The sequence below is a fragment of the Flagellimonas olearia genome (genome assembly GCF_004150225.1).
GTDB lineage: Bacteria > Bacteroidota > Bacteroidia > Flavobacteriales > Flavobacteriaceae > Flagellimonas > Flagellimonas olearia.
Map to the genome: position 1 here is coordinate 173,015 of NZ_ML142912.1, position 101,205 is coordinate 274,219.

A 101,205-nucleotide genomic window follows, 5' to 3' on the forward strand; every position below is an offset into this window, starting at 1 on the left:
TCCATAGGATGTCCGTGTTTCGTAATGGTTATCCAAGTAAAGCTTGTCTTCCATCAGATAGCCTTCGGAATTGAACAGAAGTTCGTTTTTTTCACTGTACAAATGATTTCCAATTGCATGATATTTGATGATGGCCATTTCTTTTACTTGACCATTGGACATATCATAGTTACTCAGGTGCAGTTTTTGGGAAAATCCGCAATATTGAAAAAGCAAGGCAACCGGTAAAAGGAAGATTACAGAAATTTTTTGGGAGAAGGTGTCGGTTTTCATCTTTTAGGATGGATTGGTTCCTAACAAAACTATCCGTATGCCATGCTATGGCGCAATAGGACAATTGCCCTATTGTAAGGATTATGGCAGGTTCTAATTTTGGTCCCATCAAATCAAATAGGAGTTATGGTCTTAAAAAGTGCCTTTAAGCACAGGGCCCAGACCAAGGATCAAGAGTAAACTACATTCAATGCCAGTACACGAAACATTGCCCTTGCAACCTGAGGATAAGCTCAAGCTCCGGCGCCAATTGTATGCCATGCTTATGTTTCCAATTGTGGTCATTGGGATATTTTGGGTATTTCTATCATTTATGTTCAACTCAGGTTTTGCCGATGATTCCTTTGGAATTTATATGATGATGGCGTTCTCGGTGCTATTTTTTGGTGTCATCGTCTATATGATCTCGTCCACTGCAATCGATTTGAAACGAGGATCAAAGACACGGGTGACCGGCAAGATAACGGACAAAAGGATGCATTGGTCCACCACGGGGGACAGACCAGGTTATGGCCACAAAAAAAGGTCCCATACCAGAAGGTCTTACTATCTATATATTGATGGGAATGAGTTTTCGGTAGAGTACCCTTATTATTCCCAAGCAAGAATTGGAACAACGGTGCAGTTGGATCGCGCACCCAAGTCGGGGACCACTCTTGGCCTTGAAGTGGTCGGTCAGCTTGATGATGGCGATTCGGAACCATCGGAAAATGATGGAGAAAGCCACTTGGAAAAACATGTGCCCCATGCCCGATATACCCAAAGGGACCATGAGGCGTTGAAGCGGATGTGGAAGACTGGGATAAAAGCCCGTTTTGTTAGGTCCAGCCCCTTTATGGTAATCAGCTTTATGCTGATACTAAGTGGTTTTTGGAGTTTTGTGGTGGTGCTTTTTCCATTATGGGTGGTTCCGTTGTACCAAGGGATTAAATTGTATAGATCATACAGGAACTTTATAAAGAACAAGGATGGTTCATACAAACGAGGCGTGGCCACCATTGTTGAGGATAAATATGCCCGGACGTCCAATCGGTATTCAAGTTCAAATCGAGTTGTACTTACCGCCGGACCCCTTGTGGTGGATACGGCTCTGTACGATAAACTTTCGGTTGGCGATAAGGTAATCCTGTACAAGACCCAATATGGCAATCAGCCGTTGAGCTTGGTGCTCACCAACGGTGAGGAGGTTCATCTGGTTTAGATGTTGAATGGATATTCCACCAATGGATTAAAATTAAAATATGTTTGGTAGTGTTTTATTGTTGATGGCAATGACCGGGCCAATGGTGCTGTTGGCAACGATTCTCCACTTTCTTTTCCCGGATAAAAGTGTGAACAAATTGCATCAATGGATTCCGCCTGCCATAACAGCAATTTCAGTTTGGTCTCTTTGTACGTGCTGGCTCTGGTTTTACCTTTTTAATCTTTATGTCACTCTGCCGGCGTTCTCTTTGGCTGTGGTGCTGCATATGTATGCCATTCGTAAAAAATTGAATCCAAAATTAAAGCGTGTAAATTCCGCTCTTCTGATTGCCACTTTGATCATGGGTTTTATAAGCTTTGTCTATTTTGATATTTGAGTATGGCTTCGTGATCATATTACGACAATTGCCCTATTGAGTTTCAGATTATTGCAAGCTAGGTTTGTTCCAAACTTTAAACCAATACTATGAAACGTATCAATGTATCCCTATTGTCTTTTTTGTTGATCCTATTATGCGCTTTTCCTGCAGCCAATGCACAAAATGTCAAGGATTTCAAAGTAAAGATGCTGGGTCCCGCCAATTTGAACTTTAGAAAAAGTCCAAAACGAATTGTCATCTCCGATTTTCAAGTCAACTTTCAAACCGCCTTGCAATTGGAGGATAAGAAAAAAGGGGGCAAAATGTGGCGAGGAGGATTAAAGGGAGATGCAAAGGCATCGTTGACCCTGGTACTCGATGGACTTAATATTGACGACCTTCAACAACTTACCGATAAACTTTTTGAAGAGTACAAGGCGGACCTTGTTGCCAAAGGATTTGAAATAGCTCCCATTGAAGAATTATGGAACCATTCCGCCTATGAGAAAAACCGTGAAAAACGATGGGACTTAAGATCAGGTCAAGGTGGGGAAAAAGGAGATGAGTTCGGGGCCATTGTAATGCGTCCCACCGGGCAAAAATTCATTGTGAACAAGCAATCCATGGAAAATAAGAAGACCGGCCCCTTGAAAATTGCCAATTATGAGGAACAGGTTGAAATGAAGGTGTCCAATCAAAAAACTGATTTTATATTCAATAAGGTGGTGTTGAACGTGCTGGCATTCGATAATGCATTGAGCGAAACAACAAGGGCCTTGAACAGACATGCCGGATATGCACAAGTAAAGGCAGAGACTGATTTTAAGATTGATGAATCCAGCTTCAATAGGTTCAATATTGGTCAAATGATCGTTCGCGGTGGTGTTGAGGTGGATGGCGTTCTTGAAAAGCAAAAATTTGATGCCTCACAGGGAGCCGATGTGGACAGGCGCGGAACGGATGCCGGGGTCTTCCACGTATGGAGGGTAGAGGATAAGGAAGACATCAATGTGTCCGTTGTAAAATGCGACCCGGAAAAATATAAGAAAGGTGCCGAAATGGCCATTGGTTCCTTTTTGGATGCCACCATTCAGAAGTTGGTGGATAAAGCCAATTGAGATTTATAACAAGTTCCCCCTAAAATTTTATGTGCAAAAGGTAAGATCATAACCTCAATTGGTTTAGTTTTAAGAACCAACCATTTTTTTGACAATGACCACTTTTCAGAAGATTCCAATCGCCATTTTTCTTTTTCTCTTTTTTTCCTCGCAATCCATAATGGCACAGGATATTCAACAAGCCATCGATGCCTTGAAGGATACCCTACAACTCAAGAAGGGCGAGGATAGGGTTCTTGTGTTAAAAGATATCGGAATGAAGTTTCGTTCCGTAGATAGGGACAGTGCCCGACATTACATGGATAAGGCTTATCAGCAGGCAGAAACCAGTGATGACGATTATTATAGGGCAAGGATATGGGTTGCTTATGGGGTACTTTCCCAAGATGAAGGCAGGCCTAAAGAAGCATTGGATTTTCACTTGAAGGCGAAACCAATTTTAGAAACCTCCAAGGATTATTCTGTTTTGGGAAGTCTTTACACAAATATGGGCAATGCATATGAGGCATTATCTGAATTTGACAAGGCTGTGGACTTTCAATTAAAGGCATTGGAAAACTATGAAGCAGGAAAGGATAGTCTATGGATTGCTGGGTCATATTTAAATCTTGGAAACAGATTTAAGCTGATTGAAGAACCCGACCTTTCTTTGGAATACTATCTCAAAGCATTGGAAATTTACAAGGGGATGGGCAACGAATATATGGTGACTACCAGTAATAATAGTGTGGCATCGGCTTATATTGTAAAAAAGGAATATGATGCAGCATTTGAATATGCAAAAAAAGCATTCGACGGCTTTGAATCTATGGGAGCAAGATTGGATCAAGCCTACCCTGTAACCAACATGGCCTTGGCGAGCTGGGGACTTGAAAATTTTGAAGAAGCAGAGCAATACTATATTCAGGCCATTGCCCTTCAAAAGGAAAGAGGTGAGCGCTTGGCTTTGTTGTTCTTGAAGAATGACCTTGCCAATGTACTCCTCAAACAGGGAAAGGAGAACAGAGCTGAAGCATTGGCATTGGCCACTTATAAAGAAGCGGATCAAATGGATTTTATTCCGGCCATTGATGCACTATCAAAAACCTTATCCTTGATCTATGAAGAAAAAGTGGACTTTAAAAAAGCCTATGAATACCATCAAAAACACAAGGCGGCTAGAGACAGCCTGTATTTTTCCGAAAAATCGAGGGAAGTACTTAATCTAAAGGAAAAATACGAGTCCGAACAGAAGGAAAACGAGATTCTACGCCAACAGAACGAGCTTGTGGAAAGCGAACTGTCCATAAAAAAACGCAACAATATGCTGATGGGTAGCGGTGGTCTATTGGCCATACTGTTGATCGCGGGATTTGTAATGTTCAGGGAACAGAAAATAAAGGCAAAGAACTTTGCAAGGGAGACCGCTCTGGAAAAGGCCATGGCAGAGGCCCGGGCACAGGAAGACCTGAAGGAACAACGCCTGCGCATTGCCCGTGACCTGCATGACAATATCGGGTCCCAACTCACATACCTAACATCAATTACCGATTCGGCCAAACGGGGCATTGATAAAGGGGAAGTTTTCCTTATGGAAAAGCTCACCCAAATGAAACAGTTTTCATTGGTCACCATCTCCGAGCTTCGGGATACCATTTGGGCCATGAACAAGGACGAGATCAGCTTGGAAGATATAAAGGAACGAACCCAGCAATTGGCGGCAACCGTTCATGAAGCCACGGATGACAAAGTCAAGGTGAATATCAAGGGAAGCCCGATCAACAAGGTGCTCAATGCGTTTGTGGGGATGAATCTTTTTAGGATTGTTCAGGAATCCGTGAACAATGCCGTGAAACACTCGGACAGCGATCAGATTGATATAAGATTTGAAGAGTTGGACAACAGGGTGCAAATTGTCATTGAAGACTTTGGGAAGGGATTTGATACCTCAGGGGAGTCAACCGGGAACGGACTTCATATTATGAGGAATCGGGCTCAAAAGGCGGGCATTGATTTTGATCAAGAAAGTATACTCGGCAAAGGAACCAAGGTAACTTTGCAGGTAAGGGCATAATTCTTAACACTAAAATAGTAGACCATGAGCAAAATCAAACTGGCCATAGTGGACGACAATACGTTCTTGGCTCGTGCCATTAAAGAAAAATTGGTCGATTTTGAGGAATTGGACATCAAGTACATGGTCTTCAACGGTAGTGAACTACTTGCCAAACTGGAAAAGAGCCATAACCTTGATTTGGTGCTCATGGATATAGAAATGCCTGTTTTGGACGGAATTGAAACCGTTCGCATCGTAAAACAGAAATATCCCCATATCAAAGTACTCATGCTAACGGTTTTTGACAATGATGAGAATATTTTCAATGCCATCCAGGCCGGTGCAGACGGTTATTTGTTGAAGGAAATAGAAGCCGATAAATTGTACAATGCCATTACCGAGACCATTGAGGGCGGGGCGGCCATGAGCCCTTCCATTGCCGTAAAGACATTAAAGTTGTTGCGATATCCCGAACGGCAGGAGTCACTGTCAGCGAAGGAAGAAGCAATTGAACTCAGTGCACGGGAGCAGGAGGTATTGGAACAATTGGCCGAAGGGTTAAGCTATACCGTGATTGCCAAAAACCTATACCTCTCACCAAGTACGGTACGAAAGCATATAGAGAACATTTATAAAAAACTACAAGTGCACAACAAGCTCGAAGCGGTACAAAAGGCAAGGAGGCAAAGTTTGATTTAAGTTAAATCAGGATTTATTTAAGTTCCAATTTTTCGGTTTTTAATTTTGAGCCTACTATTTTCTCATAAGCCGCTTTCATCTCGGCCAATTTCTCGGGATGACTTTTAGCCAAGTTGTGCTGCTGACCCAAGTCTTCTTTGAGGTTGTACAATTGATATTCCGGGTCATTCCCTATTTCAATGTTCACGGTTTTGATGATTGCTGGTCCGTCATAAGGAGGAATCATGGCCCAATCCCCTTTTCTAAATGCAGTTCGGGTGGAGGCCTCTATAATGAGTTCATCCCGACCGTTGGTGCTTTTTCCCATCAATACATCCAACAAATCTTGACTGTCTTGAGTCGTGGCATCACTGTTCACCAATGCAGCCAGTGAAGCCAAAAGGTCTACCTGGCTTACCATCGCATCCGAAGTGCCTGGGCTGATCTTTCCTTTCCAATAGGTGATAAAGGGTACACGGGTACCTGCTTCGAACAAACTGTATTTTCCACCACGTAGGGGACCGGCGGGTTTATGGTCACCCAGCTTCTCCACGGAATCGTCATAATATCCATCGTTGACCACAGGGCCATTGTCGCTTGAAAATACGATCAAGGTGTTCTCCAGCAACCCTTCTTCTTCCAAGGTTTTTACAAACTCACCCACACACCAATCGGCCTCCACGATCACATCACCTCGGGGTCCCATGCCACTAGATCCCACAAAACGAGGATGTGGGGTTCTGGGTACATGGGGCTGTTGAAGGGCATAATACAGGAAAAAGGGTTGGTCTTTCTTCTCTTTTACAAATCGTTTGGCTTCGGCCAAAAAAGTATCGGCCATATCCTCGTCCACCCATTTGGCAGCCTCGCCACCTTTCATGAAACCGATTCGGGAAATGCCGTTCACAATGCTGTTGTCATGCCCGTGGTGCCATTTCATTTTCAACAACTCTGGGTTGTCCTTGCCCGTGGGTTCACCCGGGAAGTTGTTTTGATAATCAATTTGTATGGGGTCGTTGGGGTCAAGATTATCTACTTTCCCATTTTCAATATATACTGTGGGCACCCGATCTTGGGTAGCTGCCATGATATAGCTATGGTCAAAGCCCACCTCGTTGGGCCCGGGACTGATGGCTTGGTTCCAATCCACATGTCCACTGCCAAGTCCCAAATGCCATTTCCCAACAATCCCCGTAGTGTAGCCTTGTTGTTTCAGCACCTTGGGAAGGGTGGTTTGGGTGGTGTCAATGATCAAGGGGGCGGTGCCCGGCAAGATTTTGGCACTTTTGTTCCGCCAAGGATAGGACCCGGTCAACAGGGCATATCGGCTGGGGGTACAGGTGGCCGAAGTGGCATATCCGTTCGTAAAGCGCATCCCATTATTGGCCAAATGGTCTAGATTGGGTGTTTGCAGTTCGGTGGCACCATACGCTCCCAACTCTCCATAGCCCAAATCATCGGCATAGATGATCACGATATTGGGCAGGGACGCTTGCTCCTCCGGCTCGGTCTGATCTTTCTTTTCGGTCTTACAGGCAAAAACCAATAGGGTCAGTGCAAAAAAAAGGGTTCTGGCAATGTACATTACAGTGGTTTTGTTGGGTTGATGGAATTGCAATCTAAGGAAAAGAGTGCAATTTTTAGGGAAGCATTTGGACAATTGCGGAATTGTGTCAATCCTCGAAAGAAGCATTGAAAAAATCACCTAAGGATATTTCAAAATACTGACAGAGCTTTTTTAGGGTTGAAAGTTGAATGTCTCGCTTGCCTTGTTCAATTCTTGAAAATTGAATTCCCGTATCATGTAGGGCTTCTTCTTGTGTAACTCCTTTGATTCCTCTTAACTCTTTGACCCTTTTTGCCAGATTTACAAGCAATTGCTCTTTGCTTTGTTCCATTTTACAAACCCATATTTGGAACAATATAGGGATTCCAATTCCTTCATCATATTATGGTTCCACAGTCAATATGGCCCTTAGTCTAATGTCATTGGAAGAACTGCCGATCATTATTCTAAAATTGCCCGGTTCCACTACGCGTTCCATACCTTCGTTCAACATGGTCAACATTTCTGGGGTTATTTCAAAGGACAGCTCCTTGGTTTCCCCTTTTTTCAAATGGACCCGTTGAAATCCTTTCAACTCCATGATCGGACGCGCCACGGAGGCCAAAATGTCCCTGAGATAGAGTTGTACCACCTCGTCACCATCCAATTCCCCCGTATTGGTGACCTTAAACCGGACAGTTGTGGTCTGGTCCTTGGAAATGCTCGGGGCATCAATTTGTATGTCCTCATAGGCAAAGGTGGTATAGCTTAGACCATATCCAAAGGGGAAAAGTGGTTTTCCGGTCAGGTTGATATAGTCATCGCCCCTTCCGGTAGGTTTATGGTTGTAATACAGCGGTAGTTGCGCTTCATGTACCGGAAAGGTAATGGGCAGCCTTCCAGCGGGGTTGTAGTCGCCAAAAAGCACATCGGCGATGGCATCGCCCCCAGCGTCACCGGGATACCATACGTCTAGAATGGAGGGGACATCATCAATCCAACGGTCCATGGTGATGGCGCTGCCACCCACCAAAACCACTACCATGGGTTTTCCGGTCTTGGCCACACTTTGGATTAATTCTTCTTGATGGCCGGGAAGGGATAGATAAGCCCTGTCCCTGAACTCTCCTTCCTCGATACCCACAGTGACAATGGCCACGTCGCTTTTTTGGGCAGTGGCCACGGCTTGTTGTATCTGTTGTTTCCAATCGTTTTCAACGCCCACATCCCACAATAGTTTGAACCACACATTGCCCACGGTCTCAAAAAATTCAACCTTGAGATCATATTCCTTTCCTTTTTCAAAGCGATAGTCTTGGGTAATGGTCCTGACAGTTTGCTTGGTCCAATTGTCCACCACCAGTTCGCCATTGATGTATACTCGATATCCATCGTTGCCCTTGATGCCAATTTTAAAAGTGCCTGTCTCGGGGGCTTTGAGTTTTCCGGTCCATCGCGCGGAATAGAAATCATAATTGATTTTCTCCTGATCGGGGGAAAACAAGGTCCATCTAAAATCAATCACTGGGTCAACTCGAGTAAGTGCAGGTTCGCCTTCAAGGGTGATGTTGTTGAAATATTCTGCCTGTAACCCTGCCTTTTGCTCCCCACCTTCATAATGGTACAATTGTTCCCTGGGGATGGTCACATAAGTGGTGGATTCCCTTCCGGGTCCAGCCGCATAGTTGATCGCTACGTTTTCACCCAACTTGGTCTTGAGGCCTTCCAAAATGCTCACGGGCTTGTTTCCGGGTCCGGAGTAGCCCCCCAGTCTTGCTTCTTCGGCATCCGTGCCTATCACAGCCACAGATTTGACCGTTTTGGAGAGGGGAAGGGTCTGGTCATCATTTTTCAACAGGACCATGGATTCCAAGGAAGCTTTCTTGGCCAACTCCCGATTCCCTTCTGTGCCGTTCCATTTATCCGCTTCTTCTGGGTCTACATACGGGTTTTCAAACAGCCCCAATTTAAACTTGGCGCGTAGTACCCTTCTCACGGCCTCATCTATGGCAGCTTCATTGATCATTCCTTTTTCAAAAGCTTCGTAAAAAAGGGTGTAGTGGTCGTAGGAGGTCTGAAAAATCACATCCAATCCATCTTCTATGGCCTGTTGGGTGGATTCCGCATAATCCTTTGCGGTAAAGTGAAGCACATTGGCCCCACCCGTGGCACCGGCATCGGAAATCACAAAACCATCAAAGCCCCATTCCTTTTTTAGTTTTTGGTTGAGCAACCAGTCGTTGGCAGTGCACTGTCGTCCATCAAAGGAATTGTAAGAAGTCATCACGGACCAGGCGTTGGCTTTTTGGAAACTGGCCTTAAAAGCAGGAAAATATATTTCCTCCATGAGTCTTTCATTAAAATGGATGGGGTAACTGTCGCGTCCGCCGTCACCCACATTGGCCACAAAATGCTTGGGGGTGGTGAGCACACCGGCCTTTTCAAATTGTGAAATAAAGGAGACTCCCATTTGTGTGGTCAGGAAAGGGTCCTCGCCATAGGTTTCCTCGGTTCTTCCCCAGCGAACATCACGGGCAATGTTGAGCACAGGAGATAGGATTTGCCGAATCCCCCTAGTTTTGGTCTCCATGGTAATGGCCTTACCTACATCGGCAACAAGGAGGGTATCCCAAGTGGCTGCCAAAGCGATGGACTGGGGAAAGGCCGTAGCGCCTTCCCGAACCAAACCGTGCAACGCTTCATCAAAAGCAATGATGGGAATGCCCAATCGGGTTTCTTCCACAAAGTATTTTTGGATTTCATTGATCAAAACAGCGGTTTGTTCCGCGGTGCCCCCGCCGGAATAATCCAACAATTGCTCCGCCTCATTTCCCGATTTTCCCTTGGTAGCCACCTGAAACCCAAAGATGCCGTGCTTGTAACGTTCCTTTCCATCTGATAGGTCTCCGGGAATCATGAACAACTGCCAGAATTTTTCTTCCAGGGTCATTCTTGGTAATAGATCATCAACCCTTTCCTCTATGGGCAAATCCGGATTTTTATAGTCCAATTGGTCTTCTTTTTGGCAAGAAAAGAGGAGAACGGTCAAAACCACCATGGCCATGCACAGGGTTTTGCAGGGGAGCACTATTGTTTTCATTGTAAAGTGTTTGGTTTAGTTGTAAAGAGGGGTTAAGGACCGCCCCTTGGGTCATAAATGTATGGTATTTTCCGGGAATGGACCCAAAGTGTTTGTCCATGGCCCTTTCTTATTTCTTCCTTACCTTAGTGAAAACTTCCAGCATATATGGAGACCAAAGTCAAGAACGTATTTGTGGATGGGGCCATTTCCCCAGAGTTTATTGCCCAATCCATAGCAAAACACCAATCCAAGACCCAGATTGGGGCACATGATATTTTTCTGGGACAGGTACGTGCCGATGAGATTGATGGCAAAACCGTTTCGGCCATTGATTATTCTGCCTATGAGGATATGGCCAATCAAAAATTCCATGAAATCCGGGAGAGTACTTTTTCAAAGTTTGAAATTACCTGCATGCATATTTACCATAGCAAGGGTAAGGTGAATACAGGTGAAATTTGCCTTTTTGTGTTTGTGTCTTCCCCCCACAGGCGGGTGGCGTTTGAAGCGTTGGAGTATGTGGTAGAGGAAATCAAGGCACACGTCCCAGTATTTGGAAAGGAGCTGTTTGGGGATGATTCCTATCAATGGAAAGTCAATAGATAACTTATGGTAGACATTACTCAAAAACAATCCACCCATAGAACTGCCGTGGCGCAGGCAGTGGTTAAAGTCGGGGATATGGCCACCATCGAGGCCATTAAAAATGGAACGGTTCCCAAAGGTGATGTGCTCTCCATGAGCAAGGCCGCTGGTTTTCTGGGCGTAAAAAAAACTTCGGATCTACTTCCGGATTGCCATCCTCTCCCCGTGGAGTATTGCGGCATTGATTATGAAATGGAGGGGTTGGAGATCAAGATCATCATCTCCGTAAAGACCTTTTATAAGACGGGGGTAGAGGTGGAGGCCATGCATGGTGCCAGTGTTGTGGCCCTTACCATGTATGATATGTTGAAGCCCATTGACAAAAATGTGGAAATCCACCACATAAAATTATTGAAAAAGACAGGCGGTAAGTCAGATATTGATAAGTTGTGATTTTTTCAATTTTTTTTCCCAACCAAACACTTTTATTCTAATTTTAGATGGATTAGATGATAAGCCAAACACCATGAACAACCTCAAACGCGTAATTGTCGATTTTAAGAAATTGACTCCGGAAGTCTTGAAACTTTTGGTGGAAAAATACCCCGATGGCTATGGAGATAACGATGTGATCAATTTTCGGAATTTAAAAGGTGAATTGATCGAAGCCGTTGAGGTGTCCACGGACGACACCAAATATTTGGTGAAGATAAGTTCCAAATTGGAGCATACCATGGCCAATTTTGATGAGGATGAGGATGACGATGATACATCAGATTTGGATAGTAGGGAAATGGACAAACTCCCGGATGATGACGATGATTTTTCCGATTCCGAGGAGGAAGAATAATTTCACCCCTTTTTTAGGTTTTCCAACATCTCAACCGTGGTTTGGTCCAAATTGAACCCAGGTTGCCAACCCCAGTCTTTTCGCGCTGCTGTATCATCAATGCTGCTAGGCCATGAATCTGCAATTTGCTGCCTAAAATCAGGAGCGTAGCTTATGGTGAAATCCGGAATGTGTTTTTGGATGCTTTTGGCCACCTCATTGGGTGTGAAACTCATGCTGCCCAAATTATAGGAGGATCGTATGGTGAGATTTTCAGCAGGACTTTCCATCAAACTAATAGTGGCCCTAATGGCATCATCCATATACATCATGGGAAGTCGGGTCTCTTTATCCAAAAAACTTTGATAGGAACCTTTTTTTAGGGCTTCGTGATATATCTCCACGGCGTAGTCGGTGGTTCCGCCACCGGGCATGGTCTTCCAACTGATCAATCCTGGATAGCGCACGCTACGCACATCCACCCCGAATTTTTTAAAATAATATTCGCACCAACGTTCCCCGGATTGCTTGCTTATGCCGTAAACCGTACTGGGTTCCATAATGGTGTTCTGCGGGGTGTCATTCTTTGGGGTGTTGGGTCCAAAAACAGCTATGCTGGAGGGCCAGAAGACCTTGGAAATCTTACCTTCCCGAGCTAGGTTCAAGATGTTGAACAGGGAGCCCATGTTCAGGTTCCAGGCCCGCATCGGGAATTTCTCCGCTGTGGCACTCAACATGGCGGCCATTAAATACACCTCATCTATTTCATAATGCATTACCACATCTTCTATGGCTTCATAGTTTGTGGCGTCCAAAAGCTCAAAGGGACCTGATTGCATCAAGCCATCGTTACCTTCCCGGATATCACTGGCTATGACACTTTCCCTACCATATTTGTCCCTGAGTTCCATGGTAAGTTCCGTCCCAATTTGTCCACAAGCACCTAGAATGAGAATGGGCTTTTGCATTTAATTTGAAGTTAATTGCGTTCAGGGGTAAAGATAGCCTTTATTAAAATTTGTACATTCGCTTATGCGAAAATTGTTATGGATGTCCATGGTTTTTACGGTCTTATGGAGCTGTAAAAAAACCGAAGCGGTTACAGAGGAGCCGGAAAGTGAGGTGCTTGTTTTCAACTACCAAAAACTGCCGACCAAGTTGACCTTGAACCCAGAGGCGACCACTATTGTGGAATCATGGGAAGAATTTAAGGCACTGACCGCAAGCATAGATGTATTGTACCGGGCAACCAACAATGAAGATCTCAGCTTGGCCATTGACGACCTTATCGAGAAGGAGAAACTCATGGCAGGGGGAACTTATCCCGAATTGTTCAATGCCTTTCAGGTGAAAAGTAGACAACAAGTGCTCAGGACCTATTTGTACAAGGTAAAATCCAAGATCTTGGAAAACCAGGAAACCACGGAGCCTACCATTGAAATGATGGAAGCCTATAATGCCCTTCGAAAGCAATTGAATATCATTGTGAACAGTCAGTTGGACAAAAATCTAATATTGGATGAAAAATAAAATTTGTTGCCTGCTGGTTTTTGTGGCGTTGACCACAACGGCCCAAACCACTGAAAAGGAAAAAATCGGAAAGGTATTGGATAGTTGGCATATGGCAGCTTCCGATGCTGATTTTGATGCCTACTTTGGGAAAATGACCCGAGATGCGGTGTTTATAGGTACGGACGCTACCGAAAATTGGCAGAACGAAGAGTTCAAAGCCTTTTCCAAGCCCTATTTTGATCGTGGCAAAGCGTGGAGTTTTACGGCGGTACAGCGTAATATCTACCTTAACGCAACCAAGGATTTTGCTTGGTTTGATGAATTGTTGGATACCCAGATGAAACTGTGCCGGGGTTCCGGGGTGCTCAAAAAAGAAAATGGGCAATGGAAGATTGCCCATTATGTACTTTCAATTGCCGTTCCCAACGAAAATGTGGATGAATTGATCGAAATGAAGGAAAAAAAGGATGATCAGTTGCTGCTTGAACTAAGGAAGCAACAATAATCGTCTACTCTTGACCTTCGGGTTTTTCTTTTCGGGACTCCAAGGCCTGCTTGCTCAAACTGGCCAAATTGAAGTTTGGTTCAAGTTTCAAGGCCTCGTCCATGGCCGCAATGGCCGCATCAATGTTGTTTTGGTCCAAATTAAAGGTCAATAGGCCCTTCAAATGATAAAAAGCGGCTTTTAAGGGAACCTCATAAGGCTGTTGTCTTTCGTAGAAAGCATATTTCATATCATCTTGGGCATTGGCAATCCCATATTCTATATTGGTGCCTGCCCCGGCCGTATCCCCTGTTTGTATCTTAAGATCGGCCAATTCATAGGCCAAATAGGGAGATGGGTCTCTTTTGAAGAGTGCTTCAAACTGTTCCAATGCTCTTTTGGGTTGGTTCAAGGCCTTTAGTGAAACTGCCTTTACTTGAATCGCCAAGTCAGAATCGGAATCGTTCTTCTCTATTCCAATGGTATTCAGGGCTTGTAGGTGCTGCCCATTGTTCATATAGATAAAAGACAGGGTGTCCCTTCTTTCTTGGGAAGGGGCAAGTACGTTCAAATGGGTCAGTGCTCCAATAACGCCCACAACATCGCCCTGCAAGCGCATTTCGTTGTAATATGCCTGGTAGTGCTCCAAAAGTTCATTCTTGGATTGGGCCATGGCACCAAAACCAAGGAACAATAGCAATAGAGGTAAAGTCTTTTTCATTGATCTTCAAATTAGTGCGCCAAAACTAAAAAAATTATCGGAACAAAGCTGTTAATAAAATGTCATAAGGAGATTAGGTAAGGATAGAGGTGGTAAACCTATGGGATTTGTTCAAGAAATTAGTGCTAAGCACCACTTTGCCCTCTTGTTCCGAAGGATTATCAAGATAGTTGGGAGGCGTAATCCCTCTTTTCTTGGCTTCATCCGCATAGTAATCCATTTTTTTTGGGTGCAACGGATATACGCCATTAAAGATCTCGCCCCAATATTGATTTTGGATGATGGTGGTTATCATGTGGATGCAATCCTCCAGATGGATGAGATTAACGGGGTCGTGTCCATTCGAAAGATCCTGTTTGCTGGAAAGCATGGTAACCGGATGGCGATCAGGTCCGATGAGACCACCAAATCGTATGACCGTAGTCTGTAGGTTGGGGTCTCCCATAAAGCGTTGTTCGCAGACCAACAATTGCTTGCCCGACTCCGTATTGGGTTGTGGAGGGGTCTGTTCGGTAACCTCCCCTTCGATAGATCCGTATACGGATGTACTGCTGATAAAAATAAGCTTTGAAACCCCACTCTTTTTGATTTCGGTGTGCACCAACTTCATTTTCTCCACAAAGCTTTCTGCATTTTTGCCACGCAGCCTTGGAGGCACATTAATGATCAAAATGTCGATGTCCCGCAAAAATCCAGCCACATCACCCTGAAGCTCCGTTTCCGATAATGTAATCAGAAACGGGCGTATCCCTTCTTTATAAAGTTGGGGCAGCTTCTCCTTTGAGGTGGTGGAACCATGAACTATATGGGAGTTTTTCACCAATCGTTTGGCCAAGGGGAATCCCAACCAACCACAACCCAAAACGCCTATGTTATCAGTCAAATCGTAATGTTTTGATGGTCAATATGGCATCGTTCAACACAAAGGGCATTGGGATGCTGGTCTCAGGTCTTTTTGGAACACTGAAATCGGGATGGGTCAACAGGTCGTTGGAAGCTTCGTAAAAGGATAGTTCCAACACCGAATCCTTTGGAAATTGCATCTCTATTTCGGTAAAATCATTGTTGGTGATATAGTGTGTGATCAATCGATTGCCCCGGTTTTCCAAAAAATGGGAAGTCAACGGAATCCGATTTACCTGGACATTGGTCAGGGGGATGGAGTTGGTGTACACATCCAAACGGTTGACATCGCGTTTTGGCGTGATGCAAATTTCAAGCACCCGGTTTTCACCAATAATGGTGTCCTTTACGGTATCAATCCGCGGAAGTGCAATATTTTTTTTGGGAGCATCAGCAATGTGGGTAAGCTCTGTACGGTATTTGCTGGCGAGTGTTTCATGTTCCTTAGCCGTGGGTTTGCGCTTTTCACTTCCCAAAAACTGGGCATTCCATTCAATCAGCCTATTGTCATATGTGGCCCAAGAAGCAACATCCGTATCGGCATTATAAACATACAGTAGGCTACTGGGTTTGGGTCTTTTTGAATTGAAATTTGAGTTGATATGGGACGATATGCCAAAAACAAAGAACAGGAAGAGGAAGAGGTAGGCCAAACGGTCCTTGGTCTTCAATTGACCAAAAAAAGGTAAGACCAGAACAAACAGCAAGGTTGTGAACACCGTTGCGGCCACCATCATCTTCAATCCCAGACCCACGGGAAACATTTTAATAAAGGGCGCATGGATAAAAATTGCAGGCAAGGCCAAGAACACCAACAAAAAAGGATTGGGCTCCTCTTGGTTGAGGGTTACCATAAAAGCGGCCAATAGTCCAAATAAGGGCACAACAAAGAAGCTTGCCCCGGGCAAATATTGGGCAACCAATCCACAGATGATCAACCAAATTACAATGGGAGCGACCAGAAGGTTGGGCGTACTGGTTTTACGGAATTTATGGTAGATCCAAAAGCAAACCGACAAAGCCATCATGACATACACCAGAATATACAAGTGCCCATTGTAGGTGAATCCATGGAGCATATCCTTGAAATCGGGATACCACCATGTGATAACACTCCAACAAAAATACCCCAGCACCCCATTGACGACCAAAGCGAACAAAAGCGGAACAAACCCTTTTAAAATAGCTTTGGGAAGTAATTTTTTCTTTTTAAAACCCAATACCAATAGTACTACAAATGCCAACAAGGCCAGTCCGAACATGGGCCAAATCCAATCAAAGGGATACGAAACCAGATTAAAAAAGGGAAGGTTAAAGTAGATGTAGTCGTTTAAACTTTTAAGGTTCCCCAAATCGGCTTCACTGAAATGGTTCAATAAAGGCATTAGGTAACTGCCTTGATGGGCCAATGTTTTTTTATCCAACCTTTCATAGGTGTCCAGCGCCGTGTGATAATCAAAGTGGTCATCAATAAAGGCAAAATTGAAGCCTTCAATATCCCCATCTTCCCTAAAAACGGTCAGATCGGTATCATTAGGCAACATTTTATAGATGCTGTAGGCCAAAGAGTTGGCCACAGGATATTTTGGATGGGCTTTGGTAAATTCCTTGATCAAGGTGCCATTGCCACGATTGGTCTCTATGAGCATATAACTTGGACCTCCACTGCCACGTGCTTCAAAATTGAGTACCAAGCCCACGTCTTTTGCCCAAGGATGTTTGTTTACAAAAAGATCGGCACCATTAAGGCCGAGTTCCTCCGCATCCGTGATCAGGATGATGATATCGTTTTTTGGTGTCTGGCTTTCGGCCAAAAAGGCTCGCACCCCTTCCAGAATGGTGGCCACACCGCTAGCGGCGTCACTGGCCCCATAAGAGGAGTGTGGGTTGCTGTCGTAATGGGAAAGGAGCAAAAGTGCTTTTCCGTTCGTTGTTCCTTTTATGCGGGCCAAAATATTGGTGGCCTTGCTAAGATTTCCCCAATCGCCAGCGGTATACCCTTCCTGGGTTGAGGTTTCCAATCCCATTTTTTTGAGTTCGGCAATGATATAGTTTCTAGCTCGGATATGACCTGGAAACCCAACCGCATGGGGCTCTAGGGATAGATTCTTGACATGAACCAAGGCCCTATCCGTGGAAAAGGACTGTGAGGGCGCCTCAGCATCGGGATGGTAGGAGGGCATCAAAGCTTTATAACTCCAATACACTGAAAATAAGAGGACTAAAAGGGCAAGCGTTCGGGAGAGCTTCATGGTTTTGCTTTGTTAGGGCATAAAAATAGAAAAATATGAAAGGTTCTCACATTTGAACTAAAAAAGTTATGTTATTCGCTAAAAAAAGCTATATTTAATATTCAACCTTAAATTTCAACCCTATGGCAATCAAGAGTTTTCAAGGCATACGATCTAAGGAGGAGTCCAAGAAGAAATACGATGCACCCATATTGGTGGAGGACTACATGACGAAAAAGTTGATTACGTTTTCCCCGGAACAGTCCATTTTGGAAGTCATGGAAGCCTTTGCCAAATACCACATTTCTGGGGGTCCGGTCTTGGACAATAACGGATTTTTGGTAGGGATCATTTCCGAAGCCGACTGCATGAAGCAGATTTCGGAGAGCCGTTATTTTAACCAACCCATTTTGGATAAAAGTGTGGAACGTTACATGACCAAAGAGGTAGAGACCATTCCCCACGACATGAGTATTTTTGATGCTGCCGGAATCTTTGACCGCCATAACCGAAGAAGATTGCCCGTAATGAAAAAGGATATCCTCGTTGGACAAATCAGCCGAAAGGATATTGTGGTGGCTGCCCTAAAGCTCAATGCCCAGAATTGGAAATAATATCCATTCACTCCCGTTTTACGATCATATAATAATCGTTGTCCAAGGGTAAATACCCAAGGTCGTACACAAAATAGTAGGTGCTCCCTTTTTTGGTGGTATACAGGTTGGTGATGTATTCAAAATCAAAGCCTTTGTCCAGCAATCGCATCTTCGTGGTACTGGTTTTCCCTTCTTTTAAAGGAAAGCTGTCTAGGATACGATAATTCTTCCGCAATTTGTTGTTGATGTTGCGCACCAAGTTTTTGCTGTCCTTGTTCAGCCGATTGTTATAGGCGTTTCTGCAATGGTCAGAGCAGTATTTCTGGTCTATCCTGCCCAAGAGCTTCGCTCCACATTCCAAGCATTGTCTTTCCGCCATAGGATTGGATTTAGGTCACTACAATATCATACTTTTTTAACAAACCCATGAGTCCATCCTTGCTGAACTTGCTCTTTTTGAGGGAGTTTCTAGTAGGGTCTATGGAAAAATCATAGGCAGATTCAAAATCCACACCTTCCAAATTGGTGCCGTCAAAAATGGCATCCTTTAGGTCGGAACCCGAAAAAGAACTCCCTTTTAGGGAGGCGTTGGAAAAATCGGTCTGGTGCAACTTGCAATTCAAAAACCGGGTCTGGGGAATTTCCAATTCATAAAAAGAAGCCACGGAAAGATTACATCCGTCAAATTGAAACGATAGCAACATCGGGTTACAGCTGTCAAACTGGAGCCCTACCAATTTACAATTGATGAATTCGACCTCATTAAATGTGGTATGGGCCAAGTTGGCATTGGTCAAATCACAGCCTTCAAAGGTGCACTCCACAAAATTTTGGTTGTCCAAAAACGCCTTGGAGAACAAACAATCCACAAAACGGCAATTTTCATAATCCCCTTTGGGCAACTTGGTTTGTGTATAATCCTGTTTGATAAACTCTGTGTCCAGCCAAAATGATTGTGCCATACGAAGTGGGTTCCAATGAAATTAAATCGTTTCCGGGGTCATGTGCAATGCAGGGTAAGTTACAAAAACTGAAGGGGATTGTTAAGGAAAAGATAAACCTGAAATTTTATTTGGAACAATCGTTCTAAAATGAATACGTTTGTATTGGAACATTCATTCCAAAATAAAACATAAAACAATTACACCATGAAAAAACTATTGGGAAAAGTAGCCATCATTACCGGGGCAACAAGTGGAATGGGTCTGGAAACGGCCAAAAAGTATCTTGAGGAGGGGGCCAAAGTGGTCCTTACCGGTAGAAGTCAGGACAAGTTGAATGCCATAGAGGACCAACTCTCGGGAGAGTATTTATTGGTCAGGGCAGAAGCCTCCAGTGTTTCGGACAGTGCGGACCTTGTGGCGCAAACCGTGGAGCGGTTTGGAAAGATTGACATCTTGTTCTTGAACGCAGGGGTTTTTAGAATAGAGCCTTTGGAACATCTGACCGAGCAGATTTTTGACGAAGTGTACGACATAAACGTGCGGGGTCCTCTATTTACCGTAAAAGCAGCGTATGAATATTTGAATGAGGGGGCCAGTATCATTTTCAATACCTCCATTGTAAACGTAAAAGGCTTTACGGGCATGTCTGCCTACGGATCTAGTAAAGCGGCTTTACGATCCTTGACCCGTACATTGGCTGCCGAATTAGGACCCAAGGGAATCCGGGTGAATTCCATAGCGCCAGGACCTATTGACACCCCTATTTACATTAAGCATAATGCGCCACAGGAGAACGTGGACCAAATGGCATCCAACCTTCCATCATTGATACCCCAAGGTAGGTTTGGGACTGTGGAAGAGATTGCCACTACGGCGGTATTCTTGGGATCTTCGGACAGTAGTTATATCACCGGGGCGGAGATTCCCGTGGATGGAGGATTGGCGCAAGTGTAATTTTTTGAATACTTTCGAAAGAATTATTTCGAAACACATGCCAAGGGTAAAGCAGTTTGATGAAGCGGATATATTGAACAAGGCTATGGAACTCTTTTGGGAAAAAGGGTTCCATGCCACTTCAATGCAGGATTTGGTGTCGCACTTGGGCATCAATAGGGCCAGTTTGTACGATACCTTTGGTAGCAAGGAAGCTCTTTTCCAGAACGCAGTGGAACATTATATTGAGGTGAGTGGTAGCTGTATCCGAACCTTGTTCGCAGAGGAAAATGATGTCCGTGTTGGCCTCAAGAAGCTTTTTGATATGGCCATTAACGAATCTCTTTGTGATTTGTCCAAAAAGGGGTGTTTTGTGGTCAATACCACCACGGAGCTCATTCCCGGGGATGCGGCCATTCAAGAAATGCTACAAAAGAACAGGGAGAACATGGAGGCAGTTTTTGTGGATTATATCCGAAAAGGAATCGACAAGGGCCAAATCGATGCCTCTAAAAATGCACAGGATGTTGGGTTAATGTTTTTTGGTCTATACAATGGACTCAGGGTTTTGGCCAAAGTGGACCCTACTTCAGAAAGTCTCAAAAAAATGGCGACTGCCGGGCTTTCCATCTTGAATTAAGCAGCGTTAAGGAACCCGTTTGTAGGCGAATAGCACTTCTTCAGCAGAATTGCCATCTTCAATGAGAACATAAATGTTCATCTCATTTTCATTCACCAGTTCCATGGTGAATCCTTCAAAAAAGACTTTGTTTTTTTCAAGCTTGACCAACTTAAAATCAACGGTTGCATCTTTTTCTTCCCATCCCTTGAGGTTTCCCTGAAAGTGTTTCAATTGCAAAATCAAGGTGTGGTTCACTTGTTGGATGTGCCCGATTTCATAAAAGGAAACTTTGTTGTCCTTTACCAGTTTAAAGACAAACATCATGGAGCCCCCGAGCGGGGGACTCCAGATTTCTTCTGCAATGCCGCCAAAAGCTTCGCCTTGCCAATGCCCAGATATCCAAGACACATCTTCCAATGTGGCATTTGGGGATTGTTGCCCTTTGGTCAATTGTAAGGTTTCTTGTGCTGAAACCATTCCCACATGGAATAAGAATAGGATAATTGCGGTTCTCATACGATGTTTTATGGTAAGACGAACGACTGGCGATTAATTGGACAATGCAAATTTTACATTTACCGTGGTCTCCACTTTTATTTTCTCAAAATCGATGTCCAGGGGTTGTGCTTGGCCCATATCGGCACTCACTGTCTTCATCTCCATCATTGGTGCTTGGTTGTATCGTGGATAATATGGTTGCGAGTTGTCTGCAATATGAAGGGCAAGACCCACTTTTTGACCCAACGGTTTGGTGAGGGCAGTAGCTTTTTGCTTGGCCTTTTTCACGGCCCTGGTCTTCAGTTCCAGTTCCAGTTCATCCATTTTGGAATATTCGGTTTTTTCCAAAAAGGCGTTGGCAATATCCAACTGCTCCAAGGCCATCAATACCTCTCCGGCCTGTTTTCCAGAGTATACCAAAAGGGAATATTGCTTGCTCTTTAGCACTTCCTTGCCGCGTAAAAAATATTTTTGAAAGTTGCTGCTAAGGTCCTTGATCACCAATTGCTTGTCCAAATCCACTCCGAGGGCCTTTAAGCGTTGAGCCATTTTGTTTTCCTGCTCTTCCACGGAATTTCGGCCTTTGGAGTCCTTTTCTTGGATGGTGATGTTGAGGTAAATTTTATCTGGGGTGACCAAAGTGTCCACTTGGGCAGAGGTTTCCAAATAGGGAACATCCAAGAAACTCTTTGACTGTGCAAAAATTGCTGTTGAGAACAATAACCCGATGATGGGAATGATTACTTTTTTCATGCGTTTTGATTTTTTATTTAAAGGTAAATACTTCCCCCCAAGAAGCAAAACCTGTGCCGTTTTATGATCTATAAAATTTCAAAACATAAAAAACTGGGGTATTCTCCAATATTCTTGAGTAAATTGTAAGTATGAAATTTGTTCTGGCACCCGATAAATATAAAGGTTCGCTTACTGGGCGGCAATTTTGCGATGCCGTTGAAAGTGGTATCAAAAAAGTTTTTCCTACAGCTGAAATGGTCAAAAAACCCCTGGCAGATGGTGGGGACGGTACCATTGAAGTTGTTGGACATTACTTGAATGCCACCATGGTTTCCCTTACGGTAAAGGACCCCCTTTTCCGGGATATGGAAGCAGCATATCTACTTTCGGGAGATGGGGAAACCGCCTTTATAGAAATGTCCGAAGCTTCGGGGTATAAATTATTGGCCAAATCGGAAATGAACTGCATGCACACCACTTCTTTGGGAACAGGTGAAATGGTCCTGGATGCGATGGAAAAAGGGGTTAGGAACATTGTTCTTGGCATTGGGGGCAGTGCCACCAATGATGGAGGCATGGGGATGGCCATGGCTTTGGGGTATGAATTTTTGGACAAAGACGGACGAATTTTGGAACCTGTGGGGAGGAATCTCATCCATGTAAAGCACATCAGCAAGGAAAAAGTTCATGGGAAACTATCTGAAATCAATGTTCAGGTGGCCTGTGATGTCAATAACCCCTTGCATGGCAAACAAGGCGCGGCCCATATATATGGTCCCCAGAAGGGAGCTTCTCCAGATGAAGTGGTCTTTTTGGACCAAGGGTTGGAAAGTTTTGCGCAAGTACTCCAAGCTGTTTTTGATGTGGATGTACAGCAAATCCCGGGAGCTGGTGCCGCAGGGGGTATGGGAGCTGGGACCTTTGTTTTCTTGAATGCCCATTTAACGCCTGGGGTGGATTTGGTGATGCAATTGGCCCGTTTTGATGAGGCCTTGGAAGATGCCGATTGGGTCATCACTGGCGAAGGACAAATGGATGGTCAAACTTTTTCCGGAAAAACCATCAATGGGGTAGTGCGCAGGGCCCGGGCCAAAAATATCCCGGTTGCCGCTTTTTGTGGTTCCATGGATGTTTCCATAGAAGAAATGCAGAAGATGGGACTTCAATATGGAGTTTCCATTTTAAACCATGTGGGCAATTTGGAGGATGCCAAGGCCAAAAGTTACCGGAATCTGGAATTGGCCAGTTATAATTTTGCGAGTCTTTTGAAACAGGCCAAAATGTAATCAGGGCATGGATTTCCCTCTTCTCATTTTAAATTCCAAGGAAGTTTTTACAGAATTCCACTCACTATCCAAAATGGAAAAAAGGACTGTATCTCGAATAACCCCTTTTTCATCAATTCGATGGTTTCTCAGGATTCCTTCTTGTTTGGCCCCCAAACGGAGAATGGCATTGCGCGAAGGAAAATTGTGGAAATGGGTCCTGAACTCTACCGCTATGCAATCCAACACTTCAAAAGCGTGTTTCAAGAGTAGATACTTGCATTCGGTATTTACGCCGGTTCGTTGCACTCGTTGAGCATACCAAGTGGCCCCAATTTCTACCCTTCTGTTTTTGGCATCGGCATTCAGATAGCGGGTACTGCCCACCACAGTGTCGGTTTTTTTGTCGATAATGGCAAACGGAAGCGCCCTCTCCGCTTTTTGTTCGGAAAAGGCGATGCCCATGTAGGTGTCAATGGTGTCGGTGGATGGAACGGAAGTATACCACAATTCCCAGAGTTTGCCATCTGAAGCTGCAGAGACCAAAGCGTCTCTATGTTCGGTTAACATGGGAACCAGCTTTACCAATTCTCCTTCCAACGTAATGGGTTGCAACCAAGGTGCCATAGAAATTATTTAATGTTGATATCACCAAAGGTATTATGCTTGCCCCAATTTTTCACAACAAAAAAGCCGGGATATGCTCCCGGCCCATTTGTCAATCAAAAAACGAAATCTGAAAAAGAGATTATATTTCCCTGAATTCTTCTACAGAGAAAAAGTCTTTGTCGCTGTTGTCGATAAAATAAATACCTTTTGTTATAAAATACTGCATGGTCTTGTCATCCACCCTTACGGCAAAGCCTTCTTTTGTGGGGACTACCTTGAAACTATCGGTAACCGATCGTCTGTATTTTAAGACCATGTAATGATCATAATTCTGGTCATTATCCTTGTCCACGGCAATGAGTTTGGTAACCACAGCCGGTTTCGCTTTTCGATTTTGGTTGACATGACTCTTTTCTTTTTCATTTAGCACCATGGGGTAATTTCTATGTTCCATGACCTTGAGATTGTAAGGAATCTCGGTTCCATTTTTTTCAATGGAAAAGGTTTTATGGATGGTGGCGTTCATATGGCCCGTGTCCTGGTTTTGACCATACCCCATCATACCGGTTAGTATAAAAATTGATAAAAATGCTGTTAGGGTTTTCATGTGTAAACGTTTTGAATGATACATATTTCTTTCTCGAGGGATGGTTAGGAATTATTTGAGATAAGAAGTGAACATCCAATTTCTTTTTTCCATGTGCATGAGGAAATCGGTCAGGATTTGTTCCGTGGCCACATCACCACTTTCCAAAGCTGCATTGATACCGTCCAGCATATTGTTGTGCAGTATTTCATAATCATTTAAGACTTCCCGTACCATTTCTATGGCAGATAGTTCTTTTTCAGGTTCCTTTATGTCGGAAAGATCTAGGGTCTTTTTCAAAGTGAAATTGGGCTTTACGCCAAACACACGTATGCGTTCCGCAATAGTATCAATGTTTTCCTTGGCGGTGTTGTATTCATTTTCAAATATTTCATGGAGCTCAAAAAACTCTGGGCCTTCAATGTTCCAATGAAAATTTCTGAGTTTGTTGTAGAATACCTGATAGTTGGCCAATAAGGTGTTTAGGGTCACTACAATCTCAGCAGTCTCCAAATAAGTGAAGCCTAATTTCTTAAATGCTTTATTCTTTGTTTTTACAGTTTCCATTTTTTGTTTTTTATTTCTGATTTGACTTTGATTTCAATTTGTGGCATATCATATCAAGTCGAAAAATCGGCCTTAATATAAATGCGTTTTTTGTACGTTGGGTTGTGGGAAGAGAAGCATTCCCAATGTGGATATGAGGGTCAATTGCTCGACCTAGAATACAATGCTTTTGAAGTAAATTATTGTGACATCCATACCTTTAATATAAAAGTATATTTCGGAAAACCAAGGATTTAACAGGGTTTAACGTTCCTAAACACAAGATTAACGTTTATGGGTTAATACTGGAATTTCATTGGTTGTCCACACTGCGTACAATGAAATCCTTGTTGAGGGCCAGATAGATGTCGGCAGAAATATCAATGACATACTCTTTGTCACTATTAAAGACTTTTTGCGATTCCCCATTTTGGTGATCATGCTCTTGGATGTAGATGGTTTCCAATTTATCGTACATGCGTTTTCCAAGACTGAATCGCTTGATCACCGTGTATTTGTTAATGCTTCGTATGGCTGCCATGGTTTAGGTGTTCTGTTTCATTTATAAGACACCTAATGTTTGTTATGGGTCACTTGGTTTTTTGCTGAAGAGGGTTTAAGAATCGATTAAAATCATTTACATCCGTTTACAAACGAAAACAAATGATTTCAAACCGATTCATGGTTTTAGGAGTTTCTAAGTTTGCCCTGTCGAACAAAACCCAGTCGATACCAATAACAGTTTAACGCTTAAATCTTACATCATGAATTCATTACGAAACAAAGTACAATTGATTGGAAACTTGGGCAACGACCCAGAAATCATTACCATGGAGAATGGGAGCAAATTGGCCAAGTTTGCCGTGGCCACCAATGAATCCTATAAAAATGGCGATGGAGAAAAAGTGACCGATACCCAATGGCACAACATTGTTGCCTGGGGAAAAATGGCAGAGATTGCCGAAAATTACCTGGTCAAGGGCAAGGAAGTCATCATTGAAGGAAAATTAATGTCCCGTGCCTATGAAACCAAGGAAGGAGAGAAACGCTATATCACTGAAATTAAGTGTAATGAGCTTTTAATGTTGGGGAAATAGTACAATTTTCACATATGACCGAGAAAGGGGACAGTTGGTCCCCTTTCTTTTTGTTGTTGATGATTTTACGATACCTTAAAGTAGAAATGTGCAAGCGTTGGGGTACTTGTTCGTCTTACTAAAAAAGGATTGTTATGAAAACGGTAACCCCCCTGATATTGTTCCTTTGCGTTGGACCATTGCTGCTGGCCCAACAGGGGAACGTTGCGCTTCAAAACTTTAGGTTTTATGAAAATCTTGCCCTACGGGATGCCCAATATGAGCAGACGTTGCATACCATGGACTTGCACGATGAACAAGATTATTGGACGGACCAGCGTAATTATGAAAGGCAATTGGGCACGGAAAACTTTGCGGCCTATTTGGTCTACATGAAGGGCAAAAAAGATGCCTATCAACAGCACTTGCAGCATTGTTCTGAAACTTGTGCCCACAGCGGACGTTTTTTTGAAAGGGCACACGAATATCTGTCCATTTCGGATGTGGAATATTTTAAGCAGTTAATGGAGACCGGAATGGTACTGAACACTTCCAAAAAACGAAACCCATAGAACCAAAAAATCCACCGATTGGTGGATTTTTATGCAACTTTTTTGAAAAGGTCAAAACAGGGACAACGTTTGCAACGCTTGTTTTCCCCCTTTTTATATTTTTTACAGCATTTGGTCTTGCAATCGGTGAGCGGTAGCTCTTTCAACAAGGCCTTTTTCTGTTTTTTGGCTTCTTTTTTCTTCTTCTTTCCCATCTATCAACGAAGTAGAGGGCCAAAAATAGTTATTTTAAATCAATCTAAATAAAAAAATTATCAACAGCTGGCTGTCCCCGGTTTAAAAACGGAGGGAGACCCCCATGGTATTGGGACCAAAGGAAAGGTTCCAACTTAATTTTTTCTCGTTGTCGTTGTATTTTTCATCGTATTTGGAGTCCAAATAACGGTCTATGGATTCCACAATAAAAATACTCAGGACGGTACTGAAAGCAACATCGGAAATCCAATGGAAATCATCCATCACCCGGACAAATCCCGGTACCAGACCAACGGTATAGATCCCTGCCTTTACCCAAGGGTTCTTGAATTGCTTGGCAATGGCATAGGCATTACTGAAGGCCAACATGGCATGGCCAGATGGGAAAGAATCATAATCATATACACGGTCCAAGTGCAATGGATCAAACGTACTGGAGCTGGCTCCACTTTTGGGTCTGGCCCTACCAACGATACGCTTACTTACTTGCTGTAAAAAACCACCCGCCGTGGCAGAGGAAATCAAGAGAACTCCGGTACGTCTCAATTTTTCGTTTTTGGTGAAAAGACCTGCCAAGTACACCCCGCCCGTGAGCATGTAATTGTTCTCCGGGCTGCCATACTCATGTCCATAGTCGATCACAAAATCCGGAATGTCCTCACGAAAACCATTTTTCCAATCGTTGAGTTGGTCATCCACGGTAAAAAGGAGCAAAGTGCCCCCTGTCAAATACCCAAAATTGGCCCAGTCGTTTCCTTTCCAGTGAAAGGGACGTGAATAGGCATGACCCACTCCTCCAAAAATATTTCCGACATCGTAAGTAAAGTCGTTCCAGAGCGTTTTGTCTTTTTTAGATTGAAAATCTTGACCGACAACAGGAAGTGCCATCAATAAAATAAAAAGGTATTTCAGCGATTTCATAGCGATTGAAAATAGCAATAGTCGGTAAAATTACGCATAAATATCCTGCGCCAACCGAAATGTATTGGCATGGGCCTCCACAATGATCTTGATGTCCGGGGAATACCCGCCGCCCATACTGCATTGTACAGGAATTTTGGCATCAAAACAGGTTTGCAACACATAGCGGTCACGCTCTTTGCACCCTTCCAAACTCATGGCCAAGGTGCCCAGTTTGTCCGAAGCCAGTACATCCACACCACAGAGATAGAAGATAAAATCCGGTCGTACAATGTCCAAAAGTTCCGGTAGGGTCTTCTTTAGGAGGGAAAGATAGGTTTCATCCGTTGTGTCTTTTTCCAAGGGGATGTCCAAATCCGAAGTCTCTTTTTTGAAGGGATAATTCCCCTTGCCGTGCATGGAAAATGTATAAACAGAGGGGTCGTCCTGAAAAATCTCTGCAGTACCATTGCCTTGGTGCACGTCCAAGTCAACAATTAAGATTTTCTTGGCCAAATGATGCTGTTGAAGGTAACGAGCACCGATAGCTTGATCGTTCAGCAGGCAAAAGGCCTCGGCCCGATTGGAATAGGCGTGGTGGGTACCTCCTGCAATGTTCATGGCCACACCATGCTCCAAGGCAAACTCGCACCCCTTGATGGTTCCGTCCGCAATAACGCGTTCCCGTTCTATTAACTCCTCGCTCAAGGGAAAGCCGATTTTTCGGGCAGCGCTTTTGTCCAGATCTAGGTTGATCAAATCCCGGTAATAGCTTTCATCATGTACCGCCAAAATGTGCTTGTCATTGGGAAGGGAAGGCTCAAAAAAATTATTTGGGGAACAGCTTCCCTCGTGTAGCAATTGCTGGGGCAAAAGCTCATATTTCAGCATGGGGAACCGATGCCCATTGGGCAAATGGTGTTTGTAAATGGGATGGAATGCTATTTTGAGCATTGGGCCATTTCTTTATTGATGTAATGCCAACTGAATGCGCTTTCTGGCCACATCCACATCCAATACCTTGACCACCACTTGCTGATGAAGGCTTACGTGTTCGTTGACATCCTTCACAAAAGTATCTGAAAGATTGGAAATATGGACGAGCCCACTTTCCTTGATACCGATGTCCACAAAGCACCCAAAATTGGTGATATTGTTGACAATACCCGGTAACAATTGGCCCTGTCTTAGATCGGTTATTTCCTTGATGTTTTGGTTGAAGGTAAACACCTTGGCTTTTTCCCTGCGGTCCAAACCGGGTTTTTCCAGTTCTCCCAGAATATCTTTCAAAGTGGGAATCCCAATATCGTGCGTGCAATAGGATTCAAGGTCGATGCTTTGTAAGACCGATTTGTTGCCCACGATCTCTTTCAAGGAAATGCCCTGGTCCTTCACCATTTTTTTGACGATGGCGTAACTTTCCGGGTGAACGGCTGAGTCGTCCAATGGATTTCCACCCTCTTTGATACGCAGGAACCCGGCACTTTGCTCAAAGGCCTTTCCGCCAAGGCGGGGCACTTTTTTAATCTGGTCCCTGCTGGTAAAGGCACCATTTTCATTGCGATAGGTGACAATATTTTCAGCTAGTTTGGGACCGATGCCCGACACATAACTGAGGAGGGGCACACTGGCGGTATTGATGTTGACCCCAACCAAGTTCACACAACTCTCCACCATGGTGTCCAAGGAGGTTTTCAATTGGGTTTGGTCCACATCGTGTTGGTATTGGCCCACCCCAATGGATTTGGCATCTATTTTCACCAATTCGGCCAAGGGGTCTGCCAAACGGCGTCCAATGGATACGGCACCCCTGACGGTAACATCGTAGTTGGGGAATTCATCCCGGGCAATCTTGGAGGCCGAATAAATCGAAGCTCCCGCTTCACTGACCACAAAAACCTCAATGGGATTTTTGAACGCGATGCGTTTTACCAGTTGCTCCGTCTCCCGTGATGCGGTGCCATTACCAATTGCGATGGCCTCAATTTTGTACGCATCGACCAAGGAACTTATCTTTTTGATGGCCCCTGCACTGTCCCGCTGGGGTGGATGGGGGTAAATGGTCTCGTTGTGTTTTAGATCGCCCTGCGCATCCAAACACACCACTTTACAGCCCGTTCTGAACCCCGGGTCTATGGCCAAAATACGTTTTTCGCCCAAAGGAGCACCCAATAGCAATTGCTTTAGGTTTTTGGAGAATACCTGTATGGCCGAAGTATCCGCTTTTTCCTTGGCGGTCTTCAAAAGTTCGTTGGAAAGGGAGGGGAACAAAAGGCGTTTATAGGCATCCGCAATCGCCAGTTCAATCTGTTGCGAACAGGCATTGTTTGATTTGATGATGCGTCTTTCCATAGCATCGAGTGCCCTGTCATCATCGATTTCAATCTTAACCCGGACAAATCCTTCCTTTTCAGCTCGCATGATGGCTAAAAACCGGTGGGAGGGGCAACGGTCCAGTGGCTCGCTCCAATCGAAATAGTCGCGGAACTTTTGGGCTTTTTCGTCCTCTTTTTTGGTTTTGATGACCTTGGTGGTGATCACGGCATGGCGTTCCAGCTGGTTGCGCAGCTGATTACGGATATCCGAACGTTCATTGATCCATTCCGCAATGATGTGGCGGGCACCTTCCAGAGCTTCATCTTCATTGTTGACGTCCTTGCCCAGATATTTGGAAGCGATGAACTCAATTTCATCACTCCGCTGGGCCATGATGATTTTTGCCAAGGGTTCCAACCCATTCTTTCGGGCGGTTTCGGCTTTGGTCTTTTTGCTTTTCTTGAAAGGGAGGTAAAGGTCTTCCAGACTGGTAAGGTCGGCACAGTCCTGGAGCTTTGCCTTCAACTCTGGTGTGAGTGCGCCCTGTTCCTCGACCGCTTTGATAATGGCGGATTTTCGCTTTTCCAGGGCCTCAAACTGGGTCTTATACTGTACAATGGCCCCAACTTGGACTTCATCCAAATTGCCAGTGCGTTCTTTTCGATAGCGGGAGATAAAGGGAACGGTACAATCTTCGTTCAACAAGGCCACGGTGTTCTCCACACTTTTTTCCGAAAGCTGGGTGTGGCGAACGATATAAGGAACAAGCTGCATGATGTTTGTTTAGTAGTTGTCACTTCGAGCGTAGTCGAGAAGTCTTATAATCCAAATTTTCAAGGAAGGTCTCGACTGCGCTCGACCGGATAGTTTCTTTGAATGTGAATTAACTTATACTTTCCCCATTCCCAACCCCATCTTCATCTGGGTTGACGAACACCAATTTTCCTTCTTGGTTTTCGGTCATCAAGATCATCCCTTGACTTTCCACACCGCGCAATTTCCTAGGGGTGAGGTTTACCAAAACGGTCACTTTTTTCCCCACGATATCTTCGGGCTTAAAGCTTTCGGCAATTCCAGAAACAATGGTTCGGGTATCCAGTCCGGTATCCACCTTCAATACCAAGAGCTTGTTGGCCTTGGGCATTTTTTCGGCTTCCACAATGGTGCCCACCCGCATATCCAGTTTGGTGAAATCGTCAAAAGTGATGGTGTCTTTTTCAGGGGTAACGGCTTTGTCCATTTGTGCATTTACTTTTTTGGTAGCTTCCAGTTTGTCCAATTGTTGTTGGATCTCCGCATCTTCAATTTTTCTGAAGAGGAGTTCACTTGGGTTGATTTGATGCCCTACAGGGAGTAAGGTTTCGGAAGAACTTACACTATCCCAATTGATTTCGACTGCGCTCGAACCTATGTTTAGGATGTTCTTTAATTTTTCCGAAGTAAAAGGCAAAAAGGGTTCACTGAGTACGGCCAAACCAGTAGCAATCTGAAGGGCAACGTACATAATGGTCTGTACGCGTTCCTCATCGGTCTTTATCAACTTCCAAGGTTCTTCATCGGCCAAGTATTTGTTGCCCAATCGGGCCAAGTTCATCAGCTCCTGACTGCCTTCCCGAAAGCGGTACCGCTCCAAGGAGTTGGAAAGTATTTCGGGAAAGCCCTTAAGGGCTTGCAGGGTTTGCTTGTCCAAATCGGTGAAGGTGTTGGGAGTAGGTACCACCCCATTGTAATATTTATGGCTCAATACCGCTACACGGTTCACGAAATTCCCGAAAATGGCCACCAATTCATTGTTATTGCGAGCCTGAAAATCCTTCCAGGTAAAATCGTTGTCCTTGGTCTCCGGGGCATTGGCGGTCAAGGCGTAGCGAAGCACATCTTGCATGCTGGGGAACTCTTCCAAATACTCGTGCAGCCAAACGGCCCAATTCTTTGAGGTGGAAAGCTTATTGCCCTCCAAGTTCAAAAATTCATTGGCCGGTACGTTTTCCGGCAAAATAAAATCGCCATGGGCCTTGAGCATGCTTGGGAAGATGATACAGTGGAACACAATATTGTCCTTTCCAATAAAATGGACCAACTTGGTGTCTTTGTCCGTCCAATAGGGCTTCCAATCTTTTCCTTCACGTTCGGCCCATTCCTTGGTGGAGGAAATGTAGCCAATGGGCGCATCAAACCAAACGTAGAGTACTTTTCCCTCGCCGCCTTCCACAGGAACGGGGATTCCCCAATCCAAATCGCGGGTCACAGCGCGGGGCTTTAGCCCATCATCTATCCATGATTTGCATTGACCGTAAACGTTGGGTTTCCAGTCGAATTTATGGCCTTCCAGAATCCACTCTTTGAGGAAATCCTCATAGCGGTCCAAAGGTAAAAACCAGTGTTTGGTTGTTTTAAGCACAGGGACCCCTCCGGTTATGGTTGATTTTGGGTTGATGAGATCGGTTGCGTTCAAGGACGAGCCACAGTTTTCACATTGGTCGCCATAAGCTTCCTCATGTCCGCATTTGGGACAGGTACCGATCACAAACCTATCGGCCAGAAACTGTTGAGCCTCCTCATCGTACAATTGTTCGGTCTCTTCCTCAATAAAATCATCTTGATCATAGAGTTTTTTAAAAAAGTCCGAAGCGGTTTTGTGGTGCACCTCTGCCGAAGTCCTGGAATAGTTGTCAAAGGAAATCCCAAATTCGGCAAACGATTTTTTTATGATGCCGTGGTACTTGTCTATGATCTCTTTTGGGGAGACGCCTTCTTTTTTGGCCTTCATGGGGATGGCCACCCCGTGTTCATCGCTACCACAAATAAAGGCCACATCCTCACCTTTTAGTCTAAGGTAGCGGGAGTAGATATCCGCAGGGACATAGACCCCGGCCAAATGGCCAATATGAATGGGTCCATTGGTATAGGGCAGCGCAGCGGTAATGGTATATCTTGAAGGAGACGTTGTGTTGGGCATGAATGGTATAATTAGGCCCCAAAAATACTCATTTTGCAAGAAGCCTAAAATGGCTGGGCGTGAAAAAGCAAAACCTCCGAATCATGCAACCCAAAATTGGGGTGTGGGGTTGCGCAACTGGAGGCTTTTGCCATAACTGACTAGTGTCCCGCTCTTGTTACATGATCATTACGGATTTGCTCATTCGCTTATCCGCAACGGATATTCTGTATATGTATTTTCCTGTGGCCAAACTATCCCGCATATTTTCTCTAATATTGATTTCGGTTGAGCCTTCCAGCATCATCTCATTGAATACGGTTCCCACTTTTTGTCCCAGAATATTGAAGAGTTCAATGTCCACATGGGCGGCAATGGGCATTTCCAAATGAATGTGTGGTGCGCGCTGGTTAGGATAGTAGGGAGTATGCACAATGTTGTTCAACAAATCTGGATTGGGATCCATTCCATCTTCACCCGGAGGTGTTTCCGGGAAGGTTGGAGGGTCGTTGTCCATGGCAATATCATCAAACTCTTCGCCGCTACAGTTAAATCCAAGATCAATGGCCCTGTAGGTGTATCCCAACAAATGTTGTTCCACCGATGCTCGGGGAACACAAAGCCATTCGGCCAAAACGGTACCATAAAGGTCCCTGAAGTCCATGGTGTATTCCAAGTTTCCTCGGTTATTGGGTTCGTCAAGGGAAGGGTGATCGCCCACAAAGGCACTTCCACTCAATCCAGACCCGAAGAAAAGGGTAGGGGCCGCTTTACCGTGGTCGGTACCATTGGAGCCATTTTCAAATATCCTACGGCCAAATTCGGAGAAGGTCATGCTCAGTACCTTGTCATCTTGCTCTGTACAGGCCAAATCTTCATAAAAGTTGTTGATGGCAATAGAGAGATTGCTCATGAGCCTTTCGTGTACAATGGGCTGGTTTCCGTGGGTATCAAAACCGCCAATTGAAATCATATATACTTTAGTGCCAAGACCTCCTTTGATCAACTTGGCCAACAGGGCCAATTGTCTTGCAAAGCCATTGTCTTGGTATTCCACGCAACGTAATGCGTCCCCACGCTCATAGGCTTCGTGGATTTTGCCGGCATATTCGTAGGTGGTATTGGCAACACCTCTTAAAAAGCGTAATTGATCACCGTACATACAGTCATCAAACGGAGTGTTTTCATCCACATCATAAAACAAACCGGTCTCTGCAATCTGTTGGAGCTGCTCCACATTGTTTGTTACAAAAGCGTAGTTGGTTTCCTCGCCCTGAAAGACCAAGTTGGCTAGATTCCCAATTTGAATGGCGGCAGGGGCCTCAGGAGGATTGATGAGATAATCTGGATATAGTTCTTCAAAATGTCTTCCCATCCAACCTGTGCGCTCCCCACTGAAACCCGTAGTGTTCAAATCGGTGTTCGCAAAAATATCGGAACCGGTAAAATGGGAAAGGCTTTGGTTTTCGTAACCTACCCCGTGCACGGCCTTGAACTGGCCATCACCCCAAAGCGATTCCAATGAGTTCATATAGGTGGGAACACCAAAATCGTCCGTCAGCTTTAAGATCTTACTTTCTGGGATGTAGATATTGGGCCTTGCATTGGCATAGGAATCATATTGTTGTATGGGAATTACGGTGCTCAGTCCATCATTTCCTCCGGACAACCTGATCAGGACCAAAATATTGTCTGTTTCGGCAGCGGCAATCGCAGCGGTCAACGGTGAAGGAGCCGAGGCCGAAATAAGATTGCTCCCCAAGAACATGGAACCCGACCCTGCAATACCCAAGGCTTGGATAAAGGAACGTCTGCTCCAGTTTTTGTGTTCCAAATCGTGGCCTTCATGCTCAAGACCCTTATATGGAGTTGTATTGTGGTTGTGGTGAGAATCGCACATGGTGTAGGGTTATTTAAGTTGAAATTCGGGTTCTCTGGACATGTGTCTTAACAATAGGTATACTTGCGAAGGTCCAGTTTCCCAACCCAGCAAAGTCCAAGAGGGTTGTGTCCCCCCTTCGTAGTAGTTAACGTCCACATCGCTTCTGAAAGCGATATAGGCTCTATCATAGTCGGCATCGGTCAGTAGGCCTTTTGGTGTAAACCAGTCTATTATGGGTTTCGCCACCAAATCCGGATTGTTGCTTGTCTGTCCTGCATTGCCCGAAAGTGCCAGACCCAAATCCCTGAATTGTTCGGCATTGTCTTGGTAGAAACGCTGTAGGAACATTTCCGATGTCAACCAACGGCCAATAATGAAATTGGTATTGATCCATTGCCTGTCTCTTTGCCAACCGGCCACATCATAGGGGTCAAAAAGTTGCTGACCTATAAGCCCGGCAGAATCTATCATATTGATCACGGTGGTATCGTCATACCCAAAACCGGTTTCCTTGACCATGTTCAGATACAGGTCGAACGGACTTTTTATAATGACCCCGATCGTAGTCTCGTCAAAAAAGTGTTGACTTTTAAAAAGCTGACGAAGTACTGGGGCAATTTCAAAATTGTTGGCCACAAAAGTTTGTGCCATCCCGTTAATAATGTCCAAGGCATTACCGCCTTCTTCCCCGGTGGAATCTGGGTGCACAAAATATTCATAAAGCTTCTTGCAGATAAACCCTGCAATCTCATTCCCTCTTTCGTTGAAGAGAATGTCAATGACATCATCATACCCCCAATTGCCAGTTTGACCAAAAATGGTCTTATTCTCTGTATTGAAATCCTCAGCGTTGAAGGTTACTTGTGTGCATCCTTCTTCCCCGGTTTCCGTATATCCCGATAACGCTTTTGAAGTTTCAATGATATCTTGTTCGGTATAGGCGTTTCCCTCACCCAAGGTAAACAGTTCAAAAAGTTCCCTACCGTAGTTTTCATTGGGATTGTTCCCTCGGTTTCGTACCCCGTCCAAATAATACAGCATGGCACTGGTGAGGCCAATTTCGTGGACAAAGGTCTTAAAATTGCCCAAGGCGTTTCGTTGCAGGCAATTGATATAGTAGTAAAGAAATTGGTTGCAGTTGTACACATCGATCTCGGTAACAAAATGATTGCTCCAAAAGAAGCTCATTCGATCTCGAAGACCGTTGGTGAGGAGTGCATTGCCGTAGGCGATTGAAAACTCCTCGAATTGGGCCCTTCGCATCTGTCCTGCCAAATCATCATCGTCCGGATAGTTGGCATTGGTCCAATCCGCCCATGCCGGTGCAGGAATTACCGGAGCGGCCAGTGCTTGATCCACTAGACTGTCTACCAAACTCCCTGCATTTTGATTTATGGCGTTGTTGATGGTTGGGACCGAGGCACTGAAATCAAGTCTCCGATAGAGATGGGCGGCACGTAGCCGATCCAATGGAGTAGTGTACGGCGCTAAGGTCGAGGTATTACAATTGATAAAGTACTCCATAGCAAATTCTGGCGTTAATTTGGTACATAGTTCGGGGCAACTATATGTTTATGCTAATGTTGGATGTGGTTCAATTGGGCCAACAAATTACAATCTTAACGTTCTGCACCCCATGAACTACCAAATTTTTCGATGAAATGCATCTTTTTTTCAGTATTTTTCTTTTTTGATGGCAAAACACACTGAATTTGGGAAACTAGGAGAGCAACTGGCAGTAGATTTTCTGTTGAACAAGGGGTATGGGATTTGTGCCAGAAATTACCGGTACCTCAAAGGCGAAATCGATATAGTTGCCCAAAAAGGAAATACATTGGTCGTTGTTGAGGTGAAGTCAAGAAATATGGGCTTTTTGGAAGATATTTCAGAGGTGGTGAGTTCCAAAAAGATACAGCTTTTAGCCATGGCTGCAAATCAGTATGTGCAACAAGAGGACCTAGATGTAGAGGTTCGTTTTGATATTGTCAAGGTGGTTAAAAAGGGCAATGGTTTTGAAATAGAGCATCTTGAAGATGCTTTTTATTATTTTTAACCATTTGTTCGTTTTGTAACAATATGTTATTTTTGTGGCGAAGCCAAACTAAACCTAAAAATGAAAACAATCTCAGCGGTAGTTGAACATTACATCAAAAAGAAACCTTTTTTGCAAACCGCCCTTGCGCAGGGCATCATCAACCTCACCTCGCTTTCCCGTCAAATCAAACCCGAAATTGCCGATGAATTGGGCAAGGACGTCAAGGATGGGGCCATTGTGATGGCCCTTAAAAGACTATCAGACGACCTTGAATTCAGGGCCACACATAGAATAGTGAAGGTCCTCAAGAACATTGGGGAAATTACGGTGCGTTCCAATTTGACCGATTATACTTTCTTGGCCTCTGATACCATATTACAACAACAGGCCCGACTCTTGGAGGAAGTAAATGCCAATCAGGATGTGTTCTATACCTCTTCCCGTGGCGTGAATGAAATCAATATTGTGATCAGCAATATTATGGATCGCGTGGTGGAAAAATATTTTAAGACGGAGCGCTGTACCCAAAAAGTGGAAGGACTTTCCTCGATTACCGTAAAACTCCCATCGGAGAATGTATCCGTGCCGGGAATCTATTATTTTATTTTTCAGCGATTGGCCTGGGAGGGCATCATTTTGTACGAAGTGATTTCCACCACCAATGAGTTCACTATTCTAGTCAACGAAGAACAGGTCGATGTGGCCTTTAAGACCATAAAAGATCTAAAGTCTTTATAACTTAGGATTGAGAGACCGATATTTTTGCGTCCATATTCCGTAATACTTCGGGAATATGGGGTGACCTTATTATCCTATTGAATATTGAAATGGTTCCGACAACAATTGTTAACTTCAAACAATTATTAAGTCTATCTATTCTATGAAACCATTGTTGAGCCTCTCCTTGTTATTATGTGTATTGGGTTATCTACCCTCCATGGCACAAGACCTCTATTTTCCCGAACGAAATGCGTCATGGAAAATGGCGGACAAAAATCAGTTTAAGTACGATACGCAGCAGTTGGACGAGGCTGTGGATTTTGCCAAGGCTAACGAATATTCTGGGTCCAGGGATTTGCGACGTGCCATTTTGGAAGGATTTCAGCGAGAACCCTTTCATGAAATTTTGGGACCAACCAAAAAACGGGGTGGTCCAGCAGGAATGATTTTAAAGGATGGCTATGTCCTTGCTTCTTGGGGTGATACCAAGCGAGTGGATATGACCTTTAGTGTTACCAAGAGCTTTTTGTCCACCGTAGCGGGATTGGCAGAGGATGCTGGATTGATTCAGGATACCAAGGACAAAGTGGCCAATTATGTTTGGGACGGAACTTTTGATGGAGAACACAATACCAAAATAACTTGGGAACATCTACTGCAACAAAACTCGGATTGGTCCGGAGAGCTTTGGGGCCTGAAGGATTGGGCGGACCGTCCACCCAATGAAGGGGGACTGGACGATTGGAAATTCCGAAAGCTTAACGAACCGGGTACGGTCATGGAATACAATGATGTGCGGGTGAATGTTTTGGCCTATTCCCTGACCAATGTGTGGCGAAAGCCCTTGCCCATGGTTTTAAAAGAGCAATTGATGGATCGTATTGGGGCCACCACTACTTGGCGTTGGTTTGGTTATGACCATGCTTGGACCGAAATAGATGGGCTACAGATGAAGTCGGTCACGGGAGGCGGACATTCAGGAGCCGGTTTGTTTATTTCTACCGAGGATATGGCCCGTTTTGGCATGGTGTTTCTAAACCAAGGAAAGTGGGATCAACAACAGTTGATCAGTCCGGAGTGGATTAAAAAAGCCACACAGCCCTCAGTCCCCAATGTTAATTACGGATATATGTGGTGGCTCAACCAAAAAGGGCCACGACATTGGGAAGGGGTACCCGAACATGTATTCTATGCCGCTGGCTTTGGGGGCAATTTCATCGTGGTCGACCAAAAAAATGGATTGCTCATCGTAACCCGATGGCTGGAACCTTCAAAAATCGGGGAGTTTGTAAAGCAGGTGTACGGGGCATTTTAATCCTAGCCTATTTCAAGTGGATATCACAAAACCCAAATTGAATGGCATTTTCGGGGTCTGATGGATTATCATAGGTCTTAAAGACCTTTTCTCCAATGTTGAATGGGATAGGAGCCTTGAAAATAGGTCCGTCAAAACAGAACGTATGGTATTCCCCGTTTTCACCACAAGGATCAACATCTGATGGAAATTTGTTTAGGAGTTCTTGGGACAATTCCTGTCCCAAAAAAGATGCATCCAGTTTTGAATTGTTGATGCAAATGATCACTGCCTGAAAGCCCAGTCCCAAAAATTCTTCCATCAATTGAGTGGTGTCCTTTTTCCATAAAGGGAACAGTGTGGTTAATCCATAAGGTTGTAGCATGTTCTCCCGATATTGCTTAAGGTCTTCCAGAAAGATGTCCCCAAAACCGGTATGGGTATACCCTTCGGAGCGCAATTGGGTAACTGTGGTTCGCATCAACTCATTGTATTGTTCCATACTGGGCTTTTCCGGAACTTCCAGGATATCCAATGGAATCCCAACGGATGCTGCTTGTGCCTCTAGAACGTTTCTGGGCAAGCCATGCATGGAAACTCGATTGTAATGCGAATTTACTGTAGTCAACAATCGGGCAATTTCATAATTACCCTGCTCCAACAGATAGTGGAGTGCCAATGCGGAATCCTTGCCGGAACTCCAGTTGAAATAGGTCTTTGGTTTTTCTGACATAACTGGATATTGAGCTATGATACCGCCACTTTTTGGGGGCTAAGGGGTTCCAATACCTTCAAAGCCTTTTCCACACTGGTGACCCGGTCAAATACCAACAACAAACGCAGTCCGTTACGGGTCTGCTTTTCCTTGAGTTTGGCTTGTTGGGGATGGTGCTGTACGTAGTGCAGCACTTGGGTGAAGGCAGCGGTTTGGTAAAACTTGGATTGCTGGTCTGCAATAAAATACCCCATGAATTTGCCTTTTTTCATAATGACCTTTTCCAGACCAATATGTGTGGCGATCCATTTGATCCGAATGGAATTCAACAGGTCCACGGCTTGCTGTGGCAGTTCTCCAAAACGGTCGACCAACTCGGATTCATATTTTACGAGCCCTTCCTCATCCTTGATTTCATTGAGTTGGGTGTAAAGGTTCAATCGCTCTGTGATGTTATTGATATAGTCATCTGGGAAGAGCAGTTCAAAGTCCGTATCCAGTTGAATGTCCTTCACAAAAACTTTTTCTTTGTGGCCCTCCACTTCCTCGTACAACTCCTTGAACTCGTTTTCCTTGAGTTCTTCTATGGCCTCCGTCAATATTTTCTGATAGGCCTCAAATCCTATTTCGTTGATGAAACCACTCTGTTCCCCGCCCAATAGATCACCGGCACCACGGATTTCCATATCCTTCATGGCAATGTTGAATCCACTTCCCAAATCGGTAAATTGCTCTAGGGCCTCGATACGTTTTCGGGCGTCGGGGGTCATGACCTCGTAAGGTGGAGTAATAAAGAAACAGAACGCCTTTTTGTTGCTTCGGCCTACACGGCCCCGCATTTGATGCAGGTCGCTCAAGCCAAAATTGTTGGCATTGTTGATGAAAATGGTGTTGGCGTTGGTCACGTCCAATCCACTTTCCACAATGGTGGTGGAAACCAGTACATCAAATTCCCCGTTCATAAAGGCCAGCATCAGCTGTTCCAGTTTTTTGCCTTCCATCTGCCCGTGGCCTATTCCAATTTTGGCATCAGGGACCAAGCGTTGGATCATTCCGGCCACTTCCTTGATGTTCTCAATCCGATTATGGATAAAAAATACCTGCCCGCCTCTTTGGATTTCATAGGAAACCGCATCACGGATAATCTCCTCATTGAACCGAATGACCTGACTTTCGATAGGGTATCGGTTGGGTGGCGGCGTGTTGATGACGGATAGATCCCGGGCGGCCATCAAACTAAATTGCAGGGTTCTTGGGATAGGTGTGGCGGTCAGTGTTAGCACATCAACATTTTGCTTGATGGAACGGAGTTTTTCTTTTACCGAAACCCCAAATTTTTGCTCCTCATCCACAATCAATAATCCCAATTCCTTGAACTGGACATTTTTGTTGACCAACTGATGGGTTCCGATGATAATATCGATTTTGCCTGCCGCCAAACGCTCCAGAACATCCTTTTTCTCCTTGGCGGTCCTAAAACGGTTCAAGTAATCCACGGTTACGGGCATCTCTTTCAAACGCTCTCGAAAGGTTCTGCTATGTTGGAATGCCAAGATGGTGGTGGGCACCAGAACAGCTACTTGCTTGCCGTTATCAACGGCCTTGAAGGCCGCACGGATGGCTACCTCGGTCTTTCCAAAACCAACATCCCCACAGATGAGTCGGTCCATGGGACGTTCACTCTCCATGTCCTTTTTGACATCTTGGGTGGATTTTTCCTGATCGGGGGTGTCCTCATACAAAAATGAGGCCTCCAACTCGTGTTGCAAATAACTGTCCGGGTCATATTGAAACCCTTTTTCCAGTCTCCTTTTGGCATACACTTGGATGAGGTTAAAAGCAATTTTCTTGACGCGACTTTTGGTCTTTTGCTTAAGCGTTTTCCATGCCGCTGAGCCAAGCTTGTATATTTTTGGAGGCGCCCCGTCCTTACCGTTGTATTTGGATATTTTGTGCAGGGAATGGATGCTGACATATAATATGTCCCGATCTCCATAAATCAATTTAATGGCCTCCTGTTTCTTGCCCTCCACATCTATTTTCTGCAACCCCCCAAATTTGCCAATACCATGGTCAATATGGGTTACATAATCCCCAATCTCAAGTTTATTGAGTTCTTTTAGGGTAATGGCCTGTTTTTTGGCGTACCCATTTTTCAGGTGAAACTTGTGGTAGCGCTCAAAGATTTGATGATCGGTGTAACAGGCCAGTTTTAAATCTACATCAATGAAACCTTGATATAGAGGAAAAACCAGGGTTTGGTAGTGTACGGTCTGGTCCACTTCCTCAAAAATATCGTGAAGACGCTTGGCCTGCTGTTCGGTGGAACAGAAAATGTAATTGGTGAAACCCGCTTCCCTATTCTCATTGAGGTTTTCAATGAGCAGGTCAAATTTTTTATTGAAGGCGGGTTGGGGTTTGGTGTTGAATTGAATAGCAACATTGTTGTTCTCTGTCTGCTTCTCGACTGCGCTCGAAGTAACAGTTGCTCCTATTTCAACACATAGAAAATCCTGCAATTGGGATTTCAGCAGAGTGGAGTCCACAAAAAGCTCTTGGGGCTTTGCATGTTTGATTTCCTCGCTCAGTTTGGTGAAACTTTCCTCCGCCTTGGCAAAAAATGAATCAATGCGGTCATAGATCAAAGCTGGGTTTTTAGCAAAAACCACCGTTTTGGGTGAAATGTATTTGAGGAAACTCTCGCGGCTCTCCTGCAAAAACTTGTTCTCCACATTGGGAATAATGGTGATTTTCTTCACCTTTTCCAAGGAGAGCTGGGTCTCTACATCAAACGTACGGATGCTGTCCACTTCGTCCCCAAAAAACTCAATCCGATAAGGCTCATCATGCGAAAAGGAAAATACATCCACAATACCCCCACGTACCGAAAATTCCCCGGGCTCGGTCACAAAGTCCACCCGTTTGAATTGGTATTCGAAAAGCACCTCATTTAAAAAATCCAACGAAAGGGTGTCTTCCAATTTTATCTTGAGGGTGCTTTTGTCCAGCTCCTTTCGGGTGACCACTTTTTCAAAAAGGGCATCAGGATAGGTGACAATGATTGCCGGCTTCTTTCTGGAGTTGATGCGGTTGAGTACTTCGGCCCGCAGCAGCACATTGGCATTGTCCGTCTCTTCAATTTGATAGGGTCTACGGTAGCTGCCTGGGTAAAAAAGCACATCTTTTTCCCCGATCAACTGTTCCAAATCGTTCAAGTGGTAGGCAGCCTCTTCCTTATCGTTCAAAATCAATAGAAAAGGTGTCTCAACCGATTTAAAGGTTTCTGAAAGTACAAAGGAGAGGGACGACCCCACAAGACCTTTGATGTTGATTTTTGGGGAGGGTTGCAACGTGTCGGATGTGTCCGAATCTGGGCTTTGGGCAATGGTATCCCGCAGTTTTCCCAGTGGGGAAGACTGTGCGTAGTGTTGTGAAATGGAGACTTTGGTCAATCCAAAAACTTTGCGGCAAAGATAAAATGAAATGTTTTTTATAAAAAGTGTTTTTTGAATTTCTCACGTTTATGAATCCGGTTCGAAATGACCTTTACAAAGCATTGTCATTTCGAGCGCAGTCGAGAAATCTTTTTGGTTTTTGACACGAATAACACGAATATTCTAGGTTGTCATTCTGAACTGAGCGAAGAATCTATTGGTGGTTGTAAGGTCAAAAGTTAGGACACGAACTATTTCGAATTCTTTTTGTCATTTCGAGCCCTGTCCTGAGGGTAGTCGAAGGAGCTGTGAGAAATTATGAGTTGGTGGGATTTCTCAATCAATGCTCCGCATCTCATATCGAAATGACAAATCGGTGGTATTTTCAACCAGACCCCTGAGCGGAGTTGAAGGGGCATTTTTGGAAATCTAAACCTTGACCACAGTATCCTCCACAATGGCGAATACTTCATCCTTTTTTGTGGGCTTAAGGGTGTGGGTGCCCGTAAACTCTCCAAAAGCGGGTAGGATCATTTGGTTTTTGGTTTTGAAAAAGCAGGGGAGTCTCAGGCTTTGCCTTCCCAACCCCCTTAGCTTTACGGCAGGATGGATGTGGCCGCAAAACGTGAATTTGGCCACCCGTGTTTCTGGATGATGGGTCAACAAGAAATCATCGATGAGGAGCTCCGGGAAGATGGCAATGTTGAGCTGTTCAAATTTTAAGGGTGAAATGATATCGTGGTTCCCGGTCACCAGAATGATTTCCGCAGGGGTTTTGGCCACCCAATTTTCAAACAGCTCCCATTCCTTATTGAGCGAAGAATGAAAAAGATCACCTAAGAAACAGATTTGAAAAGGTTGGAGTTCGGACACGATTTGGTCCAACAACATATAATTTTTATGGACAGCCTTTTGGGGAATGGCAGCCCCGAACTTTCTAAAATGCGATACTTTTCCCAGATGCACATCGCTGATGAGCAATAGCGATTTTTCCACCCAAAATACCCCACCCAAAGGGTGCAATTGGAACGCCTGGTCTTGTATGGTAATGTTATGTGCCACGATAGTTTGCTGGTACAAATTTAATGGTATTGTCCTTTCGAACGGATATGGGAAATCTTTTAAATTGACACGAATTTTTCAAATATTCTATAGTCATTTCGAACCGAGCAAAGGGAGTGTGAGAAATCTTAGGGTTGGTTTTGATACGAATGGCACAAATTGTCACTGATGTTCCTTTTTGTCATTTCGGACCTAGCGAAGCGGGTGTGAGAACAAGATTTCCCGATCGTTGCTGGCTCCTCATTTCAAAATAATGGTTTAGCGTAAAGGGGTAACTATCGGGTCAGTTTTGCGGTCATGCGTTTAATGCGGTCTGCCAGTTTCTCATTGGACAACTTTTCCCGAAGACGGTCCGTGATAATGGGAAACGAAAATGGAGTGGCCTGACTGCATTTTTTCCAAACCATGTCCTGTTGGGCAATGCGTTCCAGAGCCAAGCGCAAACGACCCTCTTCCAATTGGTGTTCAAAGGTTTCAGTAAAGGCTTGTTGGTAGAGAAGGTTGTCATCCTCAAAATCCTTGAACACATCGAACAGCAATTGGGAACTGCTTTGCAGATGTTTCATTTTTACCCCTTTTTCAGGGTAGCCGGTAAAGACCATACCACTGATCACGGCAATATCCCTGAATTTCCTTCGGGCCATTTCGTTGCTGTTCAAACTTTTTTGAAGGTCGGAAAGCATATAATCGGCAGTGAATAGACTGTTGTCCAGAATATCCTGGATGTTGATTTCTTTATCGGACAGTAGTTCGAACCCATAATCGTTAAAGGCCAAAGAGCACGTGATAGGGGTCAATAGACTTATGCGATAGGCCAAGAGACTGCTCATGCCCTCATGGATGGCCCTGCCCTCAAATGGATAAAAAATATGGTGGTACCCGTCAGAGGACTTAAAGGTCTCGATCAAAAACTGATGGGGTAACGGTACAATGCTTTCCTGACGTTGCTTTGCAAACATGGGGGCGAGTGCCCTAATTTCTGGGCCTTGTTTGGAAATGGGCAGTTCCGCGGTATACAGTTCTTCCCGCAACAATTCGGACATTTTTGCTGAAAAACTGAGTCGACCACCCATCCAACTTGGAATTTTATTGCTGCGTTTGGAGGAATTACGGACTTGTGCCGACATGCCCTTGATCCGAATGAATTCCAGATTTCTTCCCGCAAAGGTGAACACATCGCCAGGGGTGAGTTTTGAAATGAACGATTCTTCAATGGTCCCGATATAACCTCCCTTTTGGTACCGGACCGATAAACTGGCATCACCCACAATGGTCCCGATCTGAAATCGGTGGCGCATGGCAACGGTTCTACTGTTCACCTTAAACCTGCCATCTTCCACCACCTCCACCTTTTTATATTCATCATAACTTTTTAGGCTTTGACTCCCCATGACCAAGAAGTTGAGGAGCCATTGCCACTGTTCCTCGGTAAGGGCTTGGTAGCAAAAGGTCTGCTTGATTTCGGGATAGATCTCTTCTGGAAGAAATCCATCGGAAACCGCCAAGGTGGTGAGGTATTGTATGAGTACATCAAAACTGTTCAGATAGGGGATACGGTCTTCCACAGCGCTGTTCAATACCGCCTTTTGCATGGCCGAAGCTTCTATGAGTTCCATGGCATGGGTGGGTAAAAAGTAAATCACACTTTCCTTTCCCGGTCGATGTCCACTTCTTCCGGCGCGTTGTAAAAAACGGGCTACCCCTTTGGGGCCACCAATTTGGACAACCGTCTCCACTGGGGCAAAATCTACCCCCAAATCCAGACTGGAGGTACAGACCACGGCTTTGAGGCTTTCATTTCGAATGGCCTGTTCCACCCAAAGACGGGTGTCCTTGTTGATGCTACCGTGGTGCATGGCCATTTCCCCGGCAAACTCTGGATATTTCTCCAATATTTTTTGAAACCAGATTTCGCATTGGCTGCGGGTGTTGGTGAACAGGAGGGTAGTCTTGCTGTTATGGATAATGGGCACAACCTCATCCAACAAATGCAGTCCCAAATGGCCCCGCCATGGAAAAGTTTCCATTTGCTCGGGGATGATGCTCTTTACGGTAATCTTTTTGTTGAGGTTGGCCTTCACCAAGACCGAGTTTTCCAAGGCCGGGGAGGTGGGCCCCAGCAGTACTTCCCGGGCCTGCTCCAGATTGCCTATGGTGGCCGAGATACCCCAAATGCGAAGGTTTTTGCAGACGGTCTTTAATCGGGAGAGCCCCAGTTCCATCTGCACCCCCCGTTTGGTGCCCAACAGTTCGTGCCATTCATCCACCACAATGGCAGAGCAATCCTTGAAAAGTTTCGCGTATCCTTTTGAGGACAACAACAATTGTAAACTTTCAGGAGTGGTGATCAAAAGATCGGGCATGGCCGTACGTTGCTTGGCCCGTTCCTTGGTAGAGGTGTCCCCGGTTCGGATGCCCACGGTCATTTGGGTGTCCAAATCTTGGGTAATGCGTTCTGCGGATTGCTTTATTTCTTGGGACAAGGCCCGGAGAGGGGTGATCCAAATCGCTTTTAACCCTTTTTTATGTTTGGTTTTATAATCCGGGTGGTTTTTAATGTGGTTGAGCACTATTGGAAACCAAAGCGCATAGGTTTTTCCGCTTCCGGTCGGGGCATTCAGCAGTCCGTGCTTTCCTTCCAAAAAAGCTTTCCAGGTTTCCTTTTGGAAAGGGAAAGGTTTCCAATCTTGTTGACTGAACCAGCTTTCAGCGATATGGAAAAGCTCGGAATCTTTCAGATCTATGGCTTGAGGGTTGTACAACGGTACGAAAATTACAAATTTCTTTTGATCGCATTTTTATGAACCTTTCTACTTTAAAATTTATATTTGTGCCACAAAAATTAAAGTATGCCCATTTTAGATTTATACGAGCACGGAGATCACAGGAAAAAACTGGCCCATTTTGCCACTTTGGCCACTTTGGCAGCGGTGGATGGCGAAATCAATCCAGAGGAAAAAGCCATTTTGGACAAATTTGCCTTTAAGCTGGATATCACTGAAGCAGAGTATAAGGAGGTGATGGAGAAAGGGAACAAGTATCCCATTGAGACTCCACACAGCGGTGAGAAACGCTACCAGAGGCTGTTCGAGTTCTTCCAGATTATATTTTCCGATCATCAAATCGATGAGCCTGAGCGTAAAATTGTGGAGCGATACGCCATTGGTCTAGGGTTTTCACCAAAAAGTGCCAACCAGATCATTGATAAGTCCATAGCCATTTTCACTGGGAAAATAGATTTTGACGATTACCACAGGATCATGATCCGTAAGGACGCCTAGGCGTTGGCCATAAACTCTTCCGCTTTTTCAACCATTTTTTTACTTCCACAGAAGAAGGGAACCCGTTCGTGAAGTTCGGTGGGCTGAATGTCCATGACCCGTTGGAAGCCGTCACTGGCCTTTCCATTGGCCTGTTCCGCTATGAACGCCATGGGGTTGCATTCGTACAGTAACCGTAATTTTCCCTTGTGGGCCTTGCTACTCTTGGGATACATATAGATACCACCCTTGATCATATTTCTGTGAAAATCGGAAACCAAGGAGCCTATATATCTGGAAGTATAGGGTCTATCTCCTTCTTCTTTTTGACAATATTTGATATAGTCCTTTACCCCTTGAGGAAAATGGATGTAGTTCCCCTCATTGACGGAATAGATGTTCCCATCCTCGGGATACTGCATATTGGGGTGCGATAGATAAAAGGTGCCCAAAGCCGGGTTCAGGGTAAAACCGTTAACGCCATTTCCAGTGGTATAGACCAACATAGTTGAGGTGCCATAGATGATGTACCCCGCAGCAATCTGGTTTTTTCCGGGTTGAAGAAAATCTTCAAGGGTAACGGGTGTGCCCACGGGTGTAATTCTCCGGTACACCGAAAAAATGGTCCCCACCGAAACATTAACATCTATGTTGGATGAACCATCCAAGGGGTCTATGAGCACTACATACTTGTTCTGGTGCTGTTTGTCAAAACTGTTGATGCTGATAAAATCGTCTTCCTCTTCAGAGGCAATACCACAAACAATCTCCCTATTTTTAAGGGTCTGAATGAACTTTTCGTTGGCCAGAACATCCAACTTTTGTTGGCTTTCGCCTTGGATGTTGGTTTCACCGGCAGCACCGATGATGTCCACAAGTCCGGCCTTGTTCACTTCGTGGTTGACCACCTTGGCAGCCAAACGAATGCCATTGAGGAGTCTGGAAAGTTCACCGGAAGTGTATTGAAAAGAATCTTGGTTGGCGATGATAAATTCACCTAGGGTGCGATGCTGCTTATCAAACATGAAAAGGTTGTTTTATTTGACGACAAATATCGTGCATTTTGTGAAACTATATCGATTTCGTTGATCTTAAGTTTTAGATATTTATAACTTTGAGTTTTATTTGTAACAAATGGAATACTTAATTAGAAACGCCCGGAAAGAAGATATGGGGCAGGTCCTGAAACTGGTTCAGGAACTTGCCGATTTCGAGAACGAACCCAAAGCGGTGGAGGTTACCCAAGCTGATTTGGAAAAGGACGGTTTCGGGGAAAACAAGTTGTTCCATTGTTTTGTGGCCGAGGTGGCGGATGAGATTGTGGGGATTGCCTTGGTCTATCCTAGATATTCCACTTGGAAAGGTCCTGTAATCCATTTGGAAGACCTTATCGTGGCCGAAAAAATGCGGGGCAGTGGTCTGGGGACCGCCTTATTGGATGAGGTGGTAAAATATGGGCACGGCCTTGGCGTAAAACGGATATGTTGGGAGGTGCTGGATTGGAATGATCCTGCCATTGAGTTCTATGAAAAGAAGGGAGCCAATGTACTGCGCGATTGGGATGTGGTACAGTTGGACGAAAAGGGAATTGAAAATTATATGGAAGATTTGGATTGAACTTCCAGTTAACAATACTATAGCATGAGAGTTTTTAAGTTTGGAGGGGCCTCTGTAAAAGATGCCGATGGAGTAAAGAATGTGGTAAATGTCCTCAACCAAATGGGGCATAAAGATACCTTGGTGGTGATTTCCGCAATGGGGAAGACCACCAATGCCATGGAGAAAGTGGTAGAGGCTTATTTCAAAGATAAGGATGCCGTGGTAGGAATATTGCAAGAGGTTATGGATTATCACGATGGTATCTTGGGCGATTTGTTCGAGAACCCATCCCATCCCGTATATGCAAGGATTAAGTTACTTTTTGAAGAAGTCAAAGGCTTTTTAACGTGGAACAAATCCCCAAAATACGCCTTTGTATATGATCAGGTGGTAGGTTATGGGGAATTGGTGTCCACAACCATTGTAAGCGAATATCTCAACGAAGTAGGACTCTCCAATGCGTGGTTGGATGTCCGTACCTTGATTAAAACGGACAATAATTACCGCGATGCCCAGATCAATTGGGAGCGCACCCAAGATGAGGTTTCTGCAAAGGTAGACATGTCCAAATTGAACATTACCCAAGGCTTTTTGGGAAGTGATGACAATAACTTTACCACCACTTTGGGAAGGGAAGGTTCGGATTATACCGCGGCCATATTGGCCTACTGCCTCAACGCGGAATCCGTTACCATTTGGAAGGACGTACCCGGTGTGCTGAACGCCGACCCGAGAAACTTCAAGGAAACCCAATTGTTGGAGCAGATTTCATACAGGGAAGCCATAGAGTTGGCCTTTTATGGGGCCTCTGTGATTCACCCTAAAACCTTACAGCCTTTGCAGCGTAAGGAAATTCCGTTGCATGTGAAATCGTTCGTGAAACCATCTGATAAAGGAACCACTGTGGGCAAAGGGGTCAATATAGTCCCCAAGATTCCATGTTTTATCGTTAAGAAAGATCAGGTGCTCCTTAAGTTGTCCTCTTTGGATTTTTCATTCATAGTGGAGAACAACATCAGTGAAATCTTCAAGTTGTTCCATGATCATAGATTAAAAGTGGATTTGATTCAGAACTCTGCCATTAGTTTTTCGGTATGTCTGGACAACAAATTCAATGGACTCCAGCCCATGTTGGATGAACTGAAACGAAAATTCAAGGTAGTCTGCCATGAGGATGTATCCCTTTACACCATTCGTCATTTTGATGATGCGGCCGTAAAATCACTTCAAAATGGAAAGTCCGTACTTGTGGAACAACGTGGCAAGGAAACGGTTCAGCTTGTGGTAAAATAGAATAGTTTGCGATACTTTTTGGGATCCAGACCCCAATACCCGTAATTTTCTATCTTTACGTTTACCTAAACAATACGAAAATTTATGGGGCTGGTTTCTGCGAAAGAGGTAGCAAAGGTAATTCATCTGGACAAGTATGGCTTTTTGGGCACCTTTGTGGGGTGGCTCTTAATGGTTGCCACCAAGATTACCTCCATAAACCGATTTTACAATAAGAACAAGGAACTCGATGGCCCCGAATTCTTGGAGTCCATTTTGGAGTATTATGAAATTGACTTTGAGGTTCCGGAGGAAGATTTAAAAAGACTCCCCAAGACTGGTCCGTACATTACCATCAGCAACCATCCTTTGGGCGGTATAGATGGTGTGCTATTATTGAAACTGATGCTGCACGAGCGTGAGGATTTCAAAATCATAGCCAATTTTTTGCTGCACCGTATAGAGCCGTTGAAACCCTACATTATGCCTGTAAATCCTTTTGAAAATCATAAGGATGCCAAGAGCAGTATCATGGGTTTTAAGAATGCACTCAAACACCTACAGGAAGGTCATCCGCTGGGGATTTTCCCTGCTGGGGAAGTCTCTACATACCGGGATGGTAAATTGGTGGTGGACCGTCCATGGGAAGAAGCCGCGATCAAATTGATACGTAAGGCCGAGGTTCCCGTGGTGCCCATTTACTTTCATGCACGTAACAGTCGACTCTTTTATAGGTTGTCCAAAATGAACGATGTGTTCAGGACGGCCAAATTGCCTTCAGAATTGACCTCGCAGAGCAGAAGGCCTATAAAAGTTCGGATAGGTCAGCCCATTTCCGTGGCCACACAGAATGAAGAAGAAACCTTGGAATCCTACACGGAACTGCTTCGCAAGAAAACCTACCTCTTGGCCAATGTGTTCGAAAAAGAGCGTTTGATCGATAAGGTGCCGACCACATTGAAGATTCCCAAGCCTCCCAAAAAAATAGCCACCCCGGTTAGCTCCAAAGTGTTGGAAGGGGAAGTGGAAAAATTGCGGGAAAAGGATTGTAGGGTACTTCAAAGCAAGAACTATGAGGTATATCTGGCCCAACAGAAAGACATTCCCTTTATCCTGAACGAAATAGGAAGACAACGTGAGATTACATTCCGCGAAGTTGGGGAGGGGACCAACAATGCCATTGATTTGGACAAGTTCGACTCCTACTACCACCATCTCTTTCTATGGGATGATGAGGAAAAGAAGATCGTGGGCGCCTACCGGATGGGATTGGGGTCCGAAATCTTCAATCAATACGGGATAGATGGGTTTTACCTGCAGGATCTTTTCCGTTTTGAACCCGAACTTTATGGGATGATGGAAAAATCCATTGAAATGGGAAGAGCCTACATCATCAAGGAATATCAACAAAAACCTATGCCCCTTTTCCTATTATGGAAAGGGATTGTACATACCACATTGCGTCACCCTGAGCACAAATATCTGATCGGAGGAGTGAGCATCAGCAACCAGTTTTCCAATTTCTCCAAATCCCTGATGATCGAATTCATGAAATCCAATTATTGGGACCCCTATGTGGCACAATACATCCGACCCAAAAAGGAGTTCAAGGTAAAGCTCAATGATGCGGACAAGGAGTTTATTTTTGATGAGACCCAGGCCGACCTCAACAAGTTTGATAAACTGATCAGTGAAGTGGAACCGGGCAGTCTTCGTTTACCCGTTTTGATCAAGAAATACATCAAGCAAAATGCCAAGGTAGTGGCCTTTAATGTGGATCCGCTGTTCAACAATTCCGTGGATGGACTCATGTACATACGGATTGCGGACCTCCCTGAAAGTACGGTAAAACCCGTTATGGAAGAATTTCAAGCAGAGTTGGAGCGTAAAATGGGGCAATGAGTTGGTCATTGAAAATCTTTTGGGCAATCGGGTTTCTTTCCACATTTTCTGTTCAAGTATGGGCCCAGGAGATAACTGGAACCGTTCTCGATTCTAGGACCAAAGAGCCCATTTTTGGCGCTTCGGTATATTATGACGGGAGTTCCGTGGGTACCATGACCGATGAAAACGGGAATTTTGAAATACGCCTTCCCTACCGGAACAATGCTGTTTTGGTGATAAGCCATTTAGGATATCAGGCCAAGGAAATGGTCAATTTGCCCGAGGATGCCATATTACGCGTACTCCTCCAAGAACAGGTTGAAGATCTTCAGGAAGTGGTGTTGACTTCAGATCCCTTTTCGCGTAGGGAGAAATTGGAAGTCTTCCGGTTGGAATTTTTGGGGGACACCCGGGGGGGACGTTCCAGTATCATTGAGAACGAAGAGGATATACGGCTGTATTTTAACTCGGAGGACAATACCCTTTCCGCATATTGCGATAAGCCCATTGTAATTCAGAATGACTATTTGGGCTACCGGGTTTTCTTTTACGTGGATGAGTTCAAGATTTTTTTCAAAAGGAAAAGTTTGGAACGCATTGATAATATTCATCAGACCCTTTTTGATGGATCTACCCGTTTTTTTGACACCTCCCAAGGGGATCCCAAAACTGCAGAGCGCAGAGCAAAGGCTTATCTGGGTTCTCCAAGACATTTCATGAGAGCCTGTTGGTATGGCGATGTTGAAAATCAGAATTTTAAGCTCAAAAAAAACTACAAGGATGTGGTCCTGACGGATTTTATGGTGAATATGGCCAAGCCTGATCAAGATTTAAGGGATATCCGGTTCATGGGTAGCCAATATGTGATCTATTACAGGCAAAATGGCAATTACAGGTCCACACTCAAAATCAATGAATTGGACACCACCTATATTTTAGATAGATATGGCAACTATTCCCCCTTTGAAAGCTTGGCTTTTGGTGGCCATATGTCCGATTACCGTCTAGGGGATATGCTTCCCATGGACTACGGTCTCTGATATTATTGATTAGCCCATAAGCTCCTCCTTTACAAAATCATGGCAAAACTCTTTGATTTCTTCCCTAGTCTTTAAAAAGGCATCGTGGATTTCCTTTTCGTTGCCCTTGACCTTGGAAGGGTCGGAAAAATTTTGGTGGATTCGTCTAGCGTTTTGGGCGGGGATAAAAGGACAGTTTTCCTTGGCGTGGTCACATACAGTGATGATGTAATCCCAGTCAATGCCGGTATACTCATCCACATGGTTGGAGGTATGGTTGGAAATGTCAACCTTGTCTTCTTTCATGATGGCCACAGCTCCAGGATTGAGTCCATGGGTCTCTATTCCTGCACTATAAATGTTCGCCAACTTATCTTGAAAATAGTTGAGGTAGCCATGGGCCATTTGGCTTCTACAGGAATTTCCGGTACAAAGTACCAATACGTTTTTCATTTTTTTATTTGGTTTTTGATATGATGCTTATTCTATTCCAACCTTGTTACTACGCCTTTCAAACAACAGGTTGTCTTTCCAGGCCCCGTGGATTTTACCCACGCGTTCGCGCTTGCCAATATAACGAAAACCCACTGTTTCATGGAGTTTGACGCTCCCTTTATTTTCAGGGAAAATACCGGATTGCAGTGTCCAGAATCCCGCCTCTTCACTTTCTGTGATAAGCTGTTGCATAAGCTGTTTTCCAATCCCTTTTCCGCGGCTATTGGAGCCAATGTACACACTGACTTCAGCAACACCTCCGTATACACATCTGCTTGAGACAGGTGACAGTGCCGCCCAACCTAGTACCATACCATTTTGCTCAGCGACCAACCTACATGAATTGATATGGGATCGGTCCCAACTTTCATAGGTTGGGGCTTTGGTCTCGAAAGTGGCAAAGCCAGTAGCGATACCTTCGGTATAGATTTGCTGTACCTGCTCCCAATCAGAAGCTTTCATGCTGCGGATCAACATGGGTTCTTTTTAGCAGCAACCCGATCCAGGGGAGCAACTGGCTTCGGTTTCAACAGTGGATACAGCGGAAGCTGGTTCAACCCCGCAAGTTTCCTTAGCCTTGCAATCGGTTTTTTCAACCGACAATTTTATAATGAGTTTTTTCTCGTCCAATGCATAGTCGTCCACAAAAAGCTGGGCCGTGTGAAAGTCATCATTGCTGTATTCAAACTTGATTTCAGCGTCTTTTTGCATGGGTTTTATCCGATCCACCTTGTTCAGGATGGACAAGGCCTTGTATACGGACATAAAATCCCTTTTTCCGATTTCTGTGGGACTTTCCCAAAGCTGGATCACGGTTTCTTTCCAGAAATCCGTTCCCGCGCCGCAGTCAACAGAATCCACGGTGATGTTTTTTACTTCAGTGATGTGATAATTGGCTCCAACCAATCTATCCTTTGTGTATTCAAACAGTAGACTTTTGTCTTGGTGTTGTTGGAGGATGGATAAAAGTTCTGATGTTTTCATGTTAACAACAATTACGGTTAATATTGGAGAAGAACGTGTGGAAGGCTTGCTGGAGCTCTTCCCAGCGTTCTTGATTAATACAGTAGCAAAGATTTTTCCCCTCAAAAGTCCCTTTGAGCAGCCCAATTTTCTTGATTTCGTTCAAATGTTGGGATATGGTGGGTTGGGCGAGACCAATCACATCTACCAAGTCATTGCATATACAAGCATCCTGTTTGCTGATATATTCCAGGATGGCCACGCGTGCAGGATGCGCCATGACCTTGGCTATTTGGGCCAGTTCGTTATGGGTTGGTGAAAAGATATGCGTTTTGGAAGCTCCCATATTAGGGTGTTTTACTTTGGGATTTAATTTTATATTGCAATATTACGATAAAGCAAGTAAAAATAAAAGCCAGAAGAGAAAAATCTGGCTTTTGTGTCTGTGTTATAGGCTTTTGAACCAGTTTTGGAAGTATTCGCCCACCAAAAAAACCGGTTTTTGTGTCCCGTTTATGGCGCCGATCAAACTAACGACCCAAAGGATAACCGGGAATATCCATCCAATAAGGTTTACCACTGGGATGAGCCCCAAAACAAACCCAACCAGGAAAATTCCGAGTACCTGCCTTACATAAAAAGAACCTATTTCGGTTTTGTTGCTATTGTTCATAATGATGGCTATGATCCATCCGATCAAAGTCAAATGGGCAACAAGGGCAACCGTTTTACCGCTGTCAGGGTTTTTGGGATCAAAGGTTTCCTTTACATCCTCTTTGAAATCACTTGCGGCTTCCTTGGCTTCCTCCGCAGCTTCCTTGGCTGCATCTTTGGCTTTGTCAAAAGCTTCTTCAGCTTTGTCTCCTAAGTCTTTTTTTTCTTCGGACATGGTTTTAATGTGTTGGTTAAACAAGTTTTAAATGTAGCAAATTATTCAATACCTAAAGAAATGCTTTATCAACAGGCTCCCATAGCTCCAGTTTATTGCCTTCCGGATCTATGATCCATCCAAATTTGCCATAGTCGTATTCCTCTATTTCCCCCACTACGGTGACGCCCTCTTTTTTTAAGGTTTCCAGCAATTCCACCAAGTTTTCTACCCTAAAGTTCATCATAAATTGCTTTTCACTGGGTTGAAAATAGGTGGTATCCTCTGCAAATGGGCTCCATTGGGTCATGCAATCATTTCCCTTTTGATCCTTCCACCAAAAGGAACATCCATATTGATCTGTGTTAAGACCTAAGTGGGTCTTGTACCAATCCTTGATCTTGTTTGGGTCTTTGGTCTTAAAGAAAAACCCCCCGATTCCTGTTACTCTTTGTTTCATGATCTTTTAATGTTTTGTTCATATAAAGCGACCCAATCCTGAGGGGTCATTTTTTGGCATAGTTGGGCAATCAACCCAAAGGGAATGTTATTTCCATTTCTAAAACGAATACAGCTTTTGCCCATATCCAATTTGGTTGTTACATACTTGGGATACTCCTTTACAAACCAATCGTGAAGCTCTGGATTGGCGTAAATGCCGGAATGGTATAGGGCTATAAAATTTTTCTGTGAAGCAATATTCATGAAAGGTAGGGGCAAGGCAGGGTCACAGTGGTACCCACCTGGATAAAGGGAATGTGGAACCACATAGCCGATCATTTTGTAACTAATACATTCCTGAAAACCTTTAGGGAGATTTGCCTTGACCGTTTCCCTTAATTTGGAAACGACTTCCCGACGGTCTTCGGGGACTTTACGGATATATTCATCCGGGGTTTGGGCGTCTATGGTCATTTTTAGTGAATTTTGTCAACTGCCCAAGTCAATAGTATTGTGGCTTAGGCTTTTAAAGTTAACAAAATTTCTCTTTGACCTTGTCCACAATGGTCTGGGCCAATTTTTCCTTGCTTTCCACGGTCCATCCGGCCACATGGGGGGTCAATAGTACATTTTTGGCCTTTCGAAGATATTTGAAGGCCTTGGGTTTTTGGATGAACATGTTTTCAAAGGACTTCTTTTCATATTCCAATACATCCAACCCTGCACCCAATACTTTCCCGGATTTTAATCCAATGACCAAATCTTTGGTTACCACACATTTTCCCCGGGCCGTGTTCAATAACCAAAAGGGTTTGTGAAATGCATCTATGAACGTGGAGTTGACCATGCCCACGGTAAGTTCGGTCTGGGGTACGTGAAGGCTCACGACATCTGATTTTTGTTGAAATTCCATAACGCCTACCTGGCGGGCGTTTTCATCGCCAACACCTCCCACAATATCATAACAGATGACTTCCACATCAAAGCCACGGAGTTTTTTGGCAAATGCCTTTCCCATGTTTCCATAGCCCACTATGCCCACGGTTTTACCATCCAGTTCCACGCCACGGTTCCCCTCACGGTCCCATTTTCCTTTTTTTACCTCGCGGTTGGCCTTTCCCAAATGGTTCATGAGCGACAATAGCATGCCCAAGGTGTGTTCGCCCACCGCATTCCGATTGCCTTCTGGGGCCGACGCAAGGAAGATACCTTTGTGCTTGGCATGCTCCACATCAATGTTTTCCAAGCCGGCACCGACCCTTCCAATGAATTTTAAATTGATGGCCTTGTCCAAAAATTGTTGGTCCAGGGTGAATCTACTTCGGATGATCACACCGTCGTATTCGTGTATTTTGCGTTCCACTTCTTCCTTGGAAGAAACGTAATCTTCATGATTTTCAAAACCCAGTTGTGCAAACTGTTCTAGAAGTAGGGGGTGGTTGGTGTCCAGATGGAGAACTTTCATGGGTCAAATATACAATTCCTAGATTTTTGGATATACGGTCTGAGTTTTTTCATGCTGAACATCCCCGGTATGGGCCGTAGTCAGCTTTTCAAAAAGGAGTACATGCACCTCTTCCCCATTTTTGGTCATGGGGTTGTGTTCCACTCCCTTGGGTATCACAATAATTTCTCCTTCTTTCACAACCTCGGTCCGGTCCCTAAATTGCATATAAAGGGTGCCTTTGATGACTTGGAACAATTCATCTTCATGCTCATGGGCGTGCCAGACAAACTCTCCCTGCAACTTGGCCAATAGTACTTGCATATCGTCCACCACCGCAATTTGGTGTGGGTGCCATTGGTTGGTGAATTCAGTATGTTTTTGCTGTAGATTGATGGGTTTCATTTTTCCAGGATTAGTTTTTTGATCAGTGAAATTTGACCTAGGTGATAATAACTGTGCTCAATCACTCCTTCTATGTTTCGTAGGTAGGTTCCGTACTTTTCGTCCACAAAGGGGGTGTCCAATAGGGCGTCCTCCATTTTTTCCACATGCATGGCGAATTTTTCGGAGTTGACCAGAAACTCCTTTACCAAGTTGCTCCAATCCGTTTCCGAAGTCATGGCGGGCATATCAAAACTGAATTTATCGCGAATTTCAAGCTTTCCTCCTTCAAACACGTTTAAAATGCCGTCTAAGTAATAATTAAGGTGGTACGTGAGAAGGGCTATCGTATTCAGGGATTGTATTCTTTGATTGGCCTGTTGCCACGAAATGCTTTCTATCTGTTCCTTGATGTTGGTTTGGGCAATCCAACGACCACTCAACAGGACTTCCCTTAATCTGGTTGCCATGAATTCACTTCGTGTCATCTGGATTTGCTTTTAAGTCGAAAGGAATTAAATCCCCAAAATGATCTTGGCGATCGAGAAATAGATCAGGATTCCAAAAATATCGTTGCTTGTGGTAATGAAAGGTCCCGTAGCTATGGCTGGATCTATGTTCCTTTTGTGAAGGAAAAGGGGGATAAAGGTCCCGATGAGTCCCGCTACCACAATGACTACCACCAACGAAAGGGAAATGGCCAGGGCGGTAGTGAATGCTCCTTTCCAAACCCAAGTGAAAATCAACAGTAAAGTAGCCAGAATAAGTCCGTTCAACAGAGCCAATAACATTTCCTTAATGAGTCGGTTACTGATACTTCCCTTTAGATCGTCATTGGCGAGACCCTGTACAATAATAGCACTGGATTGCACCCCTACGTTACCTGCCATGGCCGCTATTAAAGGGGTGAAAAAGAAAAGGACTGCGTGTTTGGAGATCATTTCCTCAAAACCGCCCATAATGGCGGCGGCTCCCAAACCACCCAAAAGACCCAATATGAGCCAAGGCAATCGGGCTCGGGTAAGGACCCAAATATCATCATCGGCCTCCACGTCTTGTGATATACCTGCTGCCATTTGGTAATCCTTGTCGGCTTCTTCCTTGATCACGTCCACAATATCGTCAATGGTAATGCGGCCCACCAATCGGCCTACTTCATCCACTACGGGAATGGCTTCCAAGTCGTATTTGGACATGATCTTTGCCACTTCTTCCCCTTTTTCGTTAACGGTCACGGAATCCACTTTGGGGATATACACATCCTTGATGTTGGTTTTGGTGGAGGTGGTCAACAAGTCCTTCAAGGATAGCCTTCCTTTTAGTCTGCCTTCATCGTCCACCACATATATAGAGTGTACCCGGGTCACATTTTCGGCCTGGGCCCTCATTTCCTTGACGCAGGTGAGCACGTTCCAATTTTCGTTCACCTTTACCAATTCCTTTGCCATAAGTCCACCGGCGCTGTCCTCATCATAGCGTAACAAGTCCACGATATGTTTGGCGTGTTCCCGGTCCTCAATCTCAGAGATGACCTCTTGGACCATCTCTTTGGGTAGCTCATTAATAATGTCCACGGCATCATCCGTATCCAGCTCCTCCAGCTCCCCTGCGATTTCCTTTGCGGTAAGGTTTTTCAATACCGCTTCCCGGATATCTTCGTGCATTTCCGCAAGGATATCCGATGTTTTCTCACTTTCCAGAAGCTTGATGAGATAGGTGGCTTCATCCACATCCAGTTCATCCGCTATTTCGGCAATATCGGCATAGTGGAACTCCTGCATCATGGACTGAAGGTCGGCGTTTCTCTTTTCCGAGATCAGTTGCTGGATTTCTTCTAAAAGCTCGTCTGTAAGTTTAAACGGGGTCATTGGCTATCTTTTGGGTCAACGTTACAAAATCTGCCACACTGAGCTGTTCTGGGCGCTGGTCAAAGATAGTATCTTCTTTGAGATTATCGGAAAGATCAAAGGTTTTAAGACTGTTTCGAAGGGTCTTGCGTCTTTGGTTGAAAGCTGTTTTTACCACCTTGAAGAACAGATGCTCATCACAGGGAAGCTTCAATTCGGGTTTTCGGGTGAGGCGCAATACCCCGGAATGCACTTTGGGTGGAGGGTCAAAAACCTGGGGTGGTACGGAAAACAAATATTCGGCCTCGTAGAAGGCCTGCACCAAGACCGATAGAATGCCATAGGTCTTGCTTCCCGGTTTTTCACAAATGCGCTGGGCCACTTCTTTTTGGAACATTCCCGAAAATTCTGGGATCTGTTGCCGTATTTCCAGCATTTTAAAAACAATCTGACTGGAGATGTTGTAAGGGAAGTTTCCAGTTATGGCAAATTGCTCTTCGCCGTAAAGGTTTCGTAAATCAAACTTTAGAAAATCAGCTTCAATGATGTTGAGGCGATTGTTCTTCTTTAGGATTTCGGCATGCTCCAAGGGAAAGCTGTGGTTGAGGTATATGATGGACTCTTCATCCAAGTCCATGGCCACCAAATCCAAATCCCGTTGTAAAAGGTATTTGGTGAGCACGCCCATTCCCGGACCAATCTCCAAAACGTTGGTGTAGCCTTTAAGGCTAAGGGTGTCCGCTATGTTGCGTGCTACCGTTTCGTCTTTCAGGAAATGCTGCCCCAAATGTTTTTTGGCCTTTACCGCACCATTTTCCTGCCCATTTTCCATAGGTTTGGGCCTACCATTATCGGGCTTTCTTTTATTCTTCTTGGGCACAGGGGTTTTTTTGCAAGTTACTTGGAATTTTCGACATAGACCCATGCCTTCAGACCGGATTCCAGAGGGAATATTTTACGACTGTAGGCGCTGGTCTCATAAATATCGGCCTTGTTTAGGTCAATTTCAGAGACCTCGTATACCTTACCTTCCACTTTGTCCTCAATTTTACCAGTTTGGATTACTAGGGAGTATCTGCCGTAAACGGCATTTTCCATTTTTTTGAACCCCAACAAAAAATCAGGTTGCCCATTGAGGATGCGTCCAAATACATATTGCTGTACTTGAAGGTCTTGGAGCGTTCCATAGGTAAACAGGTATGCCAAGGGGTTAGGGAATTTGTTGACTGATGACTTCGAGCTCTGTTCGGAAGGCCACAAACTTATTGGGAAATAATCTTTGGGCATCGGCACGTAAACGCTCGGCATCTTCCCTGTAGTACGATTCCAAAGTCTGTTTGTCCTTTGTGGTATACTGTACGGAGTAGGTGACCCCTCCCATATCTTCCTCAACCAGCACCTTTACCATTTTGGCATGGGTGAACTTTCCCGTGGCCAACATATCGGGGAGGTGCTTGTCCTGCATCCATGACAACCATTCATCATGCACACTTTCATCTATATTGATCGTAACATTGTATATGATCATGGCCTTTTGGTTTAAGGCCCTAATGTAGGGAAGAATTAGTTAATGGCATCCCCGCGGAGCATCCTAAAATTCTTTCGGGCCTGCGGAAAATAATAACTGTCCTGATAGTTGTAGATGATCTTTTCGTAATGGGCCTTGGCCTTTTCGGGTTCATTAAGGATATTTCTATATAATTGGCCCAAAGCAAAGTGGGCATCATCGGCCAAAATACCATCGGCATAAAACTCCACTATTTTTTGATAATTGAACCGGGCACCTTCATAGTCTTTTTGGGTTTCCAAAAGTTGGGCCTGCCGGAGCAGTGCCTCATCCTCAATTTTTTCGCCTTTGTGGTTTTCAAGGATGTCCTCCAATTCCGCAATGGCTTCCTTGTTTTTATTTTGATAGGCCAACAGGTCTGCCCTGGCATATTTTTTCAATGCGGTCTGGGTGGAGTCTTCCAAGGAATTGTCCGAAATCAATAGGCTCAACTGCATGGCATCATTGGCAATGAGTTGGGAAGTGGAGCTTCGGAGTACTTTCAACTGGGTTAGCGCCCAATCAAAATCCCCCTTGTAAAAACTGGTCTGGGCCACTTTGAAACGGGCATTTTGACCCAGAACATCATTTTTAAGGCTTTTCTGTACCTGCGTGAAATAGATAAGTGCTTGATTGAATTTTTGGTCGTACACCAAAATATCACCCAAGGCCAATTTTATATAGGCCGTGATCACACGTCCCAAGGGTAGCTCAAGGCTTTCCTTGAGCATGGCAATGGCAGGTTCCGGTCTTTCCCGTTTGAAAGTGAGAAAGTTGGCATAGGCAATCTGCAATTGTAGGGTACGGCTTTGGTTTCCATATGTTGTCACCAAATCCTGAAATTCTTTTTCAACCTGGTTCAAAACCTTATCTGTTGGGTCTTTCAATTCAATATCGATAAGGCTCAACTCAGCGTTCAGTTTGTTTCCGGGGTCGGTGCTATTTTCCACCACATATTCAAAAATGGATACGGCATTGTCAAGGTCATTGTCCTCCAAGGCAATCTGTCCCAAATTTTCCAATCGGTCCACGGAAGTTTCACCGGTACGTTTAAAAATGGCCTTTTCCTGACTGAATGCGCTGTTGTATTGTTTTTGCTGCACAAAAAGCCAGCTCAACAATTCGTTCCAAAGAACATCGGGGTTTTGCTGTGCGTTCTTCAACAATACCTTTCGCAAGATGACATTGTTGGGGTTGGAAGGGTCTTCCGAGATAAAGTCGTCTATATTGCGGAGCACATTGGACCGGGAAGTCCTTCCTTCCCAGATAAGATTGAGATAGGATTGGTACATTCTTTCAATATTGCCCTGCTCGCCATAAATCCTGGCCAGTTGAAAATCGTAGTTCAAATCCGGTTTTAGGGCCATGGCATTGGTGTAGGCCTTAATGGCATAGTCCAATAGCGCATATTTTTGGAATCGATACCCTACACTGTATCCATAATTGGGGTTTTCATCAATTTTTTGGATGGCCTGATCATAATAAGTCGTTGCCTTTTCGGCTTGGTCTTGCAATGTATAGTTATAACCGAGTTCAATAAAAAAGGTGGGAAAGGCGTAGGTGTCCTTTATTTTTTGCAAAAGAAAGATTTCGGCATCCTCATAACGTTCCAATTGCTGGTAGCAGGCCACCAAACCCTCGGAATAGTCGGTGCGCCGCGGGTTTTTCTCTACCAATTTTTCATAGAAGGCCACTGCTTTTTCAAATTCCCCATCCGCAAAGTACTGTTTGGCCAGAAAATCTTCCTGGGAATAGGAAAAGGTCTGCACCAAAATGCTCGATATGAAAAATAGGAGAAACCTCAATAGTTGGTTTTATTGTAAATATAACGTACAAAAGGGCGGGATTCTGTTAACCGAATCCAAAATGCTGCAAAAACTATGCGTCATGTAGGATGTTTGCTGATAATCAATCCGTTGGTTTGAATATGGATTCTGGAATGTTTTAAGATTTTCTAAACGGCAACTTTATATTTTAATAATAAACCTTACGTATTATGTAAGAAAAATATTATTATATTTAGAAAACCTTAAAATTTATTCTATATGAAAACAAGTAGCAAATTGATTGCATTATTGTTCGTAATGTCATTGGTGACATACGTTTCTGCACAGAATTTGGACAATTCTTCTTCGTCCGTAACCAAGGAGGCTTCCTTGAAAAGTGATACTGTTGAAGCCGTTGAGGCCACAGGGATTTCACTGTCTTGGTGTGGAACTGGACCCTATGGTCAAGTAGATGGTTCAGTGTATGGCGGTACCGCACCCTACAGATGGTACCAAGGGGGTACGCTGTTAATGACTACGTATTCCAGTAGTGTTACTTTAAATTTTGGGTGCAATGGTGGGGTCCTCACGGTAAAGGATGCCAATAATAATGAGGATGCCGATATTGTTCCACAAGGATGTGTGGACCACGGGTGCAATTAAAAGGCTCCAAGCTAAAAAATTGGATTATTGAAATTTGCCGGGACATCACTTTGAAAAAGATGGGCCCGGCATTTTTTTGCGTTATGCAATGGTGTCAAATCCGCAGTAGGGAACCAAAACATCGGGAATCTTGATGCCGTCCTTGGTCTGACAGTTCTCCAAGATTCCGGCCAATACCCTTGGAAGGGCCAAGGCACTTCCATTCAAGGTGTGTGCCAATTGGCTTTTTCCATTTTCATCTTTAAAACGTAGCTTCAGCCGGTTGGCCTGAAAGGTTTCAAAATTGGAAACGGAACTGATTTCCAGCCAACGGTCCTGGGCTGTGGAGAACACTTCAAAATCATAGGTAAGGGCAGAAGTAAAGCCCAAATCCCCACCGCAGAGACGAAGGATTCGATACGGCAATTTCAGGTCGCGAAGGATATTCTTCACATGCTCCACCATTTCATCCAAAGCGGCGTATGAATTGTTTGGATGCTCCATGCGAACAATCTCTACCTTGTCAAATTGATGCAAACGGTTCAAGCCACGTACATGCGCTCCGTAACTTCCGGCTTCCCTTCTAAAGCAAGGGGTATACCCGGTATATTTTATGGGAAAGTCGGCTTCGGCCAAAATATCATCCCGGTGCAAGTTGGTAATGGGGACTTCCGCGGTAGGGATAAGATACAAATCGTCTGCGGTCGCATGGTACATTTGCCCTTCCTTGTCCGGTAACTGCCCGGTTCCATAACCGGAGGCTTCGTTGACCATGAGAGGGGGTTGTATTTCCATATATCCGGCTTCGGTATTCTTGTCCAAAAAGTAAGCAATGAGCGCACGCTGTAAACGGGCCCCCTTGCCTTTGTAGACCGGGAAACCGGCACCGGTGACCTTTACGCCGAGTTCAAAATCAATGATGTTGTATTTTTTGGCCAGTTCCCAGTGTGGCAATGCATCCTCTTCCAAGACTGGGATATCACCTTCCCTAAAAATTTCTTCGTTGTCCTCATCGGTGTTTCCCGCAGGAACAGATTCGTGGGGCACATTGGGTATTTGGTAGAGTTGCTCTTGCAAGGCAGTGGCAGCAGCATTTAGGTCATCCCCCAATTGCTTTGAGGCTTCCTTCAATCCTGCGGTTTTTTCTTTAAGGGCATTGGCCTCCTGTGCTTTTCCGGATTTAAAGAGCATGCCAATTTCCTTGGAAAGCTTGTTGGATTCGGCCAAGGTCGCATCCAGTTCGGTTTGGATGGAACGTCTTTTTTCATCCAGTTCGATAATTTTTGACAGCATGGGTTCTGCATCAATGTTTCGCTTTTGTAAAGCGGTGATGATACTTTCCTTGTTTTCCCGAATGGTATGTAATTGAAGCATGGCCTTGTATTGAGCCGCAAATTTAATTCAATCTGAAGACGTGCCCAACAATTATTCCTTATGCGATGGACGAATCCATTCGTTGTGGGCCAAATGCTTCCAAGGAACACTGGCCAAATCCACCTTGGGATCTATAAACTCATAATATTCCCCTTGGTTGATTTTTACCGTATTGGTCACAAAAACCTGGATATCCTCTCCTTTTTTGGCATAGTCTTTCTTAAGATGCTGGGCAAATTGCCAGGCAAAATCTGGGTAGCACGCCACCCTTCTGCGCTGTTTTTTGGTGAGATAATCATTTAAGTTAATATTGATGGCCTTACCGGTTTCTTTATTGACCACCGTATACTTGATGGTTCCTGACCGACTTCGCAACATCATCCGCCAACTGAGCCTGTGACCTTCCTCGGTCCATAACACATCGTCCTTGAAGGCGTGGTGACGTAGCGGGAGGACAAGTTGTACAAGAAAGTATCCCCCCAAGATTCCCAGAACCCATTTGTGATTTTTGGGAAGTGTTGTGGATTGTTCAACAACCACTTTTTTGGTCTTGAGAAATACGTTTCGGATGGTTTGAGGTTCAAAAAAGAAGACAGTGAACGCCAAGGACAGATAGGGGAAAATCCCTATTTGGAATACTATACTATTGAAGAGATGGAAAAAAATGGCCATGACAAAGGCAATTTTACGGGTGGGTTTCCAAAGTAGGGCGGGCACAATGAGCAAATCGAAAAAAATCCCGAAAAACGCGACGATTTTATGCACCCATTTTTCCTGTAAAAGTTCCCCGATCAAATAATAGTCCGATTTGGATTTCATCAACAGTTCAATGATGCTGAAATCCAGCCAATCCCCATATAGTTTGGCCACTGAGGCATAGGTATAGACAATGAACAACTGAAGGATAATGATCCACCGAACCCAATTGGGCATGGTGAAGGAATGTAGTTTTGGGTTCAATTTGGCATCCAGTGAGGCATCTTTGTGTGCAGGTAGAAATGCCATAATGTAGGCCAACAGCATCAACAAGTAATAATGGTTGTTGTACGATGTCTTTTGCATCAAGTACACCCCGGTCCACATCAAGGCAAAGGCAAAGGCACTGAATCGGTATTTATAACCTAAAGTGATCAAAATACCCAAAGTGCCCATGATGGCAAAGTAAATGTACATGCCATTGCCTGGCAGGGGCTGTAGCCACTCAAACCCAATAAAAGTAAAGGTGAACTTGGGTTCGATCAAGGTTCTTTTAACCCAACCCGTTGCTATGGCCCCGTAACATTCCGCACTGACCAAAAGACCATAGAACATACGAAAGACAACCAGTTGGGCATTGTCTATTTTTTTAAAGAGAAAATGGAATGACATCTATTGGGAGATTAGGTCCAACGACACCTCTTTGTCCTTTGCCAATTGCTGTTGCAGCTCCTCAATGGAGTTGAATTTGTGCTCATCGCGAATACGATGTAAAATGCCCACCTGTATTTTCTTGTCATACAGATTGCCATTAAAATCAAAAAAATTGATTTCGATGCTTTTTTCGGACCCTCCTACGGTAGGATTGTAGCCAATGTTCATCATCCCAAAATGTTCTTGGCCATCAATGGTGCTCTTGACCACATACACGCCTGTTTTTGGAATGAGTTTGTAGGTTTCTGGAATGTGCAGGTTGGCGGTCGGGAACCCAAATTGCTTGCCAAGGCCTTTCCCTTTTTTTATGATACCCGTAAGCATATAGGCATAGCTGAGATAGCTGTTGGCGGTGGCAATATCGCCCTCTTTAAGGGCATTCCGGATTTTTGTTGAGCTTACGGAAACATCATCGATTTCTTGGGCGGGAATTTCCTCTACCTCAAAATCTAGGGTGTTTCCAAAAGCAATAAGGTCTTGGATATTGGCATTTCGGTTTCTGCCAAACCGGTGGTCGTAACCAATGATGATTTTTTTGCCCTTTAAACTATTGACCAAAATATCACGGACAAACTCGGTTGCCGAAAGTCGTGAAAACTCTTTTGTAAAAGGATGGATGATGAGATAATCCAGGTTCAAATCATTTAAGATTTGGGTTTTTTCCTCAATGGTATTCAGTAGTTTTATGTTGGTGTCTTTTTGGAGCACCATTCTGGGGTGGGGGAAAAAAGTGAGGACCGTAGACTTTAATCCGGTATTTTTGGCACTATTTATGAGGCGTTCCAATATCTTACGGTGACCCAGATGAACACCATCAAAAGTGCCAATGGTAATTGCCGTTTGATACGTATTGCGCTTAAAAAGAGAAATATCCTGGATTGTTTCCACCTAATCAAGAAATAAAAAAGGCTTATTTTTGAAATTGACCTATGCCCAAACTATGTATGAAGGCTAAATTACACCTTGTTTTTTCAATAACCATATTTTTTGGCTCCTTTTGTGTATTTGGACAACAGGGTTATTGGAAACAGGCGCAAAAGGAAACCCATTTAAAGAGCTCGTCCATAAAGCATGTGGAAAAGGCTCGCGCGGTTTTTTCCTTGGAAGAAAGCCTGTTTATGGAGAAGCTTGAGCCTTCCCGGACCTCTAAAGGGAAGGGTCTCATGGTGTACTTTCCCAACGGAAATGGGGAAATGGTTCCCTTTGTGCTTACCGAAACACCTGTATTACACCCTGAATTGGCGAAAAAGTATCCCAATATCCGGTCGTTTACAGGGATGAGCCAAGATGGGAAATATAAAATCAAACTCAGTAGTTCCCACAATGGCCTCCAGACTATGATGGTGAACCTGAACAATCATGAAAAGGTTTTCATGGAGCCTATATCAAATAAACCCAACGCCTACGTGCTTTACGATAAAGGATCTGATGCCGATGGAAAGAATAGCTTTGTCTGTGAGACCGAGGAAATTCAGCAAAGTCTTACTGCAAAAACCATTGTGCCCTTGGTGGATGATCAAGTGCTCCGTAAGTATAGGATTGCTGTTTCGGTAACTGGCGAATACACCATCTATCATGGGGGCACTGTTGCAGATGCCTTGGCCGCTATCAATGCTACCTTGACGCGGGTCAATGAGGTCTTTGAAACCGATTTGGGGGTTACTTTGGAGTTGGTCCCCAATAATGACCTAGTGATTTATACCAATCCGAATACCGATCCATACACTGGGAATTTTAATTCCCAGGTCCAGAATACACTTACCACCAATATAGGGGAAGCCAATTACGATGTTGGGCATTTGTTTCACAAGGTGGGGTCTGTTTCCCAAAATAACGGTAATGCGGGTTTTGTAGGGGCGGTGTGTGTGGATAACCAAAAGGGGAGTGCTTTTTCAGCAGCCTTTGAGCCCGAAGGGGACATCTTTGACCTTGATTTTGTATCACATGAATTGGGTCATCAATTTGGTGCCAACCATACATGGTCTTTTGAGTCGGAAGGAACCGGTGTGCAGGCCGAACCAGCCAGTGGAACCACCATTATGGGTTATGCCGGCATTGTTGAAGGAAATAACGTAGCCCCAAATGGGGATGATTATTTTCACTATAACAGCATCCTGCAAATATCGGATTACCTGCAGTCTACTTCGTGTGCCCAAACCACAGCGATTGCCAACTCTCCCCCAGTACTTTCACCCGTAAATGACTTTATTATACCAATAGGGACAGCTTTTGTATTGGAGAGTAGTGCAACAGACCCAGACCTGGGGGATGTTCTTACATACACTTGGGAACAAATCAATAATGGTGTGGTAACGACCAATACCTTTGGACCAACCAATGCCAGTGGTGCCAATTTTAGATCATTGCCCCCTTCCACCGACCCGGAGAGATATTTCCCCCGATTGTCCGAGGTGATGCAAGGAAACCTTACTCAGACCACCCCTGGAGAAAGTGAGGCATGGGAAACTGTTTCTGAAATAGAGCGGAGACTGACCTTTGCCTGTACCGTAAGAGACAACGCTTCAGGTGGAGGGCAAGTAGTATCGGATGTGTTGGATGTAAAAGTCATTAAAGCGGCAGGACCTTTTGTAGTGACATCCCAAACTTCATCAGAAACATACAGTGCGGGGTCTATTCAAGAAGTTACGTGGGATGTGGCCAACACCAACATTTTACCTATTGATGCAAAGACCGTGGATATTTTCCTTTCTTTGGATGGAGGGGTAACTTTCCCCATTTTGTTGGCCGATGACACCCTGAATGATGGGGCGGAGGATATACTTCTGCCGGGGAATGCTGTGTCCAATGCTCGTATTATGGTAAAGGCGAGTGATAATATTTTCTTTGCTGTGAATGCAACGGATTTTACAATCGAGGCCTCAGAGGTAGTCTTGGGGTTCTCCGAATTGTCTTATTCCGTTTGCCAACCTAACGACATTATCATCCCTTTTACTTATCAGACTTTTTTGGGATTCAATGAAACTTCTACATTCTCAGCAGATGTACCTGTGGGTATAACAGCAGTTTTTTCACCGACCAATGCAAGCGTTGATGGTACCTCGGTGGATTTAACACTTTCCAATACGGGAAGTGTTGCTCCTGGGGTCTATGATATTACGGTTACCTCTACTTCGGCCTCGGTAACCAAGGACGTGATCTTGTCGCTTAATCTACAGGATTCTGGCTTTGCAGAGGTGGTATTGGTCTCTCCCGGCGATATGGAAGCAAATACATCTTTGAAAACCCAATTGGAATGGGAGATTGACCCTATGTACTCCAATTATGATGTGGAAATTGCCACGGACGTCGGGTTTTCCAACGTGATTGAATCAGCGTCGGTACCATTCAACTTTTATAAGGCCACAAATTTGGAGGAACAAACCGAATATTTTTGGAGGGTGCGCCCGAGTAATGACTGCGGTACGGGCACTTTTGGAACACCTTTCAGTTTTACAACCATACAGTTGAACTGTAAGAATTTTGAATCCAAGAATCTGCCCTTGGAAATTTCCAATGTGGGGACTCCAACCGTAACTTCATCCATACAGTTTTTTGAAGATTTGCCCATTTCCGATGTCAATGTAAATCTGGAATTGGATCACACCTATTTGGAAGATTTAATGATCACCCTTATTTCTCCCCAGGGTACCCGGGTTGCTTTGATATCCAGTACCTGTGGCGGGTTGAATAATATAAATGCTGTTTTTGATGATGATGGAAGTGCGATTGTTTGTGGAGGAAATCCAGCTATTTCTGGAACCGTGGCTCCTTTGGGTTCTTTGGCTTCGCTGAATGGAGAATCCATTTTGGGGGAATGGGTGTTGGAAGTCAAGGACAATGCATCCAGTGATGGAGGAACATTGATAGCTTTTTCCATGGAAGTCTGTGTGGAAGGTAATTTTAGGCCAGATGATGATGAAGATGGTGTCTTTGACGATGGGGACGATCTTTGCTTGGGTACACCAAAAGGCGTTGAAGTGGATACCAATGGTTGTGCGGTCTATCGATTTGCTCCAGATAATTTTGAGGTGCAAATCCTCAGCGAGACCTGCAGGGATAACAATAATGGTTCCGTGACCATTACCCCAATGGACAATACCATAGCGTATTCTGCTATTTTGGATGGTGGAGGTTCACCAATTAATGTTGATTTCACCAATGAACATACGTTTTCCAGTTTAAATGCTGGAACATATTCTTTGTGTATTTCTGGGACCAATGGCTTGATTACATATCGTGAAGTGTGTTTCGATATTGTGGTTTCTGAACCTGATATCTTGGAAGTGGTTGCCCTTGCAGAAGAAGGTTTTGTGCAGCTTAATATGAGTGGAGCCAATTTGTATAATGTGGAACTAAACGGATTGGTGACCCAGACTAGGGATTCCAACATACAATTGGAATTAAAGCAAGGACAGAACACTTTGAAAGTGTATACGGATTTACCTTGTCAAGGTGTTTTTGAACAGACCTATTTTAATGCGTTGCAGCCTATTTTGTCCCCAAACCCAACAAGGGGAATCACGGAAGTTTATCTGAATGGATATGTCGGGGTTGTATCGCTAAAGGTGTTCTCATCAAATGGAAGGTTGGTGAAGACCTATGTAAAAAGATTGTATGGGGAAAATTTGGAGTTGGACGTGTCGGAACTATCCAAGGGAGCTTATTACCTTCAGGTTGAAAAAGAAGGAATTAAGGATACATTTAAATTGATTAAAAAATGAAGCAACTTTTAGTCAGTCTTATCCTTTTGCTATTATTGGTCTCTTGCGGAGGAAATGATGATGGGCCTGTGACTCCTGAAGCGGCAGAGTTGGTTTTCCCTGCGGAAAACTCCGAATGTACCACAGGGGTAAGTGTAAATGAAGAACTGAGTCAGGTTACATTTGAGTGGAGATCTTCGGCGAATACCAATAGTTACACTTTGACGGTGGTCAATTTGGAAACCAACGTTCCACAAACCTTATCAACCGCAGCCACATCGGTCAGTCTGTCCATAGCCAAGGGAACTCCTTTTGCATGGTCCGTTACCTCAACCAACAGTAGGTCCGATCAGGTGGTAACAAGTGAGACATGGTTGTTTTATAATGCGGGTGCCCAAACCACTTATACACCTTTTCCTGCGCGGGCCGTATCTCCCGTTTCAGGTTCAACAGTGTTGAAGGATATAGCCAATGAAGTTACCTTGGAATGGTCTGGAGCTGATGTGGACGGAGATATAGTTTCGTTCGAAGTATTTTTTTCTGACCAAAACCCTCCGAGCACATCTTTAGGAACCGTTGGAGCAACCACTATGAAATCGAACGTAAGCGTAATATCCGGGGAAACGTATTATTGGGAGGTCTTGACCACGGACCAAGAAGGAAATACTTCAGATTCTGGGGTGTTTGAGTTCAAGGTGCATTGAGCCTAAGAACCATTGAACTGGTTCATGGTGTTCTTTGTGCCTGCAAAAATAAAAGATAGAACAAGATCTGCTGCTTTTTGTAACCGTTCTGGGAGTGCTTGGTTTTCCTCGCTGTTCCATTTCCCGAGAACGTAATCCACCTGCTTTCCCTTACTGAATTCAGCACCAACCCCAAATCTGAAACGGTTGTATTGGGAGGTCTGCAGGGTATTCTGTATGTCCTTTAGCCCATTGTGGCCCCCATCGCTTCCTTTGGTCTTCAGGCGGATAGTGCCAAAGGGAAGATTGATATCGTCCGTGATTACAAGTACATTGTCCAATGGGATTTTTTCCTTGTCCATCCAATATTTAACGGCTTTTCCGCTTAAGTTCATGTAAGTGGAAGGTTTTAGGCACAAAACGCTTTTTCCTTTGTGCTTAAATGTCGCTACCGCGCCGAGTTTGGCATCTTCATAAGTGAAGCTTTCCTGTTCTGCCAAAAAATCCAATATTTTAAACCCAATGTTATGTCGGGTCTCTTCGTATTCTGACCCTATATTTCCCAATCCGACTATAAGGAATTTTTTCATGGAATCTGTTTCTTGTAGTAAGGGTTTGGTAGTGTTGAAAAATGCTTTGATGAATTTGAGCATCTGTTTAAACAATGTATTTGTCCAAAAATACAAAAGCATCCCATTAGTTGCTTGATCGCAAATGGGATGCTTTGTGTTTTATAGATGTAACGGCCTATTCCGTAGCTTCTGCTTCTGGGGCATCGCCACCTTCAGCAGCACCTTCAGCGCCTTCCTCTTCTTCATCATCTTCTGAATCATCAGCAACAGAAGTTCTGGAAGCTTTCACCTGTACCACCGCAGTACTATCTGGGTGTAGAATGGTAAAATCATCGCTCAACAAGGTTTCTACCGCAATGGTACCACCGATTCTAAGTTTGGAAATATCCACTGTGATAAAATCAGGCAACAATTCTGGCAATGCCTTGATGGATAGTTTTCTTTTCCTGAACAACAAACGACCACCATTTCGTACCCCTGGAGAGTTTCCTTCCAAACGTACGGGGATGTTCATGGTCACAGGTTTGTCATTGAACAATTGATAGAAATCGATGTGTAAAATTTTGTCGGTCACAGGGTGAAATTGAATGTCCTGAAGTACCGCGTCAAATTTTTGACCATTTTCCAACTCAATCACAGCAGTGTGTGCGTTGGGAGTGTACACTAAATCTCTGAATGAGATTTCTTCCGCAGAAAAATGCAATGGACTTTCCCCTCCGTACAGCACGCAAGGGACCTTTCCAGCATTACGTAGGGCCTTGGTAGATACCTTGCCCACGCTTTCTCTTTGGGATCCTTTGATAGTAATTGACTTCATTGTAATATATTAAATTGATTTACATTAAAAATTTTGAAGATATGGAAGTGTTGTGGTGAACCCTGTGCATTACATCCGCAAAGAGGTTGGCACAACCCAATACTTTTATTTTTTTCTGGTTATGGTCAATGGGAATTGAATCTGTGATGATCAGTTCCGTCAACTTTGAGTTTTCTATTCTTTCATAGGCGTTTCCGGACAACAATCCGTGTGTGGTCACTGCTCGTACACTTAAGGCGCCACGTTCCATCATAAGGTCTGCAGCCTTGGTAAGGGTTCCCGCGGTGTCCACCATATCATCCACCAAAACCACATTCTTGCCCTCTACATCCCCAATGAGTTCCATATGGGAAATCACATTGGCCTTGGCCCGTTGTTTATAACAGATGACCACATCGCACTCCAATGCTTTGGAATAGGCATAGGCCCTTTTGGAACCACCCATATCCGGGGAGGCAATGCAGAGATTATCCAGATTGAGTTCCTTTAAATAGGGAAGGAACAAGGTGGAAGCGAACAAATGGTCCACAGGTTTTTCAAAAAAGCCTTGGATTTGATCCGCGTGCAAGTCCATGGTTATGATCCTTGTGGCTCCCGCTGTTTCCAACATCTTGGCTACAAGTTTCGCGGCAATAGGCACACGGGGTTTGTCCTTTCTGTCCTGTCTGGCCCAGCCAAAATACGGCATCACGGCGGTAATGTGTCTTGCCGAGGCTCTTTTGGCGGCATCCAACATCAACAGCATTTCCATTAAATTTTCCGAGCTTGGGTTGGTGGAACCAATGATAAAGATGCGTGCCCCGCGAATGGATTCCTCAAAGGAAGGCTGGAATTCCCCGTCGCTGTATCTGGAAAATTGTATCTTTCCCAAATCTGCACCGTATGAAGCGGCTATTTTTCTGCCGAGTTCAATACTTTGGGTACATGCAAAAATTTTGGGTTCAGGAACTTGATAGGCCATTGCAAACTCTTGTTGTCTAGCTTTTTAACGATGCTTTCTGGTAAAGAGGTGCAAATTTAAAAATTAATTCGGGTTGCTAAAGGATAAATACAAGTATTTTTTGGTGTTGAATAAAAATATTTGTTTAGCTTTGCATTCCATTTTGAAAAAACATCCAGAAATGCCTTGGTGGCGGAACTGGTAGACGCGCTGGATTCAAAATCCAGTGTCTTCGGACGTGTGGGTTCGATTCCCACCCAAGGTACAAAGAGTCCCTGTAAACATTGAGTTTGCAGGGATTTTTTTATGCTGTGCCGCAAAGTTTTGTCTTTGGTGTTGAGGATTACCCTATGAAACCTTAATTTTCAATTCTAAAACCAAATGCCAAATGATAAAATCCTTAAGTGTCATCTTTCTTTTTTTGGTGGTAGGTGAGTTTGTCACCTATGTTTTCAAGATTCCCATAGCCGGAAACATCATAGGGATGGTGTTGATCTTTCTGGCCTTGAAATTCAAGGCAATCCCATTGGAAATGGTGAAGCCGGCCTCAGACAAACTGCTGAAATATCTGGTCCTCTTTTTTGTGCCGTATGGGGTGGGACTCATGGTGCATTTTGAGACCATAAAGGAACATTGGCTCTCCATTGGGTTGGCTGTTTTGGGAAGCACTCTACTAACATTGTACCTAACGGCATTTCTTCAAGAAAAACTCGAGAAAAAATGAAAGCCTTTATCGCCTTGCCCGTGGTTTGGGTATTTTTGACCTTGGCCGTGTTTTTTATGGCCCAACGGCTGCATAAGAGAGTGGGATGGGCCGTGACCACCCCAATTCTAGTGACTATTTTGGTACTTATCCTGTTCCTGTCCCTATTTGATATTGACTTTGAAACCTATGACAATGGTGGAAAATTTCTCAGTTTCTTTTTAGGGCCTTCAGTAGTAGCACTTGGCGTTTTGTTTTATGAAAAATTGGATGAGATCAAATCCAATCTGATGCCTTTTTGTATCTCCGTATGTATAGGTGGACTGAGCAGTATACTGAGCTTGATTTTTATATTATTGGCCTTTAAGGCGCCTGAGATATTGATCAGGTCCTTGGCCCCAAAATCGGTTACCACACCCATAGCCATTGAAGTGGCCAAATCGGTTGGGGGCGTACCCTCCATTACGGCAGGAGTGGTCATTGCGGTTGGGATTTTTGGCAATGCCTTTGGAATCCATATCCTTAAACTTTTGGGCATTACCAGCAAAACAGCCATTGGGACCGCCTTGGGTACGGCATCCCATGGCATAGGTACGGCAAGGGCGCTGGAAGAAAGTAAACTGGCAGGAGTGTATAGTGGTTTGGCCCTTTGTGTCAACGGGCTAGTGACGGCCATAGCAACTCCGTTTATCATCGAATGGTGGATGGGGTGATCAAGATTCCATATAGATGTTTTTGGCTAACTTGATGAACATTTCAAGGGTTGGATGAATCAATATAACTACAGATATATAGAGCATGAAGAAAAAATATAAGGGAAGAAACTTGGGCTATCTCCTTTTAATGGGTTGGTTCGGATTGATTTCAACAACGGGGATCGGGCAACAAAGCGAAAAGATGGTTTGGCATGATGCCTCTACAATGTTTGTGGCAGGCAAACTGAATACGTTGGATACTGAACCCTTTCAACGCTTTCCAGCTAATATGAAGGAAAAAGTCAGGGAACAGGTATGGCGGTTGTCGCGAAATTCGGCTGGCCTTTACCTTGAATTCAAGACCGATGCCGGCGATATTGAGGTTCAGTATGGAGTGGAGAACCCGCATGCATTTCAACATATGCCTGCAACAGGGGTAAGTGGTGTGGATTTGTATGCATTTGATGAAGATAAAAATTGGCAGTGGGTGAGGGGCACCTACAGCTTTAAGGACACAATTACCTATAGTTATAATGGCATTAAGCCGGAAAATCGTAAAATAATCAAAACCTATCGGCTTTATTTGCCATTGTACAACACACTGGAGTGGCTAAAAATAGGGGTGCCGGAAACCTCTGTTTTTGAGGATGTAAAAACGATTACGGAGCAGAAGCCCATAGTGGTGTATGGCACTTCCATTGTTCAGGGAGGGTGTGCGTCGCGTGCCGGAATGGCATGGCCTGCAATTTTGGGCAGACAGCTGGGCCAACCCATACGAAACCTCGGTTTTTCAGGAAACGGGAGACTGGAACCGGAAATCATTGATTTCATGGCCCAAAACCAAGCTTCCCTTTTTGTGTTGGATTGTATGGCGAACTTTACGTTGGAAGGAAGTCTTGGTGCCCAAGAAGCGGAGAAGCGTATTCTTAAGGCTGTTCAGGATTTAAGGGATAAACAACCCAATGTGCCTATATTGTTGGTAGAACATGCGGGCTATTCCGATGGAGAAATGCAGCCCCAACGGAAGAAAGTATATGAAGCACTGAACATAGCCACCCAAAATGCCTATGCCCAGTTGATAGCCCAAAAAGTGAAGTCCATATACCTTTTAGAAAAGGCCGAAATGGGTTTGGGTGAGGATAGTTTTGTGGATGGTACCCACCCCAATGACCACGGCATGGTAAAATATGCTGCGGCTGTTGGTAATAGCATTACCAAAAGGATTGCCGTGGATGGGAAAACTTCAGAATGATATCTTATCCAGAGTTCTTGCAATCCCAATGAATTAATTGGACTGTATAACACATGGTTACCCTTTTTTGGGATGATTTCATTTCATGGGTTGGGCCTTACAGTCCATGATGATGTAGTTGAAGTGCTCCACATCGTCAGGATTTAGTTTCAGTGTGCCGGTTACGCTCACCACGGCATCCATCTTGAAGGACTGTGCGGAATCGAATTGTAGTTCAATGGCGGTTTCGGGCCCTGCCGCTCCACAGAAAAAGCAGGTAGCCATAGGGTTTTTGGATAAAATATAGGCGTTTTCACCCGGGGAAATATTGATGAAATACCCAACAATGGAAACTTCTTGATTATCCAAGGACAGGACATGATCTGAAAATGTGGGCGCCAAAAATTCAGCCCCAAAAGAAGGGATGTACTTTATGGAAAAAGTAACCTCGGCCAAGTCGTCCCAGTCTATTTGTTTTTGTGCTTGTAGGGTGACTGAAAAGATCAATGATGCCATTGCGATGCAAATTTTATTTTTCATGACTCAGAATTTTGGATATGTTCATTTTGATGATGGGGGATATGGCAAGGCCTATGGCCAATAATACCATGAGCAGCGCTAATCCCCCGGTTTGTGCTATTTCTTTGTAATTCAGCAAGAGAGGGACGCTTTGCTTGTATTGGTCCATAATCATTTCAAAAATGAATCGTACCCCTATTTGGGACAGCAATATGCCCACGACAAAAGCAATGCCCACGATCAAGAGCCCTTCATAGGCCACCATTTTTACCAACTGCGGAACATTGGCCCCGTAGGTGCGCATCAAGGCTAGGTCAAAAGCGCGGTCCCGAACCATTCTGTACAAGCTTATAAATATGGTGATACAGGAAATGATGAGGATGATATAGGCAATCCATGTTACCGTTTTTACGCCGACCCCTGTGAACTGGTACAAGCGCTCCAGTTCGTATTTTGGGAGGGCGGCTTGCATGGTGGTATTTGAATTGATGTTTCTGGGAAGTGTTAAAAAGCCCATGGGACTCCTGAACGTCACCAACAAAGAGGTAATCTCTTTTTCATGGTTATCATTGGGAGCAGCTTCATGGTGGTGTACATCCCAAATGGTGTTAAGGTCGGTCACGATCAACCGATCCAATATTTTATGGGTGAGTTTGTAGATGCCCACAACGGTCAAGGGTTCTTCATGGTCATGGTCATTTTTTTCTGCCAATCCATGTGAACTAAGGAATGTATCCCCAATGTGTAGGTCAAACCTTTCTGCCACTGCGGCTCCCAAGACAACTTCCATGGGTTTTTGAACGACCCTTCCGTGTTCTATGGTTGCATTATACAGTATGGAAAAATTATGGGTAGTTCCCACGATGCGATACCCTTTATAATTGTCACCATAGGAAATGGGCACGGCCATTTTTACCAAAGGATTTTTGGATAGCTTTTGGGCCTCTTTATAGGAAATGTTCCCGGTGGGATTATCTATGTGCAATACTGAGGAAAGTACCAACTGTAGTGGACTCCCTTTGGCACCAACCACCATATCTATGTTTCCAAGATTGTTTTCCAATTGCTGTTTGAATGATGCTTCCATTTGTTGGATGGCCAGAAGAAGGGCAATGCTTACAGAGAGAATAAGAATGCTCAAAAAGGTGTATAAGGGCTTGTGCCGAAAATTCCGTATGCTGATGCTCCAAACGTTCATAGTGTCAAGGAATTTTGGAACAGGGGTTGTATCCTCCCATCGTGTGTGATTACGATGAGATTGGCATTATTGGCTGTTGCCTGGTCTATGAGCAGCTGTATTACGGCCTCACAGTTGTCATCATCAAGGCTTGACGTGGGTTCGTCTGCCAAGATCAGTTGCGGACGGTGAATGACCGACATGGCAATACCCAGCCGTTGCAATTGTCCCTCGCTAAGTTCCCGTACTTTCTTGGATTGGCAGTCAATGATGTCCAATTGTTCCAATAGGTCCGAGATGATGGTGTTTGAAATGGCCTTGTTGGCGAAGAAAAGCCTGGCCTGCAAATTTTCAAATACGTTTAAGGATTGAATGGCATGGTTTTTTTGGAATACCAGACCAATGTTCTGTCCCCTGAAGCGGTCCATTTTCCTGTTTGAAAGGGAATGGATGGAGATCCCTTCAATTTCAACCTTGCCCTCCAAAGGGGTAAGCAATCCGGCCAACAAGTGTAAAAAAGTAGTTTTGCCAACACCGGATTTGCCTAAAATGAGCAGATTTTCACTTGGCCCCAATGAAATATCGGGAAAGTTGAAAACCATGTCCCTTTCATCGTATTGAAAGGTGAGTCCACTTGTTTTTATCATAGAAGTCCACTTTAGTCCACAATTTTTATATCTATGGAGGTCCTGCTCTGCCATCCTGTGGCATCGGTTACCGAAAAGGCACAATGATAATCTCCTATATCAATGTCATTTGGAATGGCGACAGTGAGGTTGATTTCATAGGAAGTCCCACCATTTTCAATAGTGTGGTTTTCCATAAATATCATGGGATTGACCGCATTTTTTATAGGACTCAACTCACATTGGGCCCCTTGGTCGTCATGGGTGTGATGGTCAAAGTTGTGATGGATGTTGAGGCTGTATGCGGCCAGTTCCATATTATCGGTGACCATGGCCTTGAAGGTGTAGGATTGTCCTTTTTGGATTTCTTCGCAGGCCTGCGGAAACCCTCCGCTATAGTTTACACTGATGGTGGGTTTTTCCTCATCTACAGATGAGCTGTCACCATTGGAGCAGGATATCAGCCAGCTGATGGGAAGGATGATCAAAAGTAATTTTGCTAACAGTTTCATTTTGAAAAAATTAAAGCCGCATGGTATGGCACCACACCATGCGGCAATTAGGATTATGATTCGGTTACGTCAATGTGGGTTTCATACTCGTAGGTGTTTCCGTCTTCATCTTCAATGGTGAAAATGATATGATATTCGCCGGCTGGAGCTGTGACCGGCACATCAATGTGCTTGTGGAATTCTGCTTCGGTCAGCTCGTGGAAATCTTCTGAGTAATCGCCTTCATAATCCCATTCAACTTCACCTTCTCCAACCTCTAAACCATGGGCATGAACGTCAACCAGAACTTCGTGAATTCCGTTAACGGCTTCAATCATGAATTCAATATGAAAATCACTTCCCCTGGCCACGGTTTCATCCATATCAAAATCACTTATAGTGATTGGGTCCAAAACTTGTACATGGCCTTCGGCCTCAGTGCTGTTGCCTAGCTCGTCGGTTACCGTCAAAACAATATGGTATTCCCCGGCCGGAATGTTGGAAGGGATGTCTATGTGTTCATGGAAAGTGGGGTTTATGACCAAATAACTGGCATCCGTCCAGGTTTGTTCATAATCCCACTCCACTTCGCCTTCTCCCACTTCCAGGTCATGGGCATGGATGTCAATGGAAATGCTGCTCACAATGCCTTCTGCGGTAATCTCTGCTTCCAAATGAATGTCGGACCCTTTGTAGGCAACTTGATCGGTGGAATGTGAACTGCCCTCCCCGTATTCAAAATTGGAGACTGCAGGGGCAGCCACGGGCGGAGTGCCTTCGTCATCACTGCTACAGGAATAGAGGGCGAGGCCTAAAAAAATAATTAGTGCTAAAGATTTAAAATTTGCTTTCATTCTACTTGTTTTTGGGTTTACTAATTTGATTTATATTAAAATGGTATAGTGGCCGAAATCGATAGGTTCCTACCGGGTTCGGGGACATCTATAAGTCTGTAAAAACTGGTGTGGTCGTAATACTCCGTGTTGAACACATTGTTGAGTTTGATGCGCATATGCACGGGTTCGCCGTTTCCAAAGAGAGGCAGTTGGGTCATGGCGGACAGGTTGAACGCTTGATACCCTTCCGTTCGCTCTTCGGGGGGTACAATTTCATTTTGCGCGGCCGTTGCCCTAAAATCAATGGTGATCAATGGTTGTTGAAAAAACAGGACATCCTTAAATTGATAATTGATTGAGAACAGCCCGGACAGGGGAGGGGAAAAAGGCAAGGTGAAATCCTTTTTAGGACCACTGGTCTGTCTTGCATACACATATTCCAAGGAAGCATCCAAGTGCAAGGCATCGGTCAGGTTGAACCCTGCTTTGACCTCACCGCCAAACCGGAACACCTTACTTTGGGTATACTCATAGATTTGAAGGGTCTCGTAATAATTGGGTGTGGGATTCAGATAGATGAAGTTGTCAAAATAATTCACGAAAGGACTTATGCCCAGAGTAAACCACTGGTTGGAGTGATCAATGGCCAAATCCACTTGATAGGATTCCTCGGGATCTAGGTCAATGTTGCCCCGCTCGTAGCGATACATGTGATAGTTGACCCCATCTGAAGCCAATTCGTTGGCCAATGGCATCCGAAAACTTTTCCCCAAATTGATTTTATAGGTGGTATTCTTGCTGAGGTAGCTCATGCCCACCGAACCACTGAGATTTCCAAAATTCAGGCTTTTGTCCTGTGCACGTTGTAAGCGAACATAGGAGGTTGTGCCATTTGGATTGTTGATGGTGGATGTGAACCAATCGTAATACGCCCTGGTTTCCACAAGGCCCGCATCGTACCGCAGGCCAGCTTGCAAATGGAAGTTTTCGTTGATCTTGAAATGGTCATAGGCGAAGACCCCTGCGGAATACCGGTCGTACTCCGGAATCAAGAAACCCCACCCCCCAATATTGTTGTTCTGCAGCTCGGCATCCACTCCAAAAACCACATCATGTTTTGCATTGGGCCTAAAGGTGTCCTTGGCATTTATGGAAAAGGTATTCTTGGTAAAAACTCTTTCCCTGCTGTTGGGTGGAGTGGGCATATAGCCATGGGGGACGGGTTCTGAATGCTCTTCCCTTTGGTTGTTTTGGTAGCCCAGATCTAGGTGCAGGGTGTGTTTCCCTTTGTAGAGGGTGGTATTGTTGATGACCTTAAAATGGTTCACTTTGTGAAAGGGAAGGTCTACATCCCTATTGGAACTATCATAATCAATGGTTGAGGTCCTTACCTCCAATCCGTGTGCGTTGGCAAAAAAGCCGTTTTTGGCATTGACATTGCTGAAGAAGGTCTCGGATTTGATGTCATCTTTTGCAAATCCAATACTGAAACTGGCATTGGCCTCCCTTCCTGCAGTATTCCTTAAATGATTTTCATGGAGTTCAAAAATGTAGCTTTCGTACCGTATCCGATCGGTGGGTACTTTATAATCCCCATAATCCCTGTAAGTGAGCCTGGCTCGGTAGAACCAGTTTTGTTTTCTGGTTTGGATTCCTGCGGATACTCCCAATAGATCATTGTTGGTTTCTCCCAAGAGGTTTACTTCTCCCCCAAAAGAATTTGGTAAGGGAATGTTTGGGGGTTGAATGTCCACAACACCGGCTATGGCATCGGAACCATAGAGTAAGGAAGCCGGACCTTTTATAATTTGGATGTTGTCTATGCCATATTGGTCTATTTCCAACCCATGGTCGTTGCCCCACTGTTGGGCTTCGTGCTTTATGCCATTTTGCACCACACTTACCCTGTTGAACCCCAATCCCCTAATAGTGGGCTTGGACTGTCCAGAACCTATGGTCATGGTACTTACCCCGGGAATTTTTCGCAGGGTCTGCATAAGGCTGTTCTCTCGGTTTTTCTCCAGGAATTCCTTGTTCACCCCAACAGAAATGGTGGAAAGTTCTTGGGCTTTGCGGTGTTCGGTCTTTCCATAAAGTTCCACCTCATCAAGATTGGTGACAGATGCCACTAATTCAATGGTAATCCAGTCCATATTGGGATTGACCTCCAGGGTAAGCTGTTGGGAGGTGTATCCTATATGGGTTATTGTAAATTTTTTTGGGCCTTGGGGGACATTTTCAATACTGAATTCACCACGATCGGACGAAACGGCAAATAAATTATCACCTATGATGTTGGCCCCAATAATTGGACTTTGGGTATGGGCATCTATAATAACTCCATTTATGGTATGGAGTTCTTGTGCAGATGCTTGAAGACATAGACCGATGTATAGCCATGCCATGAGCATTTTGTTGCGCATTATGTAAATACTATAAAATTGTAGGATATGCTCCTGACAAGGAGCTTAATGGCCAGGTTCCATTACATCTTGTGTAAGCAATAATTGTACAGGTTGCCCTAAAAAGGCTGTACGTGTACCATACAATGTGCTACAAATAAAATCTCGGTTGAAATTGTAGGAACAATTGAGTTTGACCCAAAGGGTAACAGTACAATATTTAGCAAAAATGTAAGGAAAATTAGACTGTAGGAGGGGGGCGTGAAAAAGGAAGGTTTAGGCTTGTGACAGATGGAATGTGTGCATCATAATCTACGCCGATTTCCTTTTGAAGGACAAATTCAACGATTTTGGTCAGGGGTTCGTGTGAATCTGAAAGTACAGCAGGTACTTGATGGTCCGCTGCAATATTGTGGCATATGGCACAATGGTCTAGGTAGTCTTTATCGTCATCATGCGAAAGCACGTGTAGTCCTGCAAGCTCCGTGGTAAGAAACAATGCGAGGAAAAAGTACGTAATGCTATGTATGAGACGATTTTTTTTCATACGCTCACAAACTTATTAAAAAAGTTCTGTTATTGTTGTGTACACCATGTTAATATGGGATTTTTTGAAGTAATTGATACAAAACTGAACGCTTTTGTTCAAAAATTTTCCTCGGTCAGCTCCTTATTGATTACTGCTCCGGCAAAATTTCCTTGGTGCACGGCATTGGCCACCGAACGCATAGGAGAGGTATTATCACCGCAGGCATATATACCATCAACGGTCGTTTTTTGCAGTCCATCTATTTTGATGTATCCCTGTTCTGTGATTTCGCAACCTAATGTTTCTGGAATCTTACAGTGTTGTTCAAAGGGGATTCCGGCGTAGAGCGCATCGAGCCGTATTTTTTTTCCATTTTTAAAAACGATATGGACCATATTTCCATTTTCATGTTCAATGTGATGGATTTCACCTTCTTCAATTTTAATGTTATGTTGTTGAAGTTTTTCTAATTGCTCCGTTGTAAAATCACTTTTATTGGAGGTAATCATGGTGAGGTCCTGTGTAAGATTGTTGACCAACCCGGCTAGATGAAAGGCCTTTTCCGCAGGGGCCCATATACCGGTCTTTTTTCCATGAAATTCATAGCCATGGCAATAGGGGCAATGGATAAGTGTTTTTCCCCAACATTCAGAAAATCCGGGGATATTGGGAACATTGTCCTTCACGCCCGTGGCAAAAATCAACTTCTCGGTCTCAAATTTTTTACCGGATTGTGTGCTGATTTCAAAACCTTCGGCTGTTTTTTTTCCATCAATGGCAACATCTGTATGAAAATGAACCGTATTGTATTGTGATACCTGTTGTTGGGCAAGGGATGAAATTTCCGAAGGGGTCTTTCCGTCTTGGGTAAGGAAGTTATGGGAGTGGGGCGTGGGTTTATTGCAAGGTTCACCCGAATCTATCACCAAAACTTTTTTTAAAGATCTACCAAGGGTCATGGCTGCTGATAAACCGGCATAGCTGCCACCGATAATGATCACATCAAAAACGCTACTTTGTTCCATTTTATGGTTTTATGGGGGATTGGGTTGCCAAAGTTAGAAACATTTTTTATTATTGCAACAAAGTCGCATTAATAAATCATGAAACGAAGAAGCACACCTACCAAAGAAGCGGTATTGGATTTGTTATCCCAGAGAGGTAAGGCCATGAGCCAGGATGCCATTGAGCGGGAAATAGATATCGATATCAACCGTGCGACCATCTATAGGGTCCTGAACAGTTTCTGTGACGATGGCATTGTGCATAGAATTGTGGCCGAAGATGGGAAGCAGTATTTTGCATTCTGCATAAACTGTGGTGAAAACAAGGTGCCCACCCATCACTTTCATTTTAGATGTACCACGTGCCAAACCATAGAGTGCTTGAAGGAGGAGGTTCATTTTTCATTGCCCATGGGCTATGCCGTGGAAAAAGTGAACTGTATCTTGACTGGAACTTGTGAGGATTGTTCTTGACTGTGGAGTTGTTGAAATTCCATACCTAACCCATCTATATGACAGGGCTTACTATCAAGATTTTGCGGCCATAGCGGAGGAAGATTTGATTTAATGTAATAATCTGATTTTCAATTATTTAAATTTACTGTTTTTAACAAGACCGCTCTCTTTTTTAAAAACTCGCCTCATATATCCCAACTTTCACAACAAATGATTGGCGAAAGACAACATAACTTCCGTTTTGTTGAGGTTTGTTAATATGTTTGAGTGGGCGTAATGCCTAGGTCCAACCTCATTTCCTCAACTATGAACATGCCTCAATGCCATTGGAACAAAAGATGCCGCTTGTTGGCTATTTTGTTTTTGTTTTTATCACTTCAGATGGGGTACGGGCAATTGTGTTCTGCGGATGCAGGTCCGGATGTGACTGTAAGCCAAGTGGGCAATGTCTTCTTAAATGCAGTGGCTCCAGTTACTGGAACGGGGGAATGGACACAGTCATCTGGCCCCTCTCTGGTGGGTTTTGCCAATGCCAACGATCCCAATACCCAAGTTTTTGGAATGGTTCCGGGGACGTATATTTTTGAATGGACCGTTTCGGACCCATCCTGCACCGATGCATCCGATACGGTAGGAGTTACCTTTTTAGGAGTAGACCTTGAACTGGATATTTTGGCCAGCAATTCGAGCCCGGATGTAGGAGACATAGTGACCTTTACCATCAATCTCAGCAATTTAGGGGATGTGGATGCCACAGGAGTCGCTATTGAGAATATTGTGCCGGCAGGTTACGAAAATGTCAATACCATAAGTGATGGGGGAACCTTTTTTGTAGGACCCCGGGCCATAGTTTGGACGGGACTCAATGTACCCCAAGGAACAAACACTTTATCGCTAACGTTCAATGCAACGGTGCAGACCCCCACAGGGACTTCAAGTGAGTTTGCCCATACGGCCGAGGTCACTTTTTGTGATCAAATTGATTTGGACAGTACTCCAAATAATGATGATGGTGACCAAAGCGAGGATGATGAAGATTCCGTAATAGCTTCTCCCCAACTGGCGGACCTGTCCTTGACAAAGGCGGTAGTTGGCGGTAATCTTTCCCCAGAGGTGGGTGAACAGATCAGTTTTGAGATAACCTTGACCAACAATGGTCCCGATGATGCCACGAATGTCCTTGTGGAGGATCAATTGCTTTCAGGGTTCAGTTATGTTTCCTATACCGCTACGGCGGGGACCTATAGTTCTGCCAGTGGACTTTGGCAAATAGGAACGTTGTCCAATGGGGTCTCGGAAACCTTGATTATTGACGTAGTGGCAAACCCAACTGGAACATATACCAATACAGCACAAGTGGAAGCATCCGATGGGTTTGATGTGGATTCGACCCCCGGCAATGGAGTCCCTTCCGAGGATGATCAAGGGAGTGTGACCTTATCTCCAGTGGAAGTCATTGACCTTTCCTTGACCAAGACCATAAGCAAGTCCCCACCTTTGGTGAGTGATAATGTCATATTCACACTAACGGTTTCCAATGCAGGCCCCAGTGAGGCCACTTCCGTGGAAGTAACCGATATACTGCCTTCTGGCTTTACCTATGTTTCTGATAATGGTGGGGGAGCTTATGACGAGACCACGGGTATTTGGAATGTGGGAACTTTGGCCAGTGGAGCTTCAGAAAGCGTGAATATTCTGGTAAACGTCAACCCAACAGGAAATTACACTAACGTGGCCGAGATTACCAACCATGACCAAATGGATTCAGATTCCACCCCAAATAACAATACTCCTGGTGAAGATGACCAAGATGAAGTGGTGGTGAGTCCCAATCCCTTGGTGGATGTTTCGGTAACCAAAATGGCGAATGACCTTACCCCCAATGTGGGTGACCAGATTGTATTTACCATTACCGTACTTAATGACGGACCCAGTGAAGCGACCAATGTGGTGGTCACCGATCAGTTGGCATCCGGATACGGACTGGTCAGTGCTGTTCCATCAGTAGGAACCTATAATGCAGTGAACGGGGTTTGGAACATTGGGAGTTTGGCCAATGCAACCTCTGAAACCCTTACCATAACGGCCAACGTGCTCTCCATTGGCGATTATGCCAATACTGCGGAATTGACCGGATTAACAGAATTGGATGTGGATTCCACCCCCGGAAACAGCAACGGTTCCGAAGATGATCAGGAAACGGTGGTGCCAACTCCGGTACCGGTATCCGATTTGCTGTTGCGCAAATCTGTGGGCCAGCTTAGTCCCTTGGTGGGTGAAGACGTAATTTTTAGCATCAATATCTCCAATTTGGGACCAAGCGATGTGACGGGAGTGGAGATAATGGACCTGTTGCCCTCTGGGTATACCTATGTTTCCAACAGTAGAACCGCAGGAGCGTATGATGCTGCTACGGGAATTTGGGAATTGAACAATGTACTGCCCAATGGAGTGACCGAGACCTTGAACATTGTGGCTACGGTGAATGCCACCGGAGATTACTTCAATGTAACCGAGGTGTTCTCGTCCAACAATGTGGATCCCAATTCAACCCCAAACAACAATAATGTTTTTGAAAACGACCAAGACAGTGCTGGAACCATTCCCATTCCGGCTTCGGATTTGGAGTTGAGCAAAACTGTGGATAACGAATTCCCTGATGTTTCCGATACCGTAACATTTACCTTGACTTTGGAAAATGTGGGGCCAAGCGATGCAAGCGGCATAGTGGTGGAAGACCTATTGCCTTCTGGGTATACCTATGTTTCGGATGATTCCGGAGGACTATATGATCCTTATGGTGGTTTCTGGTACTTGGGAAGTGTCACAGGAGGGGCGAATGCAACACTTAATATTGAGGCAGTGGTAAATCCTTCGGGAAACTATACCAATAGGGCAGAAGTAGTTTCGGCCATTCAAGTAGATCCAGATTCCACTCCCGGGAATGGTGTATTGGCGGAAGATGATCAAGATACACAATCCACAACTCCCAGACATGTCTCGGATATTTCACTGGCCATGACAGCGGATAATCTGACTCCGTCCGCGGGCGACGAAATTATTTTTACGATTACAGTGAACAATGCTGGACCCAATGACGCTACAGGTCTGGTGATTGAAGACGAATTGGCATCAGGCTACAGCTTTATAAGCGCTATGACCTCTTCGGGGACCTATGATGAGATTGCAGGTTCTTGGAATGTTGCCACCATAACAAGTGGAGGTTCGGAAACTTTGGTGTTGATGGCCTTGGTGCTGCCCAATGGAAATTATAAAAACACTGCCGAATTAATTGCTTTGGGAACCTATGACCCAGACTCTACGCCCAACAACAACTTGGGTTCGGAAGATGATCAAGTAAGTTTGGTCCCTATCCCGGATGGTTTGGCCGATCTATCCCTGACCAAGATGGTGGATAATCCCGTGCCCAATGTTGGTGACGTGATCCGATTTACCATCAGTGTCACCAATGGTGGGCCTACCGATGCTACTGGGGTGGTGATTTCTGATTTTCTACCCATAGGATACACCTATCAATCCCATACGGCCACGGCCGGAGTATATAATCCGAATACGGGCTTGTGGAACGTGAATCGGACGATTTTCAATCAAAATACGGAAACCTTGGAAATTCTCGCCATGGTGAACACGCCAACCGGTGAAACCGATGAGTATTTGAACGTGGCCGAAATCACCACGAGTGATTTTGCCGACCCGGATAGTGATCCCAACCAAGGAATCGCCATGGATGATTTTTCCGATGGTGTCCAGGATGATGATGAAGCCAGTGCCTTTGTGGTTCCCCAGACCACGGATTTGGCTTTGACCAAAGAAGTAGATAAGATTTTAGTAAATATTGGCGATGAAGTGGTGTTTACCATAACAGTGACCAATTTGGGAGCTGTACCTGCGACCAACATTGGGGTAGAGGAACAATTACCACAAGGGTACCGGTTGGTTACTTCCCAATCCTCTTTGGGTTTTTATGATGAAGCGTCCGGTTTTTGGGAGTTGGATACCTTGGAAGTCTCGGAAACGGCCCAACTTGAGTTGACCGTGGAGGTTTTGGATATTGAAGATTACCTAAATACGGCAAGTTTGGCCTTTGTGGATCAGTTGGACACCAACAGTGACAATGACAGTGCGGAAGCCTTTGTTTCCCCCAGTTGTTTGGTGGTCTACAACGAGTTTTCACCCAATGGGGATGGGGTCAACGATTATTTTAAGATCGATTGTATTTCCAGATATCCCCAAAACGTACTTCAGGTGTATAATCGATGGGGCAATATCGTGTACGAAAAACGCTCCTATAACAATGATTGGGACGGTACGCCCAATGGCAGGGCCATTGTGCAGAAAGAAGATCAGTTGCCCGTGGGCACCTACTACTATATTTTGGACTTGGGTGATGGCTCCGAGCCGCGAACGGATTGGTTATATCTAAATCGATAGGAAAATGGGGTGGAGCTTGACTAAATACATACAAGAATTGAAAAAGCGAGTTGGACTTGTGGGTTTACTAGTGGCCTGCTTCGGATGCTTTTCCGGATCCGCGCAACAAGATCCCCAGTTTACCCAATACATGTACAACACCATGAGTGTGAATCCAGCATATGCCGGTTCCCAAGGCTACCTTACGGCTTTATTGTTGCACCGTTCCCAATGGGTTGGCATCAACGGGGCGCCGAATACCCAGGTCTTGGCGGTGGACACTCCCTTGGAAAACAAACTGGGCGTGGGAGGTATATTGGCACATGATGCCTTGGGGCCCTCTTCAGAAATTTTTGTAGATGGAAATGTGTCCTACACCATACAACTGGATAGTACCAATCGAAAACTGTCCTTTGGCCTAAAAGCGGGTGGACGACTTTTTGATGTGGATTTCTCAAAAGGGCTGACCGAAAATCCCGATATGGCCTTTCAAAATAATATCAAGAGCAAATTTTTCCCGACCATTGGGGCGGGGCTGTATTACCAAACCAAGGATAGTTATTTGGGCTTTGCCGTCCCCAACTTCTTTTCTCAAAAACATTACGATGGGGAAGAACAAGAGATAGCAGCGGAAAGGCTCCATTACTATTTTATAGGGGGAAAGATGTTCGAGGTGACCCCTGAGGTGGTGCTTCGGCCATCCTTTTTTATAAAATGGGTCCCGGGGGCACCGATTATTTTGGATGTTTCGGCCAATGCCATCATCAGGGAAACCTTCACCTTTGGTGCCGCCTATAGGTGGGATGATTCCTTTTCCGTGTTATTGGGACTTCAAATCAATTCCAATTTGAATGCGGGCTATGCATACGACCTAACATCATCCAATTTAGGGGCTTACACCGGGGGAAGCCATGAACTGTTTCTCAGATATCAATTCAAAGAGATGAAAAAAGAGGTAATATCAGAATGAGATTGCCCTAGACCATATACCAAACCTAGAACCTAACCTCATGCAGCATGCCTTCAACATACGTTGGAGGCTTTTTTATTGAAAAAAATTCAAAGTGATGCAACCCTTTCATTTTTGATTTGTCATTGGGATAGAATGAAATAGAACTATTTTTAGCGTCATTGAATAATCGTCCAGGATTTTTGGAAGCAAACGTACGTTTTACGCACCAAGTTTTGGTGGAGCAGAGCAAACAAGGGAACCCGAATGCACAATACCAGTTGTATGGATTGTACGTGGATGCCATGTTCAACGTGGCCATGCGCTTACTCACCATTCGGGAGGATGCCGAGGATGTTTTGCAGGAAAGTTTTGTGGAGGCGTTTAAAAAATTGGACACATTTCGGTTTGAGAGCACTTTCGGCGCATGGCTCAAACGAATTGTGATCAATAGGAGCATCAACCACTTAAAGGCAAAACGGTTGCTGTTCGCGTCCATGGAAAATGAAGGGGAACCCCTGGAAGAAGATGAAAAAGTAGAGGATGATGATTTTGAAATGGAAAAGATAAAAACTGGTCTGGCCCAATTGCCAGAGGGGTACCGACAAATCATCACCTTGTATCTGATCGAAGGGTATGACCATGTTGAGATTGGGGAAATCCTTGGAATAACCACTTCCACTTCCAAGTCGCAATACCACCGCGCTAAAAAGAAACTAATTCAAATTGTAAAGGAGTTATGATGGACAATTTTGAAAAACGTATTAGGGAGAACAAGGAGGCTTTTAATGTTCACAAGGTGGACAGGGACAAGCTTTGGAAAGGCATAGCCTCGCAATTGGAGGAGAAAACGGAACCCAAGGTCATCCCACTTTGGAAATCGAGAGGGTTTAGGGTAGCAGCATCCATTGTGTTGCTGGTAGGACTTTCACTGACAGCATTTATGACGATGAATGCTCCAAGCCAAAATATGGAGGGGTATGCCAGTGAGGAACTTTTGGAAATAGACATGCATTATCAGCATCTGGTACATCAACAGGTAGTGTTGATACAGGAAAACCCAAAACTTTCTGCCTTGGACAAAGAAGAGTTTTTATCCTTCATGGATGAACTGGACGAGGAATACATGCAATTAAAATTGGAAATGCGGGACAATCTGGACAATGAACGGGTACTCGAAGCTATTGTGAACAACTATAAAAAGCGTATTGAGTTGATAGAGAATTTGCTGAAACAGATAAACGCTTCAAAAAACGAAATGGATTATGAGGGATATACACTATAAAACCATGATTACGGCACTGTTGGTGTCTTTCTGTACCATTGCCACCCTCGCGCAAAGCGAACACAGCAAGCAATGGAACAAGACCTATGATCTCTCCCCTACGGGCAAGGTGCATATCGAGAACAAGTACGGGAATGTGGTCATCAATGGATGGGGTAAGGACCAGGTTAAGGTGTCCGTGTCCATTCAAGTGAACCATAGGAAGGATGAAAGCGCGGAAAAACTATTGGAGCGGATTCAGCCCAAGGCCATCCAAGCCGGAAATTTTATCCAATTCATATCCGAAATAAAAGATCGTGATGCCAATCTTTTCGCCAAATATTTCAGCAAGGCCAATCCGTTCGATTTTGATAAATCCAACGTGCAGATAGATTATGAAGTATTCCTGCCCATCAATGCTGAGCTCAATATCAATAATAAGTTCGGTGACATCATCATAGAGGCATGGGAAGGGGATTTGGAAACCGATCTCCAACATGGGGATATTTGGATCAATAGCGATATATCAACGGCCAAGGCGGATATACGTTTCGGGAAATTCAATGCCCGGAACATGGGGTATGGGAATATTAAAATGGACAATGGTTCCATTGACATTGAACATGCCCAAAAGCTGAAAATCTTGAGTAGTGGAAGTGAGATAACTTTGGACCAAGTGGCAGATTTGGAACTCTATTCCAGTAAAGATGAAGTGGAATTGATGATGGTAGGAAGTCTTCGGGGGGATTTTAAATTTTCAAATGTGGACATTGCCGATGTAACAAATGGGATGTTCCTCACACTAAGGATTGCGGATGTGGACATCAAAAAAGTGTCCAAACCTGATGCAGACATCAATATTGTACAGGAATCCTCAGAAATCAACATGAACGTTGCGGGCTTGGCCTTTGATTTTGGCGCGACCTTGGAGCAAGGTCTGTTGCGGGTGCCCAAGACCTTTACCGATATCAAGACCAATGTGACCAATGAAGGAAGCAAGATCAGGGATATCACGGCAAGTTATGGCAGCGGGACCAAAGGGAAATTTACCATCAATGGAATCAAAGGAGTAATCGTCCTTACCGATTGATGTAACATAAAAGTTGCGGAAGATGCAACCTTTTAAAAATTTGAATGTCTTTAAAACGAAAACCAAAAAACGAAACATGATACGACTGAAACCAATACTTCCCATACTTCTTTTAGGATGTATGGCCATGGGTCAAGCCCAAGAGGAGGTAGACTACATTGAATTTAACGACCGTAAGAATGTGGTGCATGGGGTGTACTTGGGCCTCACCACCTATTATGGGGAGATTAAGGGAAAATCCACGTATTTGGGTGGACTTAAGGTAGCCTACGTAGCCAACCGACAGTTTGAAGTCGGGTTTGCAGGGGTCTTCTTGTACTCAGAACAGGACAATCCCAGAACCATCAATGAAGATTTGATTGGAGCATACGGAGGACTTCATTTGGAGCCCATACTTTTTAGCAAGTCGGTGGTGAACCTTTCCTTTCCCTTGCTCATTGGGGCTGGGGGCGTAGGGTATCTGGGGAATGACTTTGACGACCGTATTGGCGATGTTGATGAGGATGATATCGATGCCATTTTTGTGGCAGAACCTGGGGTAAGCCTTTTGTTCAATATTTCCAGATACCTGCAATTGGAAGCCGGGGTCAAATATCGTTTTTCCAGTAAGTTGGAATTGGATGCCAGTCCGCTCCGTAACATCAATGGGTTTTCTGGGGGCATTGGGCTCAAAGTGGGTGTTTTCAATATGGGACGTAATCGGTACAAAAAACACCTGCGCAATGGCCAATAAATCAAAAAACAACAGACAATCATTGCATCAGGCAGTGGTGGCCAGACATGTGTTCTCACAAAATGGGACCGTGTTCTTGAGAAGCGCCCAAAACCTTGAAATGAGCGAGTGGTCCGCCATAAACTTTTATTGGATGCCCGTACTGAAATTGGAACGGGAACTCGGCTCATAACAGTTTTTTTAATCAAATCACATCAAAAAATGAATGGTATGAAATCAATTCAAAGGATTGCTATTGCCCTATTTTTGGGTTTTACAGTAACATCTTGTGTCCAAGAAAGTATATGGGTTTCGGAGGAGGTATCCACTAGGGACTATGACTTTACTGGTATAAGGGCACTACAAGTATCATCGGATTTTAGGGCCTACGTTACTTTTTCCGATACAGAGGAGAAGGTTTCCATCAAGGCCAATGATAATCTGTTCAGAAGGATCGATGCTTATATGGAAGGGAGTAAACTGGTGGTTAAACTGGAGAACAATGTTCGGGTTAGGGGGAAGGAGACCATGGAACTCTATGTGACCACAAAGAGCATTTCCAAGTTCAAGGCTTCGGCTGATGCGGCCATCTTTATGGAAAGTCCCATAAATACCAATACGGTTTCCATTGAGCTGAGTTCCGATGCTTATTTTGAAGGGGACATCACGGCGGATGATCTGGAACTCCATATGGCTTCGGACAGTGAGGCCGAAATGTATTTGGATGTACAGGATGCGTATTTGGATCTTTCATCAAGTTCCAGACTGCAAGGGGAATCCAAGATAAAAGATGCCAAGATCAGACTTGCTTCGGATGCCGAAGTGGATATGATAGGTACCATTGAAAGCCTGGACGCCATCATGTCGTCGGACAGTGAGTTGAAGGATTATGGACTTGAAGTGCAGGATTTGCGAATAGATCTTACGTCGGACAGTGATGCCTTTTTAACGGTTACCGGCACCATTGATGTTACGGCCAACTCGGATAGTAGATTGTATTACAAGGGCGATGCGGAGATTATCCGGCAAGTGTTGTCCAGTGATGGGAAAGTCATCAAGAAATAGCCTTATCTTTATATCCTTGGTCCCATGGAAGGGATTTGTGAGGATTGAAAAGATAATTAATGGAACAGAACGAGCTATACCCCATTTTTTTAAAGGCCTCCCACTTGAATATACTCATTGTGGGAGGGGGTAATGTGGGTTTGGAAAAATTGACTTTTTTGTTGAAATCCAGCCCCAAAGCCAATGTACAGATGGTGGCCCCGGAATTTTTGCTAGAAACCTTGGAATTAGCCAATGGATATAAAGTGGAGATTACAAGGTCCCTATATGATTCGAGCTTTTTGGAGGGCAAGCATATGGTGGTGGCCTGTACGGACAAAGTAGAGGTCAACGAGCAAGTGTATCATGATTGCAGGGAGCGCAGTATTTTGGTGAATGTGGCCGATAATCCACCTTATTGCGATTTTTATATGGGAGGTATCGTAACCAAGGGCAATGTAAAGGTGGCCATTTCTACCAATGGAAAATCTCCGACCACCGCAAAACGACTACGGCAATTTTTTGAAGATGTTATCCCGGACAATATAGATGATTTGGTAAAGAACCTAAATCAATACCGCAAGACCTTAAAAGGCAATTTTGAGGAAAAGGTGGAGACCTTGAATGAGTTCACCAAGGGATTGTTGGATGGGGAACCTAAGAAGGAGTAAGCCAAAGAATAGGTTTTTCCTAAAGCCGTTTCATGGCTTCCATGAGTTCATCTTTTTTTCTGGGGGAAATACTAACGTGCATATCATTGCTCATAATAATATATCCACCATCCGATTTGACATATTTCTTTACTTCATTCAGGTTGATAACGTAGCTGTTATGCACCCGCATAAACTGATAATCGCCTAAAAGGTTTTCGTATTCCTTCAAGTGTTTGCTCACCATAAGTGTATTCTCATTTCGTAGAACAAAGGAGGTGTAGGAGCCATCCGCCTTACAAAGTACTATCTCTTCAATGGCAATGAACTCCATGCCTGCCGTGGTGGCCAAACATATTTTTTCCTGTCTGTGGTTCTCTTTGGATAGACTCTGCATCAGGGTGTCTATTTGTTGTCTGTACACATTGGTGTCCATCCGGTTTCGTGCCTTTTCAACAGCATCCTGAAGTTCACTCAAGTCAATGGGCTTTAATAAATAGTCAAGGGAACTGAACTTAATGGCCTTGATGGCATATTTTTCAAATGCCGTGGTAAAAATGACCTCAAAGCTGGGGTCTTTAATTTGGGTGAGGACATCAAAACCCAATCCTGATTGAAGTTCAATGTCAAGAAACACTACGTCCGGGCTATATACGGAGAGGACTTTGACCCCTTCAGATACGGAACTGGCTGTTGCAATTACTTTAACGTCCTTGCAGAATTCCTCAAGCATTGATTTTAAGGTTTCCCTGCTGTGTTTTTCATCTTCAATGATAATTACTTTTAAGGTCATTTGGCTGGCTGGTTTTGGCGTTTATTTTACCGGTCACTCTTTTTTATTGTACTTTCTAGACATAAATCGATGTATTTTCTTTCTTTATATGAAAGAATAATAATATTTCATATATTTGGCATACTAGGAAAACTATACTCTGCCGTAATTTAATAAAATACGTGTTCGAAGTGTTTCCCAAATTTTTTTGAATTCATTGTGAATGTTTAAGTTATGAATTATTTTTTTGATTCGTAACTGGTGCATGTGTCCTTTTGCACAAAAAATGTATTTCTCTACTTTTTGATTATTGATTCAAAGGATTTTCCTTACAATTATACTATTCATGTTCTTTTCAGATTCAAGTGTTATGCGTAATAAAAAGGAAAAATCAGTGGATGGATTTGGAATGTTGTGAGGGAAATAAACCATACCAGTATTTATTCGGTTCTGCTATAAGAGGGGGAGCTCAGAGAAGAAATAGGGTTTCCTGTATTCATGAGGTTGTTCTTGACTTAAATTAATATAAAACTCACCATGTTCGTTCTTCCATATTGCTGTTGCGCAGCATAACCCCATACTTGCTAGCATTTTTAAAAAGAATTACTAATGGTGAGTTCATTAATGTTTGATTGGATTAAAGCGGTTGGGCCGCACTATCTTCATCGCCAGAACTGAAGAATAGAGCTTTGATGTCTACGTACGGCCCAGTATATTTTGCTGTTAGTCTTGTTTTAGATATTGCAGTAAAACTACTTACCTTGTGTATATTTTTTTGTCTCAATTTGACGTAGGCATGATTTGGGTTCATGGATGCCATGTTTGAATTAACGGAAGTCATAAAAAAAGGTCCAAAAGCTGAAATTGATATTTTGAAATGGGATTTCCACAAAACAGGAAATCCCATTTTCGGACATTATAAATGAACACTAAAAGTTTTGCTGGGCTCTAGCACAATCTTAAATAATGTTTATCCTGTTGAAATGAGCTTTTGTTCGTTGGAGGATAACGGAGAGCCCTTGGCCCTATAACCATGTCTTTTGGGAGATGGGGCCACAAAGTGCCCTTTAAAGTCGATAGCTGCTATATTGCTGAGATACCCAAGGATATCTTCATAGCTGTTCCAATTTATCCCCGCTCTTTTTAGGTTTCTATGGATCAGTGATTTTTCGGATTTAATGGCCCAATTCCCATAGATTTTCTTGTCATTGGATTTAATGATCAGGATTTTCAGTTTGCTAAGGTGCCATGCAGGTACATAGAAATTGGTGACACCATCATTGAGTGATTTAAAGGTTACATAGACCTTGCCAACATTTTTATATACATTGGCCGTATAGCCCATTTCGGTATTGTTGAGCGGGAGCTTAAGACAGGCCTCTTTGGATTCCAGATAGAATAGGATGGGATTATTGTTCAGAACCTCTTCCGTGATTTGTGGGACATCCAAGGTAAATGACCAACCAGGCAATTGCTTTGTTATATCAATGGACAGTAATTCTACGGTGTTTGAATGCCCTTTTTCATTTTCTTTATGCATTACGTTGGGTGCAAAGGGTCTGTTAAAAAGATACAACGGGTATCCAATGATGATGGCGGCACAGACCAAGGTCCAAATTATAGTGAACAGTTGCATAAGGGTTTGTCTTTTGGTTAAAACTTGGGAACTTTTTTAAACTCAAGTCTAAGTAACAAATTCTGTTTGGACCGTATACCCATGAATATACCAATGCCCCTTTTGAATTGACGGATGAACCTCGGCCGACAAAACGCCATTTTTAATCGATGAAATACACTTCAATGTGGAAAGTGATACTTCACAATCATGGTCTTCATCATTTCAATGCTCCCCATCATTCATTTCCTCCTCTAGTTGTCCAACTATTTTCATAACATCATAGTTGGCAATCTTTCGGGTACTGTAATTTCTTTTGATGTGGTTCACATAGCTATGTATTTCCAAGGCGTAGTAATTTTCCAACTCAAATATGGAATCCTCCTGAAATTCGGTAGTTTCACCTATTTTTCTTTTTCCATATGATCTTGCGTGGTAGACAATTTTATTACTGTTGCCGTCCTCATCTATCCATTCTATGGTCACTTCAATGAAGTCGTCCATGCGTTCCCGGAGTTTATAACTGGCTTGCTTTGGAATTTTGCCAAGTTCGTATTCAGACTTTACCAAGTCTAGAATCCATTTTTCTAAAAAGTTTTCTTTCATGTTGGTTAACTTTTGTTTAGGTGTTCTGATTTGGGCCTATTTCAGACGTAATAATTGTTTTTTGAGGTTGATGGTTCAAATCCCATATTGGGATGGGTTGGTTTTTTCCATGGACCAGTGATGATATGGTCTATTGGAAGGCAAATAGTTTAGAGATTGAAACATATTGCAAAGAAGAGGTTGGATAATTGGGCAATATGCTAGGAAAGGTTGAGCAGCTTGAATTATTTTAATCCATATGTAATATATTCTTTAACCAATTCAAGGTTTTTGTTCGGGCCTCGGAGCTTTGGGTATTGTCATCGGTATCAAAACCATGGCCAACTCCTTCATAAATGTTAAGCTCAACGGACTTCCCTTTTTCGGCCAATAGGCCCGCTAAGCATAGAGAACCTTCAGAAAGGGAATCCCCTGTTGGGATTTGAAATAGGATAGGTGCATAGTTTTGGTATATGTTTTTTTCCAAGGCCTCGGAGTTACAAGGACTACTGCCCCAATAATTGTACCCGCCAGACCCTCCATAATAGAATACGCCACCGGCAAACCCTTGCTGGGGTCTTGGCTCAGGGGACATTACCCCGGAAGAAGTATCGTATTCTTTCCCACCAAAGCTTTGTGTCCATTCCCAGCCTGTTGGTGTGGTGTTGGTGTCATATAGTGTAGATATAACGGATGTTCCACCATCTGAAAACCCCAATAAACCTATATCCTCGGAGCGCACTACTGGACTCCCATCCTTGAATTTTATTTTTCTGAGTTGGGACATTGCGGCATTGGCATCCCTTGATCGGATGAATTGGGAACTGATCTTGAAATTATCCGGGGCTGTTTCCCATTTTCCACTTTTCTCAGTAGCACCCCGTCCTGAAAAACTGTCAACAAAGGCCCCAACCATGCAGTTATTGTCAAACAATTCCTTCCATTCACGGAATTGACTGCTCATGGTCTTGCTTTCAGGATTATCATCCTTCCACATACCGCCGGAGCCATGTAGCACTACCACGGCAGGCAAAGGGGCAAGGGCATCACAGTCTTTAGGAACGGATAGGTACACAGGAACTCTTACCTGATGTACCGGAATATAGATAATAGTATCACGGGTAGATGAATTGATGACAATCTCTCGTATTTCAGAATCAAAATAGGCATCATCATCACTGCAGGATGAAAAGGCTAAAAGACCGCAAAAAATTATGGGGAGGCTAAGTAGTTTGAATGATTTGGGAAATGACTTCATAATTCAATAAAATTAGTTTGTTAATAAGTGCATGTACAGTTTGAAATGCCCTGGAAGAGGTCAATGCCCAAGGTGAGGACGTGGGTGCCAGTGGAGTATCCCAATATTTCGTTCATGACGAGCTGATAGGAATATCCAAAGTAAAAATCCCCTTTTTTCAGCCCCATGATAGGGGCAAAATAAAGAGGCGTTCCAAGTTGGTCGTTCAAAAATCTATAGGTTAGACCAACATAGTAGTAGTCCATAAAATCATACTTTCTTATTTTTAAATTCAAATCGGTTACGGACCTATTGTCATTCTCAAAGTATTGTAGAAATATTGAAGGTTCTATTTCGTAGTCCGACCTTTTGGTTTTTCGATACTTGTACCCAGAATAGAGATAATAATTCCGAAGAGTATTGGGCTCAAAAATGGGGTTGAACTTTTTGAAATCTTTATCTAAAATGTTGCCAACATTCAAACTCATATAAAATCCGCCTTTACGATAAAGAAACCCTAGGTCAAAATTGGGATTGCTTGATGACCGGTCATCCACCACCGCTTGATCATTATTGTCCTTAAAGTTCTCAATGTCTATTCTAAACTGGTTCAGATTGAATGACATGGCCATGGAAAAAAAATGATTTTCATATTTGTTTATGGTCAAATGATGGGCAAAGGAAACTTTGCCGCCGCGTTGTTTGGTCTCACCATTGGAATCATTGTAGAGTACCATTCCTATCCCGGATCTATTTCCCAATCGAACATCGGCAGATAATGATTGGGTATCTGGTGCATCCCGCACACCTACCCATTGGGTGAGTCCATTCATACGGACTTTTACATAGTTTCCAATCCCTGCATAAGATGACGACATTAAAAATGGATTGTCCGATAGGTATTGGGATAATTGGGGGATGGTCAATTCCTGGGCATTGATTACATACAGATTAAACAACAATAGTATCTTGATAATTCCTTTCATCACTAGCTCATTTTATCTGTATAAGGTAAAGTGCCCAACAAACTCCCGGTCAGAGCCATCATTCAATTTTATGATGTACCAATAATCACCTGAGGGAAGGGGCTTTGATTCATAATAGCCATCCCAACCTTGGTCCATGGTCCCCATGATTTTGATTTTCCTGCCGTATCGGTCAAAAATGTAGGTTTGAACATCTGGGAACCATTCCATGTTTCGTGGTCTCCAATAATCATTCTGCCCATCATTGTTTGGCGTGAAGAAATTGGGAACCGATATTTCAATCAGGGTCATCGTTATGGTTTCTGTGGTTTCGCAACCATTATTGTCCACAACTCTTACTTGGAAAGTTCCGCTCCTGTCAATGGTAAATGTGTTGGATGGACTTCCAGGATTATCTTCAAAATAATAGGTGTAGGGAGGAAACCCTCCCGAAACATTGGCAGCGATTTCATTTACATAAGCATTTGACAACGAGAGATTTAGTGGCTCAATCTGATTTATGGAAAAAGGAATTTCCAAAAGGCAACCGTTGGTATGCAATATGGATAATGAATGATTCCCAGGGCTGATGACTTCAAAAGCAGGATTCATTACAAAATCATTGGGATTTGTGGAATCCAGGGCGTAGAGAACTGCATTGCTGATGGATGGGTCGGACAGCGTGACCGCAATGGTATTGGAAGGCAATCCGGAATTGCATAAATAGATGGGTTCTACGGATGCATCAAGGTTGGGCCCTCCAGCCAAGATTTCAAAGTTGGTTTCGGATTGACAACCATTTTGATCTATGACGGTCAACCTATGGTTTCCAGCAGCTAGATTATCAAAGGAAAAAGAATTCTGGTTAAAGATGGTGGTTGGCATTGAATCCAGTTGGACTGTTAGGGGTAGGTTTGTGTTGAAGACATTTACATGCACTATACCATCTTCACTTTGCCAGCAAGTCTCATTTTCTACGTTGGTCGATATATCAAACCCAGTAATCGTCACCACAAAGGAGTTCTCCGCTGCGGGGCACGTTCCGTTGGCGGGGCTGTAGACAAATATGGTGTTGTCTCCCAGGTTGGTGATTGGGTCACCCTCGAAGAGGGCCGTTCCCGTTCCCGCAGCCCCTGTGAAATAGTTACCGTTGGTAAGGGCTGGCAGGATGTATGAGTCGCATGCCTCGACATCGGCGGGGTTATCGGGCCTTGGCTGTTCGGTGACGGTGACGGTTGCCGTTGCGTCGGTGGTGCATGGTGCT

At 44.1% G+C, this 101,205-nt stretch carries 102 protein-coding genes and 1 tRNA gene (1 of these 103 running past the window's edge); 41 read left to right on the forward strand and 62 right to left on the reverse strand.

The annotated features are described in order from the left end of the window. Nucleotides 1–273, reverse strand: partial view of an MORN repeat-containing protein gene (locus tag DN53_RS14065; protein ID WP_129655187.1) — the start only. The gene continues 1,389 nt to the left of window position 1, outside the view; the window shows 273 of its 1,662 coding nt (coding positions 1–273); the start codon lies at nucleotides 271–273; its stop codon lies off the left edge, out of view. A gap of 190 nt (nucleotides 274–463) precedes the next feature. On the opposite strand from DN53_RS14065, the gene DN53_RS14070 reads away from it, so the two are divergent. From DN53_RS14070 to DN53_RS14090, 5 genes are all read left to right on the forward strand, one after another. Then, nucleotides 464–1,474 carry a hypothetical protein gene (locus DN53_RS14070; RefSeq protein WP_129655189.1) on the forward strand — a complete coding sequence of 337 codons (1,011 nt, stop codon included), beginning with the start codon at nucleotides 464–466 and terminating at the stop codon, nucleotides 1,472–1,474. A 40-nt stretch (nucleotides 1,475–1,514) separates the two neighbouring features. Further along, the gene (locus DN53_RS14075) at nucleotides 1,515–1,853 is read left to right on the forward strand and encodes a hypothetical protein (RefSeq protein WP_129655191.1); all 339 of its coding nucleotides are present in this window, start codon (nucleotides 1,515–1,517) and stop codon (nucleotides 1,851–1,853) included. Nucleotides 1,854–1,942: 89 nt separating this feature from the next. Beyond that, on the forward strand, nucleotides 1,943–2,953 hold the full coding sequence (locus DN53_RS14080; RefSeq protein WP_129655193.1) for a hypothetical protein: 1,011 nt from the start codon (nucleotides 1,943–1,945) through the stop codon (nucleotides 2,951–2,953). 94 nt (nucleotides 2,954–3,047) lie between these two features. After that, complete coding sequence (locus DN53_RS14085) at nucleotides 3,048–5,006, forward strand: tetratricopeptide repeat-containing sensor histidine kinase (protein ID WP_129655195.1); 1,959 nt, start codon at nucleotides 3,048–3,050, stop codon at nucleotides 5,004–5,006. 24 nt (nucleotides 5,007–5,030) lie between these two features. Further along, nucleotides 5,031–5,687 (forward strand): response regulator, encoded by a 657-nt coding sequence (locus DN53_RS14090; RefSeq protein WP_129655197.1) that lies wholly within the window; start codon nucleotides 5,031–5,033, stop codon nucleotides 5,685–5,687. A gap of 13 nt (nucleotides 5,688–5,700) precedes the next feature. On the opposite strand, the gene DN53_RS14095 is transcribed toward DN53_RS14090, so the two are convergent. The 3 genes from DN53_RS14095 to DN53_RS14105 all read right to left on the reverse strand — a co-directional run bounded on the left by DN53_RS14095 (nucleotide 5,701) and on the right by DN53_RS14105 (nucleotide 10,312). After that, complete coding sequence (locus tag DN53_RS14095; protein WP_129655199.1) at nucleotides 5,701–7,251, reverse strand: sulfatase family protein; 1,551 nt, start codon at nucleotides 7,249–7,251, stop codon at nucleotides 5,701–5,703. Nucleotides 7,252–7,339: 88 nt separating this feature from the next. Further along, complete coding sequence (locus DN53_RS14100) at nucleotides 7,340–7,564, reverse strand: helix-turn-helix domain-containing protein (RefSeq protein ID WP_129655201.1); 225 nt, start codon at nucleotides 7,562–7,564, stop codon at nucleotides 7,340–7,342. 51 nt (nucleotides 7,565–7,615) lie between these two features. Next, nucleotides 7,616–10,312: a glycoside hydrolase family 3 C-terminal domain-containing protein gene (locus tag DN53_RS14105; RefSeq protein ID WP_129655203.1), complete on the reverse strand. Its 2,697-nt coding sequence runs from the start codon at nucleotides 10,310–10,312 to the stop codon at nucleotides 7,616–7,618. 147 nt (nucleotides 10,313–10,459) lie between these two features. Here DN53_RS14105 and DN53_RS14110 point away from each other — a divergent pair, with 147 nt between their 5' ends. From DN53_RS14110 to DN53_RS14120, 3 genes are all read left to right on the forward strand, one after another. Further along, nucleotides 10,460–10,900, forward strand: a complete 441-nt coding sequence (locus DN53_RS14110; RefSeq protein WP_129655205.1) for a molybdenum cofactor biosynthesis protein MoaE — start codon at nucleotides 10,460–10,462, stop codon at nucleotides 10,898–10,900. A 3-nt stretch (nucleotides 10,901–10,903) separates the two neighbouring features. Beyond that, on the forward strand, nucleotides 10,904–11,332 hold the full coding sequence (gene moaC / locus DN53_RS14115; RefSeq protein ID WP_129655208.1) for a cyclic pyranopterin monophosphate synthase MoaC: 429 nt from the start codon (nucleotides 10,904–10,906) through the stop codon (nucleotides 11,330–11,332). A gap of 73 nt (nucleotides 11,333–11,405) precedes the next feature. Then, nucleotides 11,406–11,729 (forward strand): hypothetical protein, encoded by a 324-nt coding sequence (locus DN53_RS14120; protein ID WP_129655209.1) that lies wholly within the window; start codon nucleotides 11,406–11,408, stop codon nucleotides 11,727–11,729. Nucleotides 11,730–11,731: 2 nt separating this feature from the next. Here the strand turns inward: DN53_RS14120 and DN53_RS14125 are convergent, their stop codons facing one another. Continuing rightward, complete coding sequence (locus tag DN53_RS14125) at nucleotides 11,732–12,676, reverse strand: NAD-dependent epimerase/dehydratase family protein (protein WP_129655211.1); 945 nt, start codon at nucleotides 12,674–12,676, stop codon at nucleotides 11,732–11,734. Between the two features lie 64 nt (nucleotides 12,677–12,740). On the opposite strand from DN53_RS14125, the gene DN53_RS14130 reads away from it, so the two are divergent. Both DN53_RS14130 and DN53_RS14135 read left to right on the forward strand, forming a co-directional pair. Next, complete coding sequence (locus DN53_RS14130; RefSeq protein ID WP_129655213.1) at nucleotides 12,741–13,238, forward strand: hypothetical protein; 498 nt, start codon at nucleotides 12,741–12,743, stop codon at nucleotides 13,236–13,238. Next, complete coding sequence (locus DN53_RS14135) at nucleotides 13,228–13,725, forward strand: nuclear transport factor 2 family protein (protein ID WP_129655215.1); 498 nt, start codon at nucleotides 13,228–13,230, stop codon at nucleotides 13,723–13,725. The genes DN53_RS14130 and DN53_RS14135 overlap by 11 nt, the downstream gene beginning before the upstream one ends. 4 nt (nucleotides 13,726–13,729) lie before the next feature. Here DN53_RS14135 and DN53_RS14140 read toward each other — a convergent pair whose 3' ends face one another. The 3 genes from DN53_RS14140 to DN53_RS14150 all read right to left on the reverse strand — a co-directional run bounded on the left by DN53_RS14140 (nucleotide 13,730) and on the right by DN53_RS14150 (nucleotide 17,580). Then, nucleotides 13,730–14,425, reverse strand: a complete 696-nt coding sequence (locus tag DN53_RS14140) for a tetratricopeptide repeat protein (RefSeq protein WP_129655217.1) — start codon at nucleotides 14,423–14,425, stop codon at nucleotides 13,730–13,732. 73 nt (nucleotides 14,426–14,498) lie between these two features. Then, a complete protein-coding gene (locus DN53_RS14145) occupies nucleotides 14,499–15,308 on the reverse strand; it encodes an SDR family oxidoreductase (RefSeq protein WP_129655219.1) in 810 nt (269 codons plus the stop codon). Next, nucleotides 15,301–17,580 (reverse strand): M28 family peptidase, encoded by a 2,280-nt coding sequence (locus DN53_RS14150; protein ID WP_129655221.1) that lies wholly within the window; start codon nucleotides 17,578–17,580, stop codon nucleotides 15,301–15,303. The genes DN53_RS14145 and DN53_RS14150 overlap by 8 nt, the downstream gene beginning before the upstream one ends. A 122-nt stretch (nucleotides 17,581–17,702) precedes the next feature. Between DN53_RS14150 and DN53_RS14155 the strand changes: the two genes are divergently transcribed. Beyond that, nucleotides 17,703–18,173 carry a CBS domain-containing protein gene (locus tag DN53_RS14155; protein WP_116216946.1) on the forward strand — a complete coding sequence of 157 codons (471 nt, stop codon included), beginning with the start codon at nucleotides 17,703–17,705 and terminating at the stop codon, nucleotides 18,171–18,173. A gap of 7 nt (nucleotides 18,174–18,180) precedes the next feature. Here the strand turns inward: DN53_RS14155 and DN53_RS14160 are convergent, their stop codons facing one another. Continuing rightward, nucleotides 18,181–18,534 (reverse strand): hypothetical protein, encoded by a 354-nt coding sequence (locus DN53_RS14160; RefSeq protein WP_129655223.1) that lies wholly within the window; start codon nucleotides 18,532–18,534, stop codon nucleotides 18,181–18,183. A 10-nt stretch (nucleotides 18,535–18,544) separates the two neighbouring features. Then, nucleotides 18,545–19,117 (reverse strand): pentapeptide repeat-containing protein, encoded by a 573-nt coding sequence (locus DN53_RS14165; RefSeq protein ID WP_129655225.1) that lies wholly within the window; start codon nucleotides 19,115–19,117, stop codon nucleotides 18,545–18,547. Between the two features lie 186 nt (nucleotides 19,118–19,303). Here DN53_RS14165 and DN53_RS14170 point away from each other — a divergent pair, with 186 nt between their 5' ends. Beyond that, complete coding sequence (locus DN53_RS14170; RefSeq protein ID WP_129655227.1) at nucleotides 19,304–20,053, forward strand: SDR family NAD(P)-dependent oxidoreductase; 750 nt, start codon at nucleotides 19,304–19,306, stop codon at nucleotides 20,051–20,053. Nucleotides 20,054–20,090: 37 nt separating this feature from the next. Next, the gene (locus tag DN53_RS14175; protein ID WP_165357438.1) at nucleotides 20,091–20,672 is read left to right on the forward strand and encodes a TetR/AcrR family transcriptional regulator; all 582 of its coding nucleotides are present in this window, start codon (nucleotides 20,091–20,093) and stop codon (nucleotides 20,670–20,672) included. A gap of 6 nt (nucleotides 20,673–20,678) precedes the next feature. Here the strand turns inward: DN53_RS14175 and DN53_RS14180 are convergent, their stop codons facing one another. After that, nucleotides 20,679–21,170 (reverse strand): DUF6265 family protein, encoded by a 492-nt coding sequence (locus tag DN53_RS14180; RefSeq protein WP_129655231.1) that lies wholly within the window; start codon nucleotides 21,168–21,170, stop codon nucleotides 20,679–20,681. Between the two features lie 33 nt (nucleotides 21,171–21,203). Beyond that, complete coding sequence (locus DN53_RS14185) at nucleotides 21,204–21,905, reverse strand: SIMPL domain-containing protein (protein WP_129655232.1); 702 nt, start codon at nucleotides 21,903–21,905, stop codon at nucleotides 21,204–21,206. Nucleotides 21,906–22,036: 131 nt separating this feature from the next. Between DN53_RS14185 and DN53_RS14190 the strand changes: the two genes are divergently transcribed. Further along, nucleotides 22,037–23,173, forward strand: coding sequence for a glycerate kinase (locus DN53_RS14190; RefSeq protein WP_129655234.1), 1,137 nt, complete (start codon nucleotides 22,037–22,039; stop codon nucleotides 23,171–23,173). On the opposite strand, the gene DN53_RS14195 is transcribed toward DN53_RS14190, so the two are convergent. The 4 genes from DN53_RS14195 to DN53_RS14210 all read right to left on the reverse strand — a co-directional run bounded on the left by DN53_RS14195 (nucleotide 23,174) and on the right by DN53_RS14210 (nucleotide 25,434). Then, on the reverse strand, nucleotides 23,174–23,779 hold the full coding sequence (locus DN53_RS14195) for a GNAT family N-acetyltransferase (RefSeq protein ID WP_129655236.1): 606 nt from the start codon (nucleotides 23,777–23,779) through the stop codon (nucleotides 23,174–23,176). A 121-nt stretch (nucleotides 23,780–23,900) separates the two neighbouring features. Beyond that, the gene (locus DN53_RS14200) at nucleotides 23,901–24,368 is read right to left on the reverse strand and encodes a hypothetical protein (protein WP_129655238.1); all 468 of its coding nucleotides are present in this window, start codon (nucleotides 24,366–24,368) and stop codon (nucleotides 23,901–23,903) included. Nucleotides 24,369–24,419: 51 nt separating this feature from the next. Beyond that, nucleotides 24,420–24,914, reverse strand: a complete 495-nt coding sequence (locus DN53_RS14205; RefSeq protein ID WP_129655240.1) for a Dps family protein — start codon at nucleotides 24,912–24,914, stop codon at nucleotides 24,420–24,422. Nucleotides 24,915–25,206: 292 nt separating this feature from the next. Then, nucleotides 25,207–25,434 (reverse strand): hypothetical protein, encoded by a 228-nt coding sequence (locus tag DN53_RS14210; protein WP_129655242.1) that lies wholly within the window; start codon nucleotides 25,432–25,434, stop codon nucleotides 25,207–25,209. A 223-nt stretch (nucleotides 25,435–25,657) separates the two neighbouring features. Here DN53_RS14210 and DN53_RS14215 point away from each other — a divergent pair, with 223 nt between their 5' ends. Then, nucleotides 25,658–25,990: a single-stranded DNA-binding protein gene (locus DN53_RS14215; protein ID WP_129655244.1), complete on the forward strand. Its 333-nt coding sequence runs from the start codon at nucleotides 25,658–25,660 to the stop codon at nucleotides 25,988–25,990. A 134-nt stretch (nucleotides 25,991–26,124) separates the two neighbouring features. Further along, nucleotides 26,125–26,541, forward strand: coding sequence for a hypothetical protein (locus DN53_RS14220; protein ID WP_129655246.1), 417 nt, complete (start codon nucleotides 26,125–26,127; stop codon nucleotides 26,539–26,541). A 276-nt stretch (nucleotides 26,542–26,817) separates the two neighbouring features. Here the strand turns inward: DN53_RS14220 and DN53_RS14225 are convergent, their stop codons facing one another. From DN53_RS14225 to DN53_RS14250, 6 genes are all read right to left on the reverse strand, one after another. Next, nucleotides 26,818–27,657, reverse strand: coding sequence for a phosphatase PAP2 family protein (locus DN53_RS14225; protein WP_129655248.1), 840 nt, complete (start codon nucleotides 27,655–27,657; stop codon nucleotides 26,818–26,820). A gap of 30 nt (nucleotides 27,658–27,687) precedes the next feature. Continuing rightward, nucleotides 27,688–28,590: a histone deacetylase family protein gene (locus DN53_RS14230; RefSeq protein ID WP_129655250.1), complete on the reverse strand. Its 903-nt coding sequence runs from the start codon at nucleotides 28,588–28,590 to the stop codon at nucleotides 27,688–27,690. A gap of 12 nt (nucleotides 28,591–28,602) precedes the next feature. After that, nucleotides 28,603–30,726, reverse strand: a complete 2,124-nt coding sequence (locus DN53_RS14235; protein WP_129655252.1) for a Tex family protein — start codon at nucleotides 30,724–30,726, stop codon at nucleotides 28,603–28,605. Between the two features lie 109 nt (nucleotides 30,727–30,835). Continuing rightward, entirely contained in the window at nucleotides 30,836–32,911 is a 2,076-nt protein-coding gene (gene metG, locus DN53_RS14240; protein WP_129655254.1) for a methionine--tRNA ligase, read from the reverse strand. 157 nt (nucleotides 32,912–33,068) lie between these two features. Continuing rightward, nucleotides 33,069–34,790, reverse strand: a complete 1,722-nt coding sequence (locus tag DN53_RS14245; RefSeq protein ID WP_129655256.1) for a DUF1501 domain-containing protein — start codon at nucleotides 34,788–34,790, stop codon at nucleotides 33,069–33,071. A gap of 9 nt (nucleotides 34,791–34,799) precedes the next feature. Continuing rightward, nucleotides 34,800–36,296, reverse strand: coding sequence for a DUF1800 domain-containing protein (locus DN53_RS14250; RefSeq protein ID WP_129655258.1), 1,497 nt, complete (start codon nucleotides 36,294–36,296; stop codon nucleotides 34,800–34,802). Between the two features lie 169 nt (nucleotides 36,297–36,465). Between DN53_RS14250 and DN53_RS14255 the strand changes: the two genes are divergently transcribed. The 3 genes from DN53_RS14255 to DN53_RS14265 all read left to right on the forward strand — a co-directional run bounded on the left by DN53_RS14255 (nucleotide 36,466) and on the right by DN53_RS14265 (nucleotide 38,842). Further along, nucleotides 36,466–36,825, forward strand: coding sequence for a YraN family protein (locus tag DN53_RS14255; RefSeq protein ID WP_129655260.1), 360 nt, complete (start codon nucleotides 36,466–36,468; stop codon nucleotides 36,823–36,825). A gap of 60 nt (nucleotides 36,826–36,885) precedes the next feature. Beyond that, the gene (locus tag DN53_RS14260; RefSeq protein ID WP_129655261.1) at nucleotides 36,886–37,545 is read left to right on the forward strand and encodes an aspartate kinase; all 660 of its coding nucleotides are present in this window, start codon (nucleotides 36,886–36,888) and stop codon (nucleotides 37,543–37,545) included. 142 nt (nucleotides 37,546–37,687) lie between these two features. Next, nucleotides 37,688–38,842 (forward strand): serine hydrolase domain-containing protein, encoded by a 1,155-nt coding sequence (locus DN53_RS14265; protein WP_129655263.1) that lies wholly within the window; start codon nucleotides 37,688–37,690, stop codon nucleotides 38,840–38,842. A gap of 7 nt (nucleotides 38,843–38,849) precedes the next feature. Here DN53_RS14265 and DN53_RS14270 read toward each other — a convergent pair whose 3' ends face one another. The 4 genes from DN53_RS14270 to DN53_RS14285 form a co-directional block, all read right to left on the reverse strand. Further along, nucleotides 38,850–39,554: an adenine nucleotide alpha hydrolase gene (locus DN53_RS14270; RefSeq protein ID WP_129655265.1), complete on the reverse strand. Its 705-nt coding sequence runs from the start codon at nucleotides 39,552–39,554 to the stop codon at nucleotides 38,850–38,852. 14 nt (nucleotides 39,555–39,568) lie between these two features. Further along, the gene (gene mfd / locus DN53_RS14275) at nucleotides 39,569–42,988 is read right to left on the reverse strand and encodes a transcription-repair coupling factor (RefSeq protein WP_129655267.1); all 3,420 of its coding nucleotides are present in this window, start codon (nucleotides 42,986–42,988) and stop codon (nucleotides 39,569–39,571) included. A gap of 411 nt (nucleotides 42,989–43,399) precedes the next feature. Beyond that, nucleotides 43,400–44,032 carry a ligase-associated DNA damage response endonuclease PdeM gene (gene pdeM / locus DN53_RS14280; RefSeq protein ID WP_129655377.1) on the reverse strand — a complete coding sequence of 211 codons (633 nt, stop codon included), beginning with the start codon at nucleotides 44,030–44,032 and terminating at the stop codon, nucleotides 43,400–43,402. 275 nt (nucleotides 44,033–44,307) lie between these two features. Next, nucleotides 44,308–46,770 carry a ligase-associated DNA damage response DEXH box helicase gene (locus DN53_RS14285; protein WP_129655379.1) on the reverse strand — a complete coding sequence of 821 codons (2,463 nt, stop codon included), beginning with the start codon at nucleotides 46,768–46,770 and terminating at the stop codon, nucleotides 44,308–44,310. Between the two features lie 111 nt (nucleotides 46,771–46,881). On the opposite strand from DN53_RS14285, the gene DN53_RS14290 reads away from it, so the two are divergent. Next, on the forward strand, nucleotides 46,882–47,313 hold the full coding sequence (locus DN53_RS14290; protein ID WP_129655269.1) for a TerB family tellurite resistance protein: 432 nt from the start codon (nucleotides 46,882–46,884) through the stop codon (nucleotides 47,311–47,313). On the opposite strand, the gene fbp is transcribed toward DN53_RS14290, so the two are convergent. Further along, entirely contained in the window at nucleotides 47,310–48,317 is a 1,008-nt protein-coding gene (gene fbp, locus DN53_RS14295; RefSeq protein WP_129655271.1) for a class 1 fructose-bisphosphatase, read from the reverse strand. The genes DN53_RS14290 and fbp overlap by 4 nt on opposite strands. A 109-nt stretch (nucleotides 48,318–48,426) precedes the next feature. On the opposite strand from fbp, the gene DN53_RS14300 reads away from it, so the two are divergent. The 4 genes from DN53_RS14300 (at nucleotide 48,427) to DN53_RS14315 (ending at nucleotide 53,087) form a co-directional block, all read left to right on the forward strand. Then, on the forward strand, nucleotides 48,427–48,909 hold the full coding sequence (locus DN53_RS14300; protein WP_129655273.1) for a GNAT family N-acetyltransferase: 483 nt from the start codon (nucleotides 48,427–48,429) through the stop codon (nucleotides 48,907–48,909). 24 nt (nucleotides 48,910–48,933) lie between these two features. Next, complete coding sequence (locus DN53_RS14305; protein ID WP_129655275.1) at nucleotides 48,934–50,184, forward strand: aspartate kinase; 1,251 nt, start codon at nucleotides 48,934–48,936, stop codon at nucleotides 50,182–50,184. An 84-nt stretch (nucleotides 50,185–50,268) separates the two neighbouring features. After that, nucleotides 50,269–52,065 carry a GNAT family N-acyltransferase gene (locus DN53_RS14310; protein ID WP_129655277.1) on the forward strand — a complete coding sequence of 599 codons (1,797 nt, stop codon included), beginning with the start codon at nucleotides 50,269–50,271 and terminating at the stop codon, nucleotides 52,063–52,065. Next, the gene (locus DN53_RS14315) at nucleotides 52,062–53,087 is read left to right on the forward strand and encodes a carboxypeptidase-like regulatory domain-containing protein (protein ID WP_129655279.1); all 1,026 of its coding nucleotides are present in this window, start codon (nucleotides 52,062–52,064) and stop codon (nucleotides 53,085–53,087) included. Before DN53_RS14310 ends, DN53_RS14315 begins: the two co-directional genes overlap by 4 nt. A gap of 9 nt (nucleotides 53,088–53,096) precedes the next feature. On the opposite strand, the gene DN53_RS14320 is transcribed toward DN53_RS14315, so the two are convergent. The 15 genes from DN53_RS14320 to DN53_RS14390 form a co-directional block, all read right to left on the reverse strand. Further along, nucleotides 53,097–53,519 carry an arsenate reductase ArsC gene (locus tag DN53_RS14320; protein WP_129655280.1) on the reverse strand — a complete coding sequence of 141 codons (423 nt, stop codon included), beginning with the start codon at nucleotides 53,517–53,519 and terminating at the stop codon, nucleotides 53,097–53,099. 27 nt (nucleotides 53,520–53,546) lie between these two features. Continuing rightward, on the reverse strand, nucleotides 53,547–54,038 hold the full coding sequence (locus DN53_RS14325) for a GNAT family N-acetyltransferase (protein WP_129655282.1): 492 nt from the start codon (nucleotides 54,036–54,038) through the stop codon (nucleotides 53,547–53,549). A 9-nt stretch (nucleotides 54,039–54,047) separates the two neighbouring features. Continuing rightward, nucleotides 54,048–54,545 (reverse strand): DUF6428 family protein, encoded by a 498-nt coding sequence (locus DN53_RS14330; RefSeq protein ID WP_129655284.1) that lies wholly within the window; start codon nucleotides 54,543–54,545, stop codon nucleotides 54,048–54,050. Nucleotide 54,546: 1 nt separating this feature from the next. Next, nucleotides 54,547–54,870, reverse strand: coding sequence for an ArsR/SmtB family transcription factor (locus DN53_RS14335; RefSeq protein WP_116216986.1), 324 nt, complete (start codon nucleotides 54,868–54,870; stop codon nucleotides 54,547–54,549). A 102-nt stretch (nucleotides 54,871–54,972) separates the two neighbouring features. Next, nucleotides 54,973–55,413, reverse strand: coding sequence for a YtxH domain-containing protein (locus DN53_RS14340; RefSeq protein ID WP_129655286.1), 441 nt, complete (start codon nucleotides 55,411–55,413; stop codon nucleotides 54,973–54,975). Nucleotides 55,414–55,465: 52 nt separating this feature from the next. Next, entirely contained in the window at nucleotides 55,466–55,852 is a 387-nt protein-coding gene (locus tag DN53_RS14345) for a VOC family protein (protein WP_129655288.1), read from the reverse strand. Further along, nucleotides 55,849–56,307 carry a DUF1801 domain-containing protein gene (locus DN53_RS14350; RefSeq protein ID WP_129655290.1) on the reverse strand — a complete coding sequence of 153 codons (459 nt, stop codon included), beginning with the start codon at nucleotides 56,305–56,307 and terminating at the stop codon, nucleotides 55,849–55,851. The genes DN53_RS14345 and DN53_RS14350 overlap by 4 nt, the downstream gene beginning before the upstream one ends. A 58-nt stretch (nucleotides 56,308–56,365) precedes the next feature. Beyond that, on the reverse strand, nucleotides 56,366–57,298 hold the full coding sequence (locus tag DN53_RS14355; protein ID WP_129655292.1) for a 2-hydroxyacid dehydrogenase: 933 nt from the start codon (nucleotides 57,296–57,298) through the stop codon (nucleotides 56,366–56,368). A gap of 18 nt (nucleotides 57,299–57,316) precedes the next feature. Beyond that, on the reverse strand, nucleotides 57,317–57,682 hold the full coding sequence (locus tag DN53_RS14360; RefSeq protein ID WP_129655294.1) for a cupin domain-containing protein: 366 nt from the start codon (nucleotides 57,680–57,682) through the stop codon (nucleotides 57,317–57,319). Further along, nucleotides 57,679–58,149 carry a DinB family protein gene (locus DN53_RS14365; RefSeq protein ID WP_129655296.1) on the reverse strand — a complete coding sequence of 157 codons (471 nt, stop codon included), beginning with the start codon at nucleotides 58,147–58,149 and terminating at the stop codon, nucleotides 57,679–57,681. The genes DN53_RS14360 and DN53_RS14365 overlap by 4 nt, the downstream gene beginning before the upstream one ends. A 27-nt stretch (nucleotides 58,150–58,176) precedes the next feature. Beyond that, the gene (gene mgtE, locus DN53_RS14370; RefSeq protein WP_129655298.1) at nucleotides 58,177–59,529 is read right to left on the reverse strand and encodes a magnesium transporter; all 1,353 of its coding nucleotides are present in this window, start codon (nucleotides 59,527–59,529) and stop codon (nucleotides 58,177–58,179) included. Then, a complete protein-coding gene (gene rsmA / locus DN53_RS14375) occupies nucleotides 59,516–60,340 on the reverse strand; it encodes a 16S rRNA (adenine(1518)-N(6)/adenine(1519)-N(6))-dimethyltransferase RsmA (RefSeq protein WP_129655381.1) in 825 nt (274 codons plus the stop codon). Before rsmA ends, mgtE begins: the two co-directional genes overlap by 14 nt. 65 nt (nucleotides 60,341–60,405) lie before the next feature. Next, nucleotides 60,406–60,714 (reverse strand): gamma-glutamylcyclotransferase family protein, encoded by a 309-nt coding sequence (locus DN53_RS14380; RefSeq protein WP_165357440.1) that lies wholly within the window; start codon nucleotides 60,712–60,714, stop codon nucleotides 60,406–60,408. Nucleotides 60,715–60,718: 4 nt separating this feature from the next. Next, complete coding sequence (locus DN53_RS14385; RefSeq protein ID WP_129655302.1) at nucleotides 60,719–61,036, reverse strand: DUF4286 family protein; 318 nt, start codon at nucleotides 61,034–61,036, stop codon at nucleotides 60,719–60,721. A gap of 35 nt (nucleotides 61,037–61,071) precedes the next feature. Next, entirely contained in the window at nucleotides 61,072–62,859 is a 1,788-nt protein-coding gene (locus tag DN53_RS14390; protein ID WP_129655304.1) for a tetratricopeptide repeat protein, read from the reverse strand. Nucleotides 62,860–63,099: 240 nt separating this feature from the next. Here DN53_RS14390 and DN53_RS14395 point away from each other — a divergent pair, with 240 nt between their 5' ends. Next, a complete protein-coding gene (locus DN53_RS14395) occupies nucleotides 63,100–63,483 on the forward strand; it encodes a hypothetical protein (RefSeq protein ID WP_129655306.1) in 384 nt (127 codons plus the stop codon). 81 nt (nucleotides 63,484–63,564) lie between these two features. Here DN53_RS14395 and serS read toward each other — a convergent pair whose 3' ends face one another. From serS to DN53_RS14410, 3 genes are read right to left on the reverse strand one after another with little or no spacing between them, the layout of a single operon-like run. After that, nucleotides 63,565–64,836: a serine--tRNA ligase gene (gene serS / locus DN53_RS14400; protein WP_129655308.1), complete on the reverse strand. Its 1,272-nt coding sequence runs from the start codon at nucleotides 64,834–64,836 to the stop codon at nucleotides 63,565–63,567. Between the two features lie 51 nt (nucleotides 64,837–64,887). Then, nucleotides 64,888–66,204 (reverse strand): HTTM domain-containing protein, encoded by a 1,317-nt coding sequence (locus tag DN53_RS14405; protein ID WP_129655310.1) that lies wholly within the window; start codon nucleotides 66,202–66,204, stop codon nucleotides 64,888–64,890. Further along, the gene (locus DN53_RS14410) at nucleotides 66,205–67,134 is read right to left on the reverse strand and encodes a bifunctional riboflavin kinase/FAD synthetase (RefSeq protein ID WP_129655312.1); all 930 of its coding nucleotides are present in this window, start codon (nucleotides 67,132–67,134) and stop codon (nucleotides 66,205–66,207) included. A 230-nt stretch (nucleotides 67,135–67,364) separates the two neighbouring features. On the opposite strand from DN53_RS14410, the gene DN53_RS14415 reads away from it, so the two are divergent. Further along, nucleotides 67,365–70,967, forward strand: a complete 3,603-nt coding sequence (locus tag DN53_RS14415) for a reprolysin-like metallopeptidase (RefSeq protein ID WP_242502148.1) — start codon at nucleotides 67,365–67,367, stop codon at nucleotides 70,965–70,967. Further along, nucleotides 70,964–71,650, forward strand: coding sequence for a hypothetical protein (locus tag DN53_RS14420; RefSeq protein ID WP_129655315.1), 687 nt, complete (start codon nucleotides 70,964–70,966; stop codon nucleotides 71,648–71,650). The genes DN53_RS14415 and DN53_RS14420 overlap by 4 nt, the downstream gene beginning before the upstream one ends. A 2-nt stretch (nucleotides 71,651–71,652) precedes the next feature. Here DN53_RS14420 and pth read toward each other — a convergent pair whose 3' ends face one another. The 3 genes from pth to DN53_RS14435 form a co-directional block, all read right to left on the reverse strand. Continuing rightward, the gene (gene pth / locus DN53_RS14425) at nucleotides 71,653–72,282 is read right to left on the reverse strand and encodes an aminoacyl-tRNA hydrolase (RefSeq protein ID WP_129655317.1); all 630 of its coding nucleotides are present in this window, start codon (nucleotides 72,280–72,282) and stop codon (nucleotides 71,653–71,655) included. A 94-nt stretch (nucleotides 72,283–72,376) separates the two neighbouring features. Then, nucleotides 72,377–73,018 (reverse strand): 50S ribosomal protein L25/general stress protein Ctc, encoded by a 642-nt coding sequence (locus DN53_RS14430; RefSeq protein ID WP_129655319.1) that lies wholly within the window; start codon nucleotides 73,016–73,018, stop codon nucleotides 72,377–72,379. Between the two features lie 19 nt (nucleotides 73,019–73,037). Next, on the reverse strand, nucleotides 73,038–73,979 hold the full coding sequence (locus tag DN53_RS14435) for a ribose-phosphate pyrophosphokinase (protein WP_129655321.1): 942 nt from the start codon (nucleotides 73,977–73,979) through the stop codon (nucleotides 73,038–73,040). A gap of 162 nt (nucleotides 73,980–74,141) precedes the next feature. Here DN53_RS14435 and DN53_RS14440 point away from each other — a divergent pair. From DN53_RS14440 to DN53_RS14455, 4 genes are all read left to right on the forward strand, one after another. After that, nucleotides 74,142–74,223, forward strand: a tRNA-Leu gene (locus DN53_RS14440). 123 nt (nucleotides 74,224–74,346) lie between these two features. Beyond that, nucleotides 74,347–74,682 carry a CidA/LrgA family protein gene (locus tag DN53_RS14445; RefSeq protein WP_129655323.1) on the forward strand — a complete coding sequence of 112 codons (336 nt, stop codon included), beginning with the start codon at nucleotides 74,347–74,349 and terminating at the stop codon, nucleotides 74,680–74,682. After that, the gene (locus DN53_RS14450) at nucleotides 74,679–75,374 is read left to right on the forward strand and encodes an LrgB family protein (RefSeq protein WP_129655325.1); all 696 of its coding nucleotides are present in this window, start codon (nucleotides 74,679–74,681) and stop codon (nucleotides 75,372–75,374) included. The genes DN53_RS14445 and DN53_RS14450 overlap by 4 nt, the downstream gene beginning before the upstream one ends. A gap of 85 nt (nucleotides 75,375–75,459) precedes the next feature. Next, nucleotides 75,460–76,608, forward strand: a complete 1,149-nt coding sequence (locus DN53_RS14455) for an SGNH/GDSL hydrolase family protein (protein ID WP_129655327.1) — start codon at nucleotides 75,460–75,462, stop codon at nucleotides 76,606–76,608. 78 nt (nucleotides 76,609–76,686) lie between these two features. On the opposite strand, the gene DN53_RS14460 is transcribed toward DN53_RS14455, so the two are convergent. The 8 genes from DN53_RS14460 to DN53_RS14495 all read right to left on the reverse strand — a co-directional run bounded on the left by DN53_RS14460 (nucleotide 76,687) and on the right by DN53_RS14495 (nucleotide 84,192). After that, a complete protein-coding gene (locus DN53_RS14460) occupies nucleotides 76,687–77,127 on the reverse strand; it encodes a hypothetical protein (RefSeq protein WP_207211124.1) in 441 nt (146 codons plus the stop codon). Next, nucleotides 77,117–78,304 carry an ABC transporter permease gene (locus DN53_RS14465; protein WP_129655329.1) on the reverse strand — a complete coding sequence of 396 codons (1,188 nt, stop codon included), beginning with the start codon at nucleotides 78,302–78,304 and terminating at the stop codon, nucleotides 77,117–77,119. Before DN53_RS14465 ends, DN53_RS14460 begins: the two co-directional genes overlap by 11 nt. Further along, a complete protein-coding gene (locus DN53_RS14470; protein WP_207211125.1) occupies nucleotides 78,301–78,930 on the reverse strand; it encodes an ABC transporter ATP-binding protein in 630 nt (209 codons plus the stop codon). The genes DN53_RS14465 and DN53_RS14470 overlap by 4 nt, the downstream gene beginning before the upstream one ends. A gap of 11 nt (nucleotides 78,931–78,941) precedes the next feature. Further along, on the reverse strand, nucleotides 78,942–79,421 hold the full coding sequence (locus DN53_RS14475) for a DUF4625 domain-containing protein (RefSeq protein ID WP_129655333.1): 480 nt from the start codon (nucleotides 79,419–79,421) through the stop codon (nucleotides 78,942–78,944). A gap of 53 nt (nucleotides 79,422–79,474) precedes the next feature. Next, nucleotides 79,475–80,254 carry a DUF4625 domain-containing protein gene (locus tag DN53_RS14480; RefSeq protein WP_129655335.1) on the reverse strand — a complete coding sequence of 260 codons (780 nt, stop codon included), beginning with the start codon at nucleotides 80,252–80,254 and terminating at the stop codon, nucleotides 79,475–79,477. Nucleotides 80,255–80,289: 35 nt separating this feature from the next. Beyond that, the gene (locus DN53_RS14485; RefSeq protein WP_242502149.1) at nucleotides 80,290–82,641 is read right to left on the reverse strand and encodes a TonB-dependent receptor; all 2,352 of its coding nucleotides are present in this window, start codon (nucleotides 82,639–82,641) and stop codon (nucleotides 80,290–80,292) included. A 238-nt stretch (nucleotides 82,642–82,879) separates the two neighbouring features. Further along, nucleotides 82,880–83,185 (reverse strand): hypothetical protein, encoded by a 306-nt coding sequence (locus tag DN53_RS14490; protein WP_129655337.1) that lies wholly within the window; start codon nucleotides 83,183–83,185, stop codon nucleotides 82,880–82,882. Nucleotides 83,186–83,283: 98 nt separating this feature from the next. Then, nucleotides 83,284–84,192: an NAD(P)/FAD-dependent oxidoreductase gene (locus tag DN53_RS14495; protein WP_129655339.1), complete on the reverse strand. Its 909-nt coding sequence runs from the start codon at nucleotides 84,190–84,192 to the stop codon at nucleotides 83,284–83,286. Nucleotides 84,193–84,270: 78 nt separating this feature from the next. Between DN53_RS14495 and DN53_RS14500 the strand changes: the two genes are divergently transcribed. The 10 genes from DN53_RS14500 to DN53_RS14545 all read left to right on the forward strand — a co-directional run bounded on the left by DN53_RS14500 (nucleotide 84,271) and on the right by DN53_RS14545 (nucleotide 94,788). After that, a complete protein-coding gene (locus tag DN53_RS14500) occupies nucleotides 84,271–84,645 on the forward strand; it encodes a Fur family transcriptional regulator (RefSeq protein WP_129655341.1) in 375 nt (124 codons plus the stop codon). A gap of 363 nt (nucleotides 84,646–85,008) precedes the next feature. After that, entirely contained in the window at nucleotides 85,009–89,079 is a 4,071-nt protein-coding gene (locus tag DN53_RS14505) for a T9SS type B sorting domain-containing protein (protein ID WP_165357442.1), read from the forward strand. Nucleotides 89,080–89,116: 37 nt separating this feature from the next. After that, nucleotides 89,117–90,028: a PorP/SprF family type IX secretion system membrane protein gene (locus tag DN53_RS14510; RefSeq protein ID WP_242502150.1), complete on the forward strand. Its 912-nt coding sequence runs from the start codon at nucleotides 89,117–89,119 to the stop codon at nucleotides 90,026–90,028. A gap of 182 nt (nucleotides 90,029–90,210) precedes the next feature. After that, complete coding sequence (locus DN53_RS14515) at nucleotides 90,211–90,750, forward strand: RNA polymerase sigma factor (RefSeq protein ID WP_242502151.1); 540 nt, start codon at nucleotides 90,211–90,213, stop codon at nucleotides 90,748–90,750. Further along, a complete protein-coding gene (locus DN53_RS14520; RefSeq protein ID WP_129655347.1) occupies nucleotides 90,747–91,292 on the forward strand; it encodes a hypothetical protein in 546 nt (181 codons plus the stop codon). The genes DN53_RS14515 and DN53_RS14520 overlap by 4 nt, the downstream gene beginning before the upstream one ends. Beyond that, nucleotides 91,273–92,361 (forward strand): hypothetical protein, encoded by a 1,089-nt coding sequence (locus DN53_RS14525; RefSeq protein WP_129655349.1) that lies wholly within the window; start codon nucleotides 91,273–91,275, stop codon nucleotides 92,359–92,361. The genes DN53_RS14520 and DN53_RS14525 overlap by 20 nt, the downstream gene beginning before the upstream one ends. Before the next feature lie 76 nt (nucleotides 92,362–92,437). Beyond that, nucleotides 92,438–93,094, forward strand: coding sequence for a hypothetical protein (locus tag DN53_RS14530; protein WP_129655351.1), 657 nt, complete (start codon nucleotides 92,438–92,440; stop codon nucleotides 93,092–93,094). Continuing rightward, entirely contained in the window at nucleotides 93,084–93,266 is a 183-nt protein-coding gene (locus DN53_RS14535; RefSeq protein WP_129655353.1) for a hypothetical protein, read from the forward strand. The genes DN53_RS14530 and DN53_RS14535 overlap by 11 nt, the downstream gene beginning before the upstream one ends. Before the next feature lie 38 nt (nucleotides 93,267–93,304). Continuing rightward, nucleotides 93,305–94,138 carry a GIN domain-containing protein gene (locus DN53_RS14540; protein ID WP_165357444.1) on the forward strand — a complete coding sequence of 278 codons (834 nt, stop codon included), beginning with the start codon at nucleotides 93,305–93,307 and terminating at the stop codon, nucleotides 94,136–94,138. 59 nt (nucleotides 94,139–94,197) lie between these two features. Beyond that, nucleotides 94,198–94,788: a precorrin-2 dehydrogenase/sirohydrochlorin ferrochelatase family protein gene (locus DN53_RS14545; protein WP_129655357.1), complete on the forward strand. Its 591-nt coding sequence runs from the start codon at nucleotides 94,198–94,200 to the stop codon at nucleotides 94,786–94,788. A 19-nt stretch (nucleotides 94,789–94,807) separates the two neighbouring features. Here DN53_RS14545 and DN53_RS14550 read toward each other — a convergent pair whose 3' ends face one another. The 6 genes from DN53_RS14550 to DN53_RS14575 all read right to left on the reverse strand — a co-directional run. Next, the gene (locus DN53_RS14550) at nucleotides 94,808–95,560 is read right to left on the reverse strand and encodes a LytR/AlgR family response regulator transcription factor (protein WP_129655359.1); all 753 of its coding nucleotides are present in this window, start codon (nucleotides 95,558–95,560) and stop codon (nucleotides 94,808–94,810) included. A gap of 949 nt (nucleotides 95,561–96,509) precedes the next feature. Beyond that, nucleotides 96,510–97,175 (reverse strand): hypothetical protein, encoded by a 666-nt coding sequence (locus tag DN53_RS14555; protein ID WP_129655361.1) that lies wholly within the window; start codon nucleotides 97,173–97,175, stop codon nucleotides 96,510–96,512. A gap of 204 nt (nucleotides 97,176–97,379) precedes the next feature. Next, the gene (locus tag DN53_RS14560; RefSeq protein WP_129655363.1) at nucleotides 97,380–97,760 is read right to left on the reverse strand and encodes a hypothetical protein; all 381 of its coding nucleotides are present in this window, start codon (nucleotides 97,758–97,760) and stop codon (nucleotides 97,380–97,382) included. A gap of 229 nt (nucleotides 97,761–97,989) precedes the next feature. Beyond that, nucleotides 97,990–98,997, reverse strand: coding sequence for a dienelactone hydrolase family protein (locus DN53_RS14565; protein WP_129655365.1), 1,008 nt, complete (start codon nucleotides 98,995–98,997; stop codon nucleotides 97,990–97,992). A 20-nt stretch (nucleotides 98,998–99,017) separates the two neighbouring features. Next, nucleotides 99,018–99,962, reverse strand: a complete 945-nt coding sequence (locus DN53_RS14570) for a PorP/SprF family type IX secretion system membrane protein (protein WP_129655367.1) — start codon at nucleotides 99,960–99,962, stop codon at nucleotides 99,018–99,020. 12 nt (nucleotides 99,963–99,974) lie between these two features. Further along, nucleotides 99,975–101,205: T9SS type B sorting domain-containing protein (locus DN53_RS14575; RefSeq protein WP_129655369.1), on the reverse strand; the 1,231-nt coding region annotated here is incomplete at its 5' end.

Excerpts from the sequence above, each read along its gene's own strand:
- DN53_RS14070 (WP_129655189.1), top strand. The coding sequence starts at position 464 with ATGCCAGTACACGAAACATTGCCCTTGCAACCTGAGGATAAGCTCAAG.
- DN53_RS14075 (WP_129655191.1), top strand. The coding sequence starts at position 1,515 with ATGTTTGGTAGTGTTTTATTGTTGATGGCAATGACCGGGCCAATGGTG.
- DN53_RS14080 (WP_129655193.1), top strand. The coding sequence starts at position 1,943 with ATGAAACGTATCAATGTATCCCTATTGTCTTTTTTGTTGATCCTATTA.
- DN53_RS14085 (WP_129655195.1), top strand. The coding sequence starts at position 3,048 with ATGACCACTTTTCAGAAGATTCCAATCGCCATTTTTCTTTTTCTCTTT.
- DN53_RS14090 (WP_129655197.1), top strand. The coding sequence starts at position 5,031 with ATGAGCAAAATCAAACTGGCCATAGTGGACGACAATACGTTCTTGGCT.
- DN53_RS14095 (WP_129655199.1), bottom strand. The coding sequence starts at position 7,251 with ATGTACATTGCCAGAACCCTTTTTTTTGCACTGACCCTATTGGTTTTT.
- DN53_RS14100 (WP_129655201.1), bottom strand. The coding sequence starts at position 7,564 with ATGGAACAAAGCAAAGAGCAATTGCTTGTAAATCTGGCAAAAAGGGTC.
- DN53_RS14105 (WP_129655203.1), bottom strand. The coding sequence starts at position 10,312 with ATGAAAACAATAGTGCTCCCCTGCAAAACCCTGTGCATGGCCATGGTG.
- DN53_RS14110 (WP_129655205.1), top strand. The coding sequence starts at position 10,460 with ATGGAGACCAAAGTCAAGAACGTATTTGTGGATGGGGCCATTTCCCCA.
- moaC (WP_129655208.1), top strand. The coding sequence starts at position 10,904 with ATGGTAGACATTACTCAAAAACAATCCACCCATAGAACTGCCGTGGCG.
- DN53_RS14120 (WP_129655209.1), top strand. The coding sequence starts at position 11,406 with ATGAACAACCTCAAACGCGTAATTGTCGATTTTAAGAAATTGACTCCG.
- DN53_RS14125 (WP_129655211.1), bottom strand. The coding sequence starts at position 12,676 with ATGCAAAAGCCCATTCTCATTCTAGGTGCTTGTGGACAAATTGGGACG.
- DN53_RS14130 (WP_129655213.1), top strand. The coding sequence starts at position 12,741 with ATGCGAAAATTGTTATGGATGTCCATGGTTTTTACGGTCTTATGGAGC.
- DN53_RS14135 (WP_129655215.1), top strand. The coding sequence starts at position 13,228 with ATGAAAAATAAAATTTGTTGCCTGCTGGTTTTTGTGGCGTTGACCACA.
- DN53_RS14140 (WP_129655217.1), bottom strand. The coding sequence starts at position 14,425 with ATGAAAAAGACTTTACCTCTATTGCTATTGTTCCTTGGTTTTGGTGCC.
- DN53_RS14150 (WP_129655221.1), bottom strand. The coding sequence starts at position 17,580 with ATGAAGCTCTCCCGAACGCTTGCCCTTTTAGTCCTCTTATTTTCAGTG.
- DN53_RS14155 (WP_116216946.1), top strand. The coding sequence starts at position 17,703 with ATGGCAATCAAGAGTTTTCAAGGCATACGATCTAAGGAGGAGTCCAAG.
- DN53_RS14160 (WP_129655223.1), bottom strand. The coding sequence starts at position 18,534 with ATGGCGGAAAGACAATGCTTGGAATGTGGAGCGAAGCTCTTGGGCAGG.
- DN53_RS14165 (WP_129655225.1), bottom strand. The coding sequence starts at position 19,117 with ATGGCACAATCATTTTGGCTGGACACAGAGTTTATCAAACAGGATTAT.
- DN53_RS14170 (WP_129655227.1), top strand. The coding sequence starts at position 19,304 with ATGAAAAAACTATTGGGAAAAGTAGCCATCATTACCGGGGCAACAAGT.
- DN53_RS14175 (WP_165357438.1), top strand. The coding sequence starts at position 20,091 with ATGCCAAGGGTAAAGCAGTTTGATGAAGCGGATATATTGAACAAGGCT.
- DN53_RS14180 (WP_129655231.1), bottom strand. The coding sequence starts at position 21,170 with ATGAGAACCGCAATTATCCTATTCTTATTCCATGTGGGAATGGTTTCA.
- DN53_RS14185 (WP_129655232.1), bottom strand. The coding sequence starts at position 21,905 with ATGAAAAAAGTAATCATTCCCATCATCGGGTTATTGTTCTCAACAGCA.
- DN53_RS14190 (WP_129655234.1), top strand. The coding sequence starts at position 22,037 with ATGAAATTTGTTCTGGCACCCGATAAATATAAAGGTTCGCTTACTGGG.
- DN53_RS14195 (WP_129655236.1), bottom strand. The coding sequence starts at position 23,779 with ATGGCACCTTGGTTGCAACCCATTACGTTGGAAGGAGAATTGGTAAAG.
- DN53_RS14200 (WP_129655238.1), bottom strand. The coding sequence starts at position 24,368 with ATGAAAACCCTAACAGCATTTTTATCAATTTTTATACTAACCGGTATG.
- DN53_RS14205 (WP_129655240.1), bottom strand. The coding sequence starts at position 24,914 with ATGGAAACTGTAAAAACAAAGAATAAAGCATTTAAGAAATTAGGCTTC.
- DN53_RS14210 (WP_129655242.1), bottom strand. The coding sequence starts at position 25,434 with ATGGCAGCCATACGAAGCATTAACAAATACACGGTGATCAAGCGATTC.
- DN53_RS14215 (WP_129655244.1), top strand. The coding sequence starts at position 25,658 with ATGAATTCATTACGAAACAAAGTACAATTGATTGGAAACTTGGGCAAC.
- DN53_RS14220 (WP_129655246.1), top strand. The coding sequence starts at position 26,125 with ATGAAAACGGTAACCCCCCTGATATTGTTCCTTTGCGTTGGACCATTG.
- DN53_RS14225 (WP_129655248.1), bottom strand. The coding sequence starts at position 27,657 with ATGAAATCGCTGAAATACCTTTTTATTTTATTGATGGCACTTCCTGTT.
- DN53_RS14230 (WP_129655250.1), bottom strand. The coding sequence starts at position 28,590 with ATGCTCAAAATAGCATTCCATCCCATTTACAAACACCATTTGCCCAAT.
- DN53_RS14235 (WP_129655252.1), bottom strand. The coding sequence starts at position 30,726 with ATGCAGCTTGTTCCTTATATCGTTCGCCACACCCAGCTTTCGGAAAAA.
- metG (WP_129655254.1), bottom strand. The coding sequence starts at position 32,911 with ATGCCCAACACAACGTCTCCTTCAAGATATACCATTACCGCTGCGCTG.
- DN53_RS14245 (WP_129655256.1), bottom strand. The coding sequence starts at position 34,790 with ATGTGCGATTCTCACCACAACCACAATACAACTCCATATAAGGGTCTT.
- DN53_RS14250 (WP_129655258.1), bottom strand. The coding sequence starts at position 36,296 with ATGGAGTACTTTATCAATTGTAATACCTCGACCTTAGCGCCGTACACT.
- DN53_RS14255 (WP_129655260.1), top strand. The coding sequence starts at position 36,466 with ATGGCAAAACACACTGAATTTGGGAAACTAGGAGAGCAACTGGCAGTA.
- DN53_RS14260 (WP_129655261.1), top strand. The coding sequence starts at position 36,886 with ATGAAAACAATCTCAGCGGTAGTTGAACATTACATCAAAAAGAAACCT.
- DN53_RS14265 (WP_129655263.1), top strand. The coding sequence starts at position 37,688 with ATGAAACCATTGTTGAGCCTCTCCTTGTTATTATGTGTATTGGGTTAT.
- DN53_RS14270 (WP_129655265.1), bottom strand. The coding sequence starts at position 39,554 with ATGTCAGAAAAACCAAAGACCTATTTCAACTGGAGTTCCGGCAAGGAT.
- DN53_RS14290 (WP_129655269.1), top strand. The coding sequence starts at position 46,882 with ATGCCCATTTTAGATTTATACGAGCACGGAGATCACAGGAAAAAACTG.
- fbp (WP_129655271.1), bottom strand. The coding sequence starts at position 48,317 with ATGTTTGATAAGCAGCATCGCACCCTAGGTGAATTTATCATCGCCAAC.
- DN53_RS14300 (WP_129655273.1), top strand. The coding sequence starts at position 48,427 with ATGGAATACTTAATTAGAAACGCCCGGAAAGAAGATATGGGGCAGGTC.
- DN53_RS14305 (WP_129655275.1), top strand. The coding sequence starts at position 48,934 with ATGAGAGTTTTTAAGTTTGGAGGGGCCTCTGTAAAAGATGCCGATGGA.
- DN53_RS14310 (WP_129655277.1), top strand. The coding sequence starts at position 50,269 with ATGGGGCTGGTTTCTGCGAAAGAGGTAGCAAAGGTAATTCATCTGGAC.
- DN53_RS14315 (WP_129655279.1), top strand. The coding sequence starts at position 52,062 with ATGAGTTGGTCATTGAAAATCTTTTGGGCAATCGGGTTTCTTTCCACA.
- DN53_RS14320 (WP_129655280.1), bottom strand. The coding sequence starts at position 53,519 with ATGAAAAACGTATTGGTACTTTGTACCGGAAATTCCTGTAGAAGCCAA.
- DN53_RS14325 (WP_129655282.1), bottom strand. The coding sequence starts at position 54,038 with ATGTTGATCCGCAGCATGAAAGCTTCTGATTGGGAGCAGGTACAGCAA.
- DN53_RS14330 (WP_129655284.1), bottom strand. The coding sequence starts at position 54,545 with ATGAAAACATCAGAACTTTTATCCATCCTCCAACAACACCAAGACAAA.
- DN53_RS14335 (WP_116216986.1), bottom strand. The coding sequence starts at position 54,870 with ATGGGAGCTTCCAAAACGCATATCTTTTCACCAACCCATAACGAACTG.
- DN53_RS14340 (WP_129655286.1), bottom strand. The coding sequence starts at position 55,413 with ATGTCCGAAGAAAAAAAAGACTTAGGAGACAAAGCTGAAGAAGCTTTT.
- DN53_RS14345 (WP_129655288.1), bottom strand. The coding sequence starts at position 55,852 with ATGAAACAAAGAGTAACAGGAATCGGGGGGTTTTTCTTTAAGACCAAA.
- DN53_RS14350 (WP_129655290.1), bottom strand. The coding sequence starts at position 56,307 with ATGACCATAGACGCCCAAACCCCGGATGAATATATCCGTAAAGTCCCC.
- DN53_RS14355 (WP_129655292.1), bottom strand. The coding sequence starts at position 57,298 with ATGAAAGTTCTCCATCTGGACACCAACCACCCCCTACTTCTAGAACAG.
- DN53_RS14360 (WP_129655294.1), bottom strand. The coding sequence starts at position 57,682 with ATGAAACCCATCAATCTACAGCAAAAACATACTGAATTCACCAACCAA.
- DN53_RS14365 (WP_129655296.1), bottom strand. The coding sequence starts at position 58,149 with ATGACACGAAGTGAATTCATGGCAACCAGATTAAGGGAAGTCCTGTTG.
- mgtE (WP_129655298.1), bottom strand. The coding sequence starts at position 59,529 with ATGACCCCGTTTAAACTTACAGACGAGCTTTTAGAAGAAATCCAGCAA.
- rsmA (WP_129655381.1), bottom strand. The coding sequence starts at position 60,340 with ATGGAAAATGGGCAGGAAAATGGTGCGGTAAAGGCCAAAAAACATTTG.
- DN53_RS14385 (WP_129655302.1), bottom strand. The coding sequence starts at position 61,036 with ATGATCATATACAATGTTACGATCAATATAGATGAAAGTGTGCATGAT.
- DN53_RS14395 (WP_129655306.1), top strand. The coding sequence starts at position 63,100 with ATGAAAACAAGTAGCAAATTGATTGCATTATTGTTCGTAATGTCATTG.
- serS (WP_129655308.1), bottom strand. The coding sequence starts at position 64,836 with ATGCTTCAATTACATACCATTCGGGAAAACAAGGAAAGTATCATCACC.
- DN53_RS14405 (WP_129655310.1), bottom strand. The coding sequence starts at position 66,204 with ATGTCATTCCATTTTCTCTTTAAAAAAATAGACAATGCCCAACTGGTT.
- DN53_RS14415 (WP_242502148.1), top strand. The coding sequence starts at position 67,365 with ATGGAGAAGCTTGAGCCTTCCCGGACCTCTAAAGGGAAGGGTCTCATG.
- DN53_RS14420 (WP_129655315.1), top strand. The coding sequence starts at position 70,964 with ATGAAGCAACTTTTAGTCAGTCTTATCCTTTTGCTATTATTGGTCTCT.
- pth (WP_129655317.1), bottom strand. The coding sequence starts at position 72,282 with ATGCTCAAATTCATCAAAGCATTTTTCAACACTACCAAACCCTTACTA.
- DN53_RS14430 (WP_129655319.1), bottom strand. The coding sequence starts at position 73,018 with ATGAAGTCAATTACTATCAAAGGATCCCAAAGAGAAAGCGTGGGCAAG.
- DN53_RS14435 (WP_129655321.1), bottom strand. The coding sequence starts at position 73,979 with ATGGCCTATCAAGTTCCTGAACCCAAAATTTTTGCATGTACCCAAAGT.
- DN53_RS14445 (WP_129655323.1), top strand. The coding sequence starts at position 74,347 with ATGATAAAATCCTTAAGTGTCATCTTTCTTTTTTTGGTGGTAGGTGAG.
- DN53_RS14450 (WP_129655325.1), top strand. The coding sequence starts at position 74,679 with ATGAAAGCCTTTATCGCCTTGCCCGTGGTTTGGGTATTTTTGACCTTG.
- DN53_RS14455 (WP_129655327.1), top strand. The coding sequence starts at position 75,460 with ATGAAGAAAAAATATAAGGGAAGAAACTTGGGCTATCTCCTTTTAATG.
- DN53_RS14460 (WP_207211124.1), bottom strand. The coding sequence starts at position 77,127 with ATGAAAAATAAAATTTGCATCGCAATGGCATCATTGATCTTTTCAGTC.
- DN53_RS14465 (WP_129655329.1), bottom strand. The coding sequence starts at position 78,304 with ATGAACGTTTGGAGCATCAGCATACGGAATTTTCGGCACAAGCCCTTA.
- DN53_RS14470 (WP_207211125.1), bottom strand. The coding sequence starts at position 78,930 with ATGATAAAAACAAGTGGACTCACCTTTCAATACGATGAAAGGGACATG.
- DN53_RS14475 (WP_129655333.1), bottom strand. The coding sequence starts at position 79,421 with ATGAAACTGTTAGCAAAATTACTTTTGATCATCCTTCCCATCAGCTGG.
- DN53_RS14480 (WP_129655335.1), bottom strand. The coding sequence starts at position 80,254 with ATGAAAGCAAATTTTAAATCTTTAGCACTAATTATTTTTTTAGGCCTC.
- DN53_RS14485 (WP_242502149.1), bottom strand. The coding sequence starts at position 82,641 with ATGGCATGGCTATACATCGGTCTATGTCTTCAAGCATCTGCACAAGAA.
- DN53_RS14490 (WP_129655337.1), bottom strand. The coding sequence starts at position 83,185 with ATGAAAAAAAATCGTCTCATACATAGCATTACGTACTTTTTCCTCGCA.
- DN53_RS14495 (WP_129655339.1), bottom strand. The coding sequence starts at position 84,192 with ATGGAACAAAGTAGCGTTTTTGATGTGATCATTATCGGTGGCAGCTAT.
- DN53_RS14500 (WP_129655341.1), top strand. The coding sequence starts at position 84,271 with ATGAAACGAAGAAGCACACCTACCAAAGAAGCGGTATTGGATTTGTTA.
- DN53_RS14505 (WP_165357442.1), top strand. The coding sequence starts at position 85,009 with ATGGGGTACGGGCAATTGTGTTCTGCGGATGCAGGTCCGGATGTGACT.
- DN53_RS14520 (WP_129655347.1), top strand. The coding sequence starts at position 90,747 with ATGATGGACAATTTTGAAAAACGTATTAGGGAGAACAAGGAGGCTTTT.
- DN53_RS14525 (WP_129655349.1), top strand. The coding sequence starts at position 91,273 with ATGAGGGATATACACTATAAAACCATGATTACGGCACTGTTGGTGTCT.
- DN53_RS14530 (WP_129655351.1), top strand. The coding sequence starts at position 92,438 with ATGATACGACTGAAACCAATACTTCCCATACTTCTTTTAGGATGTATG.
- DN53_RS14535 (WP_129655353.1), top strand. The coding sequence starts at position 93,084 with ATGGCCAATAAATCAAAAAACAACAGACAATCATTGCATCAGGCAGTG.
- DN53_RS14540 (WP_165357444.1), top strand. The coding sequence starts at position 93,305 with ATGAAATCAATTCAAAGGATTGCTATTGCCCTATTTTTGGGTTTTACA.
- DN53_RS14545 (WP_129655357.1), top strand. The coding sequence starts at position 94,198 with ATGGAACAGAACGAGCTATACCCCATTTTTTTAAAGGCCTCCCACTTG.
- DN53_RS14550 (WP_129655359.1), bottom strand. The coding sequence starts at position 95,560 with ATGACCTTAAAAGTAATTATCATTGAAGATGAAAAACACAGCAGGGAA.
- DN53_RS14555 (WP_129655361.1), bottom strand. The coding sequence starts at position 97,175 with ATGCAACTGTTCACTATAATTTGGACCTTGGTCTGTGCCGCCATCATC.
- DN53_RS14560 (WP_129655363.1), bottom strand. The coding sequence starts at position 97,760 with ATGAAAGAAAACTTTTTAGAAAAATGGATTCTAGACTTGGTAAAGTCT.
- DN53_RS14565 (WP_129655365.1), bottom strand. The coding sequence starts at position 98,997 with ATGAAGTCATTTCCCAAATCATTCAAACTACTTAGCCTCCCCATAATT.
- DN53_RS14570 (WP_129655367.1), bottom strand. The coding sequence starts at position 99,962 with ATGAAAGGAATTATCAAGATACTATTGTTGTTTAATCTGTATGTAATC.